The organism is Lentzea sp. NPDC036955, assembly GCF_055608005.1.
The window spans coordinates 56177-166237 of sequence record NZ_JBVJRC010000010.1 but is presented as its reverse complement, the minus strand read 5'-3'; the positions used below and the strand labels follow the sequence as shown (position 1 = coordinate 166237).

The 110061-nt window shown below is 70.7% G+C and carries 120 protein-coding genes and 1 tRNA gene (1 of these 121 running past the window's edge); 56 read left to right on the top strand and 65 right to left on the bottom strand.

Annotation, left to right across the window (positions count from 1 at the left end; translation table 11 throughout):
* Together ACZ7CF_RS32405 and surE are read left to right on the top strand one after the other, a co-directional pair.
* Positions 1-252, top strand: the final stretch of a protein-coding gene (locus ACZ7CF_RS32405) for a 1-phosphofructokinase family hexose kinase (protein WP_360398069.1). It extends 654 nt beyond the left edge of the window; the window shows 252 of its 906 coding nt (coding positions 655-906); its start codon lies off the left edge, out of view; it ends in the stop codon at positions 250-252.
* Between the two features lie 4 nt (positions 253-256).
* On the top strand, positions 257-1012 hold the full coding sequence (gene surE, locus ACZ7CF_RS32400) for a 5'/3'-nucleotidase SurE (protein WP_360398071.1): 756 nt from the start codon (positions 257-259) through the stop codon (positions 1010-1012).
* On the opposite strand, the gene ACZ7CF_RS32395 is transcribed toward surE, so the two are convergent.
* The 6 genes from ACZ7CF_RS32395 to ACZ7CF_RS32370 form a co-directional block, all read right to left on the bottom strand.
* A complete protein-coding gene (locus tag ACZ7CF_RS32395; RefSeq protein ID WP_360398073.1) occupies positions 975-1307 on the bottom strand; it encodes a hypothetical protein in 333 nt (110 codons plus the stop codon). The genes surE and ACZ7CF_RS32395 overlap by 38 nt on opposite strands.
* A gap of 7 nt (positions 1308-1314) precedes the next feature.
* Positions 1315-1710, bottom strand: a complete 396-nt coding sequence (locus tag ACZ7CF_RS32390) for a DUF5313 family protein (protein WP_360398075.1) — start codon at positions 1708-1710, stop codon at positions 1315-1317.
* Positions 1707-2156, bottom strand: a complete 450-nt coding sequence (locus ACZ7CF_RS32385; RefSeq protein ID WP_470371356.1) for a MarR family winged helix-turn-helix transcriptional regulator — start codon at positions 2154-2156, stop codon at positions 1707-1709. The genes ACZ7CF_RS32390 and ACZ7CF_RS32385 overlap by 4 nt, the downstream gene beginning before the upstream one ends.
* A 74-nt stretch (positions 2157-2230) precedes the next feature.
* Positions 2231-3061, bottom strand: coding sequence for an alpha/beta fold hydrolase (locus ACZ7CF_RS32380; RefSeq protein WP_458434152.1), 831 nt, complete (start codon positions 3059-3061; stop codon positions 2231-2233).
* Between the two features lie 15 nt (positions 3062-3076).
* The gene (locus ACZ7CF_RS32375; protein ID WP_470371355.1) at positions 3077-4408 is read right to left on the bottom strand and encodes an FAD-binding oxidoreductase; all 1332 of its coding nucleotides are present in this window, start codon (positions 4406-4408) and stop codon (positions 3077-3079) included.
* Positions 4405-4983 carry a TetR/AcrR family transcriptional regulator gene (locus ACZ7CF_RS32370; RefSeq protein ID WP_360398083.1) on the bottom strand — a complete coding sequence of 193 codons (579 nt, stop codon included), beginning with the start codon at positions 4981-4983 and terminating at the stop codon, positions 4405-4407. The genes ACZ7CF_RS32375 and ACZ7CF_RS32370 overlap by 4 nt, the downstream gene beginning before the upstream one ends.
* 94 nt (positions 4984-5077) lie before the next feature.
* Here ACZ7CF_RS32370 and ACZ7CF_RS32365 point away from each other — a divergent pair, with 94 nt between their 5' ends.
* The gene (locus ACZ7CF_RS32365; protein ID WP_360398085.1) at positions 5078-5905 is read left to right on the top strand and encodes a glycosyltransferase family 2 protein; all 828 of its coding nucleotides are present in this window, start codon (positions 5078-5080) and stop codon (positions 5903-5905) included.
* Here the strand turns inward: ACZ7CF_RS32365 and ACZ7CF_RS32360 are convergent.
* The 3 genes from ACZ7CF_RS32360 to ACZ7CF_RS32350 form a co-directional block, all read right to left on the bottom strand.
* A complete protein-coding gene (locus ACZ7CF_RS32360) occupies positions 5868-6947 on the bottom strand; it encodes an aminotransferase-like domain-containing protein (protein ID WP_470371354.1) in 1080 nt (359 codons plus the stop codon). The genes ACZ7CF_RS32365 and ACZ7CF_RS32360 overlap by 38 nt on opposite strands.
* Before the next feature lie 30 nt (positions 6948-6977).
* On the bottom strand, positions 6978-8186 hold the full coding sequence (locus ACZ7CF_RS32355; protein ID WP_458434150.1) for a PI-PLC domain-containing protein: 1209 nt from the start codon (positions 8184-8186) through the stop codon (positions 6978-6980).
* A 371-nt stretch (positions 8187-8557) separates the two neighbouring features.
* Positions 8558-8782, bottom strand: a complete 225-nt coding sequence (locus ACZ7CF_RS32350; RefSeq protein ID WP_470371353.1) for a hypothetical protein — start codon at positions 8780-8782, stop codon at positions 8558-8560.
* Positions 8783-8925: 143 nt separating this feature from the next.
* On the opposite strand from ACZ7CF_RS32350, the gene ACZ7CF_RS32345 reads away from it, so the two are divergent.
* Positions 8926-9408, top strand: coding sequence for a hypothetical protein (locus ACZ7CF_RS32345; protein ID WP_470371352.1), 483 nt, complete (start codon positions 8926-8928; stop codon positions 9406-9408).
* Here ACZ7CF_RS32345 and ACZ7CF_RS32340 read toward each other — a convergent pair.
* The gene (locus ACZ7CF_RS32340; protein ID WP_360398093.1) at positions 9401-9604 is read right to left on the bottom strand and encodes a cold-shock protein; all 204 of its coding nucleotides are present in this window, start codon (positions 9602-9604) and stop codon (positions 9401-9403) included. The two genes, ACZ7CF_RS32345 and ACZ7CF_RS32340, sit on opposite strands and share 8 nt — an antisense overlap.
* A 139-nt stretch (positions 9605-9743) precedes the next feature.
* On the opposite strand from ACZ7CF_RS32340, the gene ACZ7CF_RS32335 reads away from it, so the two are divergent.
* The 10 genes from ACZ7CF_RS32335 (at position 9744) to ACZ7CF_RS32290 (ending at position 17411) form a co-directional block, all read left to right on the top strand.
* Positions 9744-10844 carry an acyl-CoA dehydrogenase family protein gene (locus ACZ7CF_RS32335; RefSeq protein WP_458434147.1) on the top strand — a complete coding sequence of 367 codons (1101 nt, stop codon included), beginning with the start codon at positions 9744-9746 and terminating at the stop codon, positions 10842-10844.
* A complete protein-coding gene (locus tag ACZ7CF_RS32330; protein WP_470371351.1) occupies positions 10844-11845 on the top strand; it encodes a s-methyl-5-thioribose-1-phosphate isomerase in 1002 nt (333 codons plus the stop codon). The genes ACZ7CF_RS32335 and ACZ7CF_RS32330 overlap by 1 nt, the downstream gene beginning before the upstream one ends.
* Entirely contained in the window at positions 11842-12498 is a 657-nt protein-coding gene (gene mtnC / locus ACZ7CF_RS32325) for an acireductone synthase (RefSeq protein ID WP_470371350.1), read from the top strand. Before ACZ7CF_RS32330 ends, mtnC begins: the two co-directional genes overlap by 4 nt.
* Positions 12495-13094 (top strand): methylthioribulose 1-phosphate dehydratase, encoded by a 600-nt coding sequence (gene mtnB, locus ACZ7CF_RS32320; protein WP_360398101.1) that lies wholly within the window; start codon positions 12495-12497, stop codon positions 13092-13094. The genes mtnC and mtnB overlap by 4 nt, the downstream gene beginning before the upstream one ends.
* A complete protein-coding gene (locus ACZ7CF_RS32315) occupies positions 13091-13660 on the top strand; it encodes a 1,2-dihydroxy-3-keto-5-methylthiopentene dioxygenase (protein WP_470371349.1) in 570 nt (189 codons plus the stop codon). The genes mtnB and ACZ7CF_RS32315 overlap by 4 nt, the downstream gene beginning before the upstream one ends.
* A gap of 111 nt (positions 13661-13771) precedes the next feature.
* The gene (locus ACZ7CF_RS32310) at positions 13772-14449 is read left to right on the top strand and encodes a polysaccharide lyase family 7 protein (RefSeq protein ID WP_458434145.1); all 678 of its coding nucleotides are present in this window, start codon (positions 13772-13774) and stop codon (positions 14447-14449) included.
* A 61-nt stretch (positions 14450-14510) separates the two neighbouring features.
* Positions 14511-15407 (top strand): NAD-dependent epimerase/dehydratase family protein, encoded by an 897-nt coding sequence (locus ACZ7CF_RS32305; RefSeq protein ID WP_360398107.1) that lies wholly within the window; start codon positions 14511-14513, stop codon positions 15405-15407.
* A 4-nt stretch (positions 15408-15411) separates the two neighbouring features.
* On the top strand, positions 15412-16347 hold the full coding sequence (locus tag ACZ7CF_RS32300) for an asparaginase (RefSeq protein ID WP_470371348.1): 936 nt from the start codon (positions 15412-15414) through the stop codon (positions 16345-16347).
* Between the two features lie 61 nt (positions 16348-16408).
* On the top strand, positions 16409-17260 hold the full coding sequence (locus ACZ7CF_RS32295) for a DUF5753 domain-containing protein (protein WP_470371347.1): 852 nt from the start codon (positions 16409-16411) through the stop codon (positions 17258-17260).
* Positions 17235-17411: a DUF397 domain-containing protein gene (locus ACZ7CF_RS32290; RefSeq protein WP_470371346.1), complete on the top strand. Its 177-nt coding sequence runs from the start codon at positions 17235-17237 to the stop codon at positions 17409-17411. The genes ACZ7CF_RS32295 and ACZ7CF_RS32290 overlap by 26 nt, the downstream gene beginning before the upstream one ends.
* On the opposite strand, the gene ACZ7CF_RS32285 is transcribed toward ACZ7CF_RS32290, so the two are convergent.
* From ACZ7CF_RS32285 to ACZ7CF_RS32220, 14 genes are all read right to left on the bottom strand, one after another.
* The gene (locus ACZ7CF_RS32285) at positions 17395-17946 is read right to left on the bottom strand and encodes a hypothetical protein (RefSeq protein WP_458434140.1); all 552 of its coding nucleotides are present in this window, start codon (positions 17944-17946) and stop codon (positions 17395-17397) included. The genes ACZ7CF_RS32290 and ACZ7CF_RS32285 overlap by 17 nt on opposite strands.
* Before the next feature lie 113 nt (positions 17947-18059).
* Positions 18060-18701, bottom strand: a complete 642-nt coding sequence (locus ACZ7CF_RS32280) for a response regulator transcription factor (protein ID WP_360398117.1) — start codon at positions 18699-18701, stop codon at positions 18060-18062.
* A 15-nt stretch (positions 18702-18716) separates the two neighbouring features.
* A complete protein-coding gene (locus ACZ7CF_RS32275) occupies positions 18717-20591 on the bottom strand; it encodes a sensor histidine kinase (RefSeq protein ID WP_458434139.1) in 1875 nt (624 codons plus the stop codon).
* Positions 20570-20860 (bottom strand): hypothetical protein, encoded by a 291-nt coding sequence (locus ACZ7CF_RS32270; RefSeq protein WP_360398121.1) that lies wholly within the window; start codon positions 20858-20860, stop codon positions 20570-20572. Before ACZ7CF_RS32270 ends, ACZ7CF_RS32275 begins: the two co-directional genes overlap by 22 nt.
* An 89-nt stretch (positions 20861-20949) precedes the next feature.
* Positions 20950-21939, bottom strand: coding sequence for a zinc-dependent alcohol dehydrogenase family protein (locus tag ACZ7CF_RS32265; protein WP_458434138.1), 990 nt, complete (start codon positions 21937-21939; stop codon positions 20950-20952).
* Positions 21936-22751, bottom strand: a complete 816-nt coding sequence (locus tag ACZ7CF_RS32260) for a carbohydrate ABC transporter permease (protein ID WP_360398129.1) — start codon at positions 22749-22751, stop codon at positions 21936-21938. Before ACZ7CF_RS32260 ends, ACZ7CF_RS32265 begins: the two co-directional genes overlap by 4 nt.
* The gene (locus tag ACZ7CF_RS32255; protein WP_360398131.1) at positions 22748-23680 is read right to left on the bottom strand and encodes a carbohydrate ABC transporter permease; all 933 of its coding nucleotides are present in this window, start codon (positions 23678-23680) and stop codon (positions 22748-22750) included. Before ACZ7CF_RS32255 ends, ACZ7CF_RS32260 begins: the two co-directional genes overlap by 4 nt.
* 13 nt (positions 23681-23693) lie before the next feature.
* Positions 23694-25031, bottom strand: coding sequence for an ABC transporter substrate-binding protein (locus ACZ7CF_RS32250; RefSeq protein ID WP_458434136.1), 1338 nt, complete (start codon positions 25029-25031; stop codon positions 23694-23696).
* 119 nt (positions 25032-25150) lie between these two features.
* Positions 25151-25912: a DeoR/GlpR family DNA-binding transcription regulator gene (locus ACZ7CF_RS32245; RefSeq protein ID WP_360398135.1), complete on the bottom strand. Its 762-nt coding sequence runs from the start codon at positions 25910-25912 to the stop codon at positions 25151-25153.
* A 193-nt stretch (positions 25913-26105) separates the two neighbouring features.
* Positions 26106-27590, bottom strand: coding sequence for a glycoside hydrolase family 13 protein (locus ACZ7CF_RS32240; protein WP_360398137.1), 1485 nt, complete (start codon positions 27588-27590; stop codon positions 26106-26108).
* 13 nt (positions 27591-27603) lie between these two features.
* Entirely contained in the window at positions 27604-28437 is an 834-nt protein-coding gene (locus tag ACZ7CF_RS32235; protein ID WP_470371345.1) for a carbohydrate ABC transporter permease, read from the bottom strand.
* On the bottom strand, positions 28434-29291 hold the full coding sequence (locus ACZ7CF_RS32230) for a carbohydrate ABC transporter permease (protein ID WP_360398141.1): 858 nt from the start codon (positions 29289-29291) through the stop codon (positions 28434-28436). Before ACZ7CF_RS32230 ends, ACZ7CF_RS32235 begins: the two co-directional genes overlap by 4 nt.
* Before the next feature lies 1 nt (position 29292).
* On the bottom strand, positions 29293-30621 hold the full coding sequence (locus ACZ7CF_RS32225; RefSeq protein ID WP_470371344.1) for an ABC transporter substrate-binding protein: 1329 nt from the start codon (positions 30619-30621) through the stop codon (positions 29293-29295).
* 105 nt (positions 30622-30726) lie between these two features.
* Positions 30727-31710, bottom strand: coding sequence for a LacI family DNA-binding transcriptional regulator (locus ACZ7CF_RS32220; RefSeq protein ID WP_458434132.1), 984 nt, complete (start codon positions 31708-31710; stop codon positions 30727-30729).
* 120 nt (positions 31711-31830) lie between these two features.
* Between ACZ7CF_RS32220 and ACZ7CF_RS32215 the strand changes: the two genes are divergently transcribed.
* Positions 31831-31983, top strand: coding sequence for a hypothetical protein (locus ACZ7CF_RS32215; RefSeq protein ID WP_470371343.1), 153 nt, complete (start codon positions 31831-31833; stop codon positions 31981-31983).
* Positions 31984-32055: 72 nt separating this feature from the next.
* Here ACZ7CF_RS32215 and ACZ7CF_RS32210 read toward each other — a convergent pair whose 3' ends face one another.
* The 4 genes from ACZ7CF_RS32210 to ACZ7CF_RS32195 all read right to left on the bottom strand — a co-directional run bounded on the left by ACZ7CF_RS32210 (position 32056) and on the right by ACZ7CF_RS32195 (position 34458).
* On the bottom strand, positions 32056-32178 hold the full coding sequence (locus ACZ7CF_RS32210; protein WP_470371342.1) for a hypothetical protein: 123 nt from the start codon (positions 32176-32178) through the stop codon (positions 32056-32058).
* 48 nt (positions 32179-32226) lie between these two features.
* Positions 32227-32385 (bottom strand): hypothetical protein, encoded by a 159-nt coding sequence (locus ACZ7CF_RS32205; RefSeq protein WP_470371341.1) that lies wholly within the window; start codon positions 32383-32385, stop codon positions 32227-32229.
* A gap of 55 nt (positions 32386-32440) precedes the next feature.
* The gene (locus ACZ7CF_RS32200) at positions 32441-33571 is read right to left on the bottom strand and encodes a hypothetical protein (RefSeq protein ID WP_470371340.1); all 1131 of its coding nucleotides are present in this window, start codon (positions 33569-33571) and stop codon (positions 32441-32443) included.
* 89 nt (positions 33572-33660) lie between these two features.
* The gene (locus tag ACZ7CF_RS32195; protein WP_360398151.1) at positions 33661-34458 is read right to left on the bottom strand and encodes a FadR/GntR family transcriptional regulator; all 798 of its coding nucleotides are present in this window, start codon (positions 34456-34458) and stop codon (positions 33661-33663) included.
* 160 nt (positions 34459-34618) lie between these two features.
* Here ACZ7CF_RS32195 and ACZ7CF_RS32190 point away from each other — a divergent pair, with 160 nt between their 5' ends.
* The 4 genes from ACZ7CF_RS32190 (at position 34619) to ACZ7CF_RS32175 (ending at position 37501) form a co-directional block, all read left to right on the top strand.
* Positions 34619-34771 carry a hypothetical protein gene (locus tag ACZ7CF_RS32190; RefSeq protein WP_360398153.1) on the top strand — a complete coding sequence of 51 codons (153 nt, stop codon included), beginning with the start codon at positions 34619-34621 and terminating at the stop codon, positions 34769-34771.
* Positions 34771-36087, top strand: a complete 1317-nt coding sequence (locus ACZ7CF_RS32185; protein ID WP_470371339.1) for an aKG-HExxH-type peptide beta-hydroxylase — start codon at positions 34771-34773, stop codon at positions 36085-36087. Before ACZ7CF_RS32190 ends, ACZ7CF_RS32185 begins: the two co-directional genes overlap by 1 nt.
* Before the next feature lie 331 nt (positions 36088-36418).
* Positions 36419-36598 carry a hypothetical protein gene (locus ACZ7CF_RS32180; RefSeq protein ID WP_458434125.1) on the top strand — a complete coding sequence of 60 codons (180 nt, stop codon included), beginning with the start codon at positions 36419-36421 and terminating at the stop codon, positions 36596-36598.
* A 186-nt stretch (positions 36599-36784) separates the two neighbouring features.
* Positions 36785-37501: an LPXTG cell wall anchor domain-containing protein gene (locus ACZ7CF_RS32175; RefSeq protein ID WP_470371338.1), complete on the top strand. Its 717-nt coding sequence runs from the start codon at positions 36785-36787 to the stop codon at positions 37499-37501.
* Positions 37502-37662: 161 nt separating this feature from the next.
* Here the strand turns inward: ACZ7CF_RS32175 and ACZ7CF_RS32170 are convergent, their stop codons facing one another.
* Complete coding sequence (locus tag ACZ7CF_RS32170; RefSeq protein WP_470371337.1) at positions 37663-38457, bottom strand: phosphotransferase; 795 nt, start codon at positions 38455-38457, stop codon at positions 37663-37665.
* 16 nt (positions 38458-38473) lie between these two features.
* On the bottom strand, positions 38474-38962 hold the full coding sequence (locus ACZ7CF_RS32165) for a DUF305 domain-containing protein (RefSeq protein ID WP_360398161.1): 489 nt from the start codon (positions 38960-38962) through the stop codon (positions 38474-38476).
* Positions 38963-39138: 176 nt separating this feature from the next.
* Here ACZ7CF_RS32165 and ctaD point away from each other — a divergent pair, with 176 nt between their 5' ends.
* The 8 genes from ctaD (at position 39139) to ACZ7CF_RS32125 (ending at position 46204) form a co-directional block, all read left to right on the top strand.
* Positions 39139-40926, top strand: coding sequence for an aa3-type cytochrome oxidase subunit I (ctaD, locus tag ACZ7CF_RS32160; protein WP_360398163.1), 1788 nt, complete (start codon positions 39139-39141; stop codon positions 40924-40926).
* Positions 40927-41016: 90 nt separating this feature from the next.
* On the top strand, positions 41017-42231 hold the full coding sequence (gene serB, locus ACZ7CF_RS32155) for a phosphoserine phosphatase SerB (protein WP_470371336.1): 1215 nt from the start codon (positions 41017-41019) through the stop codon (positions 42229-42231).
* Positions 42232-42287: 56 nt separating this feature from the next.
* On the top strand, positions 42288-42914 hold the full coding sequence (locus ACZ7CF_RS32150; RefSeq protein WP_470371479.1) for a peptidyl-tRNA hydrolase: 627 nt from the start codon (positions 42288-42290) through the stop codon (positions 42912-42914).
* Positions 42915-42957: 43 nt separating this feature from the next.
* Positions 42958-44340 (top strand): phospholipase D-like domain-containing protein, encoded by a 1383-nt coding sequence (locus ACZ7CF_RS32145; RefSeq protein WP_360398167.1) that lies wholly within the window; start codon positions 42958-42960, stop codon positions 44338-44340.
* A 22-nt stretch (positions 44341-44362) separates the two neighbouring features.
* On the top strand, positions 44363-44935 hold the full coding sequence (locus ACZ7CF_RS32140) for a VOC family protein (protein ID WP_470371335.1): 573 nt from the start codon (positions 44363-44365) through the stop codon (positions 44933-44935).
* A gap of 10 nt (positions 44936-44945) precedes the next feature.
* Positions 44946-45251, top strand: a complete 306-nt coding sequence (locus ACZ7CF_RS32135) for a PadR family transcriptional regulator (RefSeq protein WP_470371334.1) — start codon at positions 44946-44948, stop codon at positions 45249-45251.
* Positions 45248-45547, top strand: a complete 300-nt coding sequence (locus ACZ7CF_RS32130; RefSeq protein ID WP_360398173.1) for a hypothetical protein — start codon at positions 45248-45250, stop codon at positions 45545-45547. Before ACZ7CF_RS32135 ends, ACZ7CF_RS32130 begins: the two co-directional genes overlap by 4 nt.
* A 48-nt stretch (positions 45548-45595) precedes the next feature.
* Positions 45596-46204, top strand: a complete 609-nt coding sequence (locus tag ACZ7CF_RS32125) for a VOC family protein (protein WP_470371333.1) — start codon at positions 45596-45598, stop codon at positions 46202-46204.
* Here ACZ7CF_RS32125 and ACZ7CF_RS32120 read toward each other — a convergent pair.
* The 6 genes from ACZ7CF_RS32120 to xrtP all read right to left on the bottom strand — a co-directional run bounded on the left by ACZ7CF_RS32120 (position 46161) and on the right by xrtP (position 52354).
* Positions 46161-48170 (bottom strand): ATP-dependent DNA helicase, encoded by a 2010-nt coding sequence (locus ACZ7CF_RS32120; RefSeq protein WP_360398177.1) that lies wholly within the window; start codon positions 48168-48170, stop codon positions 46161-46163. The two genes, ACZ7CF_RS32125 and ACZ7CF_RS32120, sit on opposite strands and share 44 nt — an antisense overlap.
* A gap of 100 nt (positions 48171-48270) precedes the next feature.
* Positions 48271-49071, bottom strand: a complete 801-nt coding sequence (locus ACZ7CF_RS32115; RefSeq protein ID WP_470371332.1) for a TIGR04222 domain-containing membrane protein — start codon at positions 49069-49071, stop codon at positions 48271-48273.
* 50 nt (positions 49072-49121) lie between these two features.
* Positions 49122-49790 carry a hypothetical protein gene (locus ACZ7CF_RS32110; RefSeq protein ID WP_360398181.1) on the bottom strand — a complete coding sequence of 223 codons (669 nt, stop codon included), beginning with the start codon at positions 49788-49790 and terminating at the stop codon, positions 49122-49124.
* A 10-nt stretch (positions 49791-49800) separates the two neighbouring features.
* Complete coding sequence (locus tag ACZ7CF_RS32105; protein ID WP_360398183.1) at positions 49801-50376, bottom strand: biotin transporter BioY; 576 nt, start codon at positions 50374-50376, stop codon at positions 49801-49803.
* Between the two features lie 92 nt (positions 50377-50468).
* On the bottom strand, positions 50469-51791 hold the full coding sequence (locus tag ACZ7CF_RS32100; RefSeq protein ID WP_470371478.1) for a glycosyltransferase: 1323 nt from the start codon (positions 51789-51791) through the stop codon (positions 50469-50471).
* A 44-nt stretch (positions 51792-51835) separates the two neighbouring features.
* Positions 51836-52354 carry an exosortase P gene (gene xrtP, locus ACZ7CF_RS32095; RefSeq protein WP_458434116.1) on the bottom strand — a complete coding sequence of 173 codons (519 nt, stop codon included), beginning with the start codon at positions 52352-52354 and terminating at the stop codon, positions 51836-51838.
* Positions 52355-52647: 293 nt separating this feature from the next.
* Here xrtP and ACZ7CF_RS32090 point away from each other — a divergent pair, with 293 nt between their 5' ends.
* From ACZ7CF_RS32090 to ACZ7CF_RS32075, 4 genes are all read left to right on the top strand, one after another.
* Complete coding sequence (locus ACZ7CF_RS32090; RefSeq protein ID WP_470371331.1) at positions 52648-53412, top strand: choice-of-anchor P family protein; 765 nt, start codon at positions 52648-52650, stop codon at positions 53410-53412.
* An 11-nt stretch (positions 53413-53423) separates the two neighbouring features.
* A complete protein-coding gene (locus ACZ7CF_RS32085; protein ID WP_360398189.1) occupies positions 53424-53621 on the top strand; it encodes an LPXTG cell wall anchor domain-containing protein in 198 nt (65 codons plus the stop codon).
* A gap of 69 nt (positions 53622-53690) precedes the next feature.
* Entirely contained in the window at positions 53691-54863 is a 1173-nt protein-coding gene (gene wecB / locus ACZ7CF_RS32080) for a non-hydrolyzing UDP-N-acetylglucosamine 2-epimerase (protein ID WP_360398191.1), read from the top strand.
* Between the two features lie 112 nt (positions 54864-54975).
* A complete protein-coding gene (locus tag ACZ7CF_RS32075; protein WP_470371330.1) occupies positions 54976-55659 on the top strand; it encodes a hypothetical protein in 684 nt (227 codons plus the stop codon).
* A gap of 13 nt (positions 55660-55672) precedes the next feature.
* Here the strand turns inward: ACZ7CF_RS32075 and ACZ7CF_RS32070 are convergent, their stop codons facing one another.
* The gene (locus tag ACZ7CF_RS32070; protein ID WP_360398195.1) at positions 55673-56212 is read right to left on the bottom strand and encodes an isochorismatase family protein; all 540 of its coding nucleotides are present in this window, start codon (positions 56210-56212) and stop codon (positions 55673-55675) included.
* Positions 56209-57498 (bottom strand): nicotinate phosphoribosyltransferase, encoded by a 1290-nt coding sequence (locus ACZ7CF_RS32065; protein WP_360398197.1) that lies wholly within the window; start codon positions 57496-57498, stop codon positions 56209-56211. Before ACZ7CF_RS32065 ends, ACZ7CF_RS32070 begins: the two co-directional genes overlap by 4 nt.
* A gap of 79 nt (positions 57499-57577) precedes the next feature.
* Here ACZ7CF_RS32065 and clpS point away from each other — a divergent pair, with 79 nt between their 5' ends.
* From clpS to ACZ7CF_RS32030, 7 genes are all read left to right on the top strand, one after another.
* Positions 57578-57877, top strand: a complete 300-nt coding sequence (gene clpS / locus ACZ7CF_RS32060; protein ID WP_053736042.1) for an ATP-dependent Clp protease adapter ClpS — start codon at positions 57578-57580, stop codon at positions 57875-57877.
* On the top strand, positions 57874-58431 hold the full coding sequence (locus tag ACZ7CF_RS32055; RefSeq protein WP_360398199.1) for a DUF2017 domain-containing protein: 558 nt from the start codon (positions 57874-57876) through the stop codon (positions 58429-58431). Before clpS ends, ACZ7CF_RS32055 begins: the two co-directional genes overlap by 4 nt.
* On the top strand, positions 58428-59339 hold the full coding sequence (locus ACZ7CF_RS32050; RefSeq protein ID WP_470371329.1) for a P1 family peptidase: 912 nt from the start codon (positions 58428-58430) through the stop codon (positions 59337-59339). The genes ACZ7CF_RS32055 and ACZ7CF_RS32050 overlap by 4 nt, the downstream gene beginning before the upstream one ends.
* 17 nt (positions 59340-59356) lie before the next feature.
* Positions 59357-59656 (top strand): hypothetical protein, encoded by a 300-nt coding sequence (locus tag ACZ7CF_RS32045; protein WP_053735882.1) that lies wholly within the window; start codon positions 59357-59359, stop codon positions 59654-59656.
* A 96-nt stretch (positions 59657-59752) separates the two neighbouring features.
* Positions 59753-60163, top strand: a complete 411-nt coding sequence (locus ACZ7CF_RS32040; RefSeq protein ID WP_053735881.1) for a M67 family metallopeptidase — start codon at positions 59753-59755, stop codon at positions 60161-60163.
* 25 nt (positions 60164-60188) lie between these two features.
* Entirely contained in the window at positions 60189-60461 is a 273-nt protein-coding gene (locus ACZ7CF_RS32035; protein ID WP_053735880.1) for a MoaD/ThiS family protein, read from the top strand.
* A gap of 8 nt (positions 60462-60469) precedes the next feature.
* Positions 60470-61420: a PLP-dependent cysteine synthase family protein gene (locus tag ACZ7CF_RS32030; RefSeq protein WP_458434112.1), complete on the top strand. Its 951-nt coding sequence runs from the start codon at positions 60470-60472 to the stop codon at positions 61418-61420.
* A 34-nt stretch (positions 61421-61454) separates the two neighbouring features.
* On the opposite strand, the gene ACZ7CF_RS32025 is transcribed toward ACZ7CF_RS32030, so the two are convergent.
* The gene (locus ACZ7CF_RS32025) at positions 61455-62315 is read right to left on the bottom strand and encodes an SMP-30/gluconolactonase/LRE family protein (protein WP_458434111.1); all 861 of its coding nucleotides are present in this window, start codon (positions 62313-62315) and stop codon (positions 61455-61457) included.
* Between the two features lie 32 nt (positions 62316-62347).
* Between ACZ7CF_RS32025 and ACZ7CF_RS32020 the strand changes: the two genes are divergently transcribed.
* From ACZ7CF_RS32020 to ACZ7CF_RS32005, 4 genes are read left to right on the top strand one after another with little or no spacing between them, the layout of a single operon-like run.
* On the top strand, positions 62348-62959 hold the full coding sequence (locus tag ACZ7CF_RS32020) for a rhomboid family intramembrane serine protease (RefSeq protein ID WP_458434109.1): 612 nt from the start codon (positions 62348-62350) through the stop codon (positions 62957-62959).
* An 11-nt stretch (positions 62960-62970) separates the two neighbouring features.
* Positions 62971-63720 carry a glutamate racemase gene (murI, locus tag ACZ7CF_RS32015; RefSeq protein ID WP_360398268.1) on the top strand — a complete coding sequence of 250 codons (750 nt, stop codon included), beginning with the start codon at positions 62971-62973 and terminating at the stop codon, positions 63718-63720.
* A gap of 2 nt (positions 63721-63722) precedes the next feature.
* Positions 63723-64490 carry an MBL fold metallo-hydrolase gene (locus ACZ7CF_RS32010; RefSeq protein ID WP_360398270.1) on the top strand — a complete coding sequence of 256 codons (768 nt, stop codon included), beginning with the start codon at positions 63723-63725 and terminating at the stop codon, positions 64488-64490.
* Positions 64487-64903 carry an OsmC family protein gene (locus ACZ7CF_RS32005; RefSeq protein WP_360398210.1) on the top strand — a complete coding sequence of 139 codons (417 nt, stop codon included), beginning with the start codon at positions 64487-64489 and terminating at the stop codon, positions 64901-64903. The genes ACZ7CF_RS32010 and ACZ7CF_RS32005 overlap by 4 nt, the downstream gene beginning before the upstream one ends.
* Here the strand turns inward: ACZ7CF_RS32005 and ACZ7CF_RS32000 are convergent.
* On the bottom strand, positions 64861-65358 hold the full coding sequence (locus ACZ7CF_RS32000) for a DUF2231 domain-containing protein (RefSeq protein ID WP_360398212.1): 498 nt from the start codon (positions 65356-65358) through the stop codon (positions 64861-64863). The genes ACZ7CF_RS32005 and ACZ7CF_RS32000 overlap by 43 nt on opposite strands.
* A gap of 49 nt (positions 65359-65407) precedes the next feature.
* On the opposite strand from ACZ7CF_RS32000, the gene rph reads away from it, so the two are divergent.
* Together rph and rdgB are read left to right on the top strand one after the other, a co-directional pair.
* A complete protein-coding gene (rph, locus tag ACZ7CF_RS31995) occupies positions 65408-66175 on the top strand; it encodes a ribonuclease PH (RefSeq protein WP_360398214.1) in 768 nt (255 codons plus the stop codon).
* On the top strand, positions 66172-66771 hold the full coding sequence (gene rdgB / locus ACZ7CF_RS31990; RefSeq protein WP_458434108.1) for an RdgB/HAM1 family non-canonical purine NTP pyrophosphatase: 600 nt from the start codon (positions 66172-66174) through the stop codon (positions 66769-66771). Before rph ends, rdgB begins: the two co-directional genes overlap by 4 nt.
* On the opposite strand, the gene ACZ7CF_RS31985 is transcribed toward rdgB, so the two are convergent.
* The 4 genes from ACZ7CF_RS31985 to ACZ7CF_RS31970 form a co-directional block, all read right to left on the bottom strand.
* The gene (locus ACZ7CF_RS31985; RefSeq protein ID WP_360398218.1) at positions 66768-67109 is read right to left on the bottom strand and encodes a DMT family transporter; all 342 of its coding nucleotides are present in this window, start codon (positions 67107-67109) and stop codon (positions 66768-66770) included. The genes rdgB and ACZ7CF_RS31985 overlap by 4 nt on opposite strands.
* A 289-nt stretch (positions 67110-67398) precedes the next feature.
* A complete protein-coding gene (gene bcp / locus ACZ7CF_RS31980; RefSeq protein WP_360398220.1) occupies positions 67399-67866 on the bottom strand; it encodes a thioredoxin-dependent thiol peroxidase in 468 nt (155 codons plus the stop codon).
* Positions 67867-67876: 10 nt separating this feature from the next.
* A complete protein-coding gene (locus tag ACZ7CF_RS31975; protein ID WP_458434107.1) occupies positions 67877-68404 on the bottom strand; it encodes a hypothetical protein in 528 nt (175 codons plus the stop codon).
* 325 nt (positions 68405-68729) lie between these two features.
* Positions 68730-69758, bottom strand: a complete 1029-nt coding sequence (locus tag ACZ7CF_RS31970) for an LLM class flavin-dependent oxidoreductase (protein ID WP_458434106.1) — start codon at positions 69756-69758, stop codon at positions 68730-68732.
* A 143-nt stretch (positions 69759-69901) separates the two neighbouring features.
* Between ACZ7CF_RS31970 and ACZ7CF_RS31965 the strand changes: the two genes are divergently transcribed.
* Complete coding sequence (locus ACZ7CF_RS31965; RefSeq protein WP_470371328.1) at positions 69902-71002, top strand: NAD(P)-binding domain-containing protein; 1101 nt, start codon at positions 69902-69904, stop codon at positions 71000-71002.
* 422 nt (positions 71003-71424) lie between these two features.
* Here ACZ7CF_RS31965 and ACZ7CF_RS31960 read toward each other — a convergent pair whose 3' ends face one another.
* On the bottom strand, positions 71425-71886 hold the full coding sequence (locus ACZ7CF_RS31960; RefSeq protein ID WP_470371327.1) for a DedA family protein: 462 nt from the start codon (positions 71884-71886) through the stop codon (positions 71425-71427).
* Positions 71887-72227: 341 nt separating this feature from the next.
* Here ACZ7CF_RS31960 and ACZ7CF_RS31955 point away from each other — a divergent pair, with 341 nt between their 5' ends.
* Positions 72228-74711, top strand: coding sequence for an ATP-binding protein (locus ACZ7CF_RS31955; protein WP_470371326.1), 2484 nt, complete (start codon positions 72228-72230; stop codon positions 74709-74711).
* A gap of 23 nt (positions 74712-74734) precedes the next feature.
* Here the strand turns inward: ACZ7CF_RS31955 and ACZ7CF_RS31950 are convergent.
* Positions 74735-74808: transfer RNA gene (locus ACZ7CF_RS31950), tRNA-Leu, on the bottom strand.
* A 120-nt stretch (positions 74809-74928) separates the two neighbouring features.
* Between ACZ7CF_RS31950 and ACZ7CF_RS31945 the strand changes: the two genes are divergently transcribed.
* Complete coding sequence (locus ACZ7CF_RS31945) at positions 74929-75150, top strand: DUF3618 domain-containing protein (protein WP_360398232.1); 222 nt, start codon at positions 74929-74931, stop codon at positions 75148-75150.
* Positions 75151-75338: 188 nt separating this feature from the next.
* On the opposite strand, the gene ACZ7CF_RS31940 is transcribed toward ACZ7CF_RS31945, so the two are convergent.
* From ACZ7CF_RS31940 to ACZ7CF_RS31930, 3 genes are all read right to left on the bottom strand, one after another.
* Positions 75339-75950 carry a TetR/AcrR family transcriptional regulator gene (locus tag ACZ7CF_RS31940; protein WP_360398234.1) on the bottom strand — a complete coding sequence of 204 codons (612 nt, stop codon included), beginning with the start codon at positions 75948-75950 and terminating at the stop codon, positions 75339-75341.
* 232 nt (positions 75951-76182) lie between these two features.
* Positions 76183-76929: a class I SAM-dependent methyltransferase gene (locus tag ACZ7CF_RS31935; protein ID WP_470371325.1), complete on the bottom strand. Its 747-nt coding sequence runs from the start codon at positions 76927-76929 to the stop codon at positions 76183-76185.
* Complete coding sequence (locus ACZ7CF_RS31930) at positions 76926-78080, bottom strand: carboxylesterase family protein (RefSeq protein WP_360398238.1); 1155 nt, start codon at positions 78078-78080, stop codon at positions 76926-76928. The genes ACZ7CF_RS31935 and ACZ7CF_RS31930 overlap by 4 nt, the downstream gene beginning before the upstream one ends.
* Positions 78081-78191: 111 nt before the next feature.
* Here ACZ7CF_RS31930 and ACZ7CF_RS31925 point away from each other — a divergent pair, with 111 nt between their 5' ends.
* The gene (locus tag ACZ7CF_RS31925; protein ID WP_458434096.1) at positions 78192-79226 is read left to right on the top strand and encodes a zinc-dependent alcohol dehydrogenase family protein; all 1035 of its coding nucleotides are present in this window, start codon (positions 78192-78194) and stop codon (positions 79224-79226) included.
* 1 nt (position 79227) lies between these two features.
* Here the strand turns inward: ACZ7CF_RS31925 and ACZ7CF_RS31920 are convergent, their stop codons facing one another.
* Complete coding sequence (locus tag ACZ7CF_RS31920; RefSeq protein ID WP_458434095.1) at positions 79228-80712, bottom strand: flavin-containing monooxygenase; 1485 nt, start codon at positions 80710-80712, stop codon at positions 79228-79230.
* A gap of 75 nt (positions 80713-80787) precedes the next feature.
* Between ACZ7CF_RS31920 and ACZ7CF_RS31915 the strand changes: the two genes are divergently transcribed.
* Entirely contained in the window at positions 80788-81399 is a 612-nt protein-coding gene (locus tag ACZ7CF_RS31915) for a TetR/AcrR family transcriptional regulator (protein ID WP_360398244.1), read from the top strand.
* Here the strand turns inward: ACZ7CF_RS31915 and ACZ7CF_RS31910 are convergent.
* The 4 genes from ACZ7CF_RS31910 to ACZ7CF_RS31895 all read right to left on the bottom strand — a co-directional run bounded on the left by ACZ7CF_RS31910 (position 81383) and on the right by ACZ7CF_RS31895 (position 85742).
* Entirely contained in the window at positions 81383-82090 is a 708-nt protein-coding gene (locus tag ACZ7CF_RS31910) for a type 1 glutamine amidotransferase (protein ID WP_360398246.1), read from the bottom strand. The genes ACZ7CF_RS31915 and ACZ7CF_RS31910 overlap by 17 nt on opposite strands.
* Positions 82083-83330 carry a Mur ligase family protein gene (locus ACZ7CF_RS31905; RefSeq protein ID WP_360398248.1) on the bottom strand — a complete coding sequence of 416 codons (1248 nt, stop codon included), beginning with the start codon at positions 83328-83330 and terminating at the stop codon, positions 82083-82085. Before ACZ7CF_RS31905 ends, ACZ7CF_RS31910 begins: the two co-directional genes overlap by 8 nt.
* A gap of 124 nt (positions 83331-83454) precedes the next feature.
* Positions 83455-83940: a helix-turn-helix domain-containing protein gene (locus tag ACZ7CF_RS31900; RefSeq protein ID WP_360398250.1), complete on the bottom strand. Its 486-nt coding sequence runs from the start codon at positions 83938-83940 to the stop codon at positions 83455-83457.
* A 116-nt stretch (positions 83941-84056) separates the two neighbouring features.
* Positions 84057-85742 carry an LCP family protein gene (locus ACZ7CF_RS31895; RefSeq protein WP_470371324.1) on the bottom strand — a complete coding sequence of 562 codons (1686 nt, stop codon included), beginning with the start codon at positions 85740-85742 and terminating at the stop codon, positions 84057-84059.
* A 347-nt stretch (positions 85743-86089) separates the two neighbouring features.
* Here ACZ7CF_RS31895 and ACZ7CF_RS31890 point away from each other — a divergent pair, with 347 nt between their 5' ends.
* Positions 86090-89020, top strand: coding sequence for a glycine--tRNA ligase (locus tag ACZ7CF_RS31890; protein ID WP_470371477.1), 2931 nt, complete (start codon positions 86090-86092; stop codon positions 89018-89020).
* A 57-nt stretch (positions 89021-89077) separates the two neighbouring features.
* On the opposite strand, the gene ACZ7CF_RS31885 is transcribed toward ACZ7CF_RS31890, so the two are convergent.
* From ACZ7CF_RS31885 to ACZ7CF_RS31870, 4 genes are all read right to left on the bottom strand, one after another.
* Entirely contained in the window at positions 89078-90685 is a 1608-nt protein-coding gene (locus ACZ7CF_RS31885) for an ABC transporter substrate-binding protein (protein WP_470371323.1), read from the bottom strand.
* Complete coding sequence (locus ACZ7CF_RS31880) at positions 90682-92592, bottom strand: hypothetical protein (RefSeq protein WP_470371322.1); 1911 nt, start codon at positions 92590-92592, stop codon at positions 90682-90684. The genes ACZ7CF_RS31885 and ACZ7CF_RS31880 overlap by 4 nt, the downstream gene beginning before the upstream one ends.
* Before the next feature lie 227 nt (positions 92593-92819).
* The gene (locus ACZ7CF_RS31875; RefSeq protein WP_458434090.1) at positions 92820-93608 is read right to left on the bottom strand and encodes a chitosanase; all 789 of its coding nucleotides are present in this window, start codon (positions 93606-93608) and stop codon (positions 92820-92822) included.
* A 180-nt stretch (positions 93609-93788) separates the two neighbouring features.
* Entirely contained in the window at positions 93789-95498 is a 1710-nt protein-coding gene (locus ACZ7CF_RS31870; protein ID WP_470371476.1) for a S8 family serine peptidase, read from the bottom strand.
* A 214-nt stretch (positions 95499-95712) separates the two neighbouring features.
* Here ACZ7CF_RS31870 and ACZ7CF_RS31865 point away from each other — a divergent pair, with 214 nt between their 5' ends.
* On the top strand, positions 95713-96831 hold the full coding sequence (locus ACZ7CF_RS31865) for a sugar ABC transporter substrate-binding protein (protein ID WP_458434089.1): 1119 nt from the start codon (positions 95713-95715) through the stop codon (positions 96829-96831).
* A 30-nt stretch (positions 96832-96861) separates the two neighbouring features.
* Here ACZ7CF_RS31865 and ACZ7CF_RS31860 read toward each other — a convergent pair whose 3' ends face one another.
* Together ACZ7CF_RS31860 and ACZ7CF_RS31855 are read right to left on the bottom strand one after the other, a co-directional pair.
* Positions 96862-97554: a hypothetical protein gene (locus ACZ7CF_RS31860; protein ID WP_360400604.1), complete on the bottom strand. Its 693-nt coding sequence runs from the start codon at positions 97552-97554 to the stop codon at positions 96862-96864.
* A 76-nt stretch (positions 97555-97630) separates the two neighbouring features.
* A complete protein-coding gene (locus ACZ7CF_RS31855) occupies positions 97631-97870 on the bottom strand; it encodes a hypothetical protein (RefSeq protein ID WP_470371321.1) in 240 nt (79 codons plus the stop codon).
* A 232-nt stretch (positions 97871-98102) separates the two neighbouring features.
* On the opposite strand from ACZ7CF_RS31855, the gene ACZ7CF_RS31850 reads away from it, so the two are divergent.
* Positions 98103-98309, top strand: a complete 207-nt coding sequence (locus ACZ7CF_RS31850; RefSeq protein WP_030468404.1) for a cold-shock protein — start codon at positions 98103-98105, stop codon at positions 98307-98309.
* 88 nt (positions 98310-98397) lie between these two features.
* Here the strand turns inward: ACZ7CF_RS31850 and ACZ7CF_RS31845 are convergent, their stop codons facing one another.
* Positions 98398-98838, bottom strand: a complete 441-nt coding sequence (locus ACZ7CF_RS31845) for an ester cyclase (RefSeq protein WP_470371320.1) — start codon at positions 98836-98838, stop codon at positions 98398-98400.
* Positions 98839-98905: 67 nt separating this feature from the next.
* Between ACZ7CF_RS31845 and ACZ7CF_RS31840 the strand changes: the two genes are divergently transcribed.
* Entirely contained in the window at positions 98906-99535 is a 630-nt protein-coding gene (locus ACZ7CF_RS31840) for a TetR/AcrR family transcriptional regulator C-terminal domain-containing protein (protein WP_360400613.1), read from the top strand.
* Here ACZ7CF_RS31840 and ACZ7CF_RS31835 read toward each other — a convergent pair.
* The gene (locus ACZ7CF_RS31835) at positions 99532-101214 is read right to left on the bottom strand and encodes an acyl-CoA dehydrogenase (RefSeq protein WP_470371319.1); all 1683 of its coding nucleotides are present in this window, start codon (positions 101212-101214) and stop codon (positions 99532-99534) included. The two genes, ACZ7CF_RS31840 and ACZ7CF_RS31835, sit on opposite strands and share 4 nt — an antisense overlap.
* 137 nt (positions 101215-101351) lie before the next feature.
* Between ACZ7CF_RS31835 and ACZ7CF_RS31830 the strand changes: the two genes are divergently transcribed.
* Complete coding sequence (locus ACZ7CF_RS31830; RefSeq protein WP_360400619.1) at positions 101352-102425, top strand: WD40/YVTN/BNR-like repeat-containing protein; 1074 nt, start codon at positions 101352-101354, stop codon at positions 102423-102425.
* A 472-nt stretch (positions 102426-102897) separates the two neighbouring features.
* The gene (locus tag ACZ7CF_RS31825; RefSeq protein ID WP_360400622.1) at positions 102898-103182 is read left to right on the top strand and encodes a ubiquitin-like small modifier protein 1; all 285 of its coding nucleotides are present in this window, start codon (positions 102898-102900) and stop codon (positions 103180-103182) included.
* A gap of 122 nt (positions 103183-103304) precedes the next feature.
* On the opposite strand, the gene ACZ7CF_RS31820 is transcribed toward ACZ7CF_RS31825, so the two are convergent.
* From ACZ7CF_RS31820 to ACZ7CF_RS31810, 3 genes are read right to left on the bottom strand one after another with little or no spacing between them, the layout of a single operon-like run.
* Positions 103305-103664: a hypothetical protein gene (locus ACZ7CF_RS31820; RefSeq protein WP_470371318.1), complete on the bottom strand. Its 360-nt coding sequence runs from the start codon at positions 103662-103664 to the stop codon at positions 103305-103307.
* A gap of 23 nt (positions 103665-103687) precedes the next feature.
* Entirely contained in the window at positions 103688-104533 is an 846-nt protein-coding gene (locus ACZ7CF_RS31815) for an SWIM zinc finger family protein (protein WP_470371317.1), read from the bottom strand.
* Positions 104526-107501 (bottom strand): DEAD/DEAH box helicase, encoded by a 2976-nt coding sequence (locus ACZ7CF_RS31810; RefSeq protein WP_470371316.1) that lies wholly within the window; start codon positions 107499-107501, stop codon positions 104526-104528. The genes ACZ7CF_RS31815 and ACZ7CF_RS31810 overlap by 8 nt, the downstream gene beginning before the upstream one ends.
* Positions 107502-107531: 30 nt before the next feature.
* On the opposite strand from ACZ7CF_RS31810, the gene ACZ7CF_RS31805 reads away from it, so the two are divergent.
* Positions 107532-108998 carry an aromatic amino acid ammonia-lyase gene (locus ACZ7CF_RS31805; RefSeq protein ID WP_470371315.1) on the top strand — a complete coding sequence of 489 codons (1467 nt, stop codon included), beginning with the start codon at positions 107532-107534 and terminating at the stop codon, positions 108996-108998.
* Positions 108999-110061: the final 1063 nt, after the last annotated feature.

Sequence of the window (110061 nt, the reverse complement as noted above, 5' to 3'; positions counted from 1 at the left end):
GCCCTGCTGGAGGACAAGCTGTACTTCGTGAAGATGCCCCAGTTGCAGCCGGTCGACACGCGGGGCGCGGGCGACTCCATGACCGCGGGGATTTCAGCGGGCCTCGCACTGGGTATGTCGTTGGAGGACGCGGTGAAGCTCGGCGCCGCCGCGGGCGCGGTCAACGTGACGCGCCACGGTCTCGGCAGCGGGAGCGGCGACGCGGTGCGGGAGCTGAGCAAACGCGTGGAACTGGAGCCGATCGAGGAATGAGCGGATGCGCGCGCTGATCACCAACGACGACGGAATCGACTCGCCCGGCCTGCTGGTGCTGGCGCAGGCCGCGGTCTCACTGGGCTACGAGGTGGTCGTCGCGGCACCGGCCCAGCAGGCCAGCGGCACCAGCGCCTCGGTGGCGGCGGTCGGCGACACCGGCAGGGTGGTCAGCGAACGCCGTGACCTGCCCGGTCTCGACGTCGAGGCGTGGGCGGTCGCCGCCCACCCCGGCCTGATCTCGCTGATCGCCTGCCAGGGCGGTTTCGGCGGCAAGCCCGACGTGCTGCTCTCCGGCATCAACCTGGGCGCGAACGTCGGACGCGCCGTCCTGCACTCCGGCACCGTCGGCGCCGCCCTGACCGCGCACGTGAACGACGTGTCCGCGCTCGCGGTGTCGCTCGACGTCGGGTTGGACCACCCCGAACCGCTGTGGGACAAGGCGGGCGAGCTGGCACGCGTCGTGCTGCCGCTGCTGGGGGAGATGCCCGATGCGACGGTGCTCTCGCTCAACGTGCCGAACGCCGGTGACGTGCGCGGACTCCGCTGGGCGGAGCTGGCCCGGTTCGGCACGGTGCAGAGCCGCGTGGACGAGGCCGGCGAGAACGAGGTCGAGCTCGTCGCCGTGTACTCCGAGGAGTCACCCGCACCCGGCACGGACGCCGCGCTGCTCGGCGAGGGCTACGCGACGCTGACCGCGCTGCGCTCGGTGGAGCGCGACACTAGCGTCGAGCGCCCTTTGCCGCCCTGGCCAGCGTGATCACGAGCCCGATCAGCGCGGTCCGCACCTCCAGGAAGCTCTCGGCCGTGATGTCGTCGACGTAGAACGCCAGCAACCCGAACGACACGAGCAGCAGGAGGCCGTACATCCGCGCCAGGTCGAGCCGCCACGCCATCACGACGCCGAGCGCGCCGACGCCGATCTGCAGCACGTGGTAGTTCGGGTCGAGCCCGAACAGGTCGAGCCACCCGAAGACGAGCTGGAACACCCCGGCCGTGAGGGTGAGCGCCTGTGGCCTGGTGAACCGGAAGCGGTCGGTCGTCGCCAAGGCCATGGTCGCCCTACCCTTCGGATCGCCGCCACACCGCGTCGTACTTCGCTTGGCTTTCGCGGTCCTGCGCGGCGTTGCGCTCTCGACGGCCTGCGGTCGCTGTTCCTCTGGGATACCCGTACTTCGTGAGGCGGTAATCCACGCTTTCGGGTGCGTAGGACAACGCGAAGTAAAGGCCCACAACGAATCCCAGCGCACCGCACGCGATGGCGAGCGGCCACGGCGACCCGAGCCCGAACACGAGCGCCAGCGTGATGGCCGTCGTCAGCGGCGTGACCTGCACCAGGCTGCGGAGCGTGAAGCGCAGCAACCACTTCGGACCGGTCACGTCGTCGTAGACGAACGCGCGGTGCTTCTGCGGCACGCGCCCACCGGCGTAGTACCAGAGCTTCAGCGCGGGGTTCATGCCGTGGCCTTCGCGATCACCTTGCGCAGCACCTCGTTCAGCTGGGCGAGCTCCTCGAACGACATGCCGAGCTGCTCGACGACCTTGAAGGGGATCTTCAACGCCTCGTTCCTGAGCTCCTGGCCCTGCTCGGTGAGGGTCAGCGCCAGCGCGCGCTCGTCGGTCTTGTCGCGCTGCCGCTCGACGTACCCGATGGCCTCCAGTCGCTTCAGCAGCGGGCTGAGGGTGCCGGGGTCGAGCTGCAGGGCCGTGGAGAGGTCCTTCACCGTGCGCGGCGACCGCTCCCACAGGGCCAGCATCACCAGGTACTGCGGGTGGGTGAGGTTGAGGGGTTCGAGGATCGGCCGGTAGACCGCGATCACCGTGCGGCTGGCCACCGCGAGCCCGAAGCAGACCTGCCGCTCCAGCTCAAGGGGGTTCTCCGGGATACTTGGTGTACTAATCATTTGTGTACACAGTATCTCGGGGGCGTGCCTGCGGTCCAGCGGGTGTGGCGGGGGAGACGTTCCCGCTCCAGGCCCTACCTCAGCGCTTCGGTCAGCACCCCGGCCGTCACCGCGGCACCGGCGGCCGTCATCACCGTGCCCCCGTGGTCGACCTCGGGGATCAGCACCGGCTCGTGCAGCACGGGCAGCGCCGCGCGGAACCCGGCCGCGTCCTGCGCCGAGTAGGCGGGCGGGGTGTCCGGCCCGGTGCTCCACCCGGCGTGCACGAACCACGTCGGCACGGTCAGCGAGCGCCAGGGCGAGGTGCCGAGGACTGTGTCACGCGCGTCGGCGAGGACGGTGGCCCGGTCGAGCCTGCGGTGGCCGTCGGGGGACAGGTCGTGGGCGAAGTACGCGCGCTGCAGCGGGTCGGCCGGGTCGATGAGCGGGTTCGCGGCGGCGTTCGCGGCGAGGTAGCCGTCCGGTGTCCAGGTCCGGTCCAGGACGGCGAGCTGCGGGGCGAACGCGGCCTCGATCAGCTCGGGGGTCATGGCGGCGTGCGCGGGCATGGGCAGACCGCCGTCCACGAGAACGAGCGCGCGCACCCGGTCCGGATGGCGCACGGCGAGGTCGACGCCGACGTACGCGCCCATGGACATGCCGCACACCGTCACCGCGTCGAGTTCCAACGCGTCCAGCACGCGCACCATGTCGTCGGTGTGCTGCCGGAGCGACGAGCCCGTCAGTGCCACGCTGTCGGCACGGCCGCGCAGGTCGGGTGCCACCAGCGTGAAGCCGTGCGCGGCGACCCAGCTCCACAGCTTGCGGTTGCTGGTCAGGCCGTGGACGGCGAGCACGGGTGCGGTGTCGCCGTCCACCACCTCGACGGTCAGGGTCCCGCCGGTGACGGGGACGTGGTGCAGCATGTGCCGGAGCTCCTCTCAGGCCTTGCCCGGGTTGAAGATGTGCAACGGGTCGAGGGTGTGCTTGACGGCGTCCTGCACGGCGCACACGTCGGGGCCGAGCTCGCGGATCATGCCGTCGCGCTTGAGCAGGCCCACGCCGTGCTCGCCGGTGACGGTGCCGCCGAGTGCGAGCGCGGCGTCGATGATGTCGGTGAACGCGGCCTGCGCGGCGATGCGCGCGTTGTCGTCGCCGGGCGGGGTGACGAGCATCGGGTGCAGGTTGCCGTCGCCGGCGTGGGCGATGGTCGCCACCTGGACGCCGTGCCGCGCGCCGATCTCCACGATCCGCGCGAGCATCACGGGCACGGCCGACCGCGGCACGCACACGTCCTCGGTCAGCAGCGGCCCGAGGCGTTCCAGCGCCGGGTAGGCGAGGCGGCGGGCGGCGAACAGCGCCTCGGCCTCGGTCGAGTCGGTCGACCGCTCGGTCCACACGGCGCCGGCCTCGGTGAACGCGCTGGCCAGGCCGTCGGCGTCCGCGGCGGTCTCGGCGCGGGCCAGCAGCATGGCCTCGGTGTCGGGTTCGATGCCCAGGCGCTTCCAGTCCTCGACGGCCCGCAGGCACGCGCGGTCGACCAGCTCCAGCGCCGCCGGTTGCAGGCCGCGGCGGGTGCACAGCGCGACCGCGTCACCCGCGGCGACGAGTCCGGCGAACGCGCCGACGACGGTGGCCTGCGGTGCGGGCGCGGGGCGCAGCCGCAGGGTGATCTCGGTGACGACGCCGAGCGTGCCCTCCGAGCCGACCAGCAGGCTGGTCAGGTCGTACCCGGCGACGCCCTTGGTGGTGCGCCGCCCCAGCCGGACCGCCGTGCCGTACGTGACGGGCCCGCCCATCACGACCTCCAAGCCGAGGACGTAGTCGCGGGTCACGCCGTACTTCAGGCAGCACAGGCCGCCGGCGTTCGTGGCGACGTTGCCGCCGATGGTCGACCACGGCGAGCTGGCCGGGTCCGGCGGGTACCAGAGCCCCTGCGCGGCAACGGCTTTCTTGAGGTCGTCGTTCACCACGCCGGGCTGCACGACGGCGAGCAGGTTCTCCTGGTCGATCTCCAGCACCCGGTCCATCCGGCTGAGGTCGAGCACGAGGCAGCCGTCGACGGCGTTCGCCCCGCCGGACAGCCCGGTGCCCGCACCGCGCGGCACGATCGGGACGTTGTGGGCGGCGCAGTGCCGCACCGCCTCCTGGACCTCCGCCGTGGACTGCGGCCGGAACGCGGCCCAGGGCGTGCCCGCGGGCGCCCACTCGGCCTCGTCGTGGCTCAGGTTCACGAGCGAGTTCGGGTCGGTGATCAGGTTCGGCAAGGTCATGACCGCTCCAACGCGCCGTGCGCGGCCTTGTGCGCCACGCGTTCCAGTTCCGCACCCCACTCTGCCGGAGTCGTGTCCGCGTGGAACGGCACGACGCCGAACCCCGCCACCGCGAACCGCGCGAAGAGCAGCAGGTCGAAGGCCTGCGCGGGGGAGGCGAGCGGGGGTGTGAGCAGCGCGGCGATGCTCTCGGCACCCGCGTTCAGCTCCCGGGTACCGGTGGCGATGAGGTCCGGTTCCCGCAGGATCACCTCGCGGCGGCCGAGCTTGAGCGCCCACTGCTCCGGCGTGATCGTGCCGACTGCGGCGCGAACCGCGTCCACCAGTGCCGCGACGGGGTCCGGGCCCGGCCGCAGCGCGCGGACGACCCGGCTGAGGAACGCGTCGTACCAGAAGATCGCGGCCTTGCTGCCGAACGTGCGGAACAGCGTCCGCTCGGACACCCCGGCCCGGTCGGCGATCGCCTTGGTCGAGGTCGCCGCGAACCCGTGCTCCAGGCACAGCTCGATGGCCGCCTGCTGGATGGCGAGGCGGGTGCGCAGGTCCTTCGCGGCGCGGCCGGTGAGCGTCTCCACGCGGCTCAACCTAGCGCGAAATGTCAGCAACTGCCAGATTTTCTGGCAGGAACTGTCAGAGTGTGGGGTGCGGGTTCTGGGGTAGACGACCTGCATGCCCCGCACGACCGTCGTCATCGCCACGCGGAACCGCGCCGACAGCCTGCTGCGCACCCTCGCGCACCTCAGCCCGTCGCGGGTGCCGGTGATCGTGGTCGACAACGCCTCCACCGACGACACCGCCGCACGCGTGCGGGCCGAGTTCCCGCTGGTCCGGGTGTTGCAGTCGCCGGTCAACCGCGGTGCGGCCGGTCGCAACGCCGGGGTGCTGGCCGCGCGCACGCCGTACGTGGCGTTCGCGGACGACGACTCGTGGTGGGCGCCGGGGGCGTTCGAGCGGGCCGAGCGGATCTTCGACGACCACCCGGACCTCGCCGTGATCGCGGGCCGCACGCTCGTCGGTCCTGAGGAGAGACCGGACCCGATCACACCGCTGCTGCGCGACAGCCCGCTCGGTCAGGGCGTGGCGGGGCCCGCGGTGCTGGGGTTCCTGGCCTGCTCGGCGATCGTGCGGCGGCAGGCGTTCGAGGAGGTCGGCGGGTTCAGCGCGCTGCTGTTCTTCCGCGGCGAGGAGACGCTGCTGGCGTGGGACCTCGCGGCAGCGGGCTGGGCGCTCTGCTACGTCGAGGACGTGGTGGCGCACCACCACCCGTCACCGCACCGCGAGCAGGGCGGCGAGATCGTCGAACGGCGCAACGCCGTGCTGACGTCGTGGATGCGCAGGCCCGTGAGCCGGGCACTGGCGGACTCGCTGCGGGACCCGGTGGCGTTCCGCGCGGCCGTGCCCCGCCTGCGCCAGGCGCTCCGGCAGCGCAGCGCGTTGCCGGAACACCTGGAGGCGCAGATCAGGAAAGCGAGCGGACCGCCGCGGCGAGGCGCGTGATGCCCTCGTCGATCTGCTCCGGCGTGACACCCGAGAACGCGAGGCGCATCTCGTTGTCGCCGCCCTCCAGCAGGAAGTCGGAGCCCTTCACGAACTCGACGCCGTGCTCCTTGGCGACCGGGAACAGCTCCTCGATCGACACGCCCGGCAGCTCGACCCACATGAAGTAGCCGCCCTGCGGCGCCGTGAACACGGCCTCGGGCAGCTCCCGCCGCAACGCCGCGACGAGCGCGTCCCGGCGGGCGCGCAGCGCGGTGCGCACGTTGACGACCGACTCGTCGAGGCGACCGGACCGGCAGTACGAGTTCACGATCGACTGCGCCACCATGTTCGGCGAGATGTACGTGGTGGTGGCGATGTCCTGGACCGCCTTGATGACGGACTTCGGCCCCACCAGGTACCCGCAGCGGATGCCGGGCGCCATGGTCTTCGAGAACGACGACGCGTAGACGACCTTCTCGTTCTCGTCCTGCGACAGCATCGTCGGCAGCGGCTCGCCCTCGAACCGCACCTTCACGTACGGGTCGTCCTCGAACAGCACGAAGTCGTACCGGGCCGCGAGCTCCAGCAGCCGCGCCCGCTTGGCCGCGGACAGCGTGTAGCCGGCCGGGTTGTGGAAGTTCGGGATGATGTGCGCGAGCTTCGGCCGCACACCGCTCTCCAGCAGCTTCTCCAGCGCGTCGACGTCGATGCCGTCGGTCTGCAGCTCGATCGCGTGGACCTTCGCGCCGCGCTGGCGCAGGTTCAGCAGCGTGCGGTCGTAGGTCGGCGCCTCGACCACGACGTCGTCGCCCTCGCCCACGAGCAGCTCGAACAGGAACGCGTCGGCCTGCATCGACCCGTTGGTGACGAGCACCTGCTCCGGCTCGACCCCGTGCTGCTCCGCGAGCCAGGTCCGCAGCGGCACGTAGCCGACGCTCGTTCCGTACGCGAAGGTGCCGCCGGGGTCGTCCGTGAAGGCTTTCTGCGCTGCTTCGCGCAGACCTTCCTGGTCGATGATGTCGAGAGAGGGCGCTCCGCGCGTGAACAGGATCGAGGCCATGCGCGGAGCGTACAACTCCCACTATTTGGGCTACGGCGCGTATGCGTATGCGTTGAGCTGGTCGACCGCGCTCTTCGCGCCACCGAGGTGGTAGAGGTCGACCGACAGGTAGTTCGGCTTCTTCCGCGCCGCGGGCTGGCAGAACTGCTGCGCCCGGTTCAGCACCTTCTCGTTGTCCGTCGTGGCGGTGTTCGTGAACGGCACGTCCCGGAAGTGGTTCATGACGAACAGCGGCTGGAACCGGTCGGTGGCCGTGAGCGGTTTTTCAGCCCATCGGCTGTAGCAGGACCAGTCGGACGCGCCCACCCCCGGCCCCATCGACCAGTAGTTCTCGACGGTCCAGTCCCGCTGGTACAGCACACCGGTGTCCTCGCGCCCGTCCTTGTCGTGGTCGGTGAAGACGATCAACCGCTTGTTCGCGCTCTGGAGCTGGCTGCGCGTCGGCCAGCCGTTCTCCTTCACGCCCTCGGCCCGGTACAGCACGTCGTTGAGCCCGTTGACCTTGCGCAGCTCGGCGCGCAGCGTGGCGGCGTCGACGTAGTCCTCCAGGAAGACCGTGATGATCTCCTGGCGGTTGTTCCGCAGGAAGTCGACCATGCGCTGCAGGTCGACGTTGAGCGCCACGGGCCGGCTGACGAGCGTGCAGCTGTTGTGGCAGAGGATCGCGCCGTCCGGCGTCTGGTGGATGTCGAGCATGAACCCGCGCACGCCGTCGTTCAGCTGCTGCACGATGCCGCGCGTCTGGTTCTTGGCGAGGTTGACGAACGGCGGCGCGAACCCGCCGTCGACCCCGTTCGCATACGCGTTGTGGGCCGTCAGGAACGTCATCTGGTCGAGCCGCGGGTCAGCCGGCATCGGGTTCTGCCGACCGGTGACGGGCGTGAGGTACCACCGCGTCTCCCCGCCGAGGCCGAAGACCTCCCACTGGTCACCGAACTGCGTGAGCGAGTGGACCGTGTCCCCCTGTGAGCACGGCGCCATGCTGAGCTGGCGGGTGATGCACTGCCCCGGCGAGTCGGTGTTCTCGAACCTCCCGTCGGCGAGCCGCCACTGCTGGTGGTCCTCGTTGCCCTTCGGGCGGTGCAGGGCGAGTCCGGTGCCGCTCTGGGCGACGTTGAGCCCGGTGCGCACACCGGTGACGTAGAACGTGCCGCTCGGGGCCGCCACCGCCGGGGAGGCGGTGACGACGGGCACCAGGGGCAGTAGCAGCGCGGCTGCGATGGCAGGGAGGTATCGCATGGTGAACAGCGTCACTTAGATGAGCGAAACATGAAACATCTTCAGCAGTGTGAACGTTTAACACTGTGGATGTTCCGCGCGTCGGACCGCCCGTCGCACCTGGTTGCGGGGCCGGTTGAGGGCCTGGTCACGGGGCTGCGGGTTTGGTTGCGAGCAAGGCAGCCGTCGCTCAGGCGAAGGGTCAGGGCCGGTGTGGAGCGCCGCCTCCACAAGCCGCGCAGGGTTCGACTCCCTCAGTCGCCACTCGCCGCGGTGCCGCTCGCCGCACGGCGCGGGTTCCGCGCGGCACAGACCTCGCCGGGCTACGCGTCAGCCCGGCGGCCCACTTCCAGGCGCCTCCTCAGCCCGGCGACCCACCTTCCAGCGCCTTCTCACTCCAGTGCCCCTCCTGGACCTCCTCGCCCCGGCGGGGCCAGCGCCGCGCGCAGCCGCTCCTCCACGTACCGCAGCGCCTCCCGCAGCTGCCCCTCGGTCGCACCCCGGCGCGACCTCACGCCGACCCGGCGGTCCACCACCCGCGGGTGCCGCCACGTCCAGCGGGCGAGCTGGACGACCCTGGCGTTGACGGCGGAGGCGAGGTGCGTGCTGTCGATCACTGGTCCTCCTCGGACGCGAAGTCGTGGAGAACCCAGGATGACGACGAGGTCTGACATTTCCGGGAACCGCAGGTCAGAGCCCCCGGGAAACCTCAGGGACGTCCCGGATGCCCCCACCCCGCCCCCTCGCCACCATCAGAACCATGGACGACGGACTGCGGAGGCTGACCGGCATCGCCTCGATCATCTTCACCATCGGCACGGCACTGCACGCGTTCGTGGTCGTCAACCACCACACGCTCACCCTGATGATGGTGAAGGCGAACGCCGATCCCGCCACCGCCGGCCAGTTCCTGACCACGTTCCGCGTCGTCGGCTGTCTCTACATCGCCGGCAACGCCCTCGGCGTCCTCGCCCTGCGCAAGAGCCCGCCGAGGTGGCTCTTCTGGCCGGTCCTCGCGGTCAACGTCACCCAAGCCGCCGGGGTGTTCATGGTGCCGCCGGAGATGTGGGCGGCCGCGAGAGAGGAGTTCGGCCTGGTGGGCATGCTGCCGTCGCTGGTCACGGATGGCGGCGCGCTCGTCCTCGCCGTCATCCTCGTCGTCGGCCGAGGCCTGAGCATGCGAAAGGGCCCGTTCAGCGGAGCTGAACGGGCCCTTCGTCACACCAAGAGCGAAATCAGATGACGCGGACGTCCTGCGCCTGCGGTCCCTTCTGACCCTGCCCGATCTCGAACTCCACGCGCTGCTGCTCGTCCAGCGACTTGAAGCCGTTGCCGGAGATCTGCGAGTAGTGAACGAAAACGTCCGGTCCGCCGCCGTCCTGGGCGATGAATCCGAAGCCCTTTTCGCCGTTGAACCACTTAACGGTGCCCTGCGCCATGCGAAATGCTCCCTAAAGTCTGCCAACCCCGGAGACCGGGGTAGGACCCAGTGTGCCAGGTCCGCGTCCTTCTCACATCGTGGTTAGCCCGGTGGTGTGAAGAAGTAAGTTGGCACGGGTGCCACCGAGAGGAGCAGGGATGACGAACTGGCTGGACGTCGCGCGGGACGTCGCGGCGACGCTCAGGTCCGACGCGGCGGACCGGGACCGGGCCAACCAGCCGCCCACCAAGGAGGTGGAGCTGCTCCGGCAGAGCGGCCTGCTGAACGTCGGCGACTGGGCCGTGCAGCAGCGGGTCACCCGGGTCATCGGGGCCGCCGACGCCAACGCCGGGCACCTCCTCGGGTACCACTACCTGCAGGTCTGGCGTTCCGGCCTGTTCGACACGTCCTTCTCCCGCCACGACGACCAGTTCTGGGCCGGGGTCAGCAACCCGCTCGACGCCGCGCTCGAACTGACGCCCACGGGCTCCGGGTTCCTGCTCAACGGGCGCAAGACGTTCGCCACCGGCGCGAGCGTCGCCGACCGCATCGTGGTCAGCGCGACGCGCACCGACAACGGCGAGAAGCTGACCTTCCTGCTCGACGGAAAAGCGACGGGAATCACCTACCTGGACGACTGGGACAACATCGGTCAGCGGCTCACCGCGTCCGGCGGGGTCGTGTTCGAGAACGTCGAGGTCTCCGAGGTCCTGGGCGTGCAGCCGGCGAACGAGGACCCGCGGCTCAGCCTCGCCGCGATCGGGTTCCAGCTCGTGCTCGCGCAGCTCTACGTCGCCATCGCCGAGGGCGCGCTGGAGGAGGCCGCCGACTACACCCGCACGAAGACCCGCCCGTGGTTCGTCAGCGGGGTCGACGCCGCGACCGAGGACCCGTACGTCGTCGCCGCCTACGGCGAGATGGTGGCGCAGACGAAGGCGGCCGGGCTGCTCGCGGACCGGGCGGCCGAGCTGCTCTGGGAGGCCAGTGAGCTGGGCCGGGGCCTCACGCCGCAGAAGCGCGCGCAGGTGGCCGTCGAGATCTCCGCCGCCAAGGTGGTCAGCACCAAGCTCGTCAACGACGTCACCAGCCGCATCTTCGAACAGGTCGGCGCGCGCGGCACGGCGGCCAAGTACGGCGTTGACCGGTTCTGGCGCAACGCGCGCACGCTCACGTTGCACGACCCGGTCGTCTACAAGGCCCGTGAGGTCGGCGAGCACTTCCTCACCGGCGCCCGTCCCGCGCACACCGGGTACAGCTGATGGAACCCGTTCTCGCCGACTCGGTCCGGCTCACCGACGAGGGCGTGCTGGTCCTGGACCGCCGCCGGTTCCCGTTCGAACGCGAGTGGGTGCTGTGCCGGACGGCCGAGGAGGTCGCGAAGGCCGTCGAGGACATGGTCACCCAGTCCTCGGGCCCGTACTTCGCCGTCCTCTACGGCATGGTGCTCAAGGCCCGCACCCTCGAACACCTGCCGTTCGAGCAGGCCAGGCAGCAGCTCGCCGCCACCGCGCACGTGCTGGAGAACACCCGGCGCACCAACAACGCCCTGCGCAAGGCCACCGCGGTCGTCCTGGAGGCGGTCGACGAGCACCGGGACGTCAGCCGGGCGCTCGACGGCGCCCGCACCGGGGACGAGCGCTACCGCGGCAAGAGCCGCGCGCTCGGCGAGCACACCGCGGCCCTGCTGCCCGATGACGCGACCGTCCTGACCCACTGCTGGGCCGACCTCTACCTCACGGAGACGGTCAAAGCCGCCCAGCGGCGGGGCAAGCGGCTCAAGTTCTTCTGCACGGAGACCCGCCCGTACCTGCAGGGCGCCCGGCTCACCGCCGAGACGTTGATCGAGATGGGCGTCGACACCACGCTCATCACCGACGGCATGGGCGCGGCGGTGTTGCAGAGCGGTGAGGTCGACGCCTTGGTCACGGCGGCCGACCGGGTGACCATGGACGGGCACGTGGTGAACAAGGTCGGCACACTGGGCCTGGCCGTGGCCGCGCACGCGTTCGGCGTGCCGTTCCACGCCCAGGTGCAGGCGCCCGACCTGAACGCGCCGACGGCGGAGGACGTGGAGATCGAGTACCGCGATGGCGCCGAGGTGCTGCAGGTGCTCGGCCGGCCGAGTGCCACGCCGCGGGCGAAGGGGCTGTACCCGGCGTTCGACGTGACGCCGCCGCGGTTCGTCACCGACGTGGTGACCGACCGCGGTGTCTTCCGCGCCGGGGAGCTGGACGAGTACTACGAGGGAGAACAGCGGTGAGCAAGTGGGTCGTGCTCGACATCGAGGGCACGCTGAGCGCGACGGACCAGGTGCTGGTCGTCCTCTACGACTACGCGCGCCCGCGGCTCGGGCCGTGGATCGAGCAGCACGGTGACGACCCCGTGGTCGCCGACGCGGTCGCGCAGGTCAAGGAGCTGTCCGGTCACGACGACGTCGTCAAGGCGCTGCACGACTGGATGGACGCCGACCAGAAGGTCACGCCGCTCAAGACGTTGCAGGGCCTCATCTGGCAGCAGGGCTACGCGCAGGGCGACCTGGTGGCGGAGTTCTTCCCGGACGTCGTGCCCGCCATGCGCAAGTGGCACGGCGAGGGCGTGAAGCTCGCGATCTTCTCCAGCGGCTCGGTCGCGGGCCAGGTCGCGTTCTTCCGGCACACCACCGACGGCGACCTGACCCCGTTGCTGGAGGACCACTTCGACACGGTCAACGCCGGCCCGAAGCGCGAGGCCGCGTCGTACCACAAGATCGCCGAGACGTTGCGGTCCGACGACATCACCTTCTACAGCGACGTTCCCGCGGAGCTGCACGCCGCGCAGGAGGCGGGCTGGAAGACGGTCGGTGTCGCGCGCGCGGGCGAGCCGTACGCCAACGCCGACTTCGCGCCGCACCCGACGGTGTGGGAGCTGTCGTGACCGCGGAGCTCGCCCGCGAGTGCGCCCGGTTCGCCGCGATGGGCTGGATGCGCGGCACCTCGGGCAACCTCTCCGTGGTCCTGCAACGCGATCCGCTGCGGCTCGCGGTCACGGTCAGCGGCGTCGACAAGGGCGAGATCACCGCCGAGGACAGCGTCGTGATCGACGAGAACGGCGCCGCCGTGGACAGCGACAAGGTCCCGAGCGCCGAGGCGGGCCTGCACGCCCGCATCGCGAAGGTCGCCGGGGCGGGCGCGGTCGTCCACGTCCACGCGCTGGCGCCGGTCGTGGCGGCCGAGCACTGGCCGGACGGCGTGGTGCTCAAGGACCTGGAGATGCTCAAGGGCTTCGGCCGGTACGCGCACGAGGAGGTGGTCGTCCCGGTCGTGCCGAACTCGCAGGACATGGTCGAGCTGGGCGACGCCTTCGAGAAGGGCTTCGACCCGCGCACGCCCGCGCTGATCGTCGCACGGCACGGCGTCTACGTCTGGGGCGACGACCTGGTGCAGGCCCGGCACCGCCTGGAATGCCTGGAGTGGTTGCTGCGCTTCAAGGTGGAGACGCGCACGGAAACCTTCACGGGGAGGCACGCATGACGCTGCTGACGGTGTGGCCGGACTCCGGCCCCGAGGAAACCCTGCTCCGCACCAGCGACCCCGAGGAGGTCGCCACCGCGCTCAAGGAGCACGGCGTGCGGTTCTCCCGCTGGTCCGTCGTGGACGGTGTGACGGCCGAGAACGCGTTGCAGGCGTACGAGAAGGACATCGCCCGCGTCAGCGAGACGGAGGGCTACACCTACGTCGACGCGATGGAGATGACCCCCGCCGACACCGACGAGTACCGCGCGAAGGCCGTCGAGTTCCGCAACCGGTTCCTCGCCGAGCACACGCACGACGACGACGAGGACCGCTACTTCGCCCGTGGCGCCGGTGTTTTCTACCTGCACATCGGCGACAGGGTGTACGGCGTGCTGTGCACCGAGGGCGACCTGCTGAGCGTCCCGGCGAACACCACGCACTGGTTCGACATGGGCACGAAGCCGGACTACGTGTCGGTGCGGTTCTTCCACGACGACGACGGCTGGGTCGGCAACTTCACCGGCAGCGACATCGCCACGAAGTTCCCCACCTTCGACGAACTGGTCGCCGGTTCAGGAATGTGAAAAGTTCGCCCATCTGAATGTTGTCCCGGAATTCCGGAGAACTGTTGATCCCTCCGCCTTCGTGCCCCCAAAGTGGTGCAGACCACTTGTCGAAGGTCGGAGGGATTCACCGTGGAAACCCCTGCGCTCCACCCACGCCGTTCCGTGCTCGCCCTCGCCCTCACCGCACCCCTGCTCGTCGCGCCGGCCGGTCAGGCCCTCGCCCAGCCGCCGTCGGCCCAATGGGTTTCGGCGCCGTACACCTACACCGTGCAGAAGCCGCACAACCTCGCCACCAGCGCGCGCTACAAGTTCGAAGGCGGCGTCCACACCATGTGGGTCTACGACTACGACGAGCCGCACACCCCTGGCAGCCCAACTGATCCCCGCACCGAGCTGCGCTTCAACCAGGAGTACTCCAGCGGGTCGCGCGCGTGGGAGGGCGAGGTCTACATCCCGTCCGGCGTCAGCGGCCCGACGGTCGTGCAGATCCTGCGCGGCAGCCGCCCGGACGGCACCCGCGCCACCGACGTGATGCTCAACGTCGCCAACATCAACGGCGGCACCCTGCGCAAGGACAGCGACCAGGTCATCGCGACCGGCATTTACAACAAGTGGTTCCGCATTCGCGTGGAGCACACCGCTGTCGCGGGCGGGCGTGGCACCGTGAAGACCTATTACAACGGCACCCTCAAACTCACCCACCAGGACGAGGGCCCGGCCACGCGGTACTTCAAGAACGGCGTCTACCACCACGGCAGCGGCCGCGCGGAGGCCCGTTTCCGCAACATCACCTACTGGCGCCAGTGATCCTTTGCCGGAACGGCAACGGAAGTGGTGCGGGTCGGGTCGCGGCTGGCAGGTTTCACCCATGCACGTTTTCCTCACGGGCGCCGGCGGCTACATCGGCGGCGCCGTCGCCAGGCGGCTCATCGGCGCCGGCCACACCGTGCGCGGCCTGACCCGCACCCCCGGCGTCGTCGGCGAGCTGGCCGCGGCGGGCATCGACCCGGTCGTCGGCGACCTCGGCGACACCGCCCTGCTCGACCGGGAGGCCCGGCGGGCGGACGCGGTCGTCAACACCGCGAACAGCGACCACCGCGGTGCGGTGGACACCTTCGTGGAGGCGTTGCGCGGCACGGACAAGGTGCTGGTCCACACCAGCGGCACCAGCGTGGTCGGCGACGACGCGCAGGGCGGGCCGTCCGGCACCGTCGTCGACGACGCCGTGCCGTTCACCCCGGGGGACCACCCGGTCCGGCGTGCCCGCTACGACCTCGACCGCGCCGTGGTCGACGCGGACCTGCGCTCGGTCGTTCTGTGCAACTCGCTGGTCTACGGCACCGGCACCGGCCCCCGCCCGCAGACCGTCCTGGTCCCGCCGCTGGTCGAGCAGGCCAGGAGCAGCGGTGTGGTCCGCGTGGTCGGCCGCGGCCTCAACCGCTGGTCCACCGTGCACCTCGACGACATGGCCGACCTCTACCTCCTGGCCCTCACCGAGCCCGCGGCCACCGGGTTGTACTTCGTGGCGGGCGGTGAGGACGTCTCGTTCGCCGACATCGGCCAGGCCATCGCCCGCCGCCTCGGCCTCGGCCCGGTGCGGCCGTGGGGCCTGGAGGAAGCCGGTGCCGCGTGGGGCGAGGGGTTCGCCCGCTACGCGCTCGGCGCCAACAGCCGGGTCCGCGCCACCCGCGCCCGCGCCCTCGGCTGGCGCCCCTCGCGTCCGTCCCTCACGGACTGGCTCGAACACGAGATGCCCTTATCGTGAGCGCATGGGCTCACAGGTGGCGGTGGCATCGCTCGGCGGCACGATCACGATGACGGGCTCCGGCGCGGTGTCACCGACCCTGGGCGCGCGGGACCTCGTCGGCGGCCTGGAGGTCGGCGAGATCGCCACCCTCGCCACCACCCCCGGCGCCTCGCTGACGTTCGACGTGCTCTTGGAGACCTTCGACTGGGCCGACCGGCAGGTCGCCGAGGGCGCGAGTGGTGTGGTGATCGTCCAGGGCACCGACACCCTCGAAGAGACCGCCTACTTCTTCGACTGCCTGTGGCCGCACGACCACCCGCTCGTCGTCACCGGCGCCATGCGCCACCCCGGCCTGCCCGGCGCGGACGGCCCGGCGAACCTCGCGGCGGCCGTCGCCGTGGCCCGGGCCGAGAACTCCCGCGGTCGCGGCGCACTCCTCGTGCTGGGCGACGAGGTCCACGCCGCCCGCTGGGTCCGCAAGACGCACAGCAGCCTGCCCAGCGCCTTCAGCTCCTTCCCCGGCCCGCTCGGTCTCGTCGTGGAGGGCGCCCCGCACTACTTCCACCCCGCCCACCGGCTGCCCGCCCTGCCACGGCCCCGCACCGTGCCACCGGTCCCGCTCGTCGAGGCCACGATCGACGACGACGGCACCCTGCTCGACTGGTTGAACGTCGGGGGAGTGGTCATCGCCGCCACAGGCGTCGGGCACGTGTCGGCGGGCATGGCCGCGGCGATCTCACGGGCGCGGTTCCCGGTCGTCGTCGCCACGCGGACGGGCGCGGGCACCACGTTCCAGAACACCTACGGCTTCACCGGCTCCGAGTCCGACCTCATCCAGCGCGGCGCGGTGATGGCCGGCTGGCTATGTCCCCGTAAGGCACGCGTGCTGCTGCGGCTCGCCCTCGGCGCGATGGTGCCTATCAACGACGTATTCGCAGCTCGCGGCGGGGTTTTCTAGCTCTGTTTTCACCCGAACGAGCCAGTTACTTGGTTTCATTCCACGCCATAGCGTCCCCGGAATGACCGCGATCACCTCCACGCCGTACAGCCGGGACCTCGGCGACGAGCTCCGCCGGATAAGGGAGTCCTGCACGCCGTTCCACGGCCGCGCGATGGCACTGCACCTCGGCTGGGACCCGAGCAAGGTGTCCGACATCGAGTTGGGCAAAGCCCGCGCGAGCGACATCGACCTCGTTCAGTACCTGGCGACCTGCGGGAAGAACCTGGAGTTCGTCGAGTCCTTCCGCCGCCGGTACCACCACGCGTTCGACCTGTACTTCGCGCAGGACAACAGCAACCTGCGCACACTCGTCATGACCGAGTCGATCGCCACGACGATCATCAGCTACGACGTGCTGACCGTGCCCGGTCTTCTGCAGACCGAGGAGTACGCGCATGCCTTGCTCATCGCGTCGGAGATCGAACTGCCGGAGGACGTTGCGCGGTTCGTGCGGATGCGCATCGAACGTCAGGCCATCATGCGGAAGCTCAGTCGGCCGGACTGCCGGTTCTACGTGCACGAGTTCGCGTTGCGGATGGTGCTGGGCAACGCTCAGCTGATGGAGGAGCAGTACCTTCGCCTGCTCTTCAACACGCATCAGCTCCGGGTCGTGCCCGCCCAGGCCAAAGGCCCGGTGTTCCGCTCGCCGAGCGTGCTGTACGAGTTCCCGAAGGCGGCGCCGGTGGTGTTCACGGAGACCGACACGGTCCAGGTGTTCGCGCAGGACAAGGCAGCTGTGGCGCGGGCCAGGCGGCACTTTCAGCGGCTGGATGCCATCGCGTTGGATGAGGAACAATCGCGGAGCAAGCTGATGGAGTACGTCAGCGGACTGCGAGAGGACCTCCATGATCCCGGATCGGGCTTGGCGTAAGAGCAGCTACAGCAGCGGAAACGGCAACGGCAACTGTGTGGAGGTGTCACTGGCCCAGGACGCGCTCGTGCGGGACACCAAGAACGTGAGCGGTGACGTGCTCACGTTCTCGACTCCCGCGTGGCGCGCGCTCGTCAGCTGGATCGGCTGACGGCGACCGAGGTGTTCGCGGTCTCGACCGTCACGCGGACGGTCTGAGGGGCGAGCGACTGCAGGTACTGGGCGTGGTCGCGGCCGATGGTGTCGCCGAGCGCGATGAACGCGAGGCGCGGCAGGTCGAACGCCGTGGTGGCGCAGAAGTCCTCCAGCCGGTCGAAGCCGCGCCGGATGCCGGTGGCGTCGAGGCCGAAGACGGCGTGCCGGTCGAGCTTGGCGGCGCCCACGTCGAGCAGGTGCAACGCGTGCAGGGCGTGGGTGAACGCCATCGCGCACACCTCGATGCGGGCGCACGACGCCAGGAGCGTGCGCACCATCGACGGGTGCAGCGACTTGCCGGACGTGCGCAGGACGACGTCGATGCCGGCTCGGCGGAACTTCTCGACGATCTCGAACAGGCCGGGCACGCCGAGGGGTTCGCCCCCTCCGAGTGTGACCGTGTCGGGGCGCATGGAGATGAGCGCCTTGGCGATGTGCAGCATGCGGTCGTGGCTGAGCCGCGCGTGTGCGACGTCCCAGGTGATGTCCATGGGCAGGGCTCCCTGAAGGCTCGGCGGATGCGCCGATCGAAGCCGGGGAGGTGTCCCGCTGTCAGGTGACCGGTGTCCCGAACCGGCCGGGACGGCGGTTGACCGGCGCGTGGTCAAGAGCTGCCTAGGCCTGCTTCCCGTGCCGCCACGATGGCCTGCGCGCGGTCCGCGACCTGGAGTTTCGTGAAGATGGCGGAGACCCGGTTGCGGACGGTCTTCTGCGAGAGGCTGAGCCGGTGCGCGATGGAGGCGTTGTCCTTGCCGGAGGCCATCAGCTCCAGCACGTCGCGTTCGCGGTCGGTCAGCTGCGGGAACGCCACCGCCTTGGACGACGAGATCGCCGTGAAGTAGCCCATCATGCGCTGGGCGATGGTCGCGCTGAAGATCGCCTCACCGGCTCCTATGGCCTGCACCGCGCGCACGATCTCGTCGTCGTCCGTGGTCTTGACGAGGTATCCGCGTGCGCCGGCCCGCATCGCGGCGAAGACGAGTTCGTCGTCCTCGTGCATCGTCAGCACGAGCACGCCGACCTCCGGCAGGGCCGCCAGCATCTGCTTCGCGGCCTCGACACCGCCCAGCCGCGGCATGTGCAGGTCGAGCACGACGACGTCCGGGCGGGTGGCGAGCACGACCTCCACGGCCTCGACGCCGTCGGCCGCCGTGCCGACCACCGCGATGCCGTCCTCGCCGTCCAGCAACGCCTTCATGCCGCGCCGGAACACCGGGTGGTCGTCGGCGATCACGACCCGCGCCATCGAGAACCTCCCGCATCAGCGGACTTCCAGCGGAAGCCGCGCGACCACCCGAGTGCCGTGTGGTTGTGCGGGTCCCACTGTGCACGATCCGCCCAGTTCGGCGCAGCGTTCTCGCATGGAGTCCAGCCCGACGCCGGGCGTCGCGTCCGGTGCCACGCCGCGGCCGTCGTCGGTGATCTCCACGACCAGGTCGCCGTCGTGCCGGACCGTGATGACGCAGTGCCGTGCGCCCGAGTGCCGTGCGGTGTTCGTCAACGCCTCCGCGACGATCCGGTAGGCGGCGACCTCGACCGCGGCGGACAGGCCCTCGACCTCCTCGGCCTCGACGCGCACCGCCAGCTCGCCGTGGAACCGCGCGGCCTCGTCCCGCACCGCCAGCGCCAAGCCCTGGTCGAGGATCGGTGGCCGCAACCCGTCCACCAGCCTGCGCACCTCGCCCGCCGTGGAGTCGACGTCACCGAGCACCGGGTCCAGCGCCTCACCCATCGACCGCCGCAATGCCTTGAGCTGCAACCGGATGCCCACCAACGCCGGTCCCACGCCGTCGTGCAGGTCGCGCCGCAGCCGCAGCCGTTCTTCTTCGCGCGCACGCACGAGCCGTTCGCGAGCGAGTTGCAGATCGGCCGTCAGCTTCATCGACTGGGCGGCCGGTGCGGTGGACCGCGCCAGGTCGACCAGGAGGCTGAGCTCCTTGTCGCTCAACCGCTCGTCCGGCGCACGCGGCTCGACCACCAGGTCACCGACCGCGGCACCGCGGTAGGTCATGGGGAACCGCAGCTGCGGCCACCCGCGGCTGCGCCCGTGCTCGGCCAGCACCGACCCGCCGCGGATCGCGACGTACGGCAGCTTCAACGACTCGGCGACCGTCTGCGCGACGGTCGGCAGCACGTCCTGGGACCGTTCGAGCTTCTCGCTCAACGTCGACAGCGCGGCATAGGGATCAGACCGCTCGCCATAAAGCCACCGGTCGAGCTTCTTCTGCACCCAGCTGCGGAACGGCGCGAACACCAGCCCCGCCGCCACGACCCCGATGACCTCGGCGTCACTGCTGAACAACTGACCGGCCGCGAGCATCACACCCAGGTAGATGAGCAGCAACGCCACCGTGAGCGTGCCGTAGAGCAACGACCGGTGGATGAGCAGGCTGATGTCGTACAGCCCGTACCGCACGATCGCGATCACCGCGGCCGCCGGGAACGCCAGCACCCCGATGACCCACGCGAAGTGCCCGTCCGTGGTCTCCAGCGCCGTCGCGACGACCGCCAGCGCCAGCAACGCGAACGCCCACACGAGCAGCCGGCGTTCGTCCCCCTCGGCCCGCCGCCAGCGCAGGAACAACGCCGCCACCGCCGCGACCACCGACACCCCGGCCGCGAGCACGGCGACCACCGTGATGCCCTTGGCCAGCCCGCCACCCGCGTGCTCCCAGAAACCCGCCGGGTCACCCCACGACCCCCAGGCGAGCCCGACCGTGCCGAGGACGGCGCTCACCAGGCTCGCGCCGATGGCGAACCACCACCGGTGCCCCAACGGCCTGCCGTTCGGGAAGACCAGCGCCACAGCGGGCAGCAGCGCGTAGGTCGGCCACCAGACCCACGCCTCCACCCACCGCGCCGGGTGCTCGACCGGCTGGCCCGCCACGGCGACCGTGATCCCCCCGAACAGGCCCATGACGAGCAGCAACCAGCCGACGGCCGACCGTTCCACGTGACCGATCACCCGCACCCCGAGCAGGGTGCAGGCGAAGGCCACGAGCCAGTTGCGGGGATGCGAGACCGCGCCGGTGAGCGCCGTGTGCACCACGGCGTAAAGCACACAGGCGGCCACCAGCGCGCCGACGACCCTGGCGAGGGCGACCTCGCCGCGGGTCAGGCGCTGAGCCAGTGCCACAGGTTGTGGAACGGAGAACCGGAGTCCATCGTGCTGAGCCCGGACCCGCCCGGCCAGCCCTGGAACGTGAGCAGTCGGTGCCGCAGCTGCTCCACGGTCATCGGCTTGCCCGGCCGGTGGGCGTGGTCGAAATCGACGTCACCAGGCTGCGGGCTCATCGCCCGCGCCTGGAGCTCCGCGTACCAGGACAGGAGCTCTTCGTCTGACATGGTCGAGAAGTAGGGCGGCAGCTGTACTTCCTGCCCGGCTTTCTGCTCGGACTTCGACATGCCCAGTAGGAGCCGGCGCCGTTGCGCTAGATACACGGGTGGCCCCGATCGTTGCGACGATCGGGGCCACGCGGGGTTGCGCTGGTGACTCAGGGTAGGACCTGGATCTTGCGGCCCTTCCCGGCCTTGAACTGGTCGAGCGCGCCGGCGTAGTCGGCCAGCGGCAGCCGGTCGCTGATGAACACCTCCGGGTCGAGCACCCCGGTCGCGAACAGGTCGGCCGCCCGTTCGAAGGAGTGCAGCACCGCCATCGAGCCGGTGATCGTGATCTCCTGGTTGTAGATCTTGTACGGCTCGATCGTGACCCGCGCCGAGTAGTCCGAGACGCCGAACTGGAGGAACGTGCCGCCCTTCGCGACCCGGCCCAGCCCGTCCTGGATGGCCTTCTCGTTGCCGGTCGCGTCGATGACGAGGTCCCAGCCCTGCGGCCGGTCCAGCTCGTCCGGCGACGCCGCCGTGGCCGTGACGCCCAGCTGCTGCGCCGTCTTGAGCCGTTCGGCGTTGAGGTCGACGACCTCGATGGACGACGCGCCGGTGAGCTTGCCGAGCTGGAGCATCATCAGGCCCATCGTGCCCGAGCCGTAGATCAGCACCCGGGACGCCATCTGCGAGCGCAGCACGTCGTAGCCGCGCACCGCGCACGACAGCGGCTCGATCAGCGCCGCGTCCTCGGTCCGCACGTGGTCGGGCAGCTTCACGCAGTTCGCCACCGGCGCCACCGCGTACTCCGCCGCGCCACCGGCCGTCGTGACGCCGATGGCCGCCCAGCGCTCGCACAGGTTGTTCTTGCCGTTGCGGCACATCCGGCACTCGTGGCAGTACAGCGACGGGTCGACGGCCACGCGGTCGCCGACCTTCACCTCGTTGACCTGCGCACCGATTTCCACGACCGTGCCCGCGAACTCGTGGCCCGGCACGACCGGCAGGGTGGGTGCGAACTCGCCCTGCAGGATGTGCAGGTCAGTGCCGCACAGGCCGCACGCCGCCACGTCCACGACCACTTCGCGCGGACCGCACCTGGGATCGTCCACAGTGGTCACCTCGACGGACCCGACGCCCGTGATCACTGCTGCTTTCACTTGACCGCTCCCAACGAAAGGCCCTGGACCAGCTTGTCCTGGGCGGCGAACCCGGCGATGAGCACCGGCAGAGACACCACGACCGCGGCCGCGCACACCTTCGCGAGGAACAGGCCCTGCGAGGTGACGAACCCGGTGAGGTAGACGGGCGCGGTACCGGCGACGACACCGGTCAGCACCCGCGCGAACAGCAGTTCGTTCCAGCTGAAGATGAAGCAGATCAACGCCGTCGCCGCGATGCCCGGCATCGCGATCGGCGCCACGACCCTGCGCAGGATCGTCAGCAGGCCGGCACCGTCGATCGACGCGGCCTCCAGGATCTCCTTCGGCACCTCGGACAGGAACGACCGCATCAGCCACACCGCGATCGGCAGGTTCATCGAGGTGTAGAGCAGCGTGAGGAACGAGATGTTGTCGAGCATCCCGGAGAACTGCGCGAACAGGTAGATCGGCAGCAGCGCCGCGACGACCGGCATCATCTTGGTGGACAGGAAGAAGAACAGGACGTCCGTCCACTTCTCCACCGGCCTGATCGACAACGCGTACGCGGCCGGGATCGCCAGCAGCAGCACGATGATCGTCGAGCCGATGGACGCGCTGAACGAGTTCAGCAACGGCGGCCACGCGCCGGCGTCGAAGAACTCGCCGTACCCGTCCAGCGTCAGCGGCGCCAGCAGCGACGGCGGGTTGGTCGCGGCGTCCGACTCGCTGTGCAGCGAGGTCAGGAACATCCACGCCACCGGCGCGAAGAACACCAGGCCGCAGAACCAGGCGAGCGCGCCCCAAGCGCGGCCGATCCACTTGGCGGTCATCGCTTCTCCTCCTTGAACAGCGAGGACACCGTGCGCAGCGCGAACGTCGCGATGATGATCGACCCCGCCACCACGATCACGCCGGCCGCGGAGGCCTCGCCGTACTCGTGGGCCTGGTAGAAGGTCTGGTAGATCATGTACGGCAGGTTCGCCGTGCCCAGACCACCGGACGTGATGGTGAAGACGGCGTCGAAGTTCTGCACGACGTAGATCGAGCCGAGCAGACCGCCGAGCTCCAGGTACTGCCGCAGGTGCGGGAACGTCAGGTACCGGAAGATCTGGAACGACGACGCGCCGTCGATCGTCGCGGCCTCGACCGGTTCGACCGGCTTCGACTGCAGGCCCGCCAGCAGGATCAGCATCATGAACGGCGTCCACTGCCACACCAGCGACAGCACGACCGCCGTCATCGGCATGCTGGAGATCCAGTCCGGCTGGGCGTCGAAACCCAGCCAGTTCAGGATGCCGTTGAACAGGCCGTACTCCGGGTTGTAGAGCACGTGCTTCCAGATCAGCGCCGCCGCCACCGGCACCACGAGGAACGGTGCGATCAGCAGCGTGCGCACCAGCCCGCGGCCGGCGAACTTCTTGTCCAGCAACAGGGCCAGCCCCAGCCCGAGGACGAGGCTGATGAGCACGACCGACGCCGTCAGCACGATGGTGTTGACGACCGACGAGCGCAGGTCGGGGTCGGTGAAGACGTTGACGTAGTTGTCGAACCCGGCGAACCCGCGGTTGGCGGGGTCGAGCGAGTTCCACTTCATGAACGAGATGACCAGCGTGGCGACGAACGGCAGCTGCGTCACGATGATCAGGAAGATCAGCGCGGGCAGCAGCGGTGCCCGCGTGACCCACCGGTTGGTCTTCTTGCGGGGGACGGGCGGCGGCCGGTCGTCGGTGTCCGGCCGCGCCTGCGTCATGACTGCCATGTCAACGGCCCCTTCACTGGCCCTTGTACTTCGCGGCGACCTTCTCAGCGAGCCCCTGACCGTTGTTCAGCGCCTCGTCGACGCTCACCGCACCCGCGATCGCGGAGCTGATCTGCTGCGACACCTGCGTGCCCAGGTCGGTGAACTCGGGGATGCCGACGAACTGGATGCCGGGCGCCGGACGCTCCTGCACACCGGGGTTGAGCGGCTTCGCGCTCTTGATCGCGGCCTCGGCCATCGCGGAGAACGAGCCGGACGACTGCTTGTACTCGGCGCGCTGGTAGGTCGACGCGCGCTTGCCGTCGGGCAGCTTCGACCAGCCGAGGTTCTTGCCGACCAGCTCCTCGTAGCCCTTGCCGGACGCCCACGAGACGAACTTCCAGGCCGCGTCCTGCTTCTTCGAGGCCTTCTGGATGCCGAACGCCCAGGTGTAGAGCCAGCCGGAGCTGTCGGTCTTCACGACCGGCGCCTGGGTGAAGCCGAGCTTGCCCTTGACCGGCGAGTCGGCGGCCTCCAGCAGGCCGGCGGCGACCGTGGCGTCGTACCACATCGCGACCTTGCCCTGCGTCATGTTGTTCAGGCACTCGGCGAACCCGGCCTGCGGGGCGCCCGCCTCACCGTGGTTGCGCACCAGGTCCACGTAGAACTTGGTGGCCTCCTTGAACTCCGGCGCGTTGACCTGCGCCTGCCAGTCCTTGGTGAACCACGTGCCGCCGAAGGTGTTCACGACCGTCGTGAGCGGCGCCATGACCTGGCCCCAGCCCGGCTGGCCGCGCAGGCAGATGCCGCGCACCTCGGGCGTCGCGACCTTCTGCGCGGCCTCGGCGACCTGCTGCCAGGTCGGCTTCTCCGGCAGCGTGACGCCCTTGGCCTCGAAGATGTCCTTGCGGTACATGAGGAACGACGACTCGCCGTAGAACGGCTGCGCGTACACCTTGCCGTCCGCCGCGGTCAGCGACTGCTTGATCGGCTCCAGGATGTCGGCCTGGTCGAAGGCGCTGTCCTTGGCCACGAAGTCGTCCATCGGCGCCAGCCAGCCGTTCTTGGCGAACATCGGCGTCTCGTAGTTGGAGATCGTGGCGACGTCGTACTGACCGGCCTGGCTGGAGAAGTCCTGGCTGATCTTGTCGCGGACGTCGTTCTCGGGCAGCACGGTGAAGTTCACCTTGATGCCGGTGTCCTTGGTGAAGTTGTCCGCGGTGAGCTTCTGCAGGTCCTGCATCTGCGGGTTGTTCACCATCAGGACGTTCACGGAGTCGGCACCGCCGCCTCCGCCACCGCCGGCGCCCGCGCAGGCGGAAGCGAGGAGCAGCACAGCGGTCGCGGCGCCGAGCGTGCGGATCGACGACATCGTCGGTTCCTTTCGGGGGATTTCGGGCACGGCGAAGACACCAGGCGTACCCGTCAGGGGGCTTGTCCTGGCGTCTGCGAGTACTACCGACTGCCAGTCGGCGGTACTCGCAGACGCCCTCAGGCTCTGATCACTTTGGGGCCGAGCAAGGAGTAGCGGTGGGCCTCGTGGGCGGACAGGCCCGAGTCCGTGACGATCGCCTCCAGGTCGCCGATCTCGGCGAACCGGTTGAAGCTCGACACGCCGAACTTCGTGTGCACCCCGACGAAGATCTTCCGCCGGGACACGCTGAGCGCCTTGGCCTTCACCGCGCCGACCACCGGGTCGGGCGTGGTCAGACCGTGCTCGCGGGAGATCCCGTTCGCACCGATGTAAGCCAGGTCGATCACCATCTCGCCGAGCATCCGCAGCACCCAGTGGTCCACGGTGGCCAGCGTGTGGCCGCGGACCCGGCCGCCCAGCAGCAGGACGACGCACGACGGGTGCTCCGACATCGCCGCCGCGGTCGGCAGCGACGCGGTGATGACCGTGAGCGGGTTGGTGGTCGGCAACGCTTCCGCGACGAGCTGCGGCGTGAAACCCTCGTCGATGAAGACCGTCTCGGCGTCGTCGAGCCGTTCGGCCGCGGCCTTCGCGATGCGCCGCTTCTCCGGCACGTGCGACCCGGCCCGGAACCGCAGACCGGTCTCGAAGCCGGCGCTCTCGACCGGAACCGCGCCACCGTGCGTGCGCCGCACCAGCCCGTGCTCGTCGAGCAACCGCAGGTCACGCCGGACGGTCTCCGGTGCGACCTGGAGCTCCTGGGCCATCTCCACCACGTCGACGCGCCCGTCGGCGCGAGCCCTGGCCAGGATGCGGCGCTTGCGGTCCTCGGCTCGCATGTCACCTGCCCGTTCGGATCTGCTGATGCCCGTTCGGGCTGTGCATAGATGAAACACCCCTGAAACGTTGTGGTCGGTACCACAACAGAGTGACATCTTGCCCGGTTTCAGCCCGTTTCACATGGCAAAAGCCGCGCCCACCTGGGACGCGGCTTTCGGGCATGCCCGTTTCGGGTGTCCGAATGGCCCGTTTCTAGCCCAACCAGGCAGCCGCGTCGACCGGCAGCCTGCCGTCGTCGTCGAGCGGCACGCTGGTCACCACCGGTGTCCCGGGCAGCGCGACCGGGTGGCCGGACAGGTTGACGACACAGGTGTGGTCGCCGCGCCGGAACGCCAGCACGTCCTCGCCCAGGTCGAGCCACTCCAGGTCGCCCTCGACGGCCTTGCGCAGGGCGAAGACCCGCCGGTACAGCTCCAGCATGGACCCCGGTTCGCCGGTCTGCGCGCTGACCGAGAACTCCTGCCAGTTCTCCGGCTGCGGCAACCAGCTCGGACCGTCGTCAGCGGACCAGGGCAGCGGCACCCGGCACCCGTCGCGCCCGCGGTCGGTGAACCCCGACCGGTGCCACACCGGGTCCTCCCTCAGCTCGTCCGGCAGGTCCTCGACCTCCCACAACCCCAGTTCCTCGCCCTGGTAGACGTACACCCCACCGGGCAGCGCCGCCGTGAGCATGATCGCCGCGCGGGCCCGTTTCGTGCCCAGTTCGAAGTCCGTGGGCGCCCCGTGCTGCCGGTCCGCGAACGAGAACCCGGTCTTCTCCCGCCCGTACCGCGTGACGTGCCGCGTGACGTCGTGGTTGGACAGCACCCAGGTCGGCGGCGCGCCCACGGGTTCGTGCGCCGCGAGCGTGCTGTCGACGACCTTGCGCAGCTCGGCCGCGTTCCACGGGCAGCACAGGAAGTCGAAGTTGAACGCGCTGTGCATCTCGTCGTTGCGCAGGTACCGCGCGAACCGCTCCGGGTCCGGCAGCCACATCTCCCCGACGAGGATCCGGTCGCCGTCGTACTCGTCGACGACCTTGCGCCAGTGCCGGTAGATCTCGTGCACGCCGTCCTGGTCGGAGTAGGGCAGGTCCGCGTCCGGTTTCGAGAAGTCCTTGACCAGCCCGTCGGCCACGTCGATGCGGAACCCGTCGACACCCCGGTCGAGCCAGAAGCGCAGGATGTCCTCGAACTCGGCGTGGACCACCGGGTTCTCCCAGTTGAAGTCCGGCTGCTCGGCGGCGTAGAGGTGCAGGTACCACCGCCCGTCGTCGAGCTTGCTCCACGCGGGCCCGCCGAACCGCGACTTCCAGTCGTTCGGCAGCTCCTCGCCGTCGCGGATGTGGAAGCGGTCCCACAACCCGTCCCTGAACCACGGGTGCTGGTCGCTGCAGTGGTTCGGCACCAGGTCGATGATGATCCGGATGCCGAGGTCGTGCGCGTCGGCGATGAGCTCCTCGGCATCGGCCAGCGTGCCGAACACCGGCTCGATGTCGCGGTAGTCGGCCACGTCGTACCCGCCGTCGGCCAGCGGGCTGGGGTACCAGGGGTTGAGCCAGATCGCGTCGAACCCGAGTCCGGCGATGTGCTGGAGACGCTGCCTGAGGCCGGCGAGGTCGCCGACGCCGTCACCGTTGCCGTCGGCGAAGCTGCGGAGGTAGACCTGGTAGATGGATGCGTTGCGCCACCAGCTCATGCGCGGTGTCCTTTCAGCCCTTGATAGATCCCGCGGTGAGCCCCGCGAGGATGTGCCGCTGGAACGCCAGGAACAGCGCCACCATCGGCAGGCTCGCCAGCACCAGCCCGGCGAGCAGGAGGTTGATCGGGGTGTCCGGTGCGAAGCGCTGCAACGCGACGCTGAGCGTCTGCTTCGCCGGGTCGGGGAACACGAGCAGCGGCCAGATGAAGTCCTTCCACGCCGCCACGACCGTGAAGATGGAGACGACGGCGAGGATCGGGCGCGAGATCGGCAGGACGATGCGGGTGAGGACCGTCCAGGTGCTCGCACCGTCCATCCTGGCCGCCTCCAGCAGCTCCTCGGGGATCTGGTCGAAGAAGCGCTTGAGCAGGTAGACGTTCAGCGCGTTCGCCGCGGCCGGCAGCCAGATGCCGGCCGGGTTGTTCAGCAGGCCCAGGTCGGTGAGCGTGAGGTAGACCGGCACCAGCAGGGCCGTGGCGGGCAGCATCATCGTGGCCAGCATCAGGCCGAGGACCACGTTGCCGAACAACGGCTTCAGCTTCGACAGCGCGTACGCGGCCGGGATGATCACGACCATCTGCACCGCCCACGCCCCGAACGCGACGACGACGGTGTTCAGGAAGAACTTGCCGAGGTCCATGTAGTTCCAGGCGTCGGCGTACGCACCCGGCTCCCACGTCCGCGGCAGGACCGTCGGCGGCTGCTGGGCGAGCTCGGCCGGTGGTTTGAACGCACCGAGCAGCACCCACACCAGCGGCACGAGGAACGCGACCGTGAACAGGACGAGGGTGAGCGCGAGGACGACCCAGTAGAGCTTGCCGCCGGGTTTGGTGAGGGTCCTCACGCGTCCGCCCTCCTGGTGAGCTTGAGGTAGAGGAAGGAGAAGACACCGAGCACCGCGAACAGGATGAGGCTGAGCGCGCTGGCGGTGCCGAAGTCGTTGTAGACGAAGGCGTAGCGGTAGAGCAGGAGCAGGACCGTGACGGTCGAGTCCTCCGGGCCGCCGCCGGTCATGATGAACGGCTCGGTGAAGACCTGCATGGTCGCGACGACCTGCAGCAGCAACAACATCAGCAGCACGAACTTGGTCTGGGGGATCGTGACGTTCCAGACCTTCCTGAAGATCCCCGCGCCGTCGAGCTCCGCGGCCTCGTACAGCTCGCCGGGGATCGTCTGCAGCGCGGCCAGGTAGATCAGCGTCGCCGCGCCCATGTTCGCCCACGTGGTGAGCAGGACGATGCTGATCAGGCTGGTGTCCGCCGAGTCGAGCCACTGCAGGCCCGGCAGCCCGGCTCCGCGCAGGACCGAGTTGAACAGGCCGGGTCCCGGGTCGTAGAACCACTTCCACAGCAGGGCCGTGACGACCGGCGGCAGCATCACCGGCAGGTAGACCAGCAGCCGGAAGTAGCCCTTGGCGTGCCGCAGCTCGTTGAGCACCACGGCGGTGAGGAACGGGACGCCGAAACCGATCAGCAGCGCGAGGACCGTGTAGTAGGCCGTGTTGCGCCACGCCACCGCGAACAGCGGGTCGTCGAACAGGCGCCGGAAGTTCTCCCAGCCGACCCACTCGGGGTCGGAGACGAAGTTGACCTGCTGGAAGCTCAGGACCACCCCGCGCACGATCGGGTACCAGGAGAACACCGCGAAGACGACGAGCGCGAGGCTGAGGAAGCCGTACGCGGTGACGTGCCGCCGCAACCTACTTCACCTGCGCCAGAACGGCGTTGACCTTGGTCTCCGCGTCCGCGAGCAGCTGCGCGTGGTCGGCGTCCCTGTTCGTGAGGGCCGCCTGCACGACGTTGTCGAGGATCGCGTAGACCTGCTGCGCCTGCGGCGGTTCGAGGCTGCCCCTGGTCTTCTCCGAACCGTCCACGTAGGCCTGGAAGTTCTGCACCGGCATGGTGGCGTACCTGCCCTTGAGCTCCTCCTGCCGCTTGCGCGGCTCACCGGTCCAGATGTCGGCGATCGGCGGGATCGGCAGGCCGACGGGCTGGCCGCGGTCCTTGTACTTCTGCAGGTTCGCTTCGAGCCGGTCCGGGTTGAGGTACTTCCACTGCACCCACTTGAGACCGGCCTTGATCTTCTCCGGCGTGGCCTTCGGGTTGATCATGTAGCCCTCGCCGCCGAGCAGCGTGCCCTGCTGACCGGGGATCGCGGCGAGGCCGTAGTCGTCGTACTTGCCCTTGAACTGGTTGACGATCGCGGCGACGTTGTCCGGCGCGGCCAGGTACATGCCGAGCTGCCCGGCGCCCATCATGTTCTGCACGTCGCCGATCTCCAGGAGCTGCTTCTCGCCCATGGAGCCGTCGTCCCAGCGCATCTCCTTGAGCCGGCGCAGGACTTCCTTGCCCTTGTCGTTGTTGAAGTCGGCCCTGTACTTCTCGCCGTCCTTGCGCGCGACGTCCCCGCCGACGGACTTCATCCACGTGGTGAAGTGCCAGCCGCCCTGGTTGCTCTTGCTGTACTCGGCGAACCCGGTGACACCGGCGTCCTTGAGCTTCTTGGCGGCCGCGCGGACCTCGTCCCACGTCCGCGGCGGCGTGTTCGGGTCGAGGCCCGCCTTGGTGAAGTTCGCGCGGCTGTAGAGCAGACCCATCGTGTAGTTGGCGGTGGGCAGCCCGTAGACCTTGCCGTCGACCGTGAAGACGTCCTTGAGCTCCTGCTTGAGGTCGCCGTAATGCGGGACGTCCTTGACGTGGTCGGTGATGTCGGCGGCCTGCTTGCGCGCGATGAGCGCCGCCGGATCGGTGAAGTAGACGTAGAAGACGTCCTCCAGCTGCCCGCCGGCGAGCTTGGCGGAGAACGTCTTCGGGTCCATGAACCCCTCGTGCGGCACGAGGTCGACGTCGGGGTTCTGCTGCTCGAACTCCGCGACGTCCTCGTCGAACACCTTGCGGTCGAACGCCTGCGTCTGCGGCGGCTGACCGTTGATGTTGATCACGACCTTGCTGCCCGTGTCAGCCGTGGTACCGCTCCCACAGCCGGCAACGAGCACGCAGCCCAACAACACGGCAGCGGACTTCTTCATGGTGGGGCCGCCCTTCTCGCGAGCGCGTCGATGTGACGGCGACCATAAGTCTCCGTTACATCTGAACGCAATATCCAGACTGAAACTCGCAAGAAGTTGACTGACCTACCTGGCCGGTGCCGTGGAGGCCCTCACCACCAGTTCCGGCTCGAACAGCAGCTCGTCGGGCGCGACGGCGTTGCCGCTGATCTGGTTCGCCAGCAGCTCCACGGCCGCCCGCCCCATGGCCTCGATCGGCTGCCGCACCGTGGTGAGGGGCGGATCGGTGCAGGTCATGAAGGCGCTGTCGTCGTACCCGATGATCGACACATCCTTGGGCACGTCCAGCCCCGCCCGCCGGACGGCCCTGATGGCGCCGAGCGCCAGCGGGTCACTGGCGCAGATGATCGCCGTGACGCCGCGCTGCACCAGCTTGGTCGCCGCCGCCTGCCCGCCTTCGAGGCTGAACATGGCGTGCTCGACGTCCGCCCCGCCACACCGCTGGATCGTCTCCAGCTTGCGCTGGCTCGGCATGTGGTCCGGCGGCCCCAGCACCGCACCGATCCGCTTGTGCCCCAACGAGGTCAGGTGCCCGTACGCCTGCTCCACCGCCACCGCGTCGTCGCAGCTGACCCGCGGGAACGCCAGGTCGTCTATGGCGGCGTTGACCAGCACCGCGGGCAGCTTCCTGGCCATCATCTGCTGGTAGTGCCCGTGGCTTGCATCCCTTTGCGCGTACAGCCCGCCGGCGAACACGATCCCGCTGACGTGCTGTTCGAGGAGCAGCTCCAGGTACTCCGCCTCCGTGACCCCACCGGCCGTCCGCGTGCACAGCACGGGCGTGAAGCCCCGTTGGGCCAACGCGTTGCCCACCACGTCCGCGAACGCCGGGAAGATCGGGTTCTGCAGCTCCGGCAGCACCAGCCCGACCAACCGCGCCCGCTCACCCCGCAGCTGGGTAGGCCGCTCGTACCCCAGCACGTCCAGCGCCGTCAGCACCGCCGACCGGGTGGCGTCCGACACGCCGGGCTTGCCGTTCAGCACCCGGCTGACGGTGGCCTCGCTGACCCCGACCTTGGCCGCGACCTCGGCCAGCCTCCGTTGCGTCATGGCGCAAGTGTACGCAAGTTCTTGCGCTCATTTGCGCGCCACGCTCACCCGGCTGGCGGGAGGTCACCGGGGTGGCTCGTGGCTACGCTGGGGGGCCGTTCCCGGGCGAGGGGAGACGTCATGGCTTCCGAACCTGTTCCGAGCGTGCCCGCGCCGATGGTGCCCGCGCCGGCCGAGCCGGACCGGTTCGGCCGGCCGCAGCCGAAGGTGAGCGGCGTGGACTGGTTCCGGCGGATGCCGAACGGCGGCGGCACGGTCTACCGGCGTCCCTGACCCTTGCACGAGATCCCGCGCGCTCGACACCTTCCGGGAGGCGGCGAACGCGTTCGAGGAGCGGCTCGAGTGCTACGCGGGACCGGAGCACGGCGCGGTGCGCAAAGCCGAGTTCCGCAGGGTGTCGGCCAGCGCTCTGCGCCGGCACATCTCGTTGCCGGTCGGGATGACGGACGCCGACGTTGTGCTCTTCATCGCCGACCTGAGCCGGGAGACGTCGGAGCTCGTTCGCGTGCGGCACCACTACCGGTGGTCGCAGACGCTCGCCGACCACTTCCTGTTCTGGTCCGCTGTCAGGCCGATGTTCGTCCGGACGGTCGCGATGGTCCTGCGCGAGCTCACGCAGGACGGTGAGCGGCAGGTGTGGGTGCAGCCGTTCCTCGACGGCGTCGGCTCGCTCATCCTCGACACCAAGGGCGGCAGGGCATCGCGGCCATCTGGTGACCGCGGCCGGCGGTCAGCCCAGCGCCTCCCGCCACAGCAACGCCACCCCGTGCCCCGGCAACAACCACGACCGCACGTCCAGGTCCCGCAGCTCCCCGGCCTGCAGCCACTGCGCGGACGCCGTCGCCGACCGGAACGTGAACGGCATGACCCGGAACTCGTGCGGCGGCGACTCGGCGACCGCGAGCCCCGTCGCGTCAAAGCTGATGGTGTCCACGAAGGACGGGTAGGGCGACTGCCAGTAGCAGAACCCGTCGTTGGTGCGCTGCAAGGTGCGCGACCACACCGTCAGGCCGCAGATCGCGCGCACCACGTGGTCGTCGGCGATGCCGGAGAGGTCGCACTCGAAGATCCGCAGGTCGCCCATGTGGCTCATCGGGCTGAGCTTGGGCAGCGGGCCCATCGCCTCGCGGAAGAACGTCAGGTAGGTGGCCCACTCGCCGAACCTCACCTCGACCGGCGGGATCTGGCTCGGTTCCGCCGAACGGCGCTGGCCCTCGTGGTCGAGGTAGTCGATGGCGATCTGGGTGGAGCGGCGCAGGTCGTCGACGGACTCCAGGAACAGCGACGAGTCGGGGATGAAGTACAGCTCGAAGAGCGGGTAGCGGCAGGCGGCGCTGATGGTGTCGCGCAGCAGGGCGTTGGAGGTCGCGAAGATGACGAAGCGGTCGACGGGGACGCTGTTGCGGAACTGGTACCGCTGCGTCGTCATCAGGTGGTAGGTCTTGGTGTCGATGCCCTGCAGCTCCAGCTTCACGGTGGTGCCGGTGCTGATCGTGAGGTCGTCGCCGCGGGGGAGCATGCCGCTGCCGCCCAGGACGCCGGCGACCACGTCGTCGTTGGCGACGTTCGGGCCGTAGACGGAGGCCAGGAACGTGCGCAGCACCTCGGAGGGGAGCAGGTGCTCCAGGAAGACGGGACCGGTCAGCCGGCCGACCTCGGCGACCAGGCGCTGGTGCCAGAAGAGCTCGTAGGCGCCGAGCAGGAACCCGGCCAGCGCGGGCAGCGGCCAGGCGACGACGAGCACGTCGTGCAGCACCGAGCGGGTGGCGGGTTGCCAGAGCAGGACGACGCTCAGGTCGAGGGCGGCCAGCAGGATCAGGAGAAGTGCGAGGGCCAGCGCCTGTACCCGCCTGTGCGCCACCTTCCCGCCGCCCCCTCACTCCACCGGCTCGTCCATACATGGTGGGAGTGACGGGGCAGCGGCACCAGACCCGTTCGGTGGACGCCGTACTAGCGGGAGCGGTCCCACATCGGCTCGTCGTGCACGCCGACGTAGGTGCTCAGGCCGGCGCGGGGCTTGGTGTCGTCGGACGTCAGGTCGTCGTACAACCCGAGCAGGTGCGTGGTCATCGCGCTCTTCGCGCCCACCTCGTCGTGGCGGCGCAGGAACCAGATGACCTGCTCGTGCTCGTTCGCCGAGCGGTTGTGCACCTCGCGGGACGGGTGCGCGTGGCGCTTGCAGTCCTGCAGACCGGGCACGAGGGCCTGGTACATCTGCTCCAGCAGCTCGTTGTGCGCCGCGCGGATCAGTGCCGAGTGGAACTCCTCGTCCGCCTCGATCACCTCCTGCACGTCCTCCACCTCGGCGCGCTGGTAGCGGTGGTTGAGCTTCGCGAGCTCGTCCAGCTCGCCGTCACCCGCGCGGACCGCGGCCAGCGAGGCGGCCGTGGTCTCCAGGGCGATGCGCACCTCCAGCAGGTCGGTGTGCGTGAACTGGCGGGCGGCGAGGCGGCCCTCCAGGTGCTCCTCGACAGCGGTCAGGTCGGTGCGGCGGACGTACCAGCCCAGGCCGCGGCGGACCTCGACGATGCCCTGGAGCTGAAGGCGCTGCAGAGCCGTGCGCAACGACGAGCGGGCGACGTCCAGTTTGCGGGCCAGCTCCGGCTCGGTGGGCAGTCGATCACCCGCCCTGAGGGTGCCGCCGATGATCTGCTCCCGGAGCTTCTGCTCGATGAGCTCCGGAAGCGGCCGTCGCGAGTCGGGCGAGAGCGCCCAGCTCTCGCCCGGATGGGAGTCGTCGGCGGGCATTGGCCCAGCGTAGGGCGCTGGCGGTCTGGTTGCAACTTGTCTGGCAACCTGTCCGCAGTTGACAGACAACCTACAACTAGGCGATCCTTGCACTGGGGCGAGAGGCCTCGGACCGCCCACACCGAGGAGCCCCGGCTCGCCCAGTCGGGAGGGGAACGAGATGTCCGCAGGGAGTGCACTCGGAATCGCAGCAGCCGTCGCAGTCGCCGTCACCGCGATCGGATGGCGCACCGTGCTCACGATGGTCGCCGTCTCGGTCGTCGCGCTGGCCGTCGTCGGCTTCGTGAACGTCACCAGCATCATGTTCGGCTGATGAGCAGAACCAGGGTGCCCGGTCTGCGCCGCCCGCAGGCCGGGCACCTCCTCTTCCGGGCGCCGTTCCGGGAAAGGGCCACCGGGTGCTCTAGGGTCTCGGCGGTGGCCACTGCTCACACGCTGCACGCGCGCATCGCGCCCGCAGCCGTCCTGGTCGACGAACGGCGCACGCTCTACCGCCTCGCGGCCGACCTGTTCGCGCCGGGCACCGAGTTGTCGGACAACCTCGCCGACCACCCGGTCGTCCGCTACGAGATCGGCCGCGCCCTCGCCGGTGCCGGCGACCTGGACCTCGCTCGCCTGCACGAGGCGGCCGGCCTGCGCGTGCGGGACGCCGGTGTGCCGGTGGCCGCGGACCCGAGGTCGGCCGTGCTGCTCGAAGCACCGCTGCGGATCATCGCGCCGCCCGGTGTGGTCGTGGAGCCGCTGACCGAGGCGGACGGGGAGCGCTTCTCGGCGGCGCTGCGGGTCGTCACCGACGGCGTCCGGCTGTTCCGCGCCCTCGCCCCCGACACCGCCGGCGACCTGCTCGCCCACGTGTCGATGCTCGCCGTGCTCAAGCGGGAGACGTCCGGGGGAGTCGTCTCCGCGTCGTCGCGGTACGTGCCCGGCATCGTGCTGGTCGACGAGCCCGCGCTGCCGATCGAGGTGGCCGAGGCCCTCGTGCACGAGGGCGCGCACGAGAAGTTCTTCGACCTGGCGATCACTCGCGAGTTCCTCGACGCGCACGCCGAGGACGTCGAGCTCTTCGAGACGTCCTGGTCGCACGCGCGGTGGCCGCTGGAGCAGACGTTCGCGGCCTGGCACGCCTACAGCTGCCTCGCCCAGTTCGCGCAGGCCTGCGCGGGCGTCGAGCCCGGCCCCGACTCGCTGCTGCCGAAGGCGCGCGAGCGGGCCGAGGAGATCGGCGCGTGGCTGCTCACCCATGAACAGGACCTGCGTCCGGACGCGCGCTGGCTGTTGCGCGCTCTCGCGGGCGAGCCGGGCGGCGCTCCGTCCGTTGTGGACGACGGCGGTGCCGGGATCGGCGCCGGCGACCGGTTCCGCCTCGGCGCGGGCGTCCGCCACCGGCGTGCCGCGTCGGGACGCGCGGTGGTGGGCCGGGTGGCCCCGCTGCCGGAGATCTTCTTCCTGGACGAGGACGCGGGCCGGGTGATCGGCCAGCTGCCGCACGACGGTGGTCCGGTGACGTACGACGACATCGTTGCGGGGGCGAGCAGGTCGTGGACGGTGGACGGGGAGACCGCGGCGCGGCGTTCGAGGGCCGCGCTGGCCTCGCTCCTGGCGAGCTCGATCGTCGAACGGGTGTCCTGAGCGGTCCGCGGCTGGCGCTCCCGCCGGGTGCCGTTCGTCCCGGTGAAGCGGTGCGGCTTACCGAAGGTTCCGCCGCGCGAACCCGATCGGGTGAGAATGCAAAGCTGCTCGCGCCGGGCTCGTCCGTGTCGGGAAAACTGCTGGTGAAAGGGGTTTGCGGTCCGATGTAGGCTGCCGAATCCCGTTCCGCGGGAAGCGGCGGTTGACGGCCCACGAAGCCCGGTCCGCTAGTTTTCGGCGACGCACGTTCCGGTTCGAGTTCCGCACCGGTGCGGTGCGGCACCATCTGAAGATCATCACAGGGTTCCGCTTCACTTCTCGAGAAGGAACGATGACCACCCCGAACCAGCCTCTTCGCCGGCCGCAGACTCCCGGCGTCCCTGTTCCGCACCTCCCGACCGGTGCGGGTCCGGTGATCGGTCAGCCCGTCACCCCGGTCGACTGGTTCAGGCGGATGCCGAACGGTGGCACCGTGTTCCTGAGGCCCTCCGAGGGCGCGCAGAACGACTGAGTCGTGATCGACGGAGGAGGGCCGGCCACCAGCCGGCCCTTTCCTCGTTCGGGTGCACACCTCCTCGTGGTCGTATAACAACTGGGCCACAAGGCCTACTGTGAGTTGGTTACTGGTCCGTCAAGCGCACGCCGATGGTCTTAGATCTCGGCAACCCGCCGACCCCAATGGAGCAACCCGATGCGCATGACGCCCCTGAGAACCGCCGGCCTCGCCGCCTCCGCCGTGGCGGCCCTGTTCGCGCTCACGACCGCCGCCACCGCCAAGCCGGCACCGGCGCCGGTGTCCGGTGACGAGCGTGCGGTCGCCTACGACGGCAACGTCGACATCAACCACAGGGACGCCTGCACCGTCGGTGGGCTCAGCGGCACGCCGATCGCACCCGGTCAGTTCACCTTCACCGGTGGCGCGAACCAGCAGGACGTCGACATCACCGCCGTCCCGGCCGGCACCACGATCACGGGTGTCGTGGTCAAGGGCGGGGACGCCTACAACGTCTACCTGGCCCCCAAGCTCGCTTCGCTGCCGTGGAACGACCTGCGGGCGCCGCAGAACAACGGCGGGCAGGTGCCGGCGATCAGCCACTGGTACGCGTGCGGGACCACCACGCAGCAGTCGAGCAGCAGCAGCTCGACCACCACGACGACCACGACGGTCACGACCACGTCGAGCAGTGGCACCACGACGACGACCTCGCCGGTGACGACCACGACCACCTCGTCCTCCGGCGCCGTCACGACCACGCCGGCCGTCACCACCACCAACGCCGCCGTCGTGCCGGTGAACGAGGACGACGACCTGGCCTCCACGGGCTTCGGGTCCGCCTGGCTGATCGGCCTGGGCGCCGCCCTGCTCGCCGCCGGTGCCGCCGTGCTGTTCGTGCTGCGCAGGCGCCGCGCATAGGGCCTGTGCCGAAGTCCATGTTCGCGATAGCCGGGCCTGAGGCGGCCCCTGGGGGCACGGGCGGACAGCCCACATACAACACCGGTATGCGGGCTGTCCGCCCGCACCGCCAGGAACCACCTCAGGCGCGACTCTCATCGAACGGGACCTCGACACAGGCCCTAGGAGTTCTGCATCAGCACGCCCCAGAGCGTGCCGAACAGGATGCGTGTGCGGACGTGGAACTCCACGTCCTCGGGAGCCGCCCCGCCACCGTAGGTCCCCACGGTGCGCCGGGCGGCTTCCGCGCCTTCGGCACCGGCCAGGCAGGCGAGGTCCCAGGCGATCGGGCCGCGCCAGGTGTCCTCGAAATCGAGCCACACGGGACCGTGCGGGCCCATCAGCAGGTTGCCGCAGTGCGGGTCGCCGTGCAGGGGCTGGACGTCGCGGTAGTGGGCGTCCCACGACGCCATGAGCTCGGCACGGCGTTCACGGAACGGTTCAAGATCCGGCACGCCTATGCCATTCAGATAGGCCAGCGTGTTGTCGACGTCGTCCACAGGGCCGCGCACGGGCAGAGGGCCGTCATAGGACCGCAGCTCGGCGTGCAGGGCGGGCAGCAGCTTGAGCACGTCAAGGCGTGAGAACTCGTAGCCGGGGTCGTGCGGCACGAACGTGCTGAACGACACCACGAACCCGTCGTACGGATGCGGCCCTGCGGGAAGCTCCGCCGAGGGCATCACGACCGGCACGCCACGAGCGGCCAGGAACGCGGAAATCGCCAGGTCACGCGCGAAGTGATCGGCCACGGACGGGCGCACCAGGGCCGTGCGGGCGGCGACGCGGGCCACCACCGGTGCCGGGCGCAGGTGGACGATGACGTTGCTGCCGTCCTTCAGCACGGCCGGGTCCGTGGCGGTGATGCCGTGCGCGGCGGCCAGTGACACGGCGGCCCTCACGGCGGCGGAGGCGCTCATGGGGACGAGGGTCACATCACCCCTGGGGCAGGAGCGACTCCATTTCCGCGATCTCCTTCTCCTGAGCTGCGACGACGTCCTGCGCGAGCGAGCGCGCGCCCGGATCGGTACCGGCGTCGAGGTGCTTGCGCGCCATCTCCACGGCGCCGCGGTGGTGCTGGATCATCAGCGACAGCCACTGCCGGTCGAAGTCGGTCCCGCGCAGGTCGGCGAGGGTGCCGAGGTCGACCATGCCGTGGTCGGCTGCGTGCCCGTGGTCCGCGTGGGACGAGGCCTTCACCGGGGCGCCCCACGCCTTGAGCCAGCCGTTCATGCGGTCGATCTCCGGCTGCTGGTGCCGCGCGATGCGCTCGGCCAGGTCGACGACGTGCGCGCTGTCCGTGCGCTCGGCCACCAGACCGGTCATCTCCACGGCCTGCTCGTGGTGCGGGACCATGCCCTGCGCGAACGCGACGTCCGCCGAGTTGTGCGTGGCGGGCGAGCCGCACGCGGCCAAAGGGGACATACCCAGCAGAAGGGTCGCGGCTACGGCGAACGTACGAAGCACGGGGGTCACCTTACGTGTGACCTGCGCTACGCCGCTGGCCACGGGCCATGGCCCACCCGAGTGGAGCTGATCGGCTGCGTCTAATATCCGGGGAGTTTCCCGAACGACTGGTCCCACCAAGGCCTGGAGGCACCGTGACGGCCGTAGCCCCGCAGCCGATCGCAACGCGTCCTTTTCCGACGCGCACTGCGGTCAAGGGGTCCTTCCTGCTGCGGATGTTCCGCACCACGGACCACAAGCAAATCGGCATCATGTACCTGGTCACCTCGTTCGCCTTCTTCATGGTCGGCGGCGCGATGGCCATGCTGATGCGGACCGAGCTGGCTAGGCCCGGCATGCAGTTCCTCTCGCAGGAGCAGTTCAACCAGCTCTTCACGATGCACGGCACCGTGATGCTGCTGCTGTACGCGACGCCGATCGTGTTCGGCTTCGCGAACTTCGTCCTCCCGTTGCAGATCGGTTCGCCCGACGTGGCGTTCCCGCGGTTGAACGCGTTCTCGTACTGGCTGTACCTCTTCGGCGGCCTGATCGTGATGTCGGGCTTCATCACCCCCGGTGGTGCCGCCGACTTCGGCTGGTTCGCGTACACGCCGCTGAGCAACGCCATCCACTCGCCCGGTGTCGGCGCCGACCTGTGGATCGCCGGTCTGGTGATCGGTGGTCTCGGCACGATCCTCGGCGCGGTGAACATGATCACCACCGTGGTCTGCCTGCGCGCGCCCGGCATGACGATGTTCCGGATGCCGATCTTCACCTGGAACATCCTGGTGACGTCGGTGCTGGTGCTGCTCGCGTTCCCGATCCTCACCGCGGCGCTGCTCGGCCTGCTGGCCGACCGCCACCTCGGTGCCCACGTGTTCGACACCGCCAACGGCGGCGTGATCCTGTGGCAGCACCTCTTCTGGTTCTTCGGCCACCCCGAGGTCTACATCGTCGCGCTGCCGTTCTTCGGCATCGTGTCGGAGATCTTCCCGGTGTTCAGCCGCAAGCCGATCTTCGGTTACAACGGCCTGGTCTACGCGACGCTCGGCATCGCCGCCCTGTCGGTGGCCGTGTGGGCGCACCACATGTACGCGACCGGCGCCGTGCTGCTGCCGTTCTTCGCCTTCATGACGTTCCTCATCGCGGTCCCGACCGGTGTGAAGTTCTTCAACTGGATCGGCACGATGTGGAAGGGCCAGCTGACGTTCGAGACGCCCATGCTGTTCAGCATCGGCTTCATCGTCACGTTCCTCTTCGGTGGTCTCTCCGGCATCCTGCTGGCCGCGCCCGCGATCGACTTCCACGTGTCCGACACGTACTTCGTCGTGGCGCACTTCCACTACGTGCTCTACGGCACGATCGTCTTCGCGACCTTCGCGGGCATCTACTTCTGGTTCCCGAAGATCACCGGTCGCTTCATGGACGAGCCGCTGGGCAAGCTGCACTTCTGGACGACGTTCCTCGGCTTCCACGCGACGTTCCTCGTCCAGCACTGGCTGGGCAACGAGGGCATGCCGCGCCGGTACGCCGACTACCTGGCGTCCGACGGCTTCACCACGCTCAACATGATCTCCACGATCGGCGCCTACATCCTGGGCGCGTCGACGCTGCCGTTCATCTGGAACGTCTTCAAGTCGTACCGGTACGGCGAGGTCGTGACCGTGGACGACCCGTGGGGCTACGGCAACTCGCTGGAGTGGGCGACCTCGTCCCCGCCGCCGCGGCACAACTTCACCGAGCTGCCCCGGATCCGTTCGGAGCGCCCGGCGTTCGAGCTGCACTACCCGCACATGGTGGAGCGCATCCGCAACGAGGGTCACGTGACCTTCACCGGCAAGGCGATCCGGCACGAGGACGCGCCGCCCGCCCTGTCGGAGCTGGCGGCCTCCGCGCTGAAGTCGGGGACGGCCTCCGAGAAGGACGACTCCGACCACAAGTAACCTGCACGTCACAGGTTCAACGACGAGCCCCGGCCGCCGCGTGCGGCCGGGGCTCGTCGCGTACTACGCGTGCTGCGAGGAGACGACGACGTGAAAACGCCCGTGCTGATCACCGTGACCGGTCCCGACAAGCCCGGTGTCTCCTCGGTGCTGTTCGCCGTGCTGACCAGGCACGGGGTCGAGGTGCTCGACGTCGAGCAGGTCGTGATCCGGGGTCGGCTGGTGCTGGGTGCGCTGGTGTCGACCGACCACGACCCGGAGGGCCTGCAGGAGGCCGTCGAGCAGGCCATGGCGACCGTTTCGATGCAGGTGGAGATCGAGGTCGGCGCCGACTCGAAGCGCAGCGCGCGCCTGGAGTCCTCGCACGTGCTGATCGTCCTGGGCCGCCCGGTGACCGCGAAGGCGTTCACCGAGGTCGCCCGCCGGCTCGCCTCGCTGGGCGTGAACATCGACGCGATCCGCGGTGTGGCCGATTACCCCGTCACCGGTCTCGAACTGCGCGTGTCCGTCGCGGACGACACGCTGGAGAACGACTCGGAGCTGCGGTCGGCGCTCGCGGACGTCTCCGTGCGGGTCGGCCTCGACATCGCGGTCGAACGGGCCGGGCTCACCCGCCGGGCGAAGCGGCTCGTCGTGTTCGACGTCGACTCCACGCTGATCCAGGGCGAGGTGATCGAGATGCTGGCCGCGCACGTCGGGTGCGAGGAGCAGGTCCGCGAGATCACCGAGGCCGCGATGCGCGGCGAGCTCGACTTCGCCGAGTCGCTGCGGCGGCGGGTGGCGCTGCTGGAGGGCCTCGACGCGACGGTGCTGGACGAGGTCGGGGCGTCGCTGGAGCTCACGGCCGGTGCCCGCACGACGATCCGGACGCTCAAGCGCCTCGGCTTCTACTGCGGTGTGGTGTCCGGCGGGTTCACGTCGGTGATCACCGGCCTCGCGGACGAGCTGCAGCTGGACTTCTGCGCGGCGAACACGCTGGAGGTCGTCGACGGCAAGCTGACCGGCAAGGTCGTCGGCGAGATCGTCGACCGGCCGGGCAAGGCCGTGGCGCTGCGCCGGTTCGCCGAGGAGGCCGGCGTGTCGCTGGCCCAGTGCGTGGCGGTCGGTGACGGTGCGAACGACATCGACATGCTGAACGCGGCGGGCCTGGGCATCGCGTTCAACGCCAAGCCCGCGTTGCGCGAGGTGGCCGACACGGCGCTGTCGCACCCGTTCCTGGACGCCGTGCTGTTCATCCTGGGCGTCACCCGTGCCGAGGTGGAGGCCGCGGACGCCGCGGACGGCCTGGAGTCGACCCGGCTGTGACGATCCTCGACCTGATCGCCTCCCGGAACTACGCCGAGGAGTCGGAAGTCCGCGCGATGCCGATGGTCCTGCGCATCGAACGCGTCGACCCGCCGGGCCGCACCGCGTTGCTGGAGGCCGCGGCCGCGTCGGCGGTCGCGGTGTGCCTCGACCCGCGTGCCGACGAGGGCGGGGAGTGGCACGAGGCCGTGCGGGCGTGGGTGGCCGGGCGGATCCGGAAGGTGTCGCGCCGGGCCCGTGGCGTGCAGTGGGAGGCCGTGCAGGCGCTGCCGGGGGTGACGGTCACCGTGGAGGGCGCGTCGGTGCGCTCGCTGCTGCCGGTGCTGGTCTCCGAGACGCCCCGCGAGGTCGCCAAGCTGCAGATCTCCGGGTCGGACCTGCCCCTCGACGAGCCGGGTGCGGTGCCCGAGGGGGCCCACGTGCTGTACACGAACCCTCGCGTGGAGATGTCCGCCGGCAAGCTCGCGGCCCAGGTCGGCCACGCGTCGATGCTGCTCGCACCGCACTTGTCCGGCGACGAGCTGAAGGCGTGGGCGGCGATCGACTACCGCTGCGCCGTGCGCACGCCGTCGGTGGCCGAGTGGGACGCGCTGGTGCACAGCGCGGACGTCGTGGCGGTGCGGGACGCCGGTTTCACCGAGGTGGAACCGGGGACGACAACTGTGATCGCACCTCTGGGCTGACATTTCGGGTTAGAACCGCGTAATTCGGGTAAATCCACGTTTCGTGGGCCTACTCGACGTGCTCGACGCCAGGCTGGGTGACGGCCTGGAGAACCTGCTGTGCTCGCACCACACGCGCAGGCTCCGCCGGCTCGGCTGGGGTGAGGTGCTGGACGGCGACGGCGCCGGGTGGTTCACCCCGCGCCGTCCGGTCCAGCACGGCAACAAGATCCAGGTCCTCGTCGACGGCGCCGAGGCGTTCCCCGCCATCGCCGAGGCCATCGAGAACGCCCAGAAGTACGTGCACATCGCGAACTGGCACGCCTCGCCGGACTTCCGGCTGACCCGTGAGCCGGGCGCGCCGCAGCTGCGCGAGCTGCTGGCCGCCGCCGCGGAACGGGTGCCGGTGCGGGTGCTGCTGTGGGCGGGGCCGCCGGTGCCGTTCTTCGAGCCGACCCGCAAACGGGCGGAGGCCGCGAAGCACGCGTTCCTGGAGTGCGGTGCGGTCCGGTGCGAGCTGGACGCGCGTGAGCGGACGCTGCACTGCCACCACGAGAAGGTCGTGATCGTCGACGACGTGGCGTTCGTCGGCGGCCTCGACATGACCGCGGTGGAGGGCGACCGGCACGACTCGCCCGAGCACCCGCCGCGCGACCTCGGCTGGCACGACCACATCGCGAAGGTCTCCGGCCCGGCCGTGTCCGAGGTGGCCGCCCACTTCGCCGCCCGCTGGCTGGAGATCGCGGGGGAGACCCTGCCCGCGCCCGAGGTACCACCGGAGGCGGGCTCGTCGTCGGTGCAGCTGGTGCGGACGATCCCCGAGGGCACCTACGACTTCGCGCCGCACGGCGACTTCACGCTGCTCGACTCGTACTTGCGGGCGTTCCGCGCGGCCAAGTCGCTGATCTACATCGAGAACCAGTTCCTGTGGTCGCCCGAGATCACCGAGGTGCTGCTGGAGAAGCTGAGCAACCCGCCGTCGGACGAGTTCCGGATGGTGCTGCTGCTGCCGCAGAAGCCCAGCAACGGCGCCGACACCACCCGCGGGCAGCTGGGCAGGCTGCTCGACGCCGACCCCGAGGGCGGTCGGCTGATCGCCGCGACCCTCGTCTCCCACGGCGACGCGCCGGTGTACGTGCACGCCAAGTTGTCCATTGTGGACGACGAGTGGCTGTCGATCGGCTCGGCGAACCTGAACGAGCACTCGCTGTTCAACGACACCGAGGTGAACGTCGTGACCGATGACGCCGAGGTGGCCCGCTCGACCCGGCTGCGGCTGTGGGCGGAGCACCTGGACGCCGACGTGTCCGGACCCGCGCACGAGGTCGTGGACGAGATCTGGCGCCCGGCGCTGAAGCGGCCGTCACGGGTGATGCCGCTGCCCGGGGTGTCGCGGCGGGCCGGAAGGCTGCAAGGACCGTTGCGCGGATTGCTGGTCGACGGCTGATCTCCGGTCTAGCGTGGCCTGCGTGGCCAACGAGGTGACGATCCCGCTGCTGCCGTGCGCCTCCATCGACGAGGTGGCCGAGTTCTACGTGATGCTCGGGTTCGCGATCACGCATCGGCAGTACCGGCCGACGCCCTACCTGTCGGTGCGGCGCGAGGACGTCCAGCTCCACTTCTTCGGCATCCGCGGCTTCGACCCGGCCACGTCGTACAGCTCGTGCCTGGTGCAGGTGGAGGACACGCGTGAGGTGTTCGACGCGTTCGCCCACGGCATGCGGGCGGTGTACGGGAAGGTGCTGTCATCCGGCATCCCGCGGATGACCCGGCCCCGGCGCGACGGGTTCCTCGTGGTCGACCCCGGCGGCAACTGGATCCGCGTCGTGCCGGCGGTGGAGGAGAGCGAGCCCGCGCGCAACGGGCTGGCGCGGGCGCTGCACAGCGCGGAGACGCTGGCCGGGTCGCACGGGGCGGAACGGCAGGCGTTGCGCATCCTCGAAGGGGCGCTGGCCCGCGAGCGGGACGCGTCGGAGGACGACCTGGCGTCGGCGCTGGAGTTCCGCGAAGAGCTGCTTGAACGGCTTAATCTACATAGGTAGTATTACTGGCGTGGAGCCACTGCGCCGCATCGGCAAGGCCACGGTGGACGTGCTGGAGGTGCTGCTCGGCGCCTCCGGACCCCGCTGGGGCCTGGAGATCATCAAGCTGACCGGGCGGCCGTCGGGCAGTGTGTACCCGTTGCTGGACCGGTTGGAGCGGGCCGGCTGGGTGACGTCGTCGTGGGAGGACGACGACACGCGCAAGGGGCCGCGGCGGCGGATGTACGTGCTGACGCCCGACGGTGCGGCGGAGGCTCGTCGCGTGGTCGCGGCGCGTGCTCCGGAACCGCGTTTCGTGCCGAGGGCGGCGCAATGAGAGTCGCGTTGTTGTTGGTGCGCCTCGCGGCTGCCGTTGTGGGCGATGAGCGCTATCGCGAGCAATGGGAAGCGGATGTTGCCGGGGCGCGCGAACTAGGCATGTCGCCGGTGCGCGTGGCGTTCGGGGCTTTGCTCGCTGTTGTCGTCATGCCGTCGAAGGGAGCTGTTGTGGCTGGGATCGGACCGTTGGGGATGGCGTTGCGGCACGCGCAGACGCCGCGTGGCCGTGTGCTGGCGATCGCGGTGGTGTCGGCGTTGTTCGTGCTGGCTGGCGTGGTCATGCTGTTCGCATGAGCAAATAGCTCGGTGTCGTTCCGGCGGGACCGGGCTTAGCTTCGGGCGGTGGCGAACGAACTGACGATTCCACTTCTGCCCTGTCCCTCCATCGACGAGATCGCGCCGTTCTACGAGATGCTCGGGTTCGAGATCACGTACCGGCAGACGAAGCCGAACCCCTATGTGGCGTTGCGGCGCGAAGACATCAACCTGCACTTCTTCGGCATGGACGGCTACGACCCGGAGCAGTCGTACAGCACGTGCGTGGTCATCGTGCCGGACATCAACGAGTTGTTCGAAGCGTTCGCGGCGGGAATGCGTGCCGTGCACGGAAAACTGCTCATCTCCGGCATCCCGCGGATGACCCGGCCCCGGCTGCGCAACGACCGGTACACCGGGTTCGCCGTCGTCGACCCCGGCGGCAACTGGATCCGGATCAGCACGCCCGGCACGGCACCCGAGGCGCGGACCGCGCTGGCCAGGGCGATGGAGAACGCCGCACGCCAGGGGGACGCGCGCGGAGATGAGCGCCAGGCGTTGAAGATCCTGGAGGGTGCGCTGAAGCGGGCCGCCGCCGACGATCCGGAACGGGCGGCGGCGGAGGCCTACCGCGACGAGCTGGTCGAGCGCGTCACCGGGTCTGCGCCGCGTCCAGGCGCTGGAGAGCGGCCCTGACCACATCCGGGTCGTAGGTCGTCCAGAACGGAGGCAGCGAGGCGCGCAGGAAGCCGCCGTAGCGGGCGGTGGCGAGGCGCGGGTCGAGGATCGCGACCACGCCCTTGTCCGACATCGACCGCAGCAGGCGGCCGGCGCCCTGGGCGAGCAGCAGGGCCGCGTGCGTCGCCGCGACCGTCAGGAAGCCGTTGCCTCCACGGGAGTTGACGGCTTTCTGGCGTGCGGAGGCCAGCGGGTCGTCCGGGCGCGGGAACGGGATGCGGTCCATGATCACCAGCTGCAGGCTCGGCCCCGGCACGTCCACGCCCTGCCACAGCGACAGCGTGCCGAACAGGCACGTGCGCTCGTCCTCGGCGAACTTCTTCACCAGCAGGCCGGTCGCGTCGTCGCCCTGGCAGAGGATCGGGTACTCGATCTTGTCCCGCAACGCCTCCGCAGCCGCCTTGGCCGCCCGCGTCGAGGAGAACAGCCCCAGCGCGCGACCGCCGGCGGCGTTCACCAGCCCCTCGATCTCGTCGAGGTACTCCTTCGGCAGCCCGTCCCGGCCCGGCTGCGGCAGGTGCCGTGCCACGTAGAGGATGCCGCTCGACCGGTGCTCGAACGGCGAGCCGACGTCGAGACCGCTCCACTTCGGACCGTCGACGTCCCTGACCTCCTTGTCGGTGGCCGCGCCCTCGATCTTGCGGACCTGCTCCGACGGCGGCAGCCCCCACTGCCGCGCCATCGCGTCGAACGCGCCGCCCAGCGTGAGCGTCGCCGACGTGAGAACCGTGGTGCGCTTGCCGAACAACCGCTCCCGCAACAGCCCGCCGACCCCGAGCGGGGCGACGCGCAACGCCGGCGTCTTCTGGTTGAAGTCGCCCGACACCCACACCACGTCGCGCTCCTCGCCGAACGCGTCGAGGATGCGCACCGCGCAGTCGTGGACCTCCTCCAGCAACGACATCGCGAGCTTGCGGTCCGTGGCGCCGTCCACGTCCTCCTTGCGCTCCGGCCCGAGCGACGACATGCACATGTGCGCCGCGTCCCTGGTCGCCGCCAGCGCACCGGCCAAGGCCCGCGGCAGCTCGTCCAGCCGGCCGGCGGGCAGGTCCTCCAGGATCATCGCGAGCCCGTCGCTCGCCTCCGCCAGCCGGTCGGCGACGTCCTGGTCGATCAGCCGCCCGCAGCGCCGTGCCGCGATCGAGATCGACGCCCCGGTGAGCTCCTCCGTGGCCACCGACGTGACCCGGTCGACCAGGTCGTGCGCCTCGTCGATCACCACCACGTCGTGCTCCGGCAGCACCTGGTAGCCCTCAAGGGCGTCGATGGCGAGCATCGCGTGGTTCGTGACCACGACATCGGCCTTGCCGGCCTGCGCCCGTGCCCGTTCGGCGAAGCAGTCGGACCCGATCGGGCACTTCGACACCCCGAGACACTCCCTGGCCGTGACGCTCACCTGCCGCCACGCGTGCTCGCTGACACCGGGCACCAGCTCGTCCCGGTCGCCCGTCTCGGTGTCCGACGACCACTCGTGCAGCCGCTTCACCTCACGCCCGAGCTTCGACACGGCGAACGGGTCGAACAGCGCGTCCTCCGGCTCCTCCGGCGCGCCGTTGTGCACCCGGTGCATGCACAGGTAGTTCCGCCGCCCCTTGAGGATGGCGTACGTGGGCTCGCGCCCCAGCTCCTTCTTCAACGCCTTCGCGAGCCGCGGCAGGTCCCGGTCCACCAGCTGCCGCTGCAACGCGATCGTGGCCGTCGACACCACCACGGTCTCGCTCTCGGCGACCGCGTGCCGGATGCTCGGCACCAGGTAGGCGAGCGACTTGCCGGTGCCGGTCCCCGCCTGCACGGCCAGGTGCTCACCGGTGCGGATGGAGCGGTCGACGGCCTCGGCCATCTCCACCTGACCGGGGCGCTCGGCGCCGCCGACGGCGTGGACGGCGGTTTCCAGCAGGCTCAGGGTGGGGGGAACTTCAGGCACGGGGAAGACCGTACCCGCCACCCCCGACACTCCTGCTCCACCCGCATCTGCGAGTACCGCCAACTCAACATCAACAGGCACTTTTCCACTACCGACTGGGTCAGTCGCCGCCTCCGCCGCCGCAACCGCCGCCGCAGCTGCTGCCGCCGTCGCTGCTGCTGCAACTGCTCGACGAGCAACCGCCGCCGCAGCTGCTGCCGCCGTCCGACGACTTGGTCCGCGCACCCACCACGGCCGGGGTGAGCCCGAACAACGCCGCCTGCCCGCCCAGACCGGCCACGGCGACCGCGCGCAGGCGGTAGTGCGGGGTGTGGCGTTCGGTGCTGCGCGCGGACGACACCCGGGCCTCGGCGCGGCGCACGATCCGCATCGCCGCCCGTGTGCGCAGGCGGCCGGGGTCACGGGCACCGAGCACGGCGGCCAGCGCGATCAGGGCCACCGCCGCGGGGAAGTACGCCCAGCCCGGCACGGTCACCGGCACGAACGACAGCACGTCCGGTGCCACGAACGACACGACGCCCGCACCGATCAGGGCGAAGCCCAGCAGGAACAGCCACGGGTACAGGCGCGGGCGCAGGGAACGGCGGGCGCGCAGCAGACCGCGGTCCACCAGGTGGGCGCGCAGGCCTGCGGCCTCCTGGCTCTCGGCCACCGCGGACAGCAGGTCCGGCAGGTAGCGGCCGGAGCGGCGGAGCTCGCCGAGGACGCGGGCCTCCAGCGGGGTGGCGGCGCCGTGGCGGGAGGTGGCCGTGGCGAAGCCTTCACGGGACAGGCGCAGCTGGCCCGCGTCGGCGAGGCGGGCGACGGCGACCTCGGCGGCGCGGCGGGGGCCGCCGGCGAGGCAGGCGAGTTCCTCGGGGGTGGTCTGCACTGGGGGATCTCCGTGAGCAGGGGACGTCACGGAGTTCTCGACGGGCCGGGGCACGGTGTTACGCCGGTCACCGAACGAGGTCAGGCGGTCACGTCGGCGAGGACGCGGTCACCCAGGCCGAGTGCCGCCGCGAGGTGGTCCGGCGTCAGCACGACGGCGGCGTCCCGGCGAGCCTCGACCAGGTCCAGGAGCAACGGGCCGAGGTCGGGCCACTGCTCGGCGGCCAGGACGCCGGCGCGGGACTTGCTGACGATCTCACCCGTGCGGATGGTGTGCCACAGGCGCGCGGGACCCAGACCGACCCACAGCACGGCCTCGCGGAACACCGGGATGCGCTGGTCGACGGTCCTCAGCGCGGCACGACCGGCGTCGAGCTGAGGCTTCCAGTACGACACGAGGTTCGCACGGCAGTACGCCGCCACCTCAGCAGCAGTGACCGGGCATGCGGGCCGTGTGCCGCGCACGGTCTGACCGACGGTCCGCAACTGTTGCCACAGCACGGGCGTGACTTCGCCGAAAAGAGGCGTCACCGAAGAAACGGGACGAGAGAGGTCGCCCGCCATCACCACGGAAACGTCCACACCGTCCACGGCGGGCACATCAGCAGCAGCGGCGAGCTCGACGACGACGTCCAGATCGGAGTCGAACACCACGTCGTCCAGCACGCGCGAGCCGTGAAGATGCGCGCCTGCCACAAGACCGGGCAGGCGCGCATCCAGCAGGTCCAGGTACTCCCCGGGCGTCACCACCCGGTCCACGCTACCGGCGGCGGACGAGAGCCCAGGCGCCCGGCAGCAGACCGGCGGCCAGTGCGACCTTCAGCAGGTCACCGAGCAGGAACGGCAGCACGCCCACCGACAGCGCCTTCACGAAGCCCATGCCGGTCATCGCCATCAGCCACGGCACGCCGACCGCGTAGATCGCGAGGTTGCCCAGCACCATCGTGCCGGCCGTGCGCACCGGCGTGCGGTCACCACCGCGGGCGGCGAGCGCGCCGACCAGGGCACCGGCGAACACGAAGCCCACCACGTAGCCCAGCGACACCGGGACGCCGGACGAACCGCCCTGGAACCACGGCACACCGGCGACACCGGCGATCAGGTACAGCAGCATCGAGATCGCGCCGCGCTGCCAGCCCAGCGCGGCACCGACCAGCAGCGCGGCGAACGTCTGACCGGTCAGCGGCACCGGGCTGCCCGGGATCGGCAGCGCCACCTGCGCGGCGAGACCGGTGAGGGCGGCACCGGCCACCACGAGGGTGAGGTCGCGGGCGAGTGCGCCCGGGACGAAGTCGGCGAGCACGGTGCGACGGGGCGCGAGTGCGAGAGCGGCCACGAGCGTTCCCTCCCAGGCGGAATGGCAAGAGGGCCTGAGATTAACCAGGGGAACTCGAGAACGTCTTTGTCTGATCTGCACAAAGTGACCGGTCACACATCGAGTGCGACCTTGCCGCCCACGCGTTCGGTGTTGCGCCTGGTCTTGGCCCATCCGTTGTGGCCGCGGGCCAGCCTGACCACCGCGCGCCAAGACGTGATGTAGAAGGTGTAGATGTACAACGCGTAACCGAACCCGTACCCGATGGACCTCCAGAAACCCACGGGCTCGCAACGCGCGCGGTACACCGGTCCCCACAGCACGAACGGCAACAGCCCGAACGCGCCGTACACGGTGAACAGGACCCACGCGCCGTCGAAGAACCAGAACACGACCTCCGACGGCGACACGGCGAACCGATAGGCCATGAGCGCCACCGGGATCGGGTAGATCAGCGTGCCGAGCAGCTGCATCCACGGCTGGGCGAGGTAGTACGTCATCTCGGCAGCGCCCAGCGTGGTCAGGTGGTCGGAGTCCCAGATGCGCCGCAGGTAGCGCGTGCACTGCATCGTCCCCTGACCCCACCGGGTGCGCTGGGCGAGGAACCGGCGCAACGAGTACAGCGCCTCCTGGTTCACGTGCGTGTCGAGCGTGAACCCGGTGTGCCAGCCCTCGGTCAGCAGGTGCACGCCGAGCTCGAAGTCCTCCAGCAGCGACCCGCGCCACGGGCTGCCCGCCGGTCCGGCGATCGAGTCCAAAGCGGACAGTCGCGTGGCCTGTCCGTTGCCGCCCATGGAGATCGTGCCGGTCGCGCCGCGCGAGAGCTGGATCGCCGCGATGGCCGTGCGGAACTCCAGGTCCTGCATGCGCACCAGCCCGGCGCCGAACGCGCGCCGCCACCGCGACACCCCCGGCTGGCGCTGGCCCGCGTTGATCATCCGCACGTCCACCTGCACCGCGCCGATCCGCGGGTTGCCGAAGAGGTGCTGGGCCGCGCACACCTCCAGGAAGTTCGGTGCCGGCCGGCCGTCCGCGTCGACCACGACGATGATCGCGCTCTCGGTGTCCGCGCGCCGGCCCATCCACAGCTTCACCGTGCGGTAGGCGTCGTTCAACGCGTTGCCCTTGCCGGTGCGCGCGTACGGGCGTTGGCGTTGCACGAGATGGATGTTCGGGTCGCGAACGCCACCGTTGCGCTTCAACGCGCGCACGACTCCCGCGGTGCGGTCGTCGGAGTCGTCGTCGATGACCCACACGTGCGCGATGGGGAACGTCCCGCGCAGATAGCGGATCGTGTCACCGATGACGGCCTCTTCGTCACGGCACGGCACGAAGAAGTGCCACTCCAGCGACGACGGCTCACCGATGGGCGCGGGCTTGCGCCGCAGGTACGGCACCACGATCACGAACACGTACGTCACGAAGGCGACGCTCATGGTCAGGGCGAGCGCCTGCGTGAACCCGAGGACGAGGTCGAGGCTCACTTCCGCGTCGCCAGCCACACGAACGCGACGAGTGCCGCCGCGCCACCGAACACGCTCACCATCGACCCCAGCAGCGTGTGCCCCCAGTAGTAGCCGGTGTCCACGCCCAGCCAGTCCACCAGCCCCACCAGCGTGAGCACCCGGAACTGGTTGACCACCACGACCGCCAGCGCGGCCACGCCCAGCGCGACCAGCACGCGCGACTGGACCCGCGGCCGCAGCGCGATCATCACCGCGCCCACGACCACCAGCGGCAGCACCAGGAACGCCGACGTGCACTCGGGCGTCATGCGCAGGCCCAGCGGCGTGTCCGAGCCCAGTCCGAAGTAGACGGTCTGGCGGTCGGCGACGACCTCCACGCCGTAGGAGCTGACGGCGCTCAGCACCGCACCGGACAGCGAGATCTCCACCGTGCGGTAGAGGCGGTGCGCGAACACGAGTCCGGCGGCGAGTGCGAGCAGGACGACCACCGTCACCCGGCTCGGGAATGCGGCGCGGCGCAGGGCAAGCGTCACCCGAGAATCCTTTCCACCGATGAGGGAGCGCCCAGACGGGCTACTTGACCTTCCATCGGTTGACGGAACGTCAGCCCTCATCCCCGGATCGAGTGATGCCGTGACCGGAAATTGATCAAAAGTCCCACGATCCGTGGCACCGACTGGGCGAGTCGAGTGATCATGTCGCCCGATACGGGGAGTAACCCTCAGTTCCCCCGGAATAACGCCGATGCCGGTAACTGCCCCCGGAAAGCGTGAACCAGCTTGGTTCGAACGCGCCCTGGGGCCGGAGGAATGACGGAGGGAGTTTCATGCGTTTCCGACTGACGGGACTGGCCGGAGTTGCTGCCATCGCAGCACTTCTGGCCGGTGCCGCACCCGCTTCGGCCGCTCCGGGGGACGCCTCGGCCCACGGCGCGAAGCTCACCGTGACCCTGCTCGGCAGCCCGGCGGTCAACGCCGAGCCGTTCGCCGCCGCCACCGCGAACGGGCCGACGCAGAACACGTTCCTGGGCGTCGACCTCACCGGCATCCTCAAGACCGGTGTGATCAACGCTTCCGCGTCGCGCGACGAGAGGTCCGGCGGCGTGTCCTCGCGGGCGAGCACCGCGGACGTCCGGGTCGACCTGCTGTCCGGGGTCACCGGCAAGATCTCCGCCGAGCTGGTGGAGGCGGAGTGCGCGGCCACCCAGAAGGGCCTGGCCGGCAAGGCGAAGCTCACGGGCGTCGACCTGGGCGAGCTCGGCCAGGTCAACGCCGACCCGGCGCCGAACACCGTGCTCGACGTCGCGCTCGCCGGGGTCAAGGTCGCCGAGGTGGTCTTCAACGAGCAGCTGAAGAACGCCGACGGCAGCCTCACGGTCAACGCGATCCACATCAGGCTGCTGCAGGGCGTGCTCGGCTCGATCGGCACCGGTGACGTGATCATCTCGTCCGCCACCTGCGGCCCCGCCGGCCTGCCCATCCCGATGGCGTCGGGCGCCGGCCTGTGGATCGGCCTCGGCCTGCTCGGTGTCGTCGCCGTCCCGGTCGCGTTCGTGGCGCTGCGCAGGCGCGCGTCGCTCACCGCGGTCTAGGAGAGCGGCCGATGTACAAGGTCCCCGGAACCGGCGTGGGCGTCGGCACGGGTGTCGGTGCCCTCGCGGTCACCGGCGCGGACGTGACGTGGTGGATCGCCGCGGGAGTCGTGCTGCTCGTCGCGGGCGCGTTCCTCCTGCGCTCGGCGCGCAGGAAGCGGCGCGCGGTCCCCGTCCCGGCCACAACCAGACCGAATCGAGCGGGCTGATCACCGGTCCGCCCGGGGATGCCCCCGCACCCGGGCGGACCGGCCCGCCTCCCCCGAGAGGACAACGGTGTGAGCAAGGAAGTTCTGCTGGTCGCGGGCACCCGCCCGGAAGCCGTGAAGATCGCCCCCGTCGCGATCGCGTTGAGGGGGCACCCCGGCCTCCGCCCCACGATCGTCCACAGCGGACAGCACTCCGGCATGGTCGAGCAGGCCCTCAGCGCGTTCGACCTCGTCCCCGACCTGCGCCTGGACGTGCCCAGGACCAGCGGCACCCAGGCCGAGCTGGTCTCCCGGCTGCTGCCCGAGTTCGACGCCGTGCTGGCCGGCCGCGACCCGGCGGTCACGCTGGTGCAGGGCGACACGACCACCGCCCTCGCCGCGGCACTCGCCTCGTACTGGCGCGGCATCCCCGTGGCGCACCTGGAGGCCGGTCTGCGCACCGGCGACCTGTACGGCCCGTTCCCCGAGGAGGGGAACCGGCAGATGATCTCCCGCGTCACCTCGCTGCACCTGGCGCCGACCGACGACGCGGCCAACGCCCTCCACGCGGAGTCCTTGCCGGACAGCCACGTCGTGGTCACCGGCAACACGGTCGTGGACGCCGTGCAGCGGGTCGCCGCCCTCGACCTCCCTGCCCGCAGCGCCGACCTCGCCGCGCTGGAACGCGGCCTGGACGCCACCGGCGGCCGGCTGCTGCTGCTCACCGTGCACCGGCGCGAGTCGTGGGGCCGGCCGTTGATGCGCGTGCTCAACGCCGTGCGGTCCCTCGCCGACCGCCACCCCGACCTGCACGTGCTGGTCCCCGCGCACCCGAACCCCGGTGTGCGCGAACAGGTCGTCTCCCTGCTCGGCGGGCACGAGCGGGTCGTCATCACCGGCCCGCTCGACTACCCGGACCTGGTGCGGGTGCTCAAGCGCGCCGCACTGGTGCTCACCGACTCCGGCGGACTCCAGGAGGAGGCGCCGTCGTTCGGCGTGCCCGTGCTGGTGCTGCGCGAGACGACCGAACGCGTGCTGGCCGTCGACGCCGGGTGCGCCTGGCTCGTCGGCACCGACACCACCCGCATCCTCGCCGAGGCGGGCTGGGTGCTCGGCTCCCGGTTGCGGCTCCCCCCAGGGCGCAACCCCTTCGGCGACGGGCGTGCCGCCGTCCGGGTCTGCGCGGCGATCGAGCGGCTGGCCGGCCTGCCGACCGCACTGCCGCGCCGGGAGCCGTTCGCCACCCTCGCGGGCGTGTATTAGCAGCTCGTGCGTCACCAGGTCGGTTGGTCCGGCTTCCACGAACGGGTGATGTACGGGGCGAACTGTCGGCTCAGCCGTGCGACGCGGAGAGGATCGGGGTCAGGAACCGAACATGACCGAGCCCGAGGGGACCGAAGTGCGCAAGAGTGTGATCGCCGGTGTCGTGGTCGCGTTGACCTTCGCCACGGCCGCGCCCGCGCTGGCGGCGAACCCGCCCGGCCGCGCGTCGTCCGGGTCCGCGGACTTCGCGCAGCAGGGCGGCCAGACGGTCGTGGTCGGCCCGCTCGCCGCGTGCGACGTGAACCCGGAGCAGGCGGGCACGGTCACCGGGGCGAGCCCCGCGGTGAGCGGGACCGGGCTCAAGATCGGTGCGACGTCCTCCACCTGCACGACCACCGTGGTCAACGAGGCGGAGTTCACCACCACGACGACGTCGACGGCCAAGGGCACCGCCTTCGAGCTGTCGGCGCTGATGGCGCAGAAGGGCCCGCGGCTCAAGATCGCCGAGTGGACGATCACCTGCTCCGCCGACGCGGAGGGCACGCAGGCGGCCTGGGGGCTCAAGGGCCTGTCCGGCTGGCCGGGGCTGCCCGCGCAGATCCCCGCCGGGTACGTCCACGACGTCAAGTCCAGCACCGGAACCGTGCTGGCCAAGGCGAAGTTCACCGACACCGCGTTCCCGGAGCCGAACGACGGCAGCCTCAGCACGACCCTGCTGCGGATCACGTTCGAGCCGTCGTCCGGCTACACGGGCAGCATCACCCTCGGCACGGCGGCCTGCTCGCCCACCCCGTAGCGGTCGGGGCAGCTCAGGACACCACGACACCCGCGGCGCGCAGCTCGTCCAGAGCGGCGTCGCGGGTGTTCTGCGCCACGGCCGCGGTCAGCCCGGCCAGCACCGTCGTGCGGAACCCGTTGCGGTGCGCGTCGAGCGCCGTGGCCCGCACGCAGTGGTCCGTCGCGATGCCCACGACGTCCACCTCGGTCACGCCCTTGGCGGTGAGCCAGCCCGCGAGGTCGTTCTCCGCCTCGAACCCGGAGTACGCCGCGGCGAACCGGCCCTTCGAGAACACCTGCTCGATCCCGGCGACGTCGAGCTCGGGGTGGAACGACGCACCGGCCGTGCCGGCCACGCAGTGCACCGGCCAGCTGTCGACGAAGTCCGGCGTCTCGCTGAAGTGCTCACCGGGGTCCACGTGGTAGTCGCGGGTCGCCACGACGTGGTCGTAGGACGAGGCCGCGATGTGCCGCGAGATGGCCTCCGCCACGGCCGCGCCACCGGCGACCGCGAGGGACCCGCCCTCGCAGAAGTCGTTCTGCACGTCGACGACGATCAGTGCCTTGGTCACTTCGACTCCTCCAGGTAGACCGTCGGGATCGCGGGCTCGCCGCGCGAGAGCTTCAGGCCCTCCCACGGCACGCTGACCAGCGCGGCCCGCAGGCGTTCGCGGTTCTGCTCCAGCCCGGGGACGCCGTCGGCGAGCTTGCCCGCCCGCATCAGCGGGACCTGCACGAGCCGGTCGTGCGGGCCCAGCTCGGGTTCCGCGGTGGCCTGGAACACGACCTCCTCCAGCGCCGTGCCGGTGTCCTTGTGCCGGCGCAGCGCCTTCTTCCAGCCGCCGCGCGACTGCTTCGACGTGCTGCGCTTCTCCACGTGCCGCCCGTCGACCTCGACGAGCTTGTAGACCATGCCCGCGGTCGGCGCGCCGGACCCGGTCACGACCGAGGTGCCCACGCCGTAGGCGTCCACGGGCTCCGCGCGCAGGGCGGCGATGGCGTACTCGTCGAGGTCGCTGGACACGACGATCCGGGTGTTCTTCGCGCCCAGCGCGTCGAGCTGGTCGCGCGCCTGCCTGGCCATCACGCCGAGGTCGCCGGAGTCGATCCGGATCGCGCCCAGCTCGGGGCCCGCGACGGCCACGGCCGTCTTGATGCCCTCGGTGATGTCGTAGGTGTCGACCAGCAGCGTCGTGCCGACGCCCAGCGCCTCGACCTGGCTGCGGAACGCCTCTTCCTCGGTGTCGTGCAGCAGCGTGAACGCGTGCGCGCACGTGCCGGCCGTCGGGATGCCGTGCCTGCGGCCCGCCTCCAGGTTGGAGGTCGCGTGGAAGCCCGCCAGGTAGGCCGCGCGGGCACATGCCACGGCGGCTTCCTCGTGCGTGCGGCGGGAGCCCATCTCGATCATGTGCCGGCCGTTCGCGGCGGTGACCATGCGGGCGGCGGCCGAGGCGATGGCGCTGTCGTGGTTGAGGATCGACAGCGCCAGCGTCTCCAGCACCACGCCCTCGGCGAACGAGGCGCGCACGGTCAGCACCGGGGAGCCGGGGAAGTAGAGCTCGCCCTCCGGGTAGCCGTCGACCTCACCGGAGAACCGGTAGTTCGCGAGCCACTCCAGCGTGGCGTCGTCGACCACGGCGTTGCGGCGCAGCTGGTCGATCTCCTCCTCGCCGAAGCGGAAGTCCTCGATGGCGTCGAGCAGCCGGTTCACCCCCGCGACCACGCCGTAGCGGCGGCCGTCCGGGAGCCTGCGCGCGAACACCTCGAACACGCACGGACGGTCACCGGTGCCGTCACGCAGCGCGGCCGCGAGCATCGTCAGCTCGTAGTGGTCGGTCAGCAAGGCCGTGGAGTTCATGGTCACCCACCCTAAGGTCGCATCCGGTTTAGCCGCATGCCGTCTCCGCGACTGCGGCGAACATGACACCATTGGCGGTATGACCACGCCCGTCGAACAGGAACGGACGCATGCCGAGCCCATTGGCGCGGAGATCGCAGCCGAGGACCGGCCATGGCAGACCGTGGTCTGGAACGACCCGGTCAACCTCATGTCGTACGTGACGTACGTCTTCCAGAAGCTGTTCGGGTTCAGCAGGGACAAAGCGACCAAGCTGATGCTCGACGTGCACCACAAGGGCAAGGCGATCGTGACATCGGGCACCAAGGACAAGGTGGAGGCCGACGTGGCGAAGCTCCACGCGGCAGGGCTCTGGGCGACCATGCAGCGGGCCTCGTGAAGCGGTGGATCCGCGACGGTGACGTCGTCGTCGGCAGGCTCGACCGCCAGGAGGCGGCGGTCGTGCGGGGTCTGGTCAGCCAGATCCAGGACATGCTGATGGCCCGCGCCGAGGAAGCGCCCCAGGACGAGCTCGCCGAGCTGACCGGGATCAGGACCGGACCCTCGCAGGCACCCGACGACCCGATCCTGGGCCGGTTGCTGCCGGACTTCCACCGGCTCGACGACGACGCGCCCGACCCCGCGGAGGTGGACTCCGCGGCGGCTCTGCGGTCGTTGCACGAGCCGGAGCTGCTGGACCAGAAGACCGGTGCCGCCGAGACCGTGCTGCGGACCTGCTCTCCCGACGGCGGGGAGATCAGGCTGACGATCGGTGAGGCGGAGGCCTGGCTCGCGTCGCTCAACGACGTGCGTCTGGCCCTCGGGACGGCGCTGGACGTCCAGGAGGACATGCCGGACGAGCTGCCCCCGGAGGACCCGCGCTCGCCGCACCTGGGCGTCTACCACTGGCTCACCTGGGTGCAGGAGACGCTGGTCGAGGCGATGCTGGCGTGATCCCCGGCGTGCTGGTCGGGCACCACCACCGCGTCGAACCCGGCTGGAACACCGGCACGACGGTCGTGCTGGTGCCCGCCGGCGCGGTGGGCGCGGTCGACGGCCGCGGCGGCGCCCCCGGCACCCGCGAGACCGACCTGCTGGACCCGGCGAACCTGGTGCAGCAGGTGCACGCGATCTGCCTGTCCGGCGGGTCGGCGTACGGGCTCGCGGCGGCGGACGGCGTGATGCGCTGGCTCTCCGAACGCTCGATCGGCTTCCAGGTCGGCGCGCAGCCGCACCACGTGGTGCCGATCGTGCCCGGTGCGGTGATCTTCGACCTGCCGATGTCCGAGTGGGGCAACCGGCCGGACGCCTCGTTCGGCTACGAAGCCTGTGCCGCTGCCGCCGCGGAGTTCGCCCTGGGCTGCGTCGGCGCGGGTGCCGGTGCGCGGGTCGGGTCGCTCAAGGGCGGCATCGGCGCGTTCACCGGCCGGGTCGGTGGCCACCACATCGGGGCGCTCGCCGTGGTCAACGCGGCCGGTGAGGTCGTGGACCGCGCGACGGGCCTGCCGTGGCTGCCGTCACTCGGCACGTCACCGGTGGTGCTGCCGCAGCGCAAACCGGACGGGCTGAACACCACGATCGGCGTGGTCGCCGTCGACGCGGAACTGTCCAAAGCGGAGTGCCAGCGCCTCGCGATGGCCGCCCAGGACGGGCTCGCGCGGGCGGTGCGCCCCGCGCACTCCATGTTCGACGGTGACACGGTGTTCGCACTGGCCACCGGCGCCCGCCCGCTCGCGGAACCGCGCGCGTTCGCCTTGGACGCGCTCTGCACGGCCGCCGCGGACGCGTTCGCCGAGGCCGTGGTGTCCGGTGCGCGCGAGGCGACGACCGCGAACGGCGTGCAGGCGTTCCGCGACCTCTGAGTGGGTAACCCGCCGGCATGGCCGATGTGATCGATCAGGCAGCCGGTGTCGTGTCCGAGCTCGTACCGCCCTCCGTGGCGGGCCGCGAGGTGCCCGGGAGGGAGCTGGTGGCGGTCGCGCCCGCCGGGCTCTTCGTGGCGTCCTTCCTGGTCCCGCCGGGGGTCGGGAAGGTGCTGATGAAGCTGGGCGTGCTCACCACCCCGCTCGCCGCGTGGGCGGAGCTGGCCGCGTGGCGCACCCTGGACCAGGGGCAGCGGCGGCGCGGTGTGGCGTTGCTGGCGCTCTACCTCGTGGTGGTGCTCAGCCGGCGGCGGTGACCGTCCCGGAGCCCGCATCTGCGCAGGCAAGGCCAGGTGCGGGAGGTGTTATCTCGCATACCGAGACAACTTCCGCCAGCCCGTAGGATTGACTGCGTGCTGGTGATTCGCCGTGACCTGGTGGACGCGATGGTGGCCCACGCCCGCCGTGACCACCCCGACGAGGCGTGCGGGGTGATCGCCGGGCCCGCGGGCTCGGACCGCCCCGAGCGCTTCATCGAGATGGAGAACGCCGAGAGGTCGCCCACCTTCTACCGGTTCGACGCGGGTGAGCAGCTCAAGGTGTGGCGGGAGATGGACGCCAACGACGAGGTGCCGGTGGTCGTCTACCACTCGCACACCGCCACCGAGGCGTACCCGTCCCGCACCGACATCTCGTTCGCGGGCGAGCCGGAGGCGCACTACGTGCTGGTCTCCACGCGTGACCCGATCGAGCACGAGCTGCGGTCGTACCGCATCGTCGACGGCGTCGTGACCGAGGAACCGGTCAAGATCATCGAATCCTGAAGTTTCTCCCGGAGGTAGAACCACCATGGCCGTCACCGTGTCGATCCCGACCATCCTGCGCACCCACACCGGGGGCGAGAAGTCGGTGTCCGCCACCGGCGCGACGCTCGCCGAGGTCATCGACGACCTGGAGAACAACCACGGCGGCCTCAAGGCCCGCCTGGTCAAGGAGGGTGCGCTGCACCGCTTCGTCAACGTCTACGTCAACGACGAGGACGTGCGCTTCGCCGGTGGCCTCGACGCCGCGGTGAAGGACGGCGACAACGTCACCATCCTCCCGGCCGTCGCGGGCGGCTGAGCCACACCATGGCGCGCTACGACTCGCTGCTGGACGCGCTCGGCGGGACCCCGCTGGTGGGCCTGCCGAGGCTGTCCCCGTCGGAGAACGTGCGCATCTGGGCGAAGCTCGAGGACCGCAACCCGACCGGCTCGATCAAGGACCGGCCCGCGCTGGCCATGATCGAGGCGGCGGAGCGGGACGGCGTGCTGCGCCCCGGTGCCACGATCCTGGAGCCGACCTCGGGCAACACCGGCATCGCGCTGGCCATGGCCGCGAAGCTCAAGGGCTACGGCCTGGTGTGCGTGATGCCGGAGAACACCTCGACCGAACGCCGCCAGCTGCTGCAGGCCTACGGCGCGCGGATCGTGTTCTCCCCGGCGGCCGGCGGGTCGAACCAGGCCGTCGCCACGGCCAAGGAGCTCGCCAAGCAGAACCCGGACTGGGTGATGCTCTACCAGTACGGCAACCCGGCCAACGCCGACGCGCACTTCCGCGGCACCGGGCCGGAGATCCTCGCCGACCTGCCGGAGATCACGCACTTCGTGGCCGGCCTGGGCACGACGGGCACGCTCGTCGGTGTCGGGCGGTACCTGCGCGAGGCCAAGCCGGACGTGCAGATCATCGCCGCGGAACCGCGCTACGGCGAGCTGGTGTACGGCCTGCGCAACCTCGACGAGGGCTTCGTGCCGGAGCTGTACGACGAGTCGGTGCTGACCGGGCGGTACTCGGTCGGCTCCTACGACGCGTTGCGCCGCACCCGGCAGCTGCTGGAGTCCGAGGGCATCTTCGCGGGCATCTCGACCGGTGCGATCCTGCACGCCGCGCTGGCCGTGGCGCAGAAGGCCGAGGTCGCAGGCAAGTCCGCCGAGATCGTGTTCATCGTCTGCGACGCCGGCTGGAAGTACCTGTCCACGGGCGCGTACTCGGGCACCCTGGACGAGGCGGCGGCGCGGCTCGACGGGCACCTCTGGGCCTGACCGGTTGTGCGGTGACCACTCCGGTCACCGCACCTCAGCCCGCGAACGCGACTCCCGGCAGTCCGGCGCCGATCCCGGGCAGCACGAGCACGGACCCGTTGAGCTGCCGCTGCACCAACGTCTCGTCGGACAGCCCGACGCGGGCCGAGGTGACGTAGAGGTCGGTGAAGTCGCTGCCGCCGAAGCAGCACGCCGTCGGCTGGTCCACCGGCAGCGCCACCTCCCGGTCCAGCTCGCCGCCCGGGGTGTAGCGGCGCACCGCGTGACCACCCCACAGCGCGACCCACACACACCCGTCGGCGTCCACCGTCAGCCCGTCCGGTGAGCCGTCGGTGCCGCCGATATGGGCGAGCGGGCGGCGATTCGAGACCGTGCCCGCGGCGTTGTCGAAGTCGAACACGTCGATGCGGCGGGTGGGCGTGTCGATGAAGTACATGAGCGTGCCGTCCGGGCTCCAGCCCACGCCGTTGCTCGTGTTGACCTCGCTGACCACGACCTTCGCCGCGCCGTCACCGGAGACCCGCGCGAGCCAGCCCTCGTTCGCCGCCTGGTCGTAGCGCATCGTCCCGGCCCACAGCCGACCGGACGGGTCGACGCCCGCGTCGTTGCCGCGCACCCCGTCGCGCGCCCAGTAGACGAGCCAGCTCTTGGTGCCGTCGCGGTCGACCAGCGCGATGCCGTCGCGCAGGTTGCAGACGAGGCCGCCCTGCGCACGCGGCTTCGCGGCGCCCACGTGCTGGGGGAGCGCGAGCACCGCGTCGTCGTCACGCGCCGGCGCGTACCGGTGCACCTCGGACGCCAGGATGTCCACCCACAGCAGGGTGGAGCTGCTGTGGTCCCAGGTCGGCCCCTCGCCGAGCTGGGCCGATACGCGCACCGCTACCTCGATCGACACCCGACCACCTTAGGTGCACGTAGGCTGGACACGTGGACCGCACTGCGCTCGCGAAACGGGTCATACCGCCGCACCCCGTGCTGTCGCTGCTGGTGGTGGCCGGGTTCGTCGGCTTCCTCTACGTCGTCGAGGCCTTCGACGTCGCCACCGGTGGCTCGCTGGAGGACGACGGCGTGCGGCCGCGCGACTTCAGCCAGTGGGACAACCTGGCGTGGATGCCGCTGATCCACGGCGACTGGAGCCACCTCACCGGCAACGCGGTTCCGTTGCTGCTGCTGGGGTTCCTGGCCTCCTCCGGTGGGTTGAAGCAGTTCTTCCAGGTCACCGCGGTCATCTGGTTGACGAGCACGCTCGGCGTCTGGGTGTTCGGCAGCGAGGGCAGCCACATCGGCGCGTCCGGGCTCGTGTTCGGCTTCCTCACCTTCCTGCTGGTGCGCGGTGTCTTCGCGCGGTCGTGGCTGCAGCTCGTGATCGCCGTCGGCGTGTTCGCCCTGTACGGCGCGGCGCTGTGGGGTGTGCTGCCGGGCCAGCCGGGCGTGTCGTGGGAAGGCCACCTGTTCGGCGCAATGGGTGGAGTCCTGGCCGCGTGGGGTGTTTCTCGCGACAACCGCAGGGCGGCCGCACCGGCTACATTCACGGCGTGACGATCGGGATCATGGACTCGGGCGTCGGCGGCCTGACGGTCGCCAGAGCCGTCATGGAACAGCTGCCCGGCGAGTCGATCCACTACATCGGTGACACCGCGAACGGTCCCTACGGGCCGCTGCCCATCGCGCAGGCCCGCAAGCACGCCCTGGAGGTGTGCGACCGGCTGGTCGACGAGGGCGCCAAGATGCTCGTGATCGCCTGCAACACCGCCTCCGCCGCCTGCTTCCGCGATGCGCGGGAACGCTACGACGTGCCGGTGGTCGAGGTGATCCTGCCCGCGGTGCGCCGCGCGGTGCGGTCGACGCGGTCCGGCCGGGTCGGTGTGATCGCCACGGTCGGCACGATCAACTCGCACGCCTACCAGGACTCCTTCCAGGCCGCGCGGGACGTCACCGTCACGGCGGCGGCCTGCCCGCGGTTCGTCGACTTCGTGGAACGCGGCGTCACCTCCGGCCGGCAGGTGCTGGGTCTCGCCCAGGCCTACCTGGAACCGTTGCAGCGCGCCGAGGTCGACACCGTGGTGCTGGGGTGCACCCACTACCCGCTGCTGACCGGCGTGATCCAGATCGTCATGGGCGAGCACGTGACGCTGGTGTCCAGCGCCGAGGAGACCGTGAAGGACGTGGTGCGGCTGCTGACCGAACGCGACGACTTCGCCGCCGACCCGCCCGTGCACCGGGTGACGTGCACCGGTCCGCCGGAGCGCTTCGCCAAGCTGGCCGCCAGGTTCCTGCCGACGTTCGAACAGTGGGGGTAACGGTGCTGCTGACCGTGCTGGGCTGCTCCGGCAGCATTCCGGGACCTGGCGCGGCGGCGTCGGGGTACCTGCTGGAGGCGGACGGCTTCACGCTGGTGCTGGAGCTCGGCAACGGCGTGCTGGGGCGGTTCCAGCAGGAGCGCCCGCTGTTCTCGATGGACGCGCTGGTGCTGTCGCACCTGCACCCCGACCACTGCATCGACGTGTCGTCGCTGTACGTGGCGCGCAAGTACCACCCCAGCCCGCCGTCCGCCGTCCTGCCGGTCTACGCGCCTTCGCAGGCCCACGCGCGGTTCGCCGCCGCCTACGCGCCTTCCGAGGAGGAACGCGCGTCGCTGGACCTCACGGACGTCTTCGAGTTCCACCCGCTGGGCTCCACCGTCCACATCGGACCGTTCACCGTGGAGTCCGCTGTGGTCGCGCATCCTTGCGAGGCGTACGGGTTCCGGATCTCCTGCGGTGGCGCGACACTGGCCTACACCGGTGACAGCGGACCGTGCGCGGCGCTGGACGCGCTGGCCGACGGGGTGGACGTGCTGCTCGCGGAGGCCAGCTGGACGCACGCGCCCGACCGGGTCGCGGACCTGCACCTGTCCGGGCTCGAAGCGGGACAGCTGGCCGCGCGGGCCGGCGCGGGACGGTTGCTGGTGACGCACGTTCCGCCGTGGACGTCGCGGGACGACGTGCTCGCGGAGGCCCGGTCGGCCTTCGCCGGGCCGAGCGAACTGGTCGTAGAGGGCGGCCGGTACGAAGTGGGGGAGATGGCGTGATCGAGCTGGAACGGGTGGGCGAGCACGAGTTCGTCGCGACGAACGACCGCGGCGCGTCGGTGCGGATCGGGCGCAAGGGGCAGGAGGGCTCGTTCAGCCCGGTGGAGCTGCTCGTCGCGGCCGCCGCGGGCTGCGCGCTGGTGACGTCGGAGACGCTGATCCTGCGCCGCACCGGCGGTGAGGAGCTGTCGGCGGTCGCGGACGCCGTCCAGTCCGAGAGCGGCAACGAGGTCGTGTCGATCCCGGTGGCGCTGTCCTACGACCTGTCCGCGGTGGACGACCCGGAGGCCCTGGAGGTCGTCGTGCGGCGGGCCGTGGAGCAGTTCTGCACGGTCACCCGCACGCTGAAGCAGTCCGCGACCGCGCCGCTTCAGCTCCCGACGCCGCTCCAGACGGCCTCCGACCCGCTGTGACCGGCCCTGACCGTCTGCACCACGGTCCCGGCCGCGAGCACGACGACCAGCACCGACACGACGACTGAGACCACCCGCCACGTCCTCGTGGTGGGTGCCTCCGCCTCGCGTTCCCGGTCGGCGAGGCGCCCGGCGACCAGCAGCGCGATCACCGCGACGCCGAAGCCGAGCGCGACGGGCAGCAGCAGGTCGCCCAGGTCCGCGTGCGCCTGGATGACCGGGTTCGCCGCACCGGTGGCGCGTTCGAGTGCGGCCTGGAGGTCCTCGCCCGCCTGCTTCGCGACCGGCACGGCGGCGACACCGGCCAGGGTGACCCCGAGAACGGGCCAGGCGTACCTGCGCCGCCAGGCCGGGACCAGTGCGATCGCGATCGAGCCGAGCGCCGCCAGGGGCAGCAGCACGACCACGGCGTGCACGAGCAACGGGTGGATCGGAATACCGTCGATCGTCAGCATGTCTCTCCCTACGCCAGTGCGCCCCGCGGGGTTCATTAGGGTATGGGCCGTGGTGCGAAGCGACGGCCGAAACGACGACGTGTTGCGTGACATCCGGATCACGCGTGGATATCAGACCTGGCCGGCCGGCTCGGTCCTGATCGAGTTCGGGAACACCCGCGTGCTGTGCGCCGCGAGTGTCACCGAAGGCGTTCCCCGCTGGCGGTCGGGCTCGGGTCTCGGCTGGGTGACCGCCGAGTACGCGATGCTCCCGTCCGCCACGCACTCCCGCAGCGACCGGGAGTCCGTGAAGGGCCGCATCGGCGGGCGCACGCACGAGATCTCCCGGCTGATCGGCCGCTCGTTGCGCGCGTGCATCGACCTGGCGGCGCTGGGCGAGAACACCATCGTCATCGACTGCGACGTGATCCAGGCCGACGGCGGCACCCGCACGGCGGCGATCACCGGCGCCTACGTGGCGCTGGCCGACGCGGTGACGTACCTGGGCGCGGCCGGTCGCCTGGCCGACCCGTCGCCGCTGTCGTGCGCGGTGTCCGCGGTGTCGGTGGGCGTGGTCGACGGCCGCGTGCGCCTGGACCTGCCCTACGAGGAGGACTCGCGCGCCGAGGTCGACATGAACGTCGTCGCCACCGACGCGGGCACGTTGATCGAGGTGCAGGGCACCGGTGAGGGCGCCACGTTCGCCCGGTCCACCCTGGACCGCATGCTGGACGTGGCCCTGGAGGGCTGCGCGCAGCTCAACCGCCTGCAGGCCGAGGCCCTGTCCGCCCCGTACCCCGGCGTGCTGCCCGAGCCGAAGTCCGGTGGTCGCCGGTGAAGCTCCTGCTCGCCTCCCGCAACGCCAAGAAGCTCCGCGAGCTGCAGCGCATCGTCGTGGCCGAGGAGCTGTCGGGCATCGAGGTGCTGTCGCTCGCCGACGTGCCGGAGTTCCCCGAGGCGCCCGAGACCGCGCCGGACTTCGAGGGCAACGCGCTGGCCAAGGCCCGTGACGCCGCTGCGGCCACCGGTCTGGTGTCCGTGGCCGACGACTCCGGCCTGGCCGTCGACGAGCTGAACGGCATGCCCGGCGTGCTGTCCGCGCGCTGGTCCGGCCGCCACGGCGACGACGACGCGAACCTCGACCTGCTCCTGGGCCAGCTCGGTGACGTGCCGGACGAACGCCGTGGCGCGGCGTTCGTGTCGGTGGTCGCGCTGGTCGTGCCCGGCGGCGAGGAGGTCGTGGTCCGCGGCGAGTGGCGGGGTTCCCTGCTGCGCGAGCGGCGCGGGACGAACGGCTTCGGCTACGACCCGATCTTCCTGCCCGAGGGCTACATGGTCACCTCGGCGGAGCTGAGCGCCGAGGAGAAGGACGCCCAGTCCCACCGGGGCCGGGCGCTGAAGCTGCTGGTCCCGCACCTGCGCAAGCTGCGTTAGGCCGTGACGGCGTGTGCGTGCGAGGCGACCGACACCACGCACACGCCGGCCGCGATGAGCGCCATGCCGCCGAGCATGGCGAGGTTCAGCGGGTCGGAGAACAGCACGCGGCTGGTGAGGGTGACCAGCGCGATGCCCGCGCCCGCCCAGATCGCGTACGTGATGGCGACCGGCAGCCCCATCCGGATCACCACCGACTCCAGGTAGAGAGCGGTGAGGAACCCGGCGCCGAGACCGACGACGGGCCACGGTTTCGTGAAACCGTCGGAGTACTTCAGACAAAGGGTCGCGAAAACTTCCGCTGCCACGGCGATGGTGAGCAGCACCCACTTGAGCATTGAATTTTCCCAGCACGAAATGCACGCAGCGCCAGGCATGCGTGTTTGCTTGCGAACGGTGGACTGAGGGCAGAACGCCCTGGTCAACCGCCGCGCGTGGGGAAGTGGACGCGCAAGACGAAATCAGACGGGATGTCGGGGCCGCGAGGTGCCGTCAAGCGACACACGGTGTATCACCCTCACCGGAACAGGGGCGGCAGTTGTTGCACGCCCTCACCTCGACCATACCCGAAGAAGGGGCCGCCGCCGCAAGTCCTGCGGCGGCGGTGTCACATTTCCAGGTGATTTTTCAGGCCGGGAGCTCGCGCAGGAGCTTCGCGACGTGACCGGTGGCACGCACGTTGTACATCGCCTTCACGACCTTGCCGTCCGGGCCGACGAGGAACGTGGAGCGGATGACGCCCTGCACGGTGCGCCCGTAGTTCTGCTTCTCGCCGAACGCGCCCCACTCGGTGAGGACGGTCTTCTCGGTGTCACCGAGCAGCGGGAAGGTGAGGCCCTCCGCGTCGCGGAACTTCGCGAGCTTCTCCTGCTTGTCCGGCGAGATGCCGACGACGGCGTAGCCCAGGTCGTTCAGCTGGGCGAGGCTGTCGCGGAAGTCGCAGGCCTGCTTGGTGCAGCCCGGGGTGCTCGCGGCCGGGTAGAAGTACACGACCACTGACCTGCCGAGGTAGTCGGACAGCGACACCGGCTTGCCGTCGCTGTCGGGCAGCGTGAAGGCGGGTGCGGTGTCCCCTGGTTCGAGACGGGTGCTCATGGCCTTGAGACTAGGCCTGGCCCTCGAACACGGTCGGTGCGTCCTGGCCCTGGCCGCCGGGCTGCACGGTCAGCTGCATCTGCACCGGCCCCTCCGCCACGGCGAACGCGAGCACCACCTGGGTGTCCTTGCCGGGCGGCAGCTCGGCGACGGCCGCGGCGAGGCCGTTGAGGCCCTGCACCGAGTCGACCAGCTCGGGAGCCGCGGCACCGTTCGCCGTCGCCTTCACGGCGAGCTGGGACGGCTTGTAGGCGTTCTTCGAGCCGTTGTAGACGGTGAGCGTGAAGACGGCCGTGCGCGCGGCGCGCGGGGTGGCCGTGTCCGACGGTGAGAGCGATCTCGGGGCCGACACCACGACGGAGAGACCGGAGCCCCACACCCGCTGGGTGCCGAAGGCGGCGTTGGTGGCTGCGTCGGGCGTCTCGGCCCGTTGCTCGACGGTCAGGCTCTCGTCCGTGGTGACGGCGACACTGGGGCCCGCACATCCCGCCACGGCCAGCAGCAGGCAGAGACCCGCTGCCGATTTGGCGAACTTCACGAACTCCCCTTTCCCACCCCGGCGGTGGGTGTGGACGACTCCCGTCAACTGTGACGGTGCCGCGGGGCGAGCGGGGGAGGAAAGGGGCCCTTGAAGCGGACCTGGTGCCGGGACGATGCCGACTCGTGATGGGCGGCGTGGGCGGCGCCACAAGAGAGCGCCGGCCCCACGCCGTCCGTCGGGTGAAGCTAGGGAGCGCGTCGGGGGGCGTGCGCGCTCACACCGATCATCGCGCAGGGTGTGCCTCGCGCTACAAGCGGAGCCGATTATCACCCGTTCAGATCAACGTCAGTCGTACGAAACGTGAAGCTCAGGCGTGACCGACTCACGTATGTGCGGCTGAACGGCCCAGCGCGGGCGTCCGTTCGGCAAGCTCGCTCAGCAGTTCGAACGACCGCAACCGGTCCTGCTGCCCGTGCACGATGGTCGTCACCATGAGCTCGTCGGCCGCCGTCGACTCCAGCAGTTCGCCCAGCCCGGCGGCGACCGTTTGCGGCGAACCGATGACCTGGGTGGCCATCCGGTCCTCGATCACGAGCTCGTCGATCTCGGTGTACGGGTAGGCGGCGGCCTCCTCCGGCGTGGCCAGCGGAGCCGGCCGGCCCTGGCGCAGCTTCACGAACGACAGCGCACCCGGACCCGCGAGGTAGCGGGCGCGCTCGTCGGTGTCGGCCACGACCACCGAGGCGCACACCATCGCGTACGGCTCGCTGAGGACCTCCGAGGGCCGGAAGTGCTTGCGGTACAACGCGAGCGCCGGCAGCGTGTTCTGCGCGCTGAAGTGGTGGGCGAACGCGAACGGCAGCCCCAGCAGCCCCGCGGCCTGCGCGCTGTAGCCGGACGAGCCGAGCAGCCAGATCGGCGGCTTGTTGCCCGCGGCGGGCACGGCGTTGAGCTCGGCGGTGCCGTCGAAGTAGCCGATGAGCTCGGTCAGCTCCTGCGGGAAGTTCTCCGCGGACAGCCCGGCCTCGGTCCGCCGCAGCGCCCGCGCCGTCTTCTGGTCGGTACCGGGCGCGCGCCCGATGCCCAGGTCGATGCGGCCGGGGTGCAGCGCCTCCAGCATGCCGAACTGCTCGGCGACCACGAGCGGCGCGTGGTTGGGCAGCATGACGCCACCCGACCCGACGCGAATCCGCTCGGTCGCCGACGCGACGTGCCCGATCAGCACCGCGGGCGCCGAGCTCGCGATACCGGGCATGTTGTGGTGCTCGGCGAACCAGTAGCGGTGGTAGCCGAGGCGTTCGGCCTGCTGGGCGAGCTCCCTGGAGTTCTGCAGCGCGGCCGTCGCATCCGAGCCCGAACCGATCGGGGCGAGGTCGAGGACGGACAGCGGGATCTCACTGAGGCGGCTCATACATCGATCAACACCGATACTTCGCGACTTCTTCCGTGAGCCGGGTAACTCGTCGGGCGTCCACCGGTCCGAGCCTGCGCGGTGCTGGTGACTGCTCCGTCACATCCGAAATCACCCGGTGGCGGTCGCGGGTTGACGTGGGTGTGACGGATGTCGTGGTGATCGGAGCGGGCCAGGCGGGCCTCTCGGCCTCCTACTTCCTGCGCAGGCGGAACGTCGACCACGTCGTGCTGGACGCGAACCCCGCACCCGGCGGCGCGTGGCAGCACCGGTGGCCGAGCCTGCGCATGCGCACCGTGCACGGCATCCACGAGCTCCCCGGCATGCCCTTCGAACATCCACCCCCGGACGCCCCCGCCCGCGAGGCGATCCCGTCGTACTTCGCGCGCTACGAGCGCCTGTTCGACCTGCCGGTGCTGCGCCCGGTGACCGTCTCCGCGGTCACCTCCGACTCGCCCCTGCTGCGGGTCGAGACCTCCGCGGGCACCTGGACCACCCGCGGCCTGATCAACGCGACCGGCACGTGGCGCCGCCCGTTCTGGCCGCACTACCCCGGCCAGTCCACGTTCCGCGGCCTGCACCTGCACACCGCCGACTACCAGGGCCCCACCGCCTTCGCCGGCAAACGCGTGGTCGTGGTCGGCGGCGGCGCCTCAGCCACCCAACTGCTGATGGAAATCGCCCCGCTCGCCGCCTCGACCCGCTGGGTCACCCGCCACGAACCGGTGTGGCACGAGGGCCCGTTCACCGAGGACTACGGCCGCCAGGTCGTCGCCCTGGTGGAGGAACGCGTCCGCGCCGGCCTGATCCCGCGCAGCGTGGTGAGCGTGACCGGCCTCCCCCTGAACGACCGGACCCTCGCCGCGCTGGCCGACGGCGTGCTCCAGCGCTGGCCGATGTTCTCCCGCGTCGTCCCCGACGGCGTCGAATGGGAGTCGGGCGAGCGGTACGCCGCCGACGTGATCCTGTGGGCCACCGGGTTCCGGCACGACCTCGACCACCTGGCGCCGCTGCGTCTGCGTGCGGCCGGGGGTGGGGTGCAGGTGGACGGGACGCGGGTCGTGCGTGATCCGCGGATCCACCTCGTCGGGTACGGGCCTTCGGCCAGCACCATCGGGGCGAACCGGGCGGGGCGGAGTGCGGTGCGGGAGTTGGTGCGGTTTCTCGGTCTTGAGGCTGGGGGCTCGGGGGCTGAGGGTTCGGGGGTTGGGCGCTCGGGGGTTGAGGGTGCTTTGGCGGGGTGAAGGCGCTGGTAGTGGCGTTGTGGCGGTCTCGCGTTGTCGCTCGATCGGGTGGCGCGTGTCCTGATCCGGCGGTTCGCCCGTCTTACCGGGGTGACTTCGTGTGGTGTCGCTCGATCGGGTGACTTGTGTCCGGAATCGGCCGCTCGCTCGCCCCGTGGGGGAAGAGGAACGCGGGGAGGCGGGACGGAACGTGTCGGAACGCGTGGGTGCCGGACCGGGTCAGGAGTCCGAGTGAGTCCGGCGCTTGGGCTTGGCGAGTCGGGAGGCGGCGAGCCGGGTGGTGGCGAGTCGGGAGGTGGTGAGCCGGGTGGTGACGAAGACGGCCAGCGCGACACCGGCCAGCGCCAGCACACCCGTGGAGGCCAGGCCGACGTACTGCTCGACGAGGTGCCAGTTGTCGCCGAGGAGGTAGCCCGCGAGGATCAGCGCGGTGTTCCAGAGGAGGCTGCCGGCGGCGGTGTAGCCGAGGAACGTGCCAGTCGCATCCGCTCCACGCCGGCCGGGATGGAGATCAGGCTGCGGAACACCGGGATCATCCGGCCGAAGAAGACCGCGCGGTAGCCGTTGCGGAGGAACCAGGCCTCGGTCTTGTCCACGTCGGACACGCGCACCAGCGGCATGCGGGCGGCGATGCGCCGGACCCGGTCGCGGCCCAGCAGGTGGCCGAGCCAGTAGAGGAGCAGGGCGCCGGCCACCGAACCCGCGGTGGTCCAGAGGATCGCGTCGAGCAGGGACATCTTGCCCTGGGCCGCGGTGAAACCGGCCAGGGGGAGGAAGACCTCGCTGGGCAGGGGCGGGAAGAGGTTCTCCAGCGCGATCGCCAGTGCCGCTCCGGGTGCGCCGGCCGATTGCATCAGGTCGGTGACCCAGTCGACGAGGTTCATGGGATCGACGGTACGGATTCGGGTGGCCGGTGACATTGGGGGAAACCCGAGGTCCGGGGTGGGGGTGACCCCACCCCGGGGTCGGGGTTTGCCGGGGGTGAGCTGGGAAGTCGTTGCCGCGGACGGGGAAACGCGGGAGGCCTCCGAGGGTCACAGTGGTGTCCGAAATGTCGCGTGAGAGTGCTCACGCGACCGGGTGCGGTGGGCGGACCGAGGGCGAGGTTCGGCGGGTCGAGCGGTCCACAGTGGACTGGAGCGGGACGGTGTGCGGGTACGTCCATTGGGCCACATCTGGTGGAAAGGCCTTTCCGGGGCTGAACCGGGTCGTTAGGCTCCGTGCGATGACCGACCAGGCGGGGACGTGTGCGACGTGTGGCACCGCGACCGCTACCTCCCGGCGGAGTCAGGCCCGGTACTGCTCGAACGCGTGCCGGCAGCGCGCGTACCGGCGGCGGGCCACCAACCGGCAGCCGACCGGCGGCTGGCAGACCGGCAACGGCTGGCAAGCGACCAGCATCCAGCCAAGCAACAGCCAGCCGAGCAACGGCCGCGCGAACCACCAGAGCACTGGCCACACCATCCACCGCGCCACCAACGTCCAAGCCGACCAACGCACCAACCAACCGCTGAACCAGCCCAAGAACCACCCGACGAACAAGCCCGCCCACCGCCACCCAGCCCTTGACAGCTTCATCGGCCGCACCGAGGACCTGAACCGCCTGGCAGCCCTCCACACCACCGGCACCGCCCGCGTCCTCACCCTCACCGGCCCGGCCGGTGTCGGCAAGACCAGGCTCGCCAAGGAGTTCACCGCCCGCCTGCCCGAGGTCGCCTGGGTGGAGCTCGCCTCGGTCGCGGGAGGTGACCACGTGCCGCGGGCGTGTGCGACGAGTTTGGGCATCGGCGAGGTCACCGGTGAGACGGTGCTGAGCACGGTGGTGCACGCGTTGGCCGGGCGGACGGTGGTGCTGGTGCTGGACAACTGCGAGCGGGTCGCCGGGGAGTGCGCGGCGTTGCTGGAGCCGTTGCTGATCGGCTGTCCCGGGGTGCGGGTGGTGGCGACGAGCCGGGAGCCGTTGCGGGTGCCGGGGGAGGTGCTGGTGCCGGTGCCGCCGTTGCCGGTCGAGGGGGCGGTCGCGTTGTTCGCCGACCGTGCGGAGGCCAGTCAGCTCGGGGTGCGGTTGCCGGGGCGGGAGGTGCTCGCCGGGCTGTGTGTGCGGCTGGACCGGTTGCCGTTGGCGGTCGAGCTGGCCGCGCGGCTGGTGACGGTGCTGCCGGTCAGCGAGTTGCTGGCCCGTCTGGACGACCGGTTGGAGCTGCTCAACCGCGGCAACCGGACCGCAGCCGTGCGGCACCAGAGCCTGCGCGCGGCCGTCGAGTGGAGCTACGACCACCTCGGCGCCGACGAGCAGCACGTGTTCCGCTGCCTGTCGGTGTTCCCCGGCGGGTTCGGGCTGGAGGTGGCGGTCGCGGCGTGTGCGCTGCGCACGGACCGGGTGCTGGCGCTGCTGTCGGGGCTCGTGTCGAAGTCGCTGCTCACGTTCACGGGCGCGGGGCGGTTCGAGCAGCTGGAGACGCTCCGCTTGTACGGCAGGGAGAAGCTCGGCGAGCTGCGGGACGTCGTGCTGGCGCGGGTCGCGCACTGGTTCGCCGGCCGCTGGACCGCGTTCACGGCGACCGTGTTCAGCGCACCGGCCGTCGTCGAACCGCTGATCGCCGAGTGCGCCGCGCTGCAGAGCGCCGTCGACTGGGCGGCCCGCACCGGCGACCGGAACCACCTGCGGCTCGCGACGATGCTCGCCACGGCCTGGCGCGACCAGGGGCAGGTGTCGCAGGGGCGCCGGTCGCTGCACGCGGCGGTGCGGTCCACGGTGCCCAGCGAACCCGCCGTGCGCTGCCTCGCCCTGTGCCACCTCGCCTACCTGGCCGGCACCGACGACGACACCGGTCTGCCCACGGCCGAGCAGGCCGTCGCGCTGGCCCGCGAGCTCGGCGCACCGGTGCTGCTCGCCCAGGCCCTGAACGCGGTCGCGGGCGAGCTGGTGCGCGCGGGCCGGACCAGCGAGGCGCGCAAGCACTACGAGGAGGCGCTGGCGTTGCTGGTGCCGGTCGCCGGGCCGCTGGACCTCGCGATCATCGAGCACAACCTGGCCTGGTCGGCGCTGCGGGCGGGTGACGAGGAGTTCGCGGACGCCCTGCTCGCCGACGTGCTGCCGGTCTACCGGCGGTTCGCTCCACCACGCCGATTAGCGGTCTTCCTGCACACGGTCGGCGTGCGCGCGTTGCAGCGCGGCGAGACAGACGAGGCCACGGACTGGTTCGAGCAGTCGCTTCGTGCGTCCTGCACGGGTTTCTGGGTGGCGGACGTGCTGGAGGGGCTGGCCGTGATCGCGTACCGGCGCCGTGACCCGAGGCGCGCGCTCAGGCTGGTCGGCGCGGCCTCGTGCCTGAGGGAAGGCGGGCCCACCGACGACCTCGTGTGGCAGCGGGAGGTCGTCGAGGTCGTGCGGGCCGCACGGGTCGCCGTGGGGAACTCGTGTCTCGCCGACGGCCGGCAGATGACGCGTGAGCAAGCGGTCGCCTACGCGCTGGAGGGCCGGATCGAGCAGCAGGAGCTCAGCGCACGCGAACGGCAGGTCGTCGCGCTGGTGGCCGCGGGGCGGACGAACGGTGGCATCGGCACGGAGCTGCACATCTCGCAGCGGATGGTGGAGACGCACCTGCAACGGGTCCGGCGCAAGCTCGACCTGACCAGCCGCACCCAGATCGCGGACTGGGTCGAACGCAGGAACATGCGATCTGACCTGGGCGAACGTGCCCCGTGAGCACACCGCGCCCAGGACGATCGTGAGGTCGGGGGGACTCGAACCCCCACTGGCTGGGACCTAAACCCAGTGCCTCTGCCAATTGGGCTACGACCCCTCGGGTGGAAGCCTATAGCGCGGCCATGTACACGCTCTCCCGGGGCGCACGTGGGTCGTGTGCGGCCCCGCCCACGGCCGTCCACTACGGTGACTGCCAGAACCGCTGCTAGGAGGACATGTGGCACGCGATCCCGACACCATCCAGCGCGAGATCGAACAGGCTCGTGCCGCGCTGGCCAACACCCTGGACGAGCTCAGCGAGCGCGCGAACCCGCAGAAGCTCGTCGAACAGGGCCGCTCGTCCGTGCTGGCCACGCTGAGCCAGCCCAAGGTCAAGTACACCTTGATCGCGGTCGGTGCCGTGGTCGGCTTCGCGCTCGTGCGCAAGCTCTTCCGCTGAGCACCTGGCCAGAAGTCTCGTCCGCCCCCTCGTTGCTGCCCAGGCGTCTGCAAGTACCACCAACATGGTCGCCGCCCGTCGAACCGGATTCCAGATCCGCGGACGGTCGGCGGAGCTGTTGGCAGTAGAAAAGTGCTTGTTGATGTTGAGTCGGTGGTACTTGCAGATGCCGGCAAAGCCGGGGGGCGCTAGGCGTGCACCAACGGTAGTAGGACCTGCTCGACGACCTTCTCCACGAACGGCTCGTCGAGCGGGTCACCGGTGAGCATCAGCCGGTAGATCAACGCCGCGCCCGCGATCTCCACGGCCATGCCGCGCGGGGCGTCGGCCCTCAGCTCACCCCGGTCGGCGGCCCGGTCGAGGATTCCGCGCAACACGTCGCGCTGCGAGATCAGGAACGTCTCCCGGAACGCCGCCGCCAGCTCCGGCTCGTGCGGCAGCTCGCCCACCAGCGCCTGAGCGGCCTTGCCGATCGGACCGGACAGGAACGCGGCGAACGACGACAGGAACTCGCGCAGGTCACCGGCGAGCGAGCCGGTGTCCGGTGCGCCGAGGTTCTGCGTGGCGAGCTGCGTGCACGTGTCGATCACCAGATCGAGCTTCGACTCCCAGCGCCGGTAGATCGTGGCCTTGCCCGCTCTCGCGCGCGCTGCCACCGCGTCCATGGTGAGGGCCCGGTATCCGACCTCGGCCATCACTTCGAGCGCTGCCTGACGTAATGCGTCGTCCCTGCTGGCGTCGCGAGGCCGGCCCCGCTGTGGGGCCCTTCCCTCGTTGAGCGCCGCTGTCGGCACGGCCATGCCACCTCCTAGTGCAAGGGCACGGCTCGTGCGTGTTCTCCCCGCCCCTTTGGCGGGACATCCTAGGCGTCTCGCCCTACTCGCAGGGGCAGCAGCACCCGGTTGTTGGATCGTGTTGTGGTCGGTCGACTCCTGTGCGGCCGGTACCGGGAAGAGGACCGGGAACTCCGCTCCGGCACCTGTCGAGAACCTGAAGATCGTGCCAGGGAGCTGGACAGTCCACATCAGACGGTCAGTCCGCCGGTGCCTTCACGGCCGTGGCCAGCTGGGTCAGGTACCGCTTGGTGATCCGGCCGCCGTAGCGGGTGTCGATGAGCCTGCCGATGCCGGCGACCAGCTCGTCGCGGGTGGGCAGCGTGATGTGGTTCGAGTACGTGAGCAGCAGGTCGACGTAGGTCTCCGCGGTGTAGTCGCGCTCCCACTCGTACCTGCGGAACTCCGGCGGCTCGAAGAACGGGCTGTCGTCGAGCTCGAACGGCACGGTGCCGGCCGCCGGCTGCCGGAAGCCCTGCGGCGTGCCCGGGTCCCAGCGCTCGTAGAGCTCCTGCACGTCGGCGAAGAACTGCTCGGTGCCGCCCGCGACGTGGTGCGTGGAGATCACGGCGAGCGTCCCGCCGTTCCGCAACGCGCGTGCGCACCGGGCCATGCGGGTGTCCGGGTCCAGCCAGTGGAACGCCGTCGCGGACACCACGAGGTCGAACTCCCCGTCCGGCTCCCACTCGTCGAAGTCCGCCACCACGACGTGCGCGCGCGGCGCGTGGGTGCGGGCGATCGCGGCGAGGTCCGGGCTCAGCTCCACGGCGGTCACGGAACCGAGCGCGGTCAGCGGCAGCGTGGCCTGGCCGGTGCCAGGGCCGATCTCCAGGACGCGGTCGCCGTGCAGCGCGGCGAAGAGCTCGGCGGGGTAGGTCGGACGGGCCCGGTGGTAGCGGGCCGCATCCGCGCCGAAGGTGGTGCGCAGGCGCTCGCGTTCGGTCATGCGCCGAGCTCGAGCTCGCGCGAGGGCAGCGCGTCGATCCCCTTCCGGGCGAAGTCGGTCCACGTCCGCCGCACGACCGCGGCCAGCGCCGGGTCCGGCTCCTGCCCGGCCAGCATGCCCGCGCCCCTCCAGGCGTCCGGGTCGAACAGGAACGGCAGCTCCATGCAGTGGCAGGCCCCCAGCGGAGCGCCCTCCGGCCGCCAGCGGAAGTCGTAGGTGGCGGCCTGGCCACCGGCCTTGGCCCAGTCGGCGGCCAGCCGGCGCGCGGGGCCCGCGAAGACGAGCTCGGTGGCGACGGCCCAGGCCTCCGGGTGGTTCGCGACGTACGGGCTGCCGTCGTCCCGCGTGTGTCCGACGAGCAGCTCCACCCGCGGCGCCACCGCGGTCAGGTCGGGCTCGCCCGGCAGCTCCGGGCCGAACGGCATGCTGCCCGACGGCGTGAACCTCGGCCCCAGCTCGGCGGTGACGCGCTGCTGGGCGGCCAGCACGTCCGCCACGGGGGTGCCGGCGTCGACGGAGGCGGAGACGTGCTCGCGCAGCGCCGCCGTCATGGCCGGGCGGTCGGGGCTGCGGGTGCCCAGCGGCGCGCTCTGCAGGATCGCGCGCTGGAACAGGCCCTCGGTGTCGGTGAGCAGCAGCGCGTACACGGAGTCGGCGCCCGCGGACTGGCCGAACGCGGTCACGTTCGCCGGGTCGCCACCGAACTCCGCGATGGTGTCGCGCACCCACCGCAACGCCGCCAGCTGGTCCAGCAGCCCCAGGTCGTCCCGCAGGTAACCGAAGATCCCGAGCCGGTAGCTGACGCTCACGACCACGACGCCCTGCGCGGCCAAGAGCCCTGCGTCGTACTTCGCCGACTCGCCGCTGCCGGTCACGTACGCGCCGCCGTGGAACCACACCATCACCGGCAGGCCGTCGGCGTCGGCCGGTGCCGTCACGCTCAGCACCTGGCAGTGCTCGTCGAACGACAGCCCCTCGACCGAGTTGCCGACCACCGCGGCCAGCGCCGACGGCGACTGCGGGCAGGCCGGGCCGCGGCGGGTGTCGTCCACCACACCGTCCCAGGTGAGCGGCTCTGGCGCGGCGAACCGGGCCGCCGTCGCGTAACGGATCGCACGTGCCCGCACGAGGCCTTCCGCAGTGTTCAGCACGTCCCCGATGGTAGGCGTGGGTGGTCAACTCCACAGCCTCCCGAGTGGGCGCGGCCGGCCTGCCCGGAGCACGATGGACCGGTTGGACCACGAGGCAGAGGAGGAACCCAGGTGCGGGCTACGACGATCTACGGCACCCGTGACATCCGCGTCGAGGAGGTGCCCGACGCGCGCGTCCAGGAGCCGGGTGACGTCGTCGTCCGGGTCGAGCTCGCCTGCATCTGCGGCAGCGACCTGTGGGCGTACCGGGGTGTCGCCAAGCGCGAGAGCGGTCAGCGGATCGGCCACGAGTTCCTCGGTGTCGTCGAGGAGGTCGGCGCGGACGTGCGCAGCGTCCAGGCCGGCGACCGGGTCATCGCGCCGTTCGTGTGGAGCGACGGCACCTGCGCCTACTGCCAGGCCGGGTTGCAGACGTCGTGCCTCAACGGCGGGTTCTGGGGCGGCAAGGGCAGCGACGGCGGCCAGGGCGAGGCCGTGCGGGTGCCGCAGGCCGACGGCACGCTGGTGCGCGTCCCGGCCGACGCGCCGGCGGAGCTGCTGCCCGCGTTCCTGAGCCTGAGCGACGTCATGGGCACCGGGCACCACGCGGCACTGGGCGCGGGCGTGCAACCCGGCAGCACCGTCGCGGTCGTCGGTGACGGCGCCGTGGGCCTGTGCGGTGTGCTCGCGGCCAAGCGCCTCGGCGCCGAGCGGATCATCGCGCTGGGCCGCCACGAGGACCGCGCCAAGATCGCGACCCTGTTCGGCGCGACCGACCAGGTGGCCGAACGCGGTGACGCCGCCGTCGAGCGGATCAAGGAGATGACCGGCGGGCTCGGGGCGGCCGCGGTGCTGGAGTGCGTGGGCACGGAGCAGTCGTGGCAGACCGCCATGGGCATCGTGCGCGACGGCGGCCGCATCGGGTACGTCGGCGTGCCGCACGAGATGCCGGGGCTGCCGCTGGGCAAGCTGTTCGGCCGCAACATCGCCATCGGCGGCGGCGTCGCACCCGCGCGCGCCTACCTGCCCGAGCTGCTCGCCGACGTGCTCGCCGGGCGGATCGACCCCGGTCCCGTGTTCGACCGGACGGTCGCGCTCGCCGACGTCGCCCAGGGCTACCAGGCGATGGACGAGCGGACCGCCCTCAAGGTCATCGTCAAGCCGTGACTCACGGCGCCGGCGTCCGCGCGGCGGCGGTGAGCACGTAGTCCTCGGCGCGCACGCGCTTCGTCCGCATCCAGTACCGCCAGGTGAAGCCCGGCCACACGGTGCGGTTGACGCCCTGCGCGTCGAGGTACCAGCTCTTGCAGCCGCCCTGGGTCCACACGCCCTTGGTCAGCTTGCCCTGGATCTCGCGGTTGAACTCCTGCTGGGCCTCCCGCCGCACGTCCAGCTCCGCCGCGCGGTGCCGGTCGAGGAGCCGGAGGCACTGCGAGATGTACCGGATCTGCGACTCGATCATGAACACGACCGAGTTGTGCCCGAGTCCGGTGTTGGGGCCCAGCAGGAAGAACAGGTTGGGGAAGCCGGACACCGTGATGCCGTAGTAGGTCTCGATGCCCTGCTCGCGCCACTTCTTGGCGAGGTCGACCCCGCCCTTGCCCTGGATGTCCAGGTAGTCGAACGAGTCGACGACGTGGAACCCGGTGCCGTAGATGATGGCGTCGACCTCGTGCTCGACGCCCGCGCTGTCCACGACGGACCTCTCGCGCACCTCGGAGATCTTGTCCGTCACCAGGTCCACGTTGGACCGCGACAGCGCGGGGTAGTAGTCGTTGGAGATCAGCACGCGCTTGCAGCCCATGGTGTAGTCGGGCTTCAGCGCCTTGCGCAGCTCCGGGTCCGGCACCTGCTTCTTCAGGTGCCGCACCGCGATCCCCTGCGCGAACTGCATGATCTTCGGGTTGACCGCGAAGCCCAGCGCCGACGACTCGCGGGTCCAGTAGACGAAGTCGCGGTAGAGCCGCTGCGTGAACGGCAAGGCGCGGAACAGCTTCCGCTCCCAGCCGGTGATCTCGCGGTCGGCCTTGGGCATGATCCACGGCGGCGTGCGCTGGAAGACCTTGAGCGACCCGACCTGCCCGGCGATCTTCGGCACGAACTGGATCGCCGACGCGCCCGTGCCGACGACGGCGACCCGCTTGCCGGTCAGGTCGTAGTCGTGGTCCCACTGCGCGCTGTGGAACGTCTTGCCGGTGAAGTTCTCGATGCCCGGCAGTTCGGGGACGTTCGGGATGTGCAGCGCGCCGACGCCCGCGACCAGCGCCGTGGCGGTGTAGGTGTCGCCCTGCTCGGTGGTGACGTGCCAGCGCTTGGCCTCGTCGTCCCACCGCGCGCCGGAGACCTTGGTGTTGAAGCGGATGTGCGGCCGCAGCCGGTGCTTGTCGGCGACCTTGCGCAGGTACTCCCAGATCTCGCCCTGCTGGGCGAACATCCGCGACCACCCCGGGTTCAGCTCGAACGAGAACGAGTACATGTGCGACGGCACGTCGCACGCGCAACCGGGGTAGGAGTTGTCCCGCCACGTGCCACCGAGGTCGCTCGCCTTTTCGAGGACCACGAAGTCGTGCTCACCGCGGCGCTTCAGCTCGACGGCCATCCCGAGGCCGGAGAAGCCGGTGCCGATGACGAGCACTTTCGTCTCTCGGTGCATGGGGACACCCTCCCACTCGCTTGGCTACTTCGCAGTAGGTTACTCGAAGTAAGTTACGAGCGGTAGACTCCATTCGTGACCGCTCCAGCGCCACGGCGCCGCATGCCCAGGGCGCAGCGCATGGCCCAGATGCTCACCGTCGCCGAGGAGGTCTTCGCGGAGCAGGGCTACCTCGCCACCTCCATGGACGAGATCGCCGAACGCTGCGGCGTCTCCAAGCCGATGATCTACGAGTACTTCGGGTCCAAGGAGGGCCTGCTGATCGGCTGCATCCACCGGGCGCGCGCCGAGCTGCGGGAGAAGACGGCCGCGGCCATCGCGGGCGCGCAGGACCCCGAGCAGTTCCTGCGGCTGGGGCTGCTCGCGTTCTTCGAGTTCATCGTCGACCACCAGCGGTCCTGGGCCCTGCTGCGGCAGGAGGCGGCGATCGCGGTGCCGTCGGCGCAGGAGGAGGTCGAGGGCATCCGGCAGCAGCAGACGGACATGATCGGGTCCGTGCTGGTGTCGTTCGCGCCGGAGATCGACCCGCTGGAGGCGGAGGCGTTCGCGGAGATCGTCGTCGGCGCGTGCGAACGGCTCGCCGTGTGGTGCGAGCGCAGGCCCGGTGTGGGACCCGCGCTCGCGACCGACTACGTGATGGCCGTGGTCTGGCCGGGCGTCGCCGACCGGCTCACGAAGCTGCCTTGACCCGTTCCGCGCGCATCTGCGTGACGGCGGGCAGGTCCAGCGGCGCCACCTTCGTGCCGGTGGCCCACTCGATCAGCATGTCGGCGAGCTGCGGGTTGCGCGGCAGCACCGGGCCGTGCAGGTAGGTGCAGACGATCCGGCCCTGCACCGCGCCCTCGACGCTGCCGTCGTTGCCGGTGCCGACCTTCACGTGCGCCAGCGGACGCGCGGACGGGCCCAGCACCGTGCGGCCCTGGTGGTTCTCGAACCCGGTCAGCACACCGGAGAACAGGCCGTCCGCCGGCTCGGCCAGCACCTCGCCGATGGCACGGCTGCCCCCGGCGTGCGAGGTCGAGTCGATCAGGCCCATGCCGGGGTGCGTCACGTTGTCGGCGCGGGTGAAGCTCTCGCCGAAGATCTGGATGCCCGCGCACACCCCGAGCACCACGGCGCCCTTCGTGACGGCGCGCTGCAGACCGGGGTGCTCGCGCAGGTGCTTCACCGCGAGCGTCTGCGCGGTGTCCTCGCCACCGCCGACGACGTAGATGTCGCACGAGTCCGGCACCGGCTGGCCGTAGTTGATCGGCACGACCTCGGCCTTGATCCCGCGCCACGCCATGCGCTTCTCCAGCACGACGGCGTTGCCGAAGTCCCCGTAGGTGCCGAGGAGGTCCGGCAGCACGAGGGCGATCTGGACGGTCGACTCACTCATCAGCGGCAGCCCTGGCATTCAAGTCGCGGAACGCGGTGTAGTTGGCGATGACCTCGACCGCGCCGGCGGGCAGCTGGTCGAGGGCCCTCAGCGGGTCTTTGACGATCGTGTGCTCGACCTCGGCGTACGTCAGGCGCACGGCCAGGTCGCTGGCGCGCTCACCGGACGCGATCACCTGGCGGCCGCGCAGCTTCTCGAACGGGACGTCCCACAGCCAGCTCAGGTCGCGGCCGTCGGCCTCCTGGGCGTTGATGACCAGGACGGCCGGGTGGTGCGCCTCCCTGACCACGGTGAGCGTCTCGCTCCAGCCCGCCGGGTTCTTGCTCAGCAGCAGCCGCGCACTGCGGCCGTTGCGCTGGATCGTGCGGTACCGGCCGCTGACGTTGCTCACGCCACGCAAACGGCGCACCGCCTCGTCGACCGGCACACCGAGCGTGTGCGCGGCCGCCGTGGCCATGACGGCATTCGCCTGGTTGAACTTGCCCGGCAGCGTCAGCCGCAGCTCCAGCTTCCGGTGCTCCGGCGTGATCATGGCCTCGTCGGCGGTGATCCACGTCGGGTGCGGCCGCGCCAGGTCGCAGTTCGTGCAGTGCCAGTGCTCGCCCTGCCAGCGGATCGGGTCACCGCACCGCGGGCAGCTCGCGCTGTCGTGGTGCCAGCTCGTGCCGGTGGCGACCCAGACGACGTTCTTCGCGTCCCTCGCCGCACTGGTCACCATCACGTCGTCGCAGTTGGCGACGATCACGCAGTTCTGCAGCCCGGCGATCGTGTCGCGGATGCTGCGCTCGATCGTGCGCACCTCACCGACCCGGTCGAGCTGGTCGCGGCTGAGGTTCAGGATCACCGCGACCGCCGGGTTGCTGGCACCGGCGACGGCGGGGAAGTACCCCTCGTCGCACTCCAGCACGGCGTACGGGGCGTCCGGCTGCTTCGACAGCGCCGTCACGTGCCCGTCTGGCATGTTCGCGCCGCTGTGGTTGGTGGCGACCTCACCCAGCGCCGTGACGGCCCTGGCCAGCATCATCGTGCTGGTCGTCTTGCCGTTCGTGCCGGTGACCACGGCGACCCTGCGGCCGGCGGTCAGGCGGTTCAACGCCTGGGGGTCGAGCTTGAGGGCGACTCGGCCGCCGATCATGCCACCTGCGCCGAGACCCATCTTCTGGGACAGCGTGGAGCTCAGGTTGCCCAGCTTCACGGCGGCTGCGGTGCGCAGGGGGAGGCGGGCGGGGGAATCGTTCACCCCGGCGATGCTACCGGCGTGGGCGGGTAACCCTTCGTGGGCGGTGGTTTCGGTGGTGTGAACGGGGTTCGGTACAACGGTGGGTGCTGTTCCCGCGGCTCCGCCCGCGTTCCCCGCGACCGTTCTAACGGGACATCGACCGCAGCGTGCGGATCAGCTCCACCGCCGGCAGTTGGCAGAGCTGCGCCATGTTCTCCACCGCCGCCAGGTCGAGGTGCACCTCCGGTGACGCCCCGGGAGGCAGCACGTGCAGGCGCCCGGCCGCCCACCGGCGCAGTGGCGCGAGGCGGGGGTTGTCCGTGGCGGCGACCAGGGACAGGTTCAGGGTCAGGTGACCTGCCGGCGTGTCGCCGAAGAAGCGTTCGTGCACGCGGGCCAGCACCTCGTGCGCGGGCACGTCGAGTGCGTGGCAGATCTCGACCAGGCGCACGACCGAGCACTGGCGGGTGCCCAGCTCGTACGTCGCCAGGGTCTGCAGGGAGATCTCCGTCTGCAAGCGCTTGTTCAGTTCTTTCCTGGTCCAGCCGCGCTGCTTGCGAAGGCTGCGGATCTCGTCACCGAGCACGCGTTGGTACGCGGCTGTGTCGATCGGTCCTGTCGCAGTCGTCACCGGTTTCCTCCACCCCATGAGCGGGTCTCACGCTGATGGAAGGCGCCGATGCTTCGCCGCTTACGCAACTTACGGCCAACATCCCCCGAACGGGGTAAAGAACTCTACTCTGAGTATCAGTTCACGCAGCGCACGCCGTCCGCGGAGATGGGGGCAGGGGGCGGGGCGGGCTGCTGGCGGGCGCCGTCCAGTGCGAGCAGCGGGGTGCCGGTGAAGCCCTGCGAGCCGGGACCGGAGTAGTCCGCGCCGAGGAACACGCGGACGCGGCCGGCGGGGAGGTCGCCGTCCTCCTCGGTGTCGATGCCGCCCAGGACCTGCTGGACGGCCTTGCCGGCCGCCTCGCCGCCCTGGGGGTAGCGGACGACGGACGTGGCCAGCGCGGCGGCGTTGCCGGTCTGGCCGCCGACGAAGCCCTTCGTGACGAGGGACTGCAGGACCGTGGCCGCGAGGCCGGGCTGGCCGGAGGCGTTGCGGACGTCGACCGTGACGGTGGCGTTGTCGAAGGTCGGGTCGGGGACGTCGGCGGCGTCCGGGGTCTTGCCGAGGTTCTTCACGAACTTGCGGACCTCGTTCTCCTTCACCTCGACCGCGCTGCCGTCCTCGGGGGTCTGCAGGTCGGGGTTGCCGGTCGGGATGGTCTGGAACGTCATGTTCCCGCCGGTCATGTCCTTCATCTGCAACGCGAACTTCGTGATGTCCCAGCCGTCGTCGAGCACGATCGCGCCGGACACGGCCTTGATCATGTCGTTGCGCTTGGTGCTGTCGGCCAGCACGCCCGCGGAGAGCATCTTCTTCGCCAGACCGGCCATGAACACCTGCTGGCGGACGACGCGGTCGAGGTCGCCCATGGGCAGGCCGTGGCGCTGGCGGACGAACGCCAGCGCGTTCTTGCCCTCGATGGTCTGCGGGCCTGCCTTGAAGTTCGCGCCGGAGAAGCTGTCGCGGACGTTCGAGTTCAGGCACACGTCGATGCCGCCGATGGCCTTGGTGATCTCGTAGAAGCCGACCAGGTTGACCTCGGCGTAGTGGTCGATCTTCACGTCGGTCAGGTTCTGGATGGTCTCGATGAGGTTGTTCGCGCCGGCCTTGCGCGACTCCATCTCGACCTCGGGGCCGCTCTTGCCGCTGCCCTTGAGCTTCTCGGCGGCCTGGTTCTTGGCGTAGCCGTAGGCGGAGTTGATCTTGTGGCGGCCGAAGCCGCCCGCGATCTTCACGTAGGAGTCGCGCGGGAACGACACCGCGAAGGCCTTGCCGCTGTCGTTCGGGATGTGCAGCAGGATCAGCGTGTCGGTGTTGAACCCGCCGTCGTCGCTGCCGCCCGCCTGCAGCTCGTTCAGGACGTTCTGCGGCAGCGGGTTGCCCTTGGAGTCGGTGCGGCTGTCCATGCCGACGAGCAGGATGTCGATCGCGCCGTCGGCGGGCTTCTCCCCGGCGTCGGCGAGGTTCAGGTCCTGCTTGGTGAGGCCGTCGGTCAACGAGGTGAGGTTCTGCCACGCGATGCCGGTGACCAGCAGGACCGTCGCCGACAGCATGCTGATGAAGATCCTGGCGCCGGTCGACGCACCGCGCTGGGCCGCGCTCGGGCGGCGGGCGGCGGCGGGACGCGGGCGCTGGGCGGGGCGCTGCGGCGGCTTGGCGGCGGGCGCGGCGGTCTTCGCCGGGGTCGTGCGGACGGTGGGGCGGTCGGCCACCGGACGCGGGCGCGGGCCGGACGACGAGGCGCGGGCGGGCACACGGCGCGGCTCCGCGCGGCCCGCTGGCTCGCCGCGGCTGTCCGACGTGCCGCGACGGGGTGGTTCCACGCGCCTGGGCGGCTCCCGGCGCGGCGGTTCCTGGCGCTTCGGCTGGTCCGACCGGCGCGGGTCCCTGCGGGGCGGCTCCGAGCCGCGCGGCGGGTCCTGAGGACGGCGGGGCTGCCCCGACGGCGGACGCGGGGTGGCGCTGGGTCGCCGAGGAGACCCGTTCGGCTCTCCTGGCCGCGGCGGCCGGTTGTCCACACCCACTCCTCTCGGCACGTGCGGGTACCCCAAGTAGACGTGGTGACTCCCCACTTGGTTGTGCGTAGCGTGACACAGTGGGGAAGACCACCCGATCCAGGCCCCGTGACCAGGGGTTTTGTCCGCTTCGTAGACTGGCCGCCGTGTTGACGATGCAGGACGCGCTGCTCGCGCTGACCAAGTACTGGACCGAACGGGGCTGCCTCGTCGTGCAGCCCTTCAACACCGAGGTCGGAGCCGGGACGCTGAACCCGGCGACCGTGCTCCGGGTGCTCGGTCCCGAGCCGTGGCGCGTCGCGTACGTGGAGCCGTCCGTGCGGCCCGACGACGCCCGTTACGGCGAGAACCCGAACCGGCTGCAGACCCACACCCAGTTCCAGGTGATCCTCAAGCCCGACCCCGGCAACCCGCAGGAGCTCTACCTGGGCTCGCTGGAGGCGCTGGGCATCGACGTGCGGGCCCACGACGTGCGGTTCGTCGAGGACAACTGGGCCTCGCCCGCACTGGGCGCGTGGGGCCTGGGCTGGGAGGTCTGGCTCGACGGCCTGGAGATCACCCAGTTCACCTACTTCCAGCAGGCCGGCGGCATGACGCTGGACCCGGTGTCGGTGGAGATCACCTACGGCATCGAGCGGATCATGATGGCGCTGCAGGGCGTCGACCACTTCAAGAAGATCGCCTACGCGCCCGGCATCTCCTACGGCGAGGCGTTCGGCCAGTCCGAGTACGAGATGTCGCGGTACTACCTCGACGACGCGGACGTGGAGGCGAACAAGCGCCTCTTCGAGGAGTTCGCGGCCGAGGCGCGCCGGATGCTCGACGCCCGCCTGCCCGTCCCGGCGCACAGCTTCGTGCTGAAGTGCTCGCACATCTTCAACGTGCTCGACGCGCGCGGTTCGATCTCTACGACCGAGCGCGCGCGTGCGTTCGGCCGGATGCGCGGGCTGGCCCGCGAGGTCGCCGCGCTGTGGGCGGAGCGGCGCGAGGAGCTCGGCCACCCGCTGGGCCTCGCCGAGACCCTGGCCCCCGCCGCCGCGCCGACGTCGTTCGCCGACGTGACCGAGCCCGCGACGCTGCTGTTCGAGATCGGCACGGAGGAGCTGCCGCCGGCCGAGGTGCTGCGGACCGTGGACGCGGTGCGCGCCGGTGTGACGGCGAAGCTCGGTGCGACCCGCCTGACGCACGGCGAGGTGACCGTGCACGGCACGCCGCGCCGGATCGTCGTGCTGGTGCCCGAGGTGTCGCCGCAGGAGCCGGACGCCGAGCGCACGGTGCGCGGACCGCGGGTCTCCGCCGCGTTCGACGCCGACGGCAACCCGACGAAGGCCGTGCAGGGCTTCGCCCGCGGCCAGGGCGTCGACGTCGCCGCGCTGGGCCGGGTCGAGGAGAACGGCGTCGAGTTCGTGGCGCTCACCAGGACCGATGCCGGTCGCGGTGCCGTCGAGGTGCTCAGCGGGCTGCTCGGCGAGGTCATCTCCGACCTGCGCGCCGAGAAGAACATGAAGTGGAACGACCCGAAGCTGTCGTTCACCCGCCCGATCCGCTGGCTGCTCGCGCTGCTCGGCACCACGCCGGTGCCGGTCGCGGTGTCGGCGCTGGCCTCCGGCACGGTCACCCGCGTGCACCGCACGGCCGACGCGCCGGTGGTCGAGGTGTCCGCCGCGGACGGTTACCCGGAGTTCCTGTCCTCACACGGCATCCAGGTCGACGCGCAGGCCCGCGCCGAGGCGATCGTGGCCGCCGCGCAGGAGCTCGCCGCGTCCGCCGGCGGTGTCGCGGAGGTCGACGGCCTGCTGGACGAGGTGACGAACCTGGTCGAGTGGCCGACGCCGATCCTCGGCTCGTTCGAGGAGCGGTACCTGGAGCTGCCCGGCCAGATCCTCACCACGGTCATGCGCAAGCACCAGCGGTACCTGCCGGTCCGCACCGCCGACGGCGCGCTGCTGCCGCACTTCGTGGCCGTGGCGAACGGGTCGGTGGACGCCGACCTGGTCCGCGCGGGCAACGAGGCCGTGCTGCGCGCCCGGTACGAGGACGCGGCGTTCTTCTGGCGCGCCGACCTCAAGACGCCGCTGGAGGAGATGAAGGCGGGGCTGGCGAAGCTGACGTTCGCGGACAAGCTCGGCTCGATGGCCGACCGCGCCGGCCGCATCGCCGCACTGGCCGGTCGCTTCGCCGGTGTGGTCGAGGTCGACCGCGAGACGCTGGACCGCGCGGGGCAGCTCGCGAAGTTCGACCTCGGCTCGCAGATGGTGATCGAGCTGTCGTCGCTCGCCGGTGTGATGGCGAAGGAGTACGCGGTGCGGGCGGGGGAGACCCCCGAGGTCGCGCAGGCGTTGTGGGAGATGGAGCTGCCCCGGTCGGCCGGTGACGCGCTGCCGTCGTCGGTGCCGGGTGCGCTGCTGTCGCTCGCGGACCGGTTCGACCTGCTGGCAGGCCTCTTCGGCATCGGGGCGCAGCCGACCGGCTCGTCCGACCCGTTCGGGCTCCGGCGGGCGGCGCTGGGCGCGGTGAGCGTGCTGCGCGCGTTCCCCGGCCTGCGCGCGATCACGCTGACGAAGGCGCTGTCGCTCGCCGCGGAAGGGCTCGAGGTGCCGGCCGAGGCGCTGGAGACGGCACGGGAGTTCGCCGTCCGCCGCTACGAGCAGGCGCTGCTCGACGCGGGCCACGAGCACCGGTTCGTGCAGGCGGTGCTGCCGCTGGCCGACTCGCCGGTCCTCGCCGACGAGACGCTCGCGCAGCTGGAGTCGCTGGCGGGCGACGAGTCCTTCGACGCACTCGCGGCCGCGTTGCAGCGGGTGCGCCGGATCGTGCCCGCGGACGTGGCGCCGTCCTACGACGCCGCGGTGCTGGCCGAGCCGGCGGAAGTGGCGCTGCACAAGGCGTTCGACGGTGTGACCAAGGACGTCGCCGGTCTCGCGGCGTTCGTGGCGGCGGCCGGGGAGCTGACCGGGCCGATCAACACGTTCTTCGACGAGGTGCTCGTGATGGCCGAGGACGCGGACGTGAAGGCGGCCCGCCTGGGGCTGCTGGCGTCCATCCGCGACTTCGCGGCGCCGGTGCTCGACTGGACCCAGCTCTAGGAAGTGGCGTCTGCAAGTACCACCGACATGAAGTCGGTGGTACTTGCAGACGCCCGCTCAGCAGGACGGGGTGGGGGTGCCGGGGTGCAGCGTCACGCTGCGGACCCGGCCCACCGCCCCGTTCTGCTTTTGCGGCAACGGGCACACCCGCACGACCGGCGGCTCGGCGCCGACCCGGTTGCCGTCGTTGTCGAACATGATCGGCCCGCCCGCTCCCAGCACCGCGGTCTCCGGTGAGGAGACGAAGCTGATCTGGGTGTTCACCTGGCTGCGCTGCACCGGTTTGGTCACCGGCAGCTTGTTGACGGCCTCCTCGACCACGGACACGGCGTCGTAGCCGTTGACCGCCCAGCCCGCGTCGGTGTGCGCCACGTCGAACCCGATCCGGGTGAACTGGCGCTCGAAGTCGGCGAACCCGGTGTTGCCGGGGACCTGCTTGTCCGCCCCACCGACCAGGGTGGCCACCAGGCGCAGCTTGCCGGAGGTGAAGGAGGGCGAGGACAACGCCTGCACGCGCAGGTCCTCCAGCCGCGGGTCGAGCTCGGCCGCCCGCACCCGCTGCCCGTCCGACGTGCTCACCACCGTGATCGAGCTCGCCGAGCAGTGGCCCTGCGAGAACTCCTGGTCGAGGCTGTGCAGGAACATCGCCAGGTCGCGGCCGCGGGCGATGTAGCCGACCGTCACGTCCTTGGTCACGTTGCAGACCCGCCTGGCGGTCTGCGACACCGTGCTCGCCTCGTCCGGGTCGAACTTGACCTCGGTGATGTTGCCGCCGAACTGCTTGTGCATCAACGGCAACGCGGTGCAGGTGTAGGGGTCGGTGCCGCCGGTCGGCACCATGATGAAGTCGAGCCGGGTGCCCGGCAGCGCCGCGCCGAGCGAGCGGATCTGCTCGGAGCCGCGGAAGGCCACCCGGTAGTAGTGGTCGCGGCCCACGCCGTTCTGGTAGGTCGTGTCGGGCTCGCAGCCGCTGTAGTCCGTCTCCTGCGCCGTGGAACCGCTCTGGTCGAACCCCTCCGCCGTGACCAGGTCCGAGACCATCGGGATCTTCTCCGCCGCCAGCAGGTCGGCGATCTCCGCCGAGTGCTGGTGGCTCAGCCCGATCCCGGCCACGGCGACGACCTCGGGGTGGTCGGCGAGTCGGCGCGCGACCTGCACGGCCTCCTGCTCCGGCCCGTACGCGCCGATGTTGCCGACCAGCAGCCGCACCGGGTGCAGGCAGCCGGTGCCGTTCGCGCGGGCCTGCCCGGCCGCCATGCCCTCCAGCTCGTGCACGGCTCGCGCACCGGCGTACTGGTCGGTCATCGTGAGCAGCACGCCGACCGTCACCGGGGTGCCGCTGGGGTCGCAGACCTCGGCCGCCGCGGCGTTCTGCTTCTCGATCACCTTCAGCACGTTCGTGAACGCGTCGAGCTCGAAGGCGTAGGGCCCCTGGCTCAGCCCGACGCACTCGCCGCCGGCCGACCACACGTCCGCGCTGGGCAGCCAGCCGTCCTTGCAGGACAACCGCTTCCACAGCCACGGACCGCCGGTGACGCCCCCGGCCACGAGCGCGACGACCGCGAGCACGGCGACCGGGCGCAGCCAGTCGGTCCACTTCGCGGGGTGCCGCAGCGCTCGCGGTCTGGGCCAGATCCCGAGGTAGAAGCGTTCGGTGAACGTCACCGGTGGTTCCTCCCGAACCGTTCGTAGCGCTGTGCGCGCCTGAGCAGCAGCGCCGGGTCCTGCGCGCGGTTGGAGAGCTGCCGCAGGGCTTGTTCCACGTGCACGGCGTAGTCCTGCAGCACGTCGGGGTCGGTGACGCACGGGTCGTGGTCGAACGCGGGCACGACGCCGAGCAGCCGGTGGACGTGGGCCAGGTCGCTGCCGCGCGCGGCACCGCCGATCGAGTCCGGCGCGGTCTCGCGCGGGTTCACCTCACCGGTGACCAGGTCGAAGAGGTCGAGCCAGGCCTTGGTCGCCATGTCCGCCAACGACTCCAGCAGCTCCGCCGCCACCGCCGCGCGGTCGCCCAGCAGCAGCGTGTGCCGCAGCCGGGGACCCTCGTCACCGGCGTGGTCGCGCAGCTTGCCGACCACCGCGTCCCACGACGCCTCGTCGGTGCCGGGCCGCGCGGCCAGCAGCCGCAGGCCGAGGTAGCGGACGAGCGGTGGCAGCCGCTGCTCACCGGACTCACCCGGTGTCCACAGCGTCGGCGACGAGTACAGCGGCGAGCCCAGCCCGACCGGGTCGGGCAGCAGCGGGGCGAGCGTCTGCGCCTCCAGCTTGGTGAGCGCCGCCGACAACGTGACGAGGGCCTGCACGTGGTGCTTGTTCGCCCTGCCCCCGGCGGAGAACTCGCGCACGAACGGTTCGAGCAGGCCCGTCTCCGCGCCGCGCAGCAGCCTGGCGGGCTCACGGGTGCGGCTCGGTTCGTCGTGGAGCTTGCGCAGCAGCGTGTCGACGGACTTCGGGTGACCGCGGCTCAACCGGTGCACGACCTTGCCCACGGTGCTCGCGGCGAGGTCGTTGGGCCACAGGTGGCTCTTGGCGAGCTGCACGACGTCCTTGCTCGTCAGGTCCTCCGACCGGACCCGCAGCCACACGCGTGCTGAGCGGGCGAGGTCGGCGTCCACATCGGACTCGGCGAGCACCGGTGCCTCCGGCAGCTCGTCCTCGGCCAGTTCCTCGGCCAGCAGCCCGCCGCTCGTGGTCACGACGAGCAGCGGGTCGGGCAGCGCGGGATGGCCGCCGCGGGCGGTGTCCGCGATCGCCCTGCGCACCCGCAGCAGCGCGCGGACGAACGTCGTGGCCACCGCGATGTCGCCGTCGTCGAGCAGCATCAGCACGTTGTGCCGCCGGGTGCTGACCGGCGCGAGGCTGTGCCGCAGATCGGCCAGCAGGGCGGCGACGAGCAGGTCGTCGACGTCGCGGCGCACGTCGGGGTCCCTGCTGCGGGCCTGGGCGCTCAGCCGCAACCGGGCGTGGTCGGCGTTGAGGGAGAGCCGCTGGTCCTGGTGCCCGAACCACTCCAGCGCCGCCCTGCTCCAGCGGAAGCCGGACGCCCGGCGCGAGGTTTCCAGCATGCCGCCGAGGTAGTCGGCGATCCGGTTCACCACCGGCGCCGGGTCCACCGGCAGCTGGATCAGCGAGCCGGCCGTGGCGGCGAGGTCGCGCACCAGGTCGCGCAGGTTGCGGTCGCGGTAGTTGTTCGTCTGCCGGTTGAGCTCTTCGAGCGCGGCCTCCTGGTCGAGGGTGTCGGTGTCGACGCGCATGGCGATCTGCGCGAGCAGGACGCGTTCGAACGACAGGGGGAAGCCGGGGACCTCGGTGCTCAGCCCCAGCAGCACGGCCGCGAGCACCGGCCGCACCGCGCTGTCCCACGCGGTGTCCTCGTCGTCGGCGCTCAGCTCACGCGGCCGCACGAGCACCGTGGGCGTCCGGTCCTGCCACTCCAGCACCGTCTGGTGCAGCAGCGCGGACTTGCCGGAGCCTCCGCAGCCCTCGACGACGAGCACCGGTGTCGCACCTGCCCCCACGGCCCCGACCAGGCCTTGGACGAGTCCGCGCAGCCGGGTGCGCCCTTCGAACACCGTTGGCCTCCTCCGAGGTGCGGGGATCGAAGAACTCTATGCAGCCGTGGAGTTCCTACGGGGGCGAACGACGCAATCTGCCTGCGGTTTCGCCGTGTTGGCCGAATGGATCACCCGTTCGGCCGCGCGGGGGAGCGCGCTGCGTCGAAGCGCGGCAGGGGACCACCCCCGGTCGCACGGTGAAGGGCGCCCCGATCGGGACGCCCTTCACCTGCGCGGTCACGAGGTCACCTGATCTCGAAGCTGTCGCCGTAGACCTTCCACTTGAGCGGCGTCTTCAGGTCGAAGTTGCCTGCCTTGAGCCACACGCGCTGCGCGGTCTCGATGCGGGAGACGTCCTCGTGCGCGGCCTCCTGCTTCATCGCCCACACGCGGGCGTCCATGAACGCGTTGAGCCAGGTGGTCTCGTTGCCGCCCTGCGACGGCGGCTTCGCCTTGCCCAGCGCGCGCTTGCGGATGTTGCTGAAGCTGGTCTTGTCGCCACCGTCGCCGTGGACGACGATCGCGTCGTAGTAAGCGAACTGGCCGAGCGCGCGCACTCCGTCGGCCTTGCCCTGTGCCACGGCCGGGTTGAAGTACACGCGGTCGCGTTCGGACTCCTGGGCCGCCTTGAAGGTCGAGTCCTTCGCCGCGGTCTTCCAGTCCCTGGTGAAGTTCGGGTCCAGGCCCGAGTGCGAGTCCGTGCCGTTCACCCTGCGCAGTGCGGGGAGGTACTTCTCCAGCACGTTGCCGGGCTTGCGGGACTTGTAGAGCTCGACCAGGTCGAGCATGTCCCCCGTGCCACTGCAGAAGCCGATGATCCCGGCGGTGTAGCCGCGACCGTCGTCGATGTCCTCGATGTAGCCGAACTGGGCCCTCCAGTCCGTGGAGGAGTTCTCCGCGCTGGACACGATCTGCATCGCGATGTCCTTGAGGCGCGGCTCGTCGAGGTTGGCTGCGGAAGCCGTTGTTGCGGTGGTGGTGATGAGCGCGGCGCACGCCAGAAGCGCGGCCGCGATGCGACCAGAGAGTTTCACGGTTTTCCTCCGGGGCAGAGATGTGTGGGGTCCCGGGCGGCGTGAGGGCAACGGTAAGCGGTCCACACCACTATTGGCAAGAGTCTTTACTAATTCGCGAAACGGACAATCCCCGCAACGGGCCCCGGAAACGGCAAAGGCTCCCGGCCGAAGCCGGGAGCCCCTGTGGTGCAACGGAAATCAGATGAACTGACCGCCGCGGGTCACCGCGCCGTAGGCGTCCACGATGCCGTGACCGTAGAAGCCGTTGAACTTCGCGTCACCCTCGCAGGTGGCGTCGAACTCGGCGGAACGGCCGACGTTGACGTACGACACCGTGCGCGGGTTCGGGCACGCACGCTGGATCGCCGTCTTGTACAGCACCTTCTCGACCTTGTCGGGGTCGAGGGTGAGGCCGCCGTTCTTCTTGTCCTTCTTGCCGTACTGGCTCACGACCAGCGCGGCGACACCAGCGGCGTGCGGGGCGGCCATCGAGGTGCCCTGCAGGTACTGGTAGTAGCCGACCCTGTCACCGTCGACGGCCTTCTTGACGCCGGCGTCGAGGCCCTTCTGCGTGATGTTCCCGGCCTCGTCGATGTTGCCCTCGGCGAGGGCGACGTTGCGCGGGTAGGTCGACAGGATCATGTTCTCGTTGGTGCGGTACCACGGCGTGCCGAGGCCGTCGCGGAAGTAGCCGCCGGGAGCCGAGAGCGCGGTCTGCTCCACACCGTAGTTGGAGTAGTCCGCCTTGGCGGTCGACGGGCCGAGCGACGAGACCGAGATGACGTGGTTGCCCTCGGTCGGCAGGTTGAGGCAGGTGGCGTTGTCGATCGGGCGGGGACGGGCGTGACCCGGCGGGTAGTTCGGGCTCGCCGTGTCGGTGCGCGGCTTGCCGAGGTCCTCGTGGTTGTTGCCGCCCGCGCCGATCAGCGTGACGCCCTTGCGGTGCGCGTAGTTCAGGGCGCGCTGCACGGTCGCGATGATCGTGCGCTGCTCCAGCTGCTCCTCCGCCGTGGCGGTGGAGTCGTTGGCGCAGTTCATGTACCACGGGTCGACGTAGAACGACATGTTGATCACGTCGAGGCCGATGTCGGCGCCGTAGGTCAGCGCGTCGACGACCGGCTGCAGGAAGAACGACCCCGCGTCCTGCCCACCGCGGATGTTGACCAGCGACACGCCCGGCGCGACACCGGAGATGCCGAAGCCGTTGGCAGCGGCGCCGATGGTGCCGGCGACGTGCGTGCCGTGGCCGCCGTCGTCCCAGTTGGCCGGGTCGACGCAGCCGCGGAACTCGCACGGGCCGTCGAACTCGCCACCGTCGGCGTCGTTCGGGATGTCGACGGTGAAGTTGCGCGACAGCTCGTTGTTGAAGTTCGGCGCGATGTCCGGGTGCGAACCGTCCACACCGGTGTCGAGGATGCCGACGTACACCCGCTTGTCACCGGCCTGCTTGGCGCGGGCGATGTTCGAGCGGACGAGGTTCAGGCCCCACAGGTCGCCGTCGAGCGGGTCCATGCCCGCGGTCGACTTCGGCGCGGCGGGAGCCTTGTTCGCCGCGGTGGTGGTGTTCTCCTTCTCCACGTTGTCGCGCTTGGCCTTCTCGGCCTTCTTCTGCGCCGGCGCGTGGCCGATCGGCTTCGCGCGTGCGGCGCCGGCGACGTCCTTCGACGCCGAGACCTTCTCCACGAAGCCGTTCGCGGGTGCCTTCACGGTCAGCAGGCCGATCGCCTGGTTGTCCCGCACGACCTCGCCACCCGCCGCGTGCACGGCGTCGATCGCGAAGTCGCGGTTGCCCGGGTCCTGCAGGAGCACCGTGTACTCCGTGTCCTGCTGCTGCCCGGCCGCGGCCGGCGCTGCCCCCGCCGCCGATGTGCCCGCGGCGATCAGCGACACCGTTGCCGCCACCGCCATCACGGTTCTGCGCGTTCTCACCTAGCTGTCTCCTCACACCCGGTCAGGGCTGGATCCAACACAGAAGGTACGGCCCCCGATTGCCGCCCAAGTCCAGCACACTAGGTGCGAAATAGGGCGAACATCAGCGCCTTTCGTACGGAATCGAACTGTAGTCGATCGGCCGCAGAGCGTGATGGCCGAGAAGAAATCTTGACTTAACATCTCGCAAGCGATGAACTCCGCGTTTATGCGAAGACGGGTAATGGCGGCGTCGGCATGCGCGCTCCTCCTTCTCTCCGGTTGCGGCGATGCTGACCAGGGCGGTCTGTCCCTGCCCACGCGCGGCCCCAAACCCGTTGTCGGTGTAATCCTTCCGGACCGAACGTCCTCGACGCGGTGGGAAGAACAAGATCGCCCATTGTTGACGCAGGCGTTCAACTACGCCGACATCGAGCCGTTCATCGAGAACGCGGACGGCAACGAGGCGAAGTTCGCCCAGATCGCCGACGAGATGATCCGGCGCAAGGTGAAGGTACTGGTCATCACGCCGTTGTCGTCGGCCGGTGGCCTCGCCGTGCAGAAGAAGGCGAAAGACGCCGGCATCACGGTCATCGACTACGACCGCGTGACGCTCGGCGGCCTGGCCGAGTACCACGTCGGTTTCGACAGCCGCAACGTCGGCCAGCTCCAGGCGGAGGGGCTGCTCGGCTGCCTCGGTGACCGGCCGGGTGCCCAGATCATCGAGGTCGAGGGCGCGCCCACCGACCACAACGCGACGCTGTTCGCGCAGGGCCACAAGGACCGGCTGGAGGCCAAGTACGCCAGCGGGGCGCTGAAGCTCGTGAAGTCGGCGCCGGTGGACAACTGGGACGCGGTCCTCGGCGGACAGGTGTTCGAGCGGATCCTCACCGAGAACGGCGGCAAGGTCGACGGCGTGGTCGCCGCGAACGACGGCCTCGGCGGCGCGGTCATCGAGGTGCTCAGGAAGAAGGGCCTCGCGGGCAAGGTCCCGGTCACCGGGCAGGACGCCACACTGGACGGTCTGCGGGCCGTGCTGCGCGGCGACCAGTGCGTGACCGTCTACAAGCCGGTGCGCGACGAGGCGGAGGCGGCCGCCCGGCTGGCCATCGCGGTCGCCCGCGGCGACCTGGCCGGTGCCGACGACCTCGCGACGGGCAACCTGCGCGACCCCGTCTCCCGGCGGGACGTGAAGGCCGTGCTGCTGGGCGCCACGCTGATCAAGCGCGACACGGTGCGCACCATGGTGACCCAGGGCGTGATCAAGGCGCAGGAGCTGTGCGCGAGCGAGCTGCAACCGGTGTGCGTGCAGCAGGACATCGTCGGCGGCTGACCCCGGTCGCCCGCCACGACCTCCCCGGCACTAGTCGGGGAGGTCGTGGCGGCCGGAGATGAACTCCTGCACGGCGATCTTCGCCCGGATGATCGGCTGCCGGATCCGCGCCTCGCGCCGGTACGCGCGGGCCAGCTTCCGCGAGCCCTCCCGGTAGCGCCAGCGCGCCCACGGCGACCCCGGCCGCGCGAGCCGGACCGCGCCCACCGCGGGCACGACCGGCACCAGCAGGCCCAGCAGTCCGGTCCAGATCTTGCCCTTGAGCAGTGCCGCGATGGCGAAGCACAGGTTGACGCCGATCGCGATGAGCCGCAACGTGAACGTGCTCGCCGGCGTCGTCTCCGGGTTGAGCTGCAGCACCTCGTCGTAGCCCAGCGGCCGCGCGCCCAGCAGGAACAGCCCGGTCAGCCCCACGGCGAGGAACACCGCGTCCACCGACAGCCGGCCCGCCTTCGTCCAGTACACGTCCCGCAGGTGCAGGATCAGCGCGAACTCGTCCAGCACCAGCGCGGCCCCGACGCCGAGCCCCGCCGCGGCCGCGAGCCGCGCGCCGTGCAGGTCGTCCGGGATCACCAGGCTGGTCACGCTGGACAGGAGCAGCAGCACCGTGCCGAACACGACGTGGTGCACGTGCGTGTCCCCGTGCACGACGTTGCGCGGCCACCAGCGCACCTTCGCCCTGATCATGCGCACGCTGATGCGGATGAACACGAACGTGGTCACCAGTCCGACGAAGAAGAAGAGCAGTCGTTCACTGCCGGTCAAAGCCACGGCCCCCCGGGTCCAACGACCCTCCAGGTTACCGCCTCCGGTGCGGCCCGGAGCCGATGTTGATGCCACCGTCGACGTTTCCGGTGACCTGGACCACGTTGCCGGTGACGGTCCCGGTGACGAGGTTCGTCACGCCGCCGGAGGGCCGCGGGGCGAGCTCGGCGGACAGGCTGGTCAACCGGGCGAACAGGAGGGCGTGCAGTCCGGCGCGCACGCGCGGGGCCACCGCCACCGTGATCGACAACGCCGCCACCTGGGGCACGGCCACCTCCGCGTCCTCGTTCCGGATCTCACGGTAGCAGCGCGAACGATGGCTCGACTGGGAGCGGGAGGTCGTGGTTCACTGTCCATGGTCGTACGTTGTGTGTTCGTGCTTGAGCGTGATCATGCGACGAGGTTGAGAGCGTGTGGATTCTCCAGGTTCCGGAGATGACGCAGTTCCAAGCTTGACCCGGTGGTCGCGAGCGCGATCCGGCACCTGTTAGAGGAGAAGTAGCAAGATGGCAGTACAGGGCACCGTCAAGTGGTTCAACGCGGAGAAGGGCTTCGGCTTCATCTCCCCTGACAACGGTGGCGCCGACGTGTTCGTCCACTACTCCGAGATCCAGATGAACGGCTACAAGGCTCTCGAGGAGAACCAGCGGGTCGAGTTCGAGATCGGTCAGGGCCAGAAGGGCCCGCAGGCCCAGGGCGTTCGCGCCGTCTGAGTCTGACTGGTCAGCACATCTGATCTGTCGCGAAGCCGCTGTCCGTTTTCGGACAGCGGCTTCGCTGCGTCTTGTGCCCGTGCGGGCGCTAATACTCTTGCGGGGCCTCGATCAGGCCGAGCTGGTGCAGCACCGTCGCGGAGTCGCCGTAGACGCGTTGGCAGACCAGCACGTCCTTGTCGAACAGGAAGAACCCGGACATCCGGACCTTGAACGACTTGCCGGTCACCGGTTCGCCGGTCAGGCTGCCCAGGTGCGTGCCCTGCAGCTCGAACTCGACGATCACGGCGTCGTCGGCGTGGTAGACCTCGACGACCTTGCTCTTCTGGTCGGGGAACGCCGCGCGCGTGCGCGTCCAGTAGTCCCGCACCGCCTCGGTGCCGTCGAGGACCTGACCGGTGGCCATGATCTCGAACCGGGGGCGGCTGAAGGGGGCCAGGCCCGCGTCGAAGTCGTACTCGTTCTGCGACTCGATGAGCTCCAGGACGATCGCCTCGCGCAGCGCTCTGAGCGCCTTGGACTCGGTCATGCCGCCCGACCTCCTACGTACGCCGTACGTCGGACGGAAGCTACTCCACGTCGTATGGTCTTCGCCAGTGTCCTCGCCCCGTGAACCGCTGACCCGCGCCCGCATCGTGGATGTGGCGGTGCGGCTGATCGAACGCGAGGGCGTGGAGGCCGTCTCGATGCGGCGGCTCGCGGCGGAGCTGGGCGCGGGCACGATGTCGCTGTACAACCACGTGCCGAACAAGGCGGTGCTGGTCGACCTCGCCGCCGAGCGGATCATGGCGCAGGCCAAGCCCTATCACGTCGACAGCGACGACTGGCGCGACCACGTCCGTGCGCACGCGCGTGCGGTGCGGGAGCTCGCGCGGCAGCATCCGCGGGCGTTCGTGCTGCTCGCGACCCGGCGGCTGAGCGGGGAGGCGGGGTTCCGGACCATCGAGGCCGCGCTGGTGAACATCGAGAAGGCCGGCTTCCGCGGCAAGGTCGCCGTCGGGATGATGCGGGCGATGGTGTCGTACCTGCTCGGAACCCTGATGAGGGAGGTCGCGACGTCGCCGGAGCTCGGCGGGATCGCGCTCTCACCGTTCGAGGGCGTGGACGCGGCGGCGTTCCCGTTGTCGGCGGAGGTCATCGACGAGCTGGGGACCTACGACCACGACCAGGAGTTCGAGTTCGGGCTCGAACTCCTGATCACGGCGTTGGAGCGCTACCAGGGCTAGGGGCGCATCTCGTAGCGGCCGGAGAGCGCGACCACCTGCTGCCACACGGCGTCGAAGCGGGCCTGGTCGACGTGCGGCTTGCGGATCTGCTGCACCGCCCACTGCTGCTGGGCCTCGGTGCTGCTCGGCTTGCCGTGCAACGCGGTCGCGTACCCGGCGAAGTCGCGGACCAGCACGTCGAAGATCTGGTCTACGACGGCGTCACCGGTGTCGGTGGTCTTGGCCTGCTCCAGCACCAGCTGGCCGTAGACGACCAGGGTGAAGAGGTGACCCAGGTTCAGCAGGAAGTCGAGGTCCTTCTGCTGCTCCGCGTCCGGTGCCGCGGTGGTGAGCAGGGTCTTGAGCGCGTTCGCCTGCTCGTGGAACAGCGCCACGTTCGGCAGGTGCGCGTGCTCGGCGTAGATCGGCTCCCAGTCGTGGAACTGGACCTTGCCGAGACCGCGCGCGGGGCCCTGGTGCCAGAAGAAGTCGTCGTCGCTCGCGTCGTGGCGGGTCGGGACCTCGGCGTAGTCCTTGGGGTTGAACAGGTAGTTGGGCATGAACTTCAGCACCAGGGCCAGGTTCACGTGCACGGTGCCCTCGAGCTTGGGCAGTGCGCGGATGTCGGCCGTGGCGCGGGTGAAGTACGTGTCCTTCTCGAAACCCTTGGCGGCGATGACGTCCCAGAGCAGGTCGATGACGTTCTCGCCCTCGCTCGTGACCTTCATCTTGGTGATGGGGTTGAAGAGCAGGTAGCGGCGGTCGTCCTCGCCGGCGCTGCGGAAGTAGTCGACGCTGCGATCGGCGAAGAGCTTCATCGCGGCGAGGCGGGCGTAGGCGTCGACGAAGTTCTGCCGCACGTGCGGGAAGTCGGTGACCGGGTTGCCGTAGAGGATCCGGTTGTGGGCGTGGGTGATCGCCTCGTAGAAGGAGTGCTCGCAGATGCCGATGCTGGCCGTGCACAGGTTGAACTTGCCGACGTTGACGGTGTTCAGCGCGGCGGAGAAGGCGTCGGGGCCGCGGTGCAGGACGTCCGCGTCGGTCAGCGGGTAGTCCTCCAGGCGGAACTCGCTGACGAACATCTGGCTGTCGACGACGTTCTTCACCAGCTTGAAGTTCTCGTGCTGGCTGTCCACGGCGAAGAAGAGGTACTCGTCGTCGATCTTGCCGAAGACGCTGACCATGCCGGCGACGTTGCCGTTGCCGATGTAGTACTTGCTGCCGTTGGCGCGGTAACCGTCGGCGGTCTTCGTGACGATCATGTCGGTGCTGTAGACGTCGGCGCCGTGCTCCTTCTCGGAGAGGCCGAACGCGAAGACGGCGCCGGAGTCGAGCAGCGCCGCCGCCTTCTGCTTGGCCTCCTCGTTGCCGCTCATCCAGATCGGACCGAGGCCGAGCACCGTGACCTGCCAGGCGTACCAGTACTGCAGGCCGTAGAAGCCGAGCACCTCGCTGAACGCGGCGTTGCGTGCGGCGTCCCAGCGCTTGGCGGGGTCGACGCTCGCGGGCGTGCAGAAGGTGGCGAAGAGCTTCTCCCGCTTCACGAAGTCGAGGAACTCCGCGTACCAGACCTTGTCCTGGGCGTCGGCGATGAGCTGCCGCTTGCCGCGGGCCTCGAACCAGTCGACCGTGGCCTTGAGCAGGCGGCGGGTCTCGTCGTCGAGGTGCGCGGGGTCGTAGTGGTTCGGGTCGAGCAGCACGGGGGAGCCTCCTTCGTCTCTCCGCCGGACGCTACCAGTGAGTAACTTGCGGGTCTACGTGGCCTTTCCTCCACCATCAGAAATTGTCAGACCCCCGGCGTAACGTGCCCCACATCACATCTTCGAGGAGGCGCGAGATGACGGTGTTGCTGGCGATCGGCACCCGCAAGGGCCTGTGGCTGGCCCGCAGCGAGGACCGCGTGACGTGGCAGGTGGACGGCCCGCACCACCCCATGCAGGAGGTGTACGCGGTCGCGTTCGACACCCGCGGGGGCACCCGCCTGCTCGCCGGGGTGTCGTCCCCGCACTTCGGCCCCGGCGTGTCCACATCGGACGACCTCGGCGCCACCTGGGACGAACCGGAGTCACCCCCGATCGCGTTCCCGGCCGACGCCTCCCTGGAACGCGTCTGGCAGCTCCAGCCGGCCCCCGCCACCCAGCCCGGCGTCGTCTACGCGGGCACCCAGCCCTCCGCGCTGTTCAAGTCCACCGACGGCGGCCGCACGTTCGAGCTCGTCGAGGGCCTCTGGAACCACCCGCACCGCCCCGAGTGGTCGGCGGGCTTCGGCGGCCAGGCCGTCCACACGATCGTCCCCGACCCGGAAGACCCCGACCGCGTGCTCGTGGCCATGTCCACCGGCGGCGTCTACCGCACCGCCGACGGCGGCAAGTCCTGGGAGGCCCGCAACAAGGGCATCAAGGCGTACTTCTTCCCCGATCCGTGGCCCGAGTTCGGCCAGTGCGTCCACAAGGTGGCCCAGCACCCCTCGTCCCCGTCCCGCTTCTACGCCCAGAACCACCACGGCGTCTACCGCAGCGACGACGGCGGCGACACCTGGCAGTCCATCGCCGACGGCCTCCCCACCGACTTCGGCTTCGCCATGGTCGTGCACCCCCACGACCCGGACACCGTCTTCACGTTCCCGATCGAGGCCGACGCCCGCCGCTTCCCACCCGAGGGCAAGTGCCGCGTCTACCGCACCCGCGACGCCGGCTCGTCGTGGCAGGCCCTGGGCGCCGGCCTGCCCGACGCCTTCTGGACCGCCGTGATGCGCGACGCCATGTGCACCGACACCGCCCCCACCCCCGGCGTCTACTTCGGCTCCCGCTCCGGCGAGGTCTACGCGAGCCCCGACGAGGGCGAGACCTGGCACCAGGTAGCCGCCCACCTGCCCGACGTGATGTCGATCCGCGCGGCGGTGCTCCCTTGACGCCCGCCGGCCCACTCGCGGCGCTTCCTCTCGCGGCCCTCTGTTCCGCGGCGCCTCAACTCGTGGCGTCTCCACCTGCGGCGCTCCGTCCTGCGGCGCTGGTGCCTGCGGCGCCTCCGCCTCCACTCGCGGCCCTCTGTTCCGCGACGCCTCTACTCGCGGCGCTCCCAACCGTGGTGTCCCCACCCGCGGCACCCCGTCCCGCAGCGCCCCCACCCGCCGCGACTCCCAGGCCCGCCGCAAGGCCCGCGCCTGCGGTGCTCAGGCTCGCCGCGACACCCGCGACACCCGCGACACCCGCGACACCCGCGACACCCGGTCGCGCCGCGGTCCCGGCGCGCTTGTCGTCCAGGCCCGCCGCGGCGCCTGCCCACACAGCCCTCAGGCCCGCAGCAAGGCCCGAGTCCGTGGCGCCCAAGTCCGCCGTGGTGCCAGCCCACGCGGCGTCCGCGCTCACCCCGGCGGTGCCCGCATGAAGGTCACCGTCCTGATCCCCGGCGTCCTGCGCACCGCCACGGCCGGCGCTTCCCACGTCGACGTCGACGTCCCCGAACCCGCCACCCTCGGCGCCGCCCTGGACGTCCTCGCCGACACCTACCCCGGCCTGGACCGCCGCCTGCGCGACGAACGCTCCACCCTCCGCCGCTACGTCAACTTCTACGTCAACGGCGAGGAGTGCCGCCGCCTCTCCGGCCCGGCCACCCCACTCCCGGCAGGCGCCGAGATCCAGATCCTGCCCTCGGTGGCCGGCGGCTAGCCGCCGGGGTCGTCCAGGGGTCCGCGGCCACGGGGACGGGTCGCGGACCTCCGGGCGGCGCACTCACGGCTACCGGCCCCCGAGGCGGGTGTGCCCGCCATCCGCATTCCTGACCTCGCTGGTCAGTGCGACTGGTCCTCGGAACCGCCCGCACGGGCGGCGGACCTCTGGGTCCACATGGCCCAGCCACCGACGACGGCGCAGAGCACGGTCACCGAAGCGAGCACCACGAGCAGCGGTGGCACCCACGGTGTCGGCTGTTCGTCGTGGGTGCGGCCGTCCTCGAAGACGCAGGTGCTCGTGAGCGTCCACGGGTCCTGCAGTTCTTCCTTGAGCACTGCCCTCTCGTAGACCAGGCCTCGCGCGCACATCTCGTCGTGCTCGCTGATGACGAACAGGATGTTGCCCCAGGCGAAAACGGCCCCCATGAGCACCAGCAACAGCGGGACCGGCACGACGAGCCAGGTCAGCTTCTCCCTCATCTGGCCAGCATCCCGCAAATCGCTCACGTGCCGGTCACATCGGGAGGCGGTTCGGCGAGCCGCAAGTACGCCGGCCGCAGCAGGTCCACGAGGTTGTCGCGCCGAACGGAGATCGGAACCGCGTCGAGCTGGTCGAGGACCGCGTCCGGGCGCACCGCGGCCGTCGGGTCGCCGAGGGGGATCGCGGTCGTGGTCTGGCGGTGCCAGAACGTGTCGAGGCACTGGGTGAGCGGCGGGACCTCCTCACGGGTCACCGTCGTGCGGGTGGCGCCGCGGAGGGTGCGGAGGCGGTCGAGGAGGTCCTCACGGCCGCGGCCGCGCCAGGCGAGGATCTCGAACGGGTCGTTGTCGAAGGACTCGGCCAGCAGGTAGCAGGTGGCGGCCAGGTGTTTGCAGGGCACCTCCCAGTCGGGGCAGGTGCAGTCCATCGTCAGCTCGCGCATCGTCGCCGGGAACAGCTGCAGGCCGAGGCCGGCGAAGAGGGTCTCGATGTCGCGGGGCATCTCGCCGGCCAGCAGCTTCGCGGTGTAGAGGGCTTGGCCGGCGAGGGCGTGTTCGATGCGCTGCCACTCGGGTGTGGTGAACGACTTGATCGCGATGCGGGCCCGGTACGGGGTGGGGCGGGAGCCCTGGACCAGGGCGATCACCATGCTCGTGGACAGCGACAGGCTCAGCACCTGGCCCTGGCGCGCGTAGGTGCGGCCGCGGGTCAGGCGGCCGCCCATGCCGAACGACTCCAGGACCTCCAGGAAGCGGCGCGACCACCAGGTGGTGGCGATGTCGCCGCGCTGGCTCTTCGCCCTGATGCCGTTGTCGGCCTTGATGGTCCTGCCGTAGCGGGGGTGTTCACCGGACCAGTGGTCACTCACCGACGGCCTCCCCGGAGAGCGTGAGCAGGTCGCGCAGCTGGGAGGTGGACAGCTCGGTGAGCCAGTTCTCGCCCGCGCCCACGACCAGCTGGGCCAGTGCGCGTTTCTCCTCGATCATGGTGTCGATGCGTTCTTCGAGCGTGCCGATGCAGACGAACTTGCGCACCTGGACGTTGCGGTTCTGGCCGATGCGGAACGCGCGGTCCGTCGCCTGGTCCTCGACCGCGGGGTTCCACCAGCGGTCCAGGTGAATGACGTGGTTGGCGGCGGTGAGGTTGAGGCCGGTGCCACCTGCCTTGAGGGACAACAGGAACAGCGACGGGCCGGTGCTGTCCTGGAAGCGTTCGACCATGCGGTCGCGGGCCGCCTTGCCGGTGCCACCGTGCAGGAACATCACCTCGGTGTCGAAGCGGGCCGCGAGGTGGGGCACGAGCATGCTGCCGAACTCGGTGAACTGCGTGAAGCACAACGCCTTGTCGCCCTCGGCGAGGACCTCTTCGAGTACTTCCTCAAGGCGCGCGAGCTTGCCGGAGCGGCCGGAGATGCGGGAGCCGTCGCCCAGGAAGTGGGCCGGGTGGTTGCAGACCTGCTTGAGCTTCGACATCGTCGCCAGCACCAGGCCCTTGCGGCCGATGCCCTCTGCTTCCTCGATCTTCTCCAGCATGTCGTTCACGACGGCCTGGTAGAGCGAGGCCTGCTCGGTGGTGAGGTTGCACAGCTGGCGCACCTCGACCTTGTCCGGCAGGTCGCTGATGATGCGCGGGTCGGTCTTCACGCGGCGCAGCACGAACGGGTTCGTGATCTTGCGCAGGCGGGCGGCGGCGTCCTTGTCGTTGTGGCGTTCCACCGGGACCGCGAAGCGCGCGCGGAAGGTGTTGATCGTGCCGAGCACGCCGGGGTTCGCGAAGTCCATGATCGACCACAGCTCGGCGAGGCGGTTCTCCACCGGGGTGCCGGTCAGGGCGACGCGGTGGCGGGCCTTGAGCCGGCGCACGGCCTGGGACTGGCGGGTGGCGCTGTTCTTGATGTTCTGCGCCTCGTCGAGCACGACCCGGTCCCAGGTCAGGTCGCCCAGCGCGGCACTGTCGCGGCCCGCCAGCGCGTACGTCGTGAGGACCAGGTCGTGGCTCTCGACGGCCTCGCGCAGGGCGTCGCCGTCGAGGCGGCCGGCGCCGTGGTGCACGTGGACGGAGAGCTCCGGCGTGAACCTCGCCGCCTCGCGCTGCCAGTTGCCGACGACCGACATCGGGCAGATCAGCAGGGTCGGCGGGCGCTTGCCGTTCGCGCGGTTCAGGGCCTCCAGCGCCAGCAACTGCACGGTCTTGCCCAAGCCCATGTCGTCGGCGAGACAGGCGCCCAGGCCGATCTTGTCGAGGAACGCCAGCCACGCCAGACCGCGCTGCTGGTACGGGCGCAGCCGGGCGCCGAAGCCCGCCGGCGGCTCGACCGGCTCGATCTGCTCGTCGGCCCTGCCGGACAACAGGTCGCCGAGCCAGCCGTCCGCCTCGACCGACGTGAGCGGCAGCGGCAGGCTCTCGTCCTCCTCGGTCAGTCCACTGTGGAGCATCACCTCGGCGGCGGTCATCTGGCCACCGCCGCGCTGGAGGAACGCGAGCCCCGCCGCCAGGCGCTTCTGGTCGACCTGCACCCACTGGCCGCGCACCTGCACCAGCGGCACCTTCGCCCTGGCGAGCTCGGCGAGCTCCGCGTCGGTGAGCGAGTCCTCGCCCAGAGCGAGTTCCCACCTGTAGTCCACGATGGACTTCAGGCCGATCTCGCTCTCCTTCGCCACGGTCCCCGCCGTGCCGCGGCTCTTCGTGGTGAGCTTCAACCCGAGCCGCACCCGCTGCTGCCACCACGACGGCAGCAGCACGCCGAACCCGGCCTGCGCCAGCACCGGCGCCGCGGTCAGGAACCGGTACGCGCCTTCGGTTCCGACCTCCAGCTCCGCCGGGTGCGCGCCGCGCAACGCCTCGTCCAGGTCGGGGTGCAGCCGGCTCGCGCGGCCGAGGTCCGCCAGCAGGTGCTCCTGCGGCGCCGGGATCCAGCGCCGCAGCACGGCGTCGTCGGCGAACCACACCTGGTGCGCGGGCACCAGCACGCTCGGCTCGTCGACGGCCTGCAGCAGGAACTCGACCGCCCACTCGTCCTCGCCGCGCTGCTCGGGCGAACGCAACCGGAAGCACGTGCGCACCGGACTCTCGCTGCCCGCGCTCTGCCGCCACCGGTCGAGCTGTTCGCGCAGCTCGTAGAGCTCCACCGGGTCCGCGTCGAACTCCGGGTCCCCGGTCAGCGCGGCGAGCCACGCCTCCGCCGTCGTCTGCTGCCCGCGGCGGCGCGGCGCGAGCGAGGTCTTGTCGAGGCGGGCGCGCACCTGCTCGTCCACCACCGCCGTGAGCGCCGCGCGCACCAGCTCCGCCGGGTCGGCGGCGATCTCCTCGCAGCGGCACGCGGGCGGCATCGCCGCCTGCAACGCGGCGAACCGCGCCGAGTCCGTGCCCGACAGCACTGGCACCCACCGCGCCCGCGGCCGGTCCGGTGCGACCGAGGGCAGCACGCGCCCGCGCGTGACGAGGTCCGCCGCGAAGCCCGCCACGTCGAACACGAACCGCGCCGAGTCGCTCAACCGCACGTCCGGACCCGGTTCCGGCCGGTCGCCGAACCGGATCGTGGGCACACCCCACTGCTTCAGCCCGACCTTGCCGCGCTGCGCCCGGCCCGCCGTGAGCGGGTCGCGCACCAGCTCCGGCGACGCCATCGGACCCGACGCGTAGGAGGGCAGCAGCAACGCGCGCCACGTCGCCCCTTCGTCGTCGATCCCGAGCGCCGCCGCGAGCGACTCCGCCGTGGCCGCGAACGGATGCGGTGCGTCCCGGCGGCTGCTCTCACTGCGTGCGGGCAGCCCGGAATCCTCGGCCCACAGCGCAAGCGCGCCGTCGGTCGTGCACAGGCCATGCAGTACGAGCACCTGTGAACCCTATGTGTTCACATTGTCGCCATGGTCGATGACACCCCTGTCGTGCTGGACGGTCAGTCCCTCGGCGGCGACGAAGTCCTGCGCGTCGCCAGGTACCACACGCCGGTGGTCCTGCACGCCGACGGGCTCGACCGCCTCGAAGCGTCGTGGCGCGCCAGCCAGCGCCTCGTCGTGCGCAGGCAGGTGTACGGCCGCACCACCGGTGTGGGCGCGAACCGCGACCAGCTCGTCACCACCGAAGGCTGGGCCGAGCACGGTCTGCGCCTGCTGCGCAGCCACGCCGGCGGCCTCGGCGGCATGCTGCCGGAGGAACAGGTGCGCGCCATGATGGTCGTGCGCCTGAACCAGCTCCTCGCCGGCGGCGCGGGCGTCCGCCGTGCCGTGGCCGACGCCCTGCTCGCGGCGTTGAACAGCAGCTGCTACCCCGGCGTGCACGAGTACGGCGCGATCGGCACCGGCGACCTCACCGCACTCGCCGAGACCGGCCTCACCCTGATCGGCGAGCGCTACTGGCTCGGGTCCACGCAGACCCCGGACCCGATCGACCTCGACTCCGGCGACGCCCTCGCGTTGATCAGCAGCAACGCCCTGACCATCGGCATGGCGGGCCTCGCCTGGCACGACGCCGCGGAACTGCTCAGGGCCACCCACGTCGTGGCCGCCCTGTCGTTCCTCGCCGTCGACGGCGCCGTCGAGGCCTACGCCGAACGCGTCCACCTCGGCCGCCCGCACCCCGGCCAGGTCGCCGTCGCCGCCGAGATGCGCAGGCTGCTCGGCGAGCCGTCCCGTCCGCCCGCACGCATCCAGGACCCGTTCGGCTACCGCTGCTTCCCGCAGATCCACGGCCCCGCCGTCGACGCCGCCACCGACCTCGGCCGCGTCCTCGACGTCGAGTTCAACGCCGCCGCCGAGAACCCGCTCATCGTCTCCGACCACTTCGGCCCCGAGGACGACGCCGCCTACCACCACGGCGCCTTCCACAGCGCGTACCTCGGCCAGGCCCTCGACCGCCTGCGGCTGGCCCTGCTGCACACCGGTCACCTCTCGACCGCCCGGCTCGCCACCCTCGTCGAACCGAACTTCACCGGCCTGCACCCGTTCCTGGCCGAAGGCGTGCGCGGCAGCTCGGGCGTGATGATCCTGGAGTACAGCGCCAACTCCGCGCTCGCCGAGGTCCGCACCCTGGCCGAGCCGGCCAGCATCGGCAACGCCGTCGTCTCGCGCGGCCAGGAGGAGAACTCGAGCTTCGCCTTCCAGTCCGCGAGCCAGGCCCTGCGCTCGCTGGGCGCGTTCCGCCTCGTGCTCGCCTGCGAGATCGTCGCCGCCGTGCGCGCCCTGCGGCTGCGCGGCATCGTGCCCGACACCCCGGAGCTGCGCGCGGCCTTCGAGCTCGCCGAGTCGAAGCTCAACCCGGACATGTCCGACCGCCAGCTCAGCCCGGACGTGGAGGTGGCCTCCGGTCTGCTCGCCGAGTTCGCTTCCTGCTGATTCGCACCTTCCTCTCCCCGCGGTTGGGCGGTGGGGTTGCTGTGGGTTGGGGTGGGCGGCCGCTGGGGGTGTCAGTGGTGGATGGGTTGGCCTGTTGCCGGTGGTGGGTGGGGTGAGGCGGCCTGTGGCGCGAAGCGGCGCGGGCGCTGTGCCGGCGACGGGAGTCGGCCGGGAGCAGCGGGCGCGCCGGGGCCCTGGGGAGCCGGGGGAGGGAACGGGCCTGGCGGCGGGACCGGTCCTGTGACGGGTGCGAGCGTTGGTGAGGCTGGGCGAGCCAGCTGGTGGTGTGGTGGGAGGTGCTCCTCTCGTCGCTGGGTGAGGTGGGCCTGGCGTTGAGGTGCGGGCCTGGGGCGGCACGGGACGTGATGCGTGGTCAGGGATACGGCGGTCGGCGCGGGCGCTGTGGGACACGGGTGTGGGGCGTGGCCGGGTGCGGCGGGCGTGCCGGGACCGCAGGTGCCGGGTTGGCGGCGGACGGTGCGGGCGCTTGCGTGGCAACGCGTGAGGCGTGGCTGGGCAGCGGGCGCGTCGGAGATCCGCGGGGTGCCGGGGGATGGCGGTGGTTGACGCGGGCGCTTGCGGAGCAACGCGTGAGGCGTGGTTGGGAGCCAGCGGGCGCGTCGGAGACCGCGGGGTGCCGGGGTGGCGGTGGTTGACGCGGGCGCTTGCGGAGCACGCGTTGGGCGTGGCCGGGGTGCGGCGGGCGGCCGAGGATGCGCGTGCCGGGGTGGCGGTGGTCGGCGCGGGCGCTTGCGGGGCACGCGGTGCAGGGCGTGGCCGGGGAAGCGGGCGCGTCGAAGGGCCGGGGAGGTGGGCCGCGGGGACGGCGGGCGGCGCGCGAGGCGTGCGGGATCAAGGCACGGGGTGTGCGCGGCGGGCGCCGAGGGCGGGGTGAGGTGCGACCGGGGACCGGTGACGGGCCGAGGTGCCGGCGGGCTGTGCGACGGCGGTTGGCGCGAGGGCGGTCGGCGGTCGGGAGAGGTGCGGTTTGTGGGGAGGTTGTGCGGTGGGCAAGGCCGGGTGGGGCACTGACGGGTCCACCCGGCCGGTGGCGGCGGGAAGC

Excerpts from the sequence above, each read along its gene's own strand:
- ACZ7CF_RS32190 (WP_360398153.1), top strand. The coding sequence starts at position 34,619 with ATGTCCGCAGGGAGTGCACTCGGAATCGCAGCAGCCGTCGCAGTCGCC.
- ACZ7CF_RS32035 (WP_053735880.1), top strand. The coding sequence starts at position 60,189 with ATGGCCGTCACCGTGTCGATCCCGACCATCCTGCGCACCCACACCGGG.
- ACZ7CF_RS31910 (WP_360398246.1), bottom strand. The coding sequence starts at position 82,090 with ATGAGTGAGTCGACCGTCCAGATCGCCCTCGTGCTGCCGGACCTCCTC.
- ACZ7CF_RS32180 (WP_458434125.1), top strand. The coding sequence starts at position 36,419 with ATGACCACCCCGAACCAGCCTCTTCGCCGGCCGCAGACTCCCGGCGTC.
- ACZ7CF_RS32225 (WP_470371344.1), bottom strand. The coding sequence starts at position 30,621 with ATGAAGAAGTCCGCTGCCGTGTTGTTGGGCTGCGTGCTCGTTGCCGGC.
- ACZ7CF_RS32185 (WP_470371339.1), top strand. The coding sequence starts at position 34,771 with ATGAGCAGAACCAGGGTGCCCGGTCTGCGCCGCCCGCAGGCCGGGCAC.
- ACZ7CF_RS31970 (WP_458434106.1), bottom strand. The coding sequence starts at position 69,758 with ATGAGCCGCCTCAGTGAGATCCCGCTGTCCGTCCTCGACCTCGCCCCG.
- ACZ7CF_RS32380 (WP_458434152.1), bottom strand. The coding sequence starts at position 3,061 with ATGCTGCACCACGTCCCCGTCACCGGCGGGACCCTGACCGTCGAGGTG.
- ACZ7CF_RS31830 (WP_360400619.1), top strand. The coding sequence starts at position 101,352 with ATGACGGTGTTGCTGGCGATCGGCACCCGCAAGGGCCTGTGGCTGGCC.
- ACZ7CF_RS32285 (WP_458434140.1), bottom strand. The coding sequence starts at position 17,946 with ATGGACATCACCTGGGACGTCGCACACGCGCGGCTCAGCCACGACCGC.
- ACZ7CF_RS31985 (WP_360398218.1), bottom strand. The coding sequence starts at position 67,109 with ATGCTCAAGTGGGTGCTGCTCACCATCGCCGTGGCAGCGGAAGTTTTC.
- ACZ7CF_RS32385 (WP_470371356.1), bottom strand. The coding sequence starts at position 2,156 with ATGATTAGTACACCAAGTATCCCGGAGAACCCCCTTGAGCTGGAGCGG.
- ACZ7CF_RS32330 (WP_470371351.1), top strand. The coding sequence starts at position 10,844 with ATGGAACCCGTTCTCGCCGACTCGGTCCGGCTCACCGACGAGGGCGTG.
- ACZ7CF_RS32175 (WP_470371338.1), top strand. The coding sequence starts at position 36,785 with ATGACGCCCCTGAGAACCGCCGGCCTCGCCGCCTCCGCCGTGGCGGCC.
- ACZ7CF_RS32045 (WP_053735882.1), top strand. The coding sequence starts at position 59,357 with ATGGCCGATGTGATCGATCAGGCAGCCGGTGTCGTGTCCGAGCTCGTA.
- ACZ7CF_RS31825 (WP_360400622.1), top strand. The coding sequence starts at position 102,898 with ATGAAGGTCACCGTCCTGATCCCCGGCGTCCTGCGCACCGCCACGGCC.
- ACZ7CF_RS32395 (WP_360398073.1), bottom strand. The coding sequence starts at position 1,307 with ATGGCCTTGGCGACGACCGACCGCTTCCGGTTCACCAGGCCACAGGCG.
- ACZ7CF_RS32300 (WP_470371348.1), top strand. The coding sequence starts at position 15,412 with ATGGGCTCACAGGTGGCGGTGGCATCGCTCGGCGGCACGATCACGATG.
- ACZ7CF_RS32205 (WP_470371341.1), bottom strand. The coding sequence starts at position 32,385 with ATGAGCGAGCCGACGCCGTCGAGGAACGGCTGCACCCACACCTGCCGC.
- ACZ7CF_RS32315 (WP_470371349.1), top strand. The coding sequence starts at position 13,091 with ATGACGCTGCTGACGGTGTGGCCGGACTCCGGCCCCGAGGAAACCCTG.
- bcp (WP_360398220.1), bottom strand. The coding sequence starts at position 67,866 with ATGAGCACCCGTCTCGAACCAGGGGACACCGCACCCGCCTTCACGCTG.
- ACZ7CF_RS31890 (WP_470371477.1), top strand. The coding sequence starts at position 86,090 with ATGCAGGACGCGCTGCTCGCGCTGACCAAGTACTGGACCGAACGGGGC.
- ACZ7CF_RS32065 (WP_360398197.1), bottom strand. The coding sequence starts at position 57,498 with ATGAACTCCACGGCCTTGCTGACCGACCACTACGAGCTGACGATGCTC.
- murI (WP_360398268.1), top strand. The coding sequence starts at position 62,971 with ATGGACTCGGGCGTCGGCGGCCTGACGGTCGCCAGAGCCGTCATGGAA.
- ACZ7CF_RS32170 (WP_470371337.1), bottom strand. The coding sequence starts at position 38,457 with ATGAGCGCCTCCGCCGCCGTGAGGGCCGCCGTGTCACTGGCCGCCGCG.
- ACZ7CF_RS32335 (WP_458434147.1), top strand. The coding sequence starts at position 9,744 with ATGACGAACTGGCTGGACGTCGCGCGGGACGTCGCGGCGACGCTCAGG.
- ACZ7CF_RS32090 (WP_470371331.1), top strand. The coding sequence starts at position 52,648 with ATGCGTTTCCGACTGACGGGACTGGCCGGAGTTGCTGCCATCGCAGCA.
- ACZ7CF_RS31845 (WP_470371320.1), bottom strand. The coding sequence starts at position 98,838 with ATGACCGAGTCCAAGGCGCTCAGAGCGCTGCGCGAGGCGATCGTCCTG.
- ACZ7CF_RS32250 (WP_458434136.1), bottom strand. The coding sequence starts at position 25,031 with ATGTCGTCGATCCGCACGCTCGGCGCCGCGACCGCTGTGCTGCTCCTC.
- ACZ7CF_RS32075 (WP_470371330.1), top strand. The coding sequence starts at position 54,976 with ATGACCGAGCCCGAGGGGACCGAAGTGCGCAAGAGTGTGATCGCCGGT.
- ACZ7CF_RS31940 (WP_360398234.1), bottom strand. The coding sequence starts at position 75,950 with ATGGCCGTGCCGACAGCGGCGCTCAACGAGGGAAGGGCCCCACAGCGG.
- ACZ7CF_RS31960 (WP_470371327.1), bottom strand. The coding sequence starts at position 71,886 with ATGAACCTCGTCGACTGGGTCACCGACCTGATGCAATCGGCCGGCGCA.
- ACZ7CF_RS32360 (WP_470371354.1), bottom strand. The coding sequence starts at position 6,947 with ATGGCCTCGATCCTGTTCACGCGCGGAGCGCCCTCTCTCGACATCATC.
- ACZ7CF_RS32085 (WP_360398189.1), top strand. The coding sequence starts at position 53,424 with ATGTACAAGGTCCCCGGAACCGGCGTGGGCGTCGGCACGGGTGTCGGT.
- ACZ7CF_RS31955 (WP_470371326.1), top strand. The coding sequence starts at position 72,228 with ATGACCGACCAGGCGGGGACGTGTGCGACGTGTGGCACCGCGACCGCT.
- ACZ7CF_RS31850 (WP_030468404.1), top strand. The coding sequence starts at position 98,103 with ATGGCAGTACAGGGCACCGTCAAGTGGTTCAACGCGGAGAAGGGCTTC.
- ACZ7CF_RS32215 (WP_470371343.1), top strand. The coding sequence starts at position 31,831 with ATGGCTTCCGAACCTGTTCCGAGCGTGCCCGCGCCGATGGTGCCCGCG.
- ACZ7CF_RS32030 (WP_458434112.1), top strand. The coding sequence starts at position 60,470 with ATGGCGCGCTACGACTCGCTGCTGGACGCGCTCGGCGGGACCCCGCTG.
- ACZ7CF_RS31920 (WP_458434095.1), bottom strand. The coding sequence starts at position 80,712 with ATGCACCGAGAGACGAAAGTGCTCGTCATCGGCACCGGCTTCTCCGGC.
- surE (WP_360398071.1), top strand. The coding sequence starts at position 257 with ATGCGCGCGCTGATCACCAACGACGACGGAATCGACTCGCCCGGCCTG.
- ACZ7CF_RS32245 (WP_360398135.1), bottom strand. The coding sequence starts at position 25,912 with ATGCGAGCCGAGGACCGCAAGCGCCGCATCCTGGCCAGGGCTCGCGCC.
- ACZ7CF_RS31865 (WP_458434089.1), top strand. The coding sequence starts at position 95,713 with ATGAACTCCGCGTTTATGCGAAGACGGGTAATGGCGGCGTCGGCATGC.
- ACZ7CF_RS32305 (WP_360398107.1), top strand. The coding sequence starts at position 14,511 with ATGCACGTTTTCCTCACGGGCGCCGGCGGCTACATCGGCGGCGCCGTC.
- ACZ7CF_RS32270 (WP_360398121.1), bottom strand. The coding sequence starts at position 20,860 with ATGTCGAAGTCCGAGCAGAAAGCCGGGCAGGAAGTACAGCTGCCGCCC.
- ACZ7CF_RS32390 (WP_360398075.1), bottom strand. The coding sequence starts at position 1,710 with ATGAACCCCGCGCTGAAGCTCTGGTACTACGCCGGTGGGCGCGTGCCG.
- ACZ7CF_RS32260 (WP_360398129.1), bottom strand. The coding sequence starts at position 22,751 with ATGACCGCCAAGTGGATCGGCCGCGCTTGGGGCGCGCTCGCCTGGTTC.
- ACZ7CF_RS32295 (WP_470371347.1), top strand. The coding sequence starts at position 16,409 with ATGACCGCGATCACCTCCACGCCGTACAGCCGGGACCTCGGCGACGAG.
- ACZ7CF_RS32210 (WP_470371342.1), bottom strand. The coding sequence starts at position 32,178 with ATGAAGAGCACAACGTCGGCGTCCGTCATCCCGACCGGCAACGAGATG.
- ACZ7CF_RS32340 (WP_360398093.1), bottom strand. The coding sequence starts at position 9,604 with ATGGCGCAGGGCACCGTTAAGTGGTTCAACGGCGAAAAGGGCTTCGGA.
- ACZ7CF_RS32000 (WP_360398212.1), bottom strand. The coding sequence starts at position 65,358 with ATGCTGACGATCGACGGTATTCCGATCCACCCGTTGCTCGTGCACGCC.
- ACZ7CF_RS32100 (WP_470371478.1), bottom strand. The coding sequence starts at position 51,791 with ATGAGCGTCGCCTTCGTGACGTACGTGTTCGTGATCGTGGTGCCGTAC.
- ACZ7CF_RS32375 (WP_470371355.1), bottom strand. The coding sequence starts at position 4,408 with ATGACCTTGCCGAACCTGATCACCGACCCGAACTCGCTCGTGAACCTG.
- ACZ7CF_RS32355 (WP_458434150.1), bottom strand. The coding sequence starts at position 8,186 with ATGCGATACCTCCCTGCCATCGCAGCCGCGCTGCTACTGCCCCTGGTG.
- ACZ7CF_RS31820 (WP_470371318.1), bottom strand. The coding sequence starts at position 103,664 with ATGAGGGAGAAGCTGACCTGGCTCGTCGTGCCGGTCCCGCTGTTGCTG.
- ACZ7CF_RS32130 (WP_360398173.1), top strand. The coding sequence starts at position 45,248 with ATGAGAGTCGCGTTGTTGTTGGTGCGCCTCGCGGCTGCCGTTGTGGGC.
- ACZ7CF_RS32195 (WP_360398151.1), bottom strand. The coding sequence starts at position 34,458 with ATGCCCGCCGACGACTCCCATCCGGGCGAGAGCTGGGCGCTCTCGCCC.
- ACZ7CF_RS32165 (WP_360398161.1), bottom strand. The coding sequence starts at position 38,962 with ATGTCCCCTTTGGCCGCGTGCGGCTCGCCCGCCACGCACAACTCGGCG.
- ACZ7CF_RS32365 (WP_360398085.1), top strand. The coding sequence starts at position 5,078 with ATGCCCCGCACGACCGTCGTCATCGCCACGCGGAACCGCGCCGACAGC.
- ACZ7CF_RS32280 (WP_360398117.1), bottom strand. The coding sequence starts at position 18,701 with ATGGCGCGGGTCGTGATCGCCGACGACCACCCGGTGTTCCGGCGCGGC.
- ACZ7CF_RS32220 (WP_458434132.1), bottom strand. The coding sequence starts at position 31,710 with ATGACGCAACGGAGGCTGGCCGAGGTCGCGGCCAAGGTCGGGGTCAGC.
- ACZ7CF_RS32150 (WP_470371479.1), top strand. The coding sequence starts at position 42,288 with ATGCCGATGGTCCTGCGCATCGAACGCGTCGACCCGCCGGGCCGCACC.
- ACZ7CF_RS31805 (WP_470371315.1), top strand. The coding sequence starts at position 107,532 with ATGGTCGATGACACCCCTGTCGTGCTGGACGGTCAGTCCCTCGGCGGC.
- ACZ7CF_RS32240 (WP_360398137.1), bottom strand. The coding sequence starts at position 27,590 with ATGAGCTGGTGGCGCAACGCATCCATCTACCAGGTCTACCTCCGCAGC.
- clpS (WP_053736042.1), top strand. The coding sequence starts at position 57,578 with ATGACCACGCCCGTCGAACAGGAACGGACGCATGCCGAGCCCATTGGC.
- ACZ7CF_RS31935 (WP_470371325.1), bottom strand. The coding sequence starts at position 76,929 with ATGACCGAACGCGAGCGCCTGCGCACCACCTTCGGCGCGGATGCGGCC.
- ACZ7CF_RS32345 (WP_470371352.1), top strand. The coding sequence starts at position 8,926 with ATGGACGACGGACTGCGGAGGCTGACCGGCATCGCCTCGATCATCTTC.
- ACZ7CF_RS31870 (WP_470371476.1), bottom strand. The coding sequence starts at position 95,498 with ATGGCGGTGGCGGCAACGGTGTCGCTGATCGCCGCGGGCACATCGGCG.
- ACZ7CF_RS32290 (WP_470371346.1), top strand. The coding sequence starts at position 17,235 with ATGATCCCGGATCGGGCTTGGCGTAAGAGCAGCTACAGCAGCGGAAAC.
- ACZ7CF_RS32255 (WP_360398131.1), bottom strand. The coding sequence starts at position 23,680 with ATGGCAGTCATGACGCAGGCGCGGCCGGACACCGACGACCGGCCGCCG.